The organism is Schinkia azotoformans LMG 9581, from assembly GCF_000307855.1.
Lineage (GTDB): Bacteria > Bacillota > Bacilli > Bacillales > Bacillaceae_J > Schinkia > Schinkia azotoformans.
This window is the reverse complement of record NZ_AJLR01000146.1, coordinates 57672-173014: the sequence shown is the minus strand read 5'-3', so window position 1 is coordinate 173014 and position 115343 is coordinate 57672. Positions and strand designations below refer to the sequence as shown.

Annotated in this window: 112 protein-coding genes and 1 other annotated feature (2 of these 113 cut by a window edge); of the genes, 38 read left to right on the top strand and 74 right to left on the bottom strand. The window is 36.8% G+C overall.

The genetic code is table 11. From position 1 onward, the window contains the following. From ptsP to BAZO_RS16970, 21 genes are all read right to left on the bottom strand, one after another. A protein-coding gene (ptsP, locus tag BAZO_RS17070; protein ID WP_004432080.1) for a phosphoenolpyruvate--protein phosphotransferase crosses the window boundary here: on the bottom strand, window positions 1-1547 show its 5' portion. It extends 172 nt beyond the left edge of the window; the window shows 1547 of its 1719 coding nt (coding positions 1-1547); its start codon is at window positions 1545-1547; its stop codon lies beyond the left edge, outside the window. Window positions 1548-1681: 134 nt separating this feature from the next. Next, complete coding sequence (locus BAZO_RS17065) at window positions 1682-2401, bottom strand: LutC/YkgG family protein (RefSeq protein ID WP_004432078.1); 720 nt, start codon at window positions 2399-2401, stop codon at window positions 1682-1684. Then, window positions 2401-3828 (bottom strand): LutB/LldF family L-lactate oxidation iron-sulfur protein, encoded by a 1428-nt coding sequence (locus BAZO_RS17060; protein ID WP_004432067.1) that lies wholly within the window; start codon window positions 3826-3828, stop codon window positions 2401-2403. Before BAZO_RS17060 ends, BAZO_RS17065 begins: the two co-directional genes overlap by 1 nt. A gap of 18 nt (window positions 3829-3846) precedes the next feature. Next, window positions 3847-4563: a (Fe-S)-binding protein gene (locus BAZO_RS17055; protein WP_004432055.1), complete on the bottom strand. Its 717-nt coding sequence runs from the start codon at window positions 4561-4563 to the stop codon at window positions 3847-3849. Window positions 4564-4714: 151 nt separating this feature from the next. After that, on the bottom strand, window positions 4715-5437 hold the full coding sequence (locus BAZO_RS17050) for a FadR/GntR family transcriptional regulator (protein WP_004432052.1): 723 nt from the start codon (window positions 5435-5437) through the stop codon (window positions 4715-4717). 218 nt (window positions 5438-5655) lie between these two features. Continuing rightward, on the bottom strand, window positions 5656-7134 hold the full coding sequence (gucD, locus tag BAZO_RS17045) for an alpha-ketoglutaric semialdehyde dehydrogenase GucD (protein WP_004432051.1): 1479 nt from the start codon (window positions 7132-7134) through the stop codon (window positions 5656-5658). 15 nt (window positions 7135-7149) lie between these two features. Next, complete coding sequence (locus tag BAZO_RS17040; protein ID WP_004432049.1) at window positions 7150-8304, bottom strand: M20 family metallopeptidase; 1155 nt, start codon at window positions 8302-8304, stop codon at window positions 7150-7152. Window positions 8305-8336: 32 nt separating this feature from the next. Next, window positions 8337-10019: a thiamine pyrophosphate-dependent enzyme gene (locus tag BAZO_RS17035; RefSeq protein ID WP_004432047.1), complete on the bottom strand. Its 1683-nt coding sequence runs from the start codon at window positions 10017-10019 to the stop codon at window positions 8337-8339. 16 nt (window positions 10020-10035) lie between these two features. Beyond that, window positions 10036-10497: a RidA family protein gene (locus tag BAZO_RS17030; protein ID WP_004432045.1), complete on the bottom strand. Its 462-nt coding sequence runs from the start codon at window positions 10495-10497 to the stop codon at window positions 10036-10038. Continuing rightward, window positions 10490-11440 carry an NAD-dependent epimerase/dehydratase family protein gene (locus BAZO_RS17025; protein WP_004432041.1) on the bottom strand — a complete coding sequence of 317 codons (951 nt, stop codon included), beginning with the start codon at window positions 11438-11440 and terminating at the stop codon, window positions 10490-10492. The genes BAZO_RS17030 and BAZO_RS17025 overlap by 8 nt, the downstream gene beginning before the upstream one ends. A 36-nt stretch (window positions 11441-11476) precedes the next feature. Beyond that, the gene (locus BAZO_RS17020; protein ID WP_004432040.1) at window positions 11477-12502 is read right to left on the bottom strand and encodes an ABC transporter ATP-binding protein; all 1026 of its coding nucleotides are present in this window, start codon (window positions 12500-12502) and stop codon (window positions 11477-11479) included. Then, window positions 12503-13525: an ABC transporter ATP-binding protein gene (locus BAZO_RS17015; protein WP_004432037.1), complete on the bottom strand. Its 1023-nt coding sequence runs from the start codon at window positions 13523-13525 to the stop codon at window positions 12503-12505. A gap of 27 nt (window positions 13526-13552) precedes the next feature. Next, the gene (locus tag BAZO_RS17010) at window positions 13553-14653 is read right to left on the bottom strand and encodes a mandelate racemase/muconate lactonizing enzyme family protein (RefSeq protein WP_004432033.1); all 1101 of its coding nucleotides are present in this window, start codon (window positions 14651-14653) and stop codon (window positions 13553-13555) included. Window positions 14654-14665: 12 nt separating this feature from the next. Next, window positions 14666-15553, bottom strand: a complete 888-nt coding sequence (locus tag BAZO_RS17005) for an ABC transporter permease (protein WP_004432031.1) — start codon at window positions 15551-15553, stop codon at window positions 14666-14668. A gap of 21 nt (window positions 15554-15574) precedes the next feature. Then, complete coding sequence (locus tag BAZO_RS17000; RefSeq protein WP_004432030.1) at window positions 15575-16522, bottom strand: ABC transporter permease; 948 nt, start codon at window positions 16520-16522, stop codon at window positions 15575-15577. A 140-nt stretch (window positions 16523-16662) separates the two neighbouring features. Then, window positions 16663-18246 carry an ABC transporter substrate-binding protein gene (locus BAZO_RS16995; protein WP_004432028.1) on the bottom strand — a complete coding sequence of 528 codons (1584 nt, stop codon included), beginning with the start codon at window positions 18244-18246 and terminating at the stop codon, window positions 16663-16665. A gap of 59 nt (window positions 18247-18305) precedes the next feature. Then, a complete protein-coding gene (locus BAZO_RS16990; protein ID WP_004432026.1) occupies window positions 18306-19454 on the bottom strand; it encodes a mandelate racemase/muconate lactonizing enzyme family protein in 1149 nt (382 codons plus the stop codon). Window positions 19455-19502: 48 nt separating this feature from the next. After that, window positions 19503-20210: a FadR/GntR family transcriptional regulator gene (locus BAZO_RS16985; protein ID WP_004432024.1), complete on the bottom strand. Its 708-nt coding sequence runs from the start codon at window positions 20208-20210 to the stop codon at window positions 19503-19505. 357 nt (window positions 20211-20567) lie between these two features. Then, complete coding sequence (gene nspC, locus BAZO_RS16980) at window positions 20568-21695, bottom strand: carboxynorspermidine decarboxylase (RefSeq protein ID WP_004432020.1); 1128 nt, start codon at window positions 21693-21695, stop codon at window positions 20568-20570. 1 nt (window position 21696) lies between these two features. Beyond that, complete coding sequence (locus BAZO_RS16975; RefSeq protein WP_004432018.1) at window positions 21697-22953, bottom strand: saccharopine dehydrogenase family protein; 1257 nt, start codon at window positions 22951-22953, stop codon at window positions 21697-21699. Between the two features lie 597 nt (window positions 22954-23550). After that, entirely contained in the window at window positions 23551-24090 is a 540-nt protein-coding gene (locus BAZO_RS16970) for a phosphatidylglycerophosphatase A family protein (RefSeq protein WP_004432016.1), read from the bottom strand. 242 nt (window positions 24091-24332) lie between these two features. Here BAZO_RS16970 and BAZO_RS16965 point away from each other — a divergent pair, with 242 nt between their 5' ends. Beyond that, window positions 24333-24845, top strand: a complete 513-nt coding sequence (locus BAZO_RS16965; protein ID WP_004432014.1) for a 2'-5' RNA ligase family protein — start codon at window positions 24333-24335, stop codon at window positions 24843-24845. A gap of 176 nt (window positions 24846-25021) precedes the next feature. Here the strand turns inward: BAZO_RS16965 and csaA are convergent, their stop codons facing one another. The 6 genes from csaA to BAZO_RS16935 form a co-directional block, all read right to left on the bottom strand. Continuing rightward, window positions 25022-25354 (bottom strand): chaperone CsaA, encoded by a 333-nt coding sequence (gene csaA, locus BAZO_RS16960; protein ID WP_004432013.1) that lies wholly within the window; start codon window positions 25352-25354, stop codon window positions 25022-25024. Window positions 25355-25714: 360 nt separating this feature from the next. Beyond that, entirely contained in the window at window positions 25715-25936 is a 222-nt protein-coding gene (locus BAZO_RS16955; RefSeq protein ID WP_004432011.1) for a hypothetical protein, read from the bottom strand. A gap of 36 nt (window positions 25937-25972) precedes the next feature. After that, window positions 25973-27637: a flagellar assembly protein A gene (locus BAZO_RS16950; protein WP_004432009.1), complete on the bottom strand. Its 1665-nt coding sequence runs from the start codon at window positions 27635-27637 to the stop codon at window positions 25973-25975. Window positions 27638-27938: 301 nt separating this feature from the next. Further along, window positions 27939-28292, bottom strand: a complete 354-nt coding sequence (locus BAZO_RS16945; protein WP_004432008.1) for a DUF1360 domain-containing protein — start codon at window positions 28290-28292, stop codon at window positions 27939-27941. A 59-nt stretch (window positions 28293-28351) separates the two neighbouring features. Next, window positions 28352-29035 carry a peptidoglycan recognition protein family protein gene (locus BAZO_RS16940; protein ID WP_004432006.1) on the bottom strand — a complete coding sequence of 228 codons (684 nt, stop codon included), beginning with the start codon at window positions 29033-29035 and terminating at the stop codon, window positions 28352-28354. After that, on the bottom strand, window positions 29035-29232 hold the full coding sequence (locus tag BAZO_RS16935) for a hypothetical protein (RefSeq protein ID WP_004432003.1): 198 nt from the start codon (window positions 29230-29232) through the stop codon (window positions 29035-29037). The genes BAZO_RS16940 and BAZO_RS16935 overlap by 1 nt, the downstream gene beginning before the upstream one ends. 160 nt (window positions 29233-29392) lie before the next feature. Here BAZO_RS16935 and BAZO_RS16930 point away from each other — a divergent pair, with 160 nt between their 5' ends. Continuing rightward, entirely contained in the window at window positions 29393-29788 is a 396-nt protein-coding gene (locus BAZO_RS16930; protein WP_152551242.1) for a DUF4183 domain-containing protein, read from the top strand. Window positions 29789-29860: 72 nt separating this feature from the next. On the opposite strand, the gene BAZO_RS16925 is transcribed toward BAZO_RS16930, so the two are convergent. Continuing rightward, window positions 29861-30256 carry a DUF4183 domain-containing protein gene (locus BAZO_RS16925; RefSeq protein WP_004431999.1) on the bottom strand — a complete coding sequence of 132 codons (396 nt, stop codon included), beginning with the start codon at window positions 30254-30256 and terminating at the stop codon, window positions 29861-29863. Between the two features lie 230 nt (window positions 30257-30486). On the opposite strand from BAZO_RS16925, the gene BAZO_RS16920 reads away from it, so the two are divergent. From BAZO_RS16920 to BAZO_RS16880, 9 genes are all read left to right on the top strand, one after another. Then, window positions 30487-30729, top strand: coding sequence for a hypothetical protein (locus BAZO_RS16920; RefSeq protein ID WP_004431997.1), 243 nt, complete (start codon window positions 30487-30489; stop codon window positions 30727-30729). A gap of 101 nt (window positions 30730-30830) precedes the next feature. Then, window positions 30831-31793 (top strand): CgeB family protein, encoded by a 963-nt coding sequence (locus BAZO_RS16915; protein WP_004431995.1) that lies wholly within the window; start codon window positions 30831-30833, stop codon window positions 31791-31793. Window positions 31794-31812: 19 nt separating this feature from the next. Beyond that, window positions 31813-32790 carry a UDP-N-acetylglucosamine 4,6-dehydratase (inverting) gene (pseB, locus tag BAZO_RS16910; RefSeq protein WP_004431993.1) on the top strand — a complete coding sequence of 326 codons (978 nt, stop codon included), beginning with the start codon at window positions 31813-31815 and terminating at the stop codon, window positions 32788-32790. A gap of 25 nt (window positions 32791-32815) precedes the next feature. Then, window positions 32816-33991 carry a UDP-4-amino-4,6-dideoxy-N-acetyl-beta-L-altrosamine transaminase gene (gene pseC, locus BAZO_RS16905; RefSeq protein WP_004431979.1) on the top strand — a complete coding sequence of 392 codons (1176 nt, stop codon included), beginning with the start codon at window positions 32816-32818 and terminating at the stop codon, window positions 33989-33991. 12 nt (window positions 33992-34003) lie between these two features. Further along, entirely contained in the window at window positions 34004-35098 is a 1095-nt protein-coding gene (gene pseG, locus BAZO_RS16900) for a UDP-2,4-diacetamido-2,4,6-trideoxy-beta-L-altropyranose hydrolase (protein WP_004431976.1), read from the top strand. A 2-nt stretch (window positions 35099-35100) separates the two neighbouring features. Beyond that, complete coding sequence (gene pseH / locus BAZO_RS16895; protein WP_004431973.1) at window positions 35101-35625, top strand: UDP-4-amino-4,6-dideoxy-N-acetyl-beta-L-altrosamine N-acetyltransferase; 525 nt, start codon at window positions 35101-35103, stop codon at window positions 35623-35625. Further along, complete coding sequence (pseI, locus tag BAZO_RS16890) at window positions 35622-36677, top strand: pseudaminic acid synthase (RefSeq protein ID WP_004431970.1); 1056 nt, start codon at window positions 35622-35624, stop codon at window positions 36675-36677. Before pseH ends, pseI begins: the two co-directional genes overlap by 4 nt. Window positions 36678-36870: 193 nt before the next feature. Continuing rightward, window positions 36871-39513: an aldo/keto reductase gene (locus BAZO_RS21320; protein ID WP_004431965.1), complete on the top strand. Its 2643-nt coding sequence runs from the start codon at window positions 36871-36873 to the stop codon at window positions 39511-39513. 2 nt (window positions 39514-39515) lie between these two features. After that, window positions 39516-40301 carry an SDR family oxidoreductase gene (locus BAZO_RS16880; protein ID WP_233276136.1) on the top strand — a complete coding sequence of 262 codons (786 nt, stop codon included), beginning with the start codon at window positions 39516-39518 and terminating at the stop codon, window positions 40299-40301. Between the two features lie 89 nt (window positions 40302-40390). Here the strand turns inward: BAZO_RS16880 and BAZO_RS16875 are convergent, their stop codons facing one another. Together BAZO_RS16875 and BAZO_RS16870 are read right to left on the bottom strand one after the other, a co-directional pair. Then, a complete protein-coding gene (locus BAZO_RS16875) occupies window positions 40391-41827 on the bottom strand; it encodes a capsular polysaccharide export protein, LipB/KpsS family (protein ID WP_004431958.1) in 1437 nt (478 codons plus the stop codon). Then, on the bottom strand, window positions 41824-42603 hold the full coding sequence (locus tag BAZO_RS16870) for a glycosyltransferase family 2 protein (protein ID WP_004431955.1): 780 nt from the start codon (window positions 42601-42603) through the stop codon (window positions 41824-41826). The genes BAZO_RS16875 and BAZO_RS16870 overlap by 4 nt, the downstream gene beginning before the upstream one ends. Before the next feature lie 224 nt (window positions 42604-42827). Here BAZO_RS16870 and rfbA point away from each other — a divergent pair, with 224 nt between their 5' ends. From rfbA to BAZO_RS16840, 6 genes are all read left to right on the top strand, one after another. After that, window positions 42828-43703: a glucose-1-phosphate thymidylyltransferase RfbA gene (gene rfbA, locus BAZO_RS16865; RefSeq protein ID WP_004431941.1), complete on the top strand. Its 876-nt coding sequence runs from the start codon at window positions 42828-42830 to the stop codon at window positions 43701-43703. Beyond that, on the top strand, window positions 43700-44263 hold the full coding sequence (gene rfbC, locus BAZO_RS16860; protein ID WP_004431938.1) for a dTDP-4-dehydrorhamnose 3,5-epimerase: 564 nt from the start codon (window positions 43700-43702) through the stop codon (window positions 44261-44263). Before rfbA ends, rfbC begins: the two co-directional genes overlap by 4 nt. Then, window positions 44263-45231 carry a dTDP-glucose 4,6-dehydratase gene (gene rfbB / locus BAZO_RS16855; RefSeq protein WP_004431936.1) on the top strand — a complete coding sequence of 323 codons (969 nt, stop codon included), beginning with the start codon at window positions 44263-44265 and terminating at the stop codon, window positions 45229-45231. Before rfbC ends, rfbB begins: the two co-directional genes overlap by 1 nt. A 37-nt stretch (window positions 45232-45268) precedes the next feature. Then, window positions 45269-46156 carry a dTDP-4-dehydrorhamnose reductase gene (rfbD, locus tag BAZO_RS16850; RefSeq protein WP_326153884.1) on the top strand — a complete coding sequence of 296 codons (888 nt, stop codon included), beginning with the start codon at window positions 45269-45271 and terminating at the stop codon, window positions 46154-46156. 229 nt (window positions 46157-46385) lie between these two features. Next, window positions 46386-47063, top strand: coding sequence for a CotY/CotZ family spore coat protein (locus BAZO_RS21315; RefSeq protein WP_004431932.1), 678 nt, complete (start codon window positions 46386-46388; stop codon window positions 47061-47063). Between the two features lie 186 nt (window positions 47064-47249). Continuing rightward, window positions 47250-47771 carry a CotY/CotZ family spore coat protein gene (locus BAZO_RS16840; protein WP_004431928.1) on the top strand — a complete coding sequence of 174 codons (522 nt, stop codon included), beginning with the start codon at window positions 47250-47252 and terminating at the stop codon, window positions 47769-47771. 171 nt (window positions 47772-47942) lie between these two features. On the opposite strand, the gene BAZO_RS16835 is transcribed toward BAZO_RS16840, so the two are convergent. The 3 genes from BAZO_RS16835 to BAZO_RS16825 all read right to left on the bottom strand — a co-directional run bounded on the left by BAZO_RS16835 (window position 47943) and on the right by BAZO_RS16825 (window position 51001). Continuing rightward, window positions 47943-48608, bottom strand: coding sequence for a hypothetical protein (locus BAZO_RS16835; protein WP_004431925.1), 666 nt, complete (start codon window positions 48606-48608; stop codon window positions 47943-47945). A gap of 94 nt (window positions 48609-48702) precedes the next feature. Next, on the bottom strand, window positions 48703-49509 hold the full coding sequence (locus BAZO_RS16830; RefSeq protein ID WP_004431922.1) for a hypothetical protein: 807 nt from the start codon (window positions 49507-49509) through the stop codon (window positions 48703-48705). Window positions 49510-49672: 163 nt separating this feature from the next. Next, complete coding sequence (locus BAZO_RS16825) at window positions 49673-51001, bottom strand: CotO family spore coat protein (protein WP_004431920.1); 1329 nt, start codon at window positions 50999-51001, stop codon at window positions 49673-49675. A gap of 203 nt (window positions 51002-51204) precedes the next feature. Between BAZO_RS16825 and BAZO_RS16820 the strand changes: the two genes are divergently transcribed. From BAZO_RS16820 to BAZO_RS21310, 3 genes are all read left to right on the top strand, one after another. Then, entirely contained in the window at window positions 51205-52044 is an 840-nt protein-coding gene (locus tag BAZO_RS16820; protein ID WP_004431918.1) for a CotY/CotZ family spore coat protein, read from the top strand. 182 nt (window positions 52045-52226) lie between these two features. Next, window positions 52227-52577: an S-Ena type endospore appendage gene (locus tag BAZO_RS16815; RefSeq protein WP_004431916.1), complete on the top strand. Its 351-nt coding sequence runs from the start codon at window positions 52227-52229 to the stop codon at window positions 52575-52577. 362 nt (window positions 52578-52939) lie between these two features. Beyond that, window positions 52940-53719 (top strand): CotY/CotZ family spore coat protein, encoded by a 780-nt coding sequence (locus tag BAZO_RS21310; RefSeq protein WP_004431914.1) that lies wholly within the window; start codon window positions 52940-52942, stop codon window positions 53717-53719. 143 nt (window positions 53720-53862) lie between these two features. Here BAZO_RS21310 and fabI read toward each other — a convergent pair whose 3' ends face one another. The 3 genes from fabI to mgtE form a co-directional block, all read right to left on the bottom strand. Beyond that, a complete protein-coding gene (fabI, locus tag BAZO_RS16805) occupies window positions 53863-54636 on the bottom strand; it encodes an enoyl-ACP reductase FabI (RefSeq protein ID WP_004431912.1) in 774 nt (257 codons plus the stop codon). Between the two features lie 101 nt (window positions 54637-54737). Continuing rightward, window positions 54738-56579, bottom strand: coding sequence for a monovalent cation:proton antiporter family protein (locus BAZO_RS16800; protein ID WP_039957657.1), 1842 nt, complete (start codon window positions 56577-56579; stop codon window positions 54738-54740). 18 nt (window positions 56580-56597) lie between these two features. Continuing rightward, window positions 56598-57962 (bottom strand): magnesium transporter, encoded by a 1365-nt coding sequence (gene mgtE, locus BAZO_RS16795; RefSeq protein WP_004431906.1) that lies wholly within the window; start codon window positions 57960-57962, stop codon window positions 56598-56600. A 182-nt stretch (window positions 57963-58144) separates the two neighbouring features. Here mgtE and BAZO_RS16790 point away from each other — a divergent pair, with 182 nt between their 5' ends. Together BAZO_RS16790 and prpE are read left to right on the top strand one after the other, a co-directional pair. Then, window positions 58145-59329: an FtsW/RodA/SpoVE family cell cycle protein gene (locus tag BAZO_RS16790; RefSeq protein WP_004431903.1), complete on the top strand. Its 1185-nt coding sequence runs from the start codon at window positions 58145-58147 to the stop codon at window positions 59327-59329. 96 nt (window positions 59330-59425) lie between these two features. Continuing rightward, complete coding sequence (gene prpE / locus BAZO_RS16785) at window positions 59426-60169, top strand: bis(5'-nucleosyl)-tetraphosphatase PrpE (RefSeq protein WP_004431901.1); 744 nt, start codon at window positions 59426-59428, stop codon at window positions 60167-60169. A 20-nt stretch (window positions 60170-60189) separates the two neighbouring features. Here prpE and BAZO_RS16780 read toward each other — a convergent pair whose 3' ends face one another. The 3 genes from BAZO_RS16780 to BAZO_RS16770 are packed head-to-tail and all read right to left on the bottom strand — an operon-like array spanning window position 60190 to window position 62404. Beyond that, window positions 60190-61089 (bottom strand): RluA family pseudouridine synthase, encoded by a 900-nt coding sequence (locus tag BAZO_RS16780; RefSeq protein WP_004431899.1) that lies wholly within the window; start codon window positions 61087-61089, stop codon window positions 60190-60192. 17 nt (window positions 61090-61106) lie between these two features. Next, window positions 61107-61589 (bottom strand): GNAT family N-acetyltransferase, encoded by a 483-nt coding sequence (locus BAZO_RS21305; RefSeq protein WP_157382161.1) that lies wholly within the window; start codon window positions 61587-61589, stop codon window positions 61107-61109. 8 nt (window positions 61590-61597) lie between these two features. Continuing rightward, window positions 61598-62404 carry an NAD kinase gene (locus tag BAZO_RS16770; protein ID WP_004431891.1) on the bottom strand — a complete coding sequence of 269 codons (807 nt, stop codon included), beginning with the start codon at window positions 62402-62404 and terminating at the stop codon, window positions 61598-61600. 152 nt (window positions 62405-62556) lie between these two features. Between BAZO_RS16770 and BAZO_RS16765 the strand changes: the two genes are divergently transcribed. Beyond that, the gene (locus BAZO_RS16765) at window positions 62557-63147 is read left to right on the top strand and encodes a CYTH domain-containing protein (RefSeq protein WP_004431889.1); all 591 of its coding nucleotides are present in this window, start codon (window positions 62557-62559) and stop codon (window positions 63145-63147) included. A gap of 2 nt (window positions 63148-63149) precedes the next feature. Beyond that, entirely contained in the window at window positions 63150-63800 is a 651-nt protein-coding gene (locus BAZO_RS16760; protein ID WP_004431888.1) for a lytic transglycosylase domain-containing protein, read from the top strand. 27 nt (window positions 63801-63827) lie between these two features. Here the strand turns inward: BAZO_RS16760 and pssA are convergent, their stop codons facing one another. Further along, window positions 63828-64526 (bottom strand): CDP-diacylglycerol--serine O-phosphatidyltransferase, encoded by a 699-nt coding sequence (gene pssA / locus BAZO_RS16755; protein ID WP_004431886.1) that lies wholly within the window; start codon window positions 64524-64526, stop codon window positions 63828-63830. Window positions 64527-64722: 196 nt separating this feature from the next. On the opposite strand from pssA, the gene BAZO_RS16750 reads away from it, so the two are divergent. Continuing rightward, on the top strand, window positions 64723-65610 hold the full coding sequence (locus BAZO_RS16750; protein WP_004431884.1) for a ClpXP adapter SpxH family protein: 888 nt from the start codon (window positions 64723-64725) through the stop codon (window positions 65608-65610). A 524-nt stretch (window positions 65611-66134) separates the two neighbouring features. Here the strand turns inward: BAZO_RS16750 and pepF are convergent. The 5 genes from pepF to mecA form a co-directional block, all read right to left on the bottom strand. Further along, on the bottom strand, window positions 66135-67955 hold the full coding sequence (gene pepF, locus BAZO_RS16745; RefSeq protein ID WP_004431882.1) for an oligoendopeptidase F: 1821 nt from the start codon (window positions 67953-67955) through the stop codon (window positions 66135-66137). A 113-nt stretch (window positions 67956-68068) separates the two neighbouring features. Continuing rightward, window positions 68069-69370 (bottom strand): hydroxylamine reductase, encoded by a 1302-nt coding sequence (hcp, locus tag BAZO_RS16740; protein ID WP_004431879.1) that lies wholly within the window; start codon window positions 69368-69370, stop codon window positions 68069-68071. Between the two features lie 171 nt (window positions 69371-69541). Then, window positions 69542-70735 (bottom strand): competence protein CoiA, encoded by a 1194-nt coding sequence (locus BAZO_RS16735; RefSeq protein WP_004431876.1) that lies wholly within the window; start codon window positions 70733-70735, stop codon window positions 69542-69544. A 92-nt stretch (window positions 70736-70827) separates the two neighbouring features. Further along, window positions 70828-72342, bottom strand: coding sequence for a cardiolipin synthase (gene cls, locus BAZO_RS16730; RefSeq protein WP_004431873.1), 1515 nt, complete (start codon window positions 72340-72342; stop codon window positions 70828-70830). A gap of 120 nt (window positions 72343-72462) precedes the next feature. Further along, window positions 72463-73155 carry an adaptor protein MecA gene (gene mecA, locus BAZO_RS16725; RefSeq protein ID WP_004431871.1) on the bottom strand — a complete coding sequence of 231 codons (693 nt, stop codon included), beginning with the start codon at window positions 73153-73155 and terminating at the stop codon, window positions 72463-72465. Between the two features lie 262 nt (window positions 73156-73417). Between mecA and BAZO_RS16720 the strand changes: the two genes are divergently transcribed. Next, window positions 73418-74077 (top strand): TerC family protein, encoded by a 660-nt coding sequence (locus tag BAZO_RS16720; protein WP_004431869.1) that lies wholly within the window; start codon window positions 73418-73420, stop codon window positions 74075-74077. A 91-nt stretch (window positions 74078-74168) separates the two neighbouring features. Here BAZO_RS16720 and spxA read toward each other — a convergent pair whose 3' ends face one another. Next, window positions 74169-74564, bottom strand: coding sequence for a transcriptional regulator SpxA (gene spxA, locus BAZO_RS16715; protein ID WP_004431868.1), 396 nt, complete (start codon window positions 74562-74564; stop codon window positions 74169-74171). Window positions 74565-74908: 344 nt separating this feature from the next. On the opposite strand from spxA, the gene BAZO_RS16710 reads away from it, so the two are divergent. Beyond that, window positions 74909-75094: a hypothetical protein gene (locus BAZO_RS16710; protein ID WP_004431867.1), complete on the top strand. Its 186-nt coding sequence runs from the start codon at window positions 74909-74911 to the stop codon at window positions 75092-75094. Window positions 75095-75155: 61 nt separating this feature from the next. Here BAZO_RS16710 and BAZO_RS16705 read toward each other — a convergent pair whose 3' ends face one another. From BAZO_RS16705 to BAZO_RS16680, 6 genes are all read right to left on the bottom strand, one after another. Further along, the gene (locus BAZO_RS16705; RefSeq protein WP_004431865.1) at window positions 75156-76436 is read right to left on the bottom strand and encodes a putative glycoside hydrolase; all 1281 of its coding nucleotides are present in this window, start codon (window positions 76434-76436) and stop codon (window positions 75156-75158) included. A 121-nt stretch (window positions 76437-76557) separates the two neighbouring features. Next, window positions 76558-77541, bottom strand: coding sequence for an ABC transporter ATP-binding protein (locus tag BAZO_RS16700; RefSeq protein WP_004431863.1), 984 nt, complete (start codon window positions 77539-77541; stop codon window positions 76558-76560). Next, window positions 77541-78557 carry an ABC transporter ATP-binding protein gene (locus BAZO_RS16695; protein WP_004431861.1) on the bottom strand — a complete coding sequence of 339 codons (1017 nt, stop codon included), beginning with the start codon at window positions 78555-78557 and terminating at the stop codon, window positions 77541-77543. Before BAZO_RS16695 ends, BAZO_RS16700 begins: the two co-directional genes overlap by 1 nt. Window positions 78558-78568: 11 nt before the next feature. After that, the gene (opp3C, locus tag BAZO_RS16690) at window positions 78569-79585 is read right to left on the bottom strand and encodes an oligopeptide ABC transporter permease (RefSeq protein WP_004431851.1); all 1017 of its coding nucleotides are present in this window, start codon (window positions 79583-79585) and stop codon (window positions 78569-78571) included. Beyond that, window positions 79585-80514, bottom strand: coding sequence for an oligopeptide ABC transporter permease (gene opp3b / locus BAZO_RS16685; RefSeq protein WP_004431848.1), 930 nt, complete (start codon window positions 80512-80514; stop codon window positions 79585-79587). The genes opp3C and opp3b overlap by 1 nt, the downstream gene beginning before the upstream one ends. 24 nt (window positions 80515-80538) lie before the next feature. Next, on the bottom strand, window positions 80539-82167 hold the full coding sequence (locus BAZO_RS16680) for a peptide ABC transporter substrate-binding protein (RefSeq protein WP_004431845.1): 1629 nt from the start codon (window positions 82165-82167) through the stop codon (window positions 80539-80541). 142 nt (window positions 82168-82309) lie between these two features. Further along, window positions 82310-82482, top strand: a binding site (T-box leader). 138 nt (window positions 82483-82620) lie between these two features. On the opposite strand from BAZO_RS16680, the gene trpS reads away from it, so the two are divergent. Next, entirely contained in the window at window positions 82621-83613 is a 993-nt protein-coding gene (gene trpS / locus BAZO_RS16675; protein ID WP_004431843.1) for a tryptophan--tRNA ligase, read from the top strand. Between the two features lie 194 nt (window positions 83614-83807). Here the strand turns inward: trpS and BAZO_RS16670 are convergent, their stop codons facing one another. Next, window positions 83808-84551, bottom strand: a complete 744-nt coding sequence (locus BAZO_RS16670; protein ID WP_004431841.1) for a YjbA family protein — start codon at window positions 84549-84551, stop codon at window positions 83808-83810. A gap of 83 nt (window positions 84552-84634) precedes the next feature. Beyond that, the gene (locus BAZO_RS16665; RefSeq protein WP_004431838.1) at window positions 84635-84856 is read right to left on the bottom strand and encodes a YuzI family membrane protein; all 222 of its coding nucleotides are present in this window, start codon (window positions 84854-84856) and stop codon (window positions 84635-84637) included. A gap of 224 nt (window positions 84857-85080) precedes the next feature. Between BAZO_RS16665 and BAZO_RS16660 the strand changes: the two genes are divergently transcribed. Next, entirely contained in the window at window positions 85081-86136 is a 1056-nt protein-coding gene (locus tag BAZO_RS16660) for an LCP family protein (protein WP_004431831.1), read from the top strand. A gap of 129 nt (window positions 86137-86265) precedes the next feature. Here the strand turns inward: BAZO_RS16660 and fabF are convergent, their stop codons facing one another. From fabF to BAZO_RS16630, 6 genes are all read right to left on the bottom strand, one after another. Beyond that, window positions 86266-87504 (bottom strand): beta-ketoacyl-ACP synthase II, encoded by a 1239-nt coding sequence (gene fabF / locus BAZO_RS16655; RefSeq protein WP_004431830.1) that lies wholly within the window; start codon window positions 87502-87504, stop codon window positions 86266-86268. A 74-nt stretch (window positions 87505-87578) separates the two neighbouring features. After that, entirely contained in the window at window positions 87579-88511 is a 933-nt protein-coding gene (locus BAZO_RS16650) for a beta-ketoacyl-ACP synthase III (protein ID WP_004431828.1), read from the bottom strand. Between the two features lie 156 nt (window positions 88512-88667). Beyond that, complete coding sequence (locus tag BAZO_RS16645) at window positions 88668-88853, bottom strand: ComZ family protein (RefSeq protein ID WP_004431826.1); 186 nt, start codon at window positions 88851-88853, stop codon at window positions 88668-88670. A 21-nt stretch (window positions 88854-88874) separates the two neighbouring features. Next, window positions 88875-89828, bottom strand: coding sequence for a BMP family ABC transporter substrate-binding protein (locus tag BAZO_RS16640; RefSeq protein WP_004431824.1), 954 nt, complete (start codon window positions 89826-89828; stop codon window positions 88875-88877). Between the two features lie 85 nt (window positions 89829-89913). Beyond that, window positions 89914-90777: an NAD-dependent epimerase/dehydratase family protein gene (locus BAZO_RS16635; protein WP_004431823.1), complete on the bottom strand. Its 864-nt coding sequence runs from the start codon at window positions 90775-90777 to the stop codon at window positions 89914-89916. Window positions 90778-90870: 93 nt separating this feature from the next. Next, window positions 90871-91611, bottom strand: coding sequence for an alpha/beta hydrolase (locus BAZO_RS16630; protein WP_004431821.1), 741 nt, complete (start codon window positions 91609-91611; stop codon window positions 90871-90873). A gap of 144 nt (window positions 91612-91755) precedes the next feature. Between BAZO_RS16630 and BAZO_RS16625 the strand changes: the two genes are divergently transcribed. Further along, entirely contained in the window at window positions 91756-91941 is a 186-nt protein-coding gene (locus BAZO_RS16625) for a YjzD family protein (protein WP_004431817.1), read from the top strand. Between the two features lie 39 nt (window positions 91942-91980). On the opposite strand, the gene clpB is transcribed toward BAZO_RS16625, so the two are convergent. From clpB to argC, 9 genes are all read right to left on the bottom strand, one after another. Continuing rightward, complete coding sequence (gene clpB, locus BAZO_RS16620) at window positions 91981-94590, bottom strand: ATP-dependent chaperone ClpB (RefSeq protein WP_004431814.1); 2610 nt, start codon at window positions 94588-94590, stop codon at window positions 91981-91983. Window positions 94591-94729: 139 nt separating this feature from the next. Continuing rightward, complete coding sequence (locus BAZO_RS16615; protein ID WP_004431810.1) at window positions 94730-94912, bottom strand: YjzC family protein; 183 nt, start codon at window positions 94910-94912, stop codon at window positions 94730-94732. Between the two features lie 130 nt (window positions 94913-95042). Further along, window positions 95043-95999 (bottom strand): ornithine carbamoyltransferase, encoded by a 957-nt coding sequence (gene argF, locus BAZO_RS16610; protein WP_004431808.1) that lies wholly within the window; start codon window positions 95997-95999, stop codon window positions 95043-95045. Next, window positions 96000-99140, bottom strand: coding sequence for a carbamoyl phosphate synthase large subunit (locus BAZO_RS16605; protein WP_004431806.1), 3141 nt, complete (start codon window positions 99138-99140; stop codon window positions 96000-96002). It lies immediately after the preceding gene. After that, window positions 99133-100218: a carbamoyl phosphate synthase small subunit gene (locus BAZO_RS16600; protein ID WP_004431804.1), complete on the bottom strand. Its 1086-nt coding sequence runs from the start codon at window positions 100216-100218 to the stop codon at window positions 99133-99135. Before BAZO_RS16600 ends, BAZO_RS16605 begins: the two co-directional genes overlap by 8 nt. A 77-nt stretch (window positions 100219-100295) precedes the next feature. Then, window positions 100296-101453, bottom strand: a complete 1158-nt coding sequence (locus BAZO_RS16595; protein ID WP_004431801.1) for an acetylornithine transaminase — start codon at window positions 101451-101453, stop codon at window positions 100296-100298. 17 nt (window positions 101454-101470) lie between these two features. Further along, entirely contained in the window at window positions 101471-102250 is a 780-nt protein-coding gene (argB, locus tag BAZO_RS16590; RefSeq protein WP_004431799.1) for an acetylglutamate kinase, read from the bottom strand. Between the two features lie 43 nt (window positions 102251-102293). Next, window positions 102294-103544, bottom strand: coding sequence for a bifunctional ornithine acetyltransferase/N-acetylglutamate synthase (argJ, locus tag BAZO_RS16585; protein WP_051015823.1), 1251 nt, complete (start codon window positions 103542-103544; stop codon window positions 102294-102296). 179 nt (window positions 103545-103723) lie between these two features. Next, complete coding sequence (argC, locus tag BAZO_RS16580) at window positions 103724-104761, bottom strand: N-acetyl-gamma-glutamyl-phosphate reductase (protein ID WP_004431793.1); 1038 nt, start codon at window positions 104759-104761, stop codon at window positions 103724-103726. Window positions 104762-105131: 370 nt separating this feature from the next. On the opposite strand from argC, the gene BAZO_RS16575 reads away from it, so the two are divergent. Further along, on the top strand, window positions 105132-105830 hold the full coding sequence (locus BAZO_RS16575) for a Crp/Fnr family transcriptional regulator (RefSeq protein ID WP_004431792.1): 699 nt from the start codon (window positions 105132-105134) through the stop codon (window positions 105828-105830). A 153-nt stretch (window positions 105831-105983) separates the two neighbouring features. On the opposite strand, the gene moaA is transcribed toward BAZO_RS16575, so the two are convergent. After that, complete coding sequence (gene moaA / locus BAZO_RS16570; RefSeq protein WP_004431786.1) at window positions 105984-106982, bottom strand: GTP 3',8-cyclase MoaA; 999 nt, start codon at window positions 106980-106982, stop codon at window positions 105984-105986. A 232-nt stretch (window positions 106983-107214) separates the two neighbouring features. On the opposite strand from moaA, the gene BAZO_RS16565 reads away from it, so the two are divergent. Next, window positions 107215-107928, top strand: a complete 714-nt coding sequence (locus BAZO_RS16565; protein ID WP_004431783.1) for a Crp/Fnr family transcriptional regulator — start codon at window positions 107215-107217, stop codon at window positions 107926-107928. 136 nt (window positions 107929-108064) lie between these two features. Here BAZO_RS16565 and BAZO_RS16560 read toward each other — a convergent pair whose 3' ends face one another. Beyond that, window positions 108065-109198 (bottom strand): TIGR04053 family radical SAM/SPASM domain-containing protein, encoded by a 1134-nt coding sequence (locus tag BAZO_RS16560; RefSeq protein WP_004431780.1) that lies wholly within the window; start codon window positions 109196-109198, stop codon window positions 108065-108067. Between the two features lie 208 nt (window positions 109199-109406). Here BAZO_RS16560 and BAZO_RS16555 point away from each other — a divergent pair, with 208 nt between their 5' ends. The 5 genes from BAZO_RS16555 to BAZO_RS16535 all read left to right on the top strand — a co-directional run bounded on the left by BAZO_RS16555 (window position 109407) and on the right by BAZO_RS16535 (window position 112529). Then, window positions 109407-110108, top strand: coding sequence for a Crp/Fnr family transcriptional regulator (locus BAZO_RS16555; protein WP_004431778.1), 702 nt, complete (start codon window positions 109407-109409; stop codon window positions 110106-110108). 185 nt (window positions 110109-110293) lie between these two features. Beyond that, complete coding sequence (locus BAZO_RS16550; protein ID WP_004431776.1) at window positions 110294-111544, top strand: hypothetical protein; 1251 nt, start codon at window positions 110294-110296, stop codon at window positions 111542-111544. 20 nt (window positions 111545-111564) lie between these two features. Next, entirely contained in the window at window positions 111565-111867 is a 303-nt protein-coding gene (locus BAZO_RS16545; RefSeq protein WP_004431774.1) for a metal-sulfur cluster assembly factor, read from the top strand. Between the two features lie 210 nt (window positions 111868-112077). Then, window positions 112078-112308 carry a DUF2249 domain-containing protein gene (locus BAZO_RS16540; protein WP_004431771.1) on the top strand — a complete coding sequence of 77 codons (231 nt, stop codon included), beginning with the start codon at window positions 112078-112080 and terminating at the stop codon, window positions 112306-112308. 11 nt (window positions 112309-112319) lie between these two features. After that, the gene (locus tag BAZO_RS16535; RefSeq protein WP_004431769.1) at window positions 112320-112529 is read left to right on the top strand and encodes a DUF2249 domain-containing protein; all 210 of its coding nucleotides are present in this window, start codon (window positions 112320-112322) and stop codon (window positions 112527-112529) included. Window positions 112530-112608: 79 nt separating this feature from the next. Here BAZO_RS16535 and BAZO_RS16530 read toward each other — a convergent pair whose 3' ends face one another. From BAZO_RS16530 to modA, 3 genes are read right to left on the bottom strand one after another with little or no spacing between them, the layout of a single operon-like run. Continuing rightward, window positions 112609-113247 carry an ATP-binding cassette domain-containing protein gene (locus BAZO_RS16530; RefSeq protein ID WP_004431766.1) on the bottom strand — a complete coding sequence of 213 codons (639 nt, stop codon included), beginning with the start codon at window positions 113245-113247 and terminating at the stop codon, window positions 112609-112611. 14 nt (window positions 113248-113261) lie between these two features. After that, complete coding sequence (gene modB / locus BAZO_RS16525) at window positions 113262-113939, bottom strand: molybdate ABC transporter permease subunit (protein WP_004431763.1); 678 nt, start codon at window positions 113937-113939, stop codon at window positions 113262-113264. A 27-nt stretch (window positions 113940-113966) separates the two neighbouring features. Further along, window positions 113967-114806, bottom strand: coding sequence for a molybdate ABC transporter substrate-binding protein (modA, locus tag BAZO_RS16520; protein WP_004431760.1), 840 nt, complete (start codon window positions 114804-114806; stop codon window positions 113967-113969). A gap of 157 nt (window positions 114807-114963) precedes the next feature. Between modA and BAZO_RS16515 the strand changes: the two genes are divergently transcribed. Further along, a protein-coding gene (locus BAZO_RS16515; protein ID WP_004431757.1) for a helix-turn-helix transcriptional regulator crosses the window boundary here: on the top strand, window positions 114964-115343 show its 5' portion. Its footprint extends 577 nt past the window's final position; the window shows 380 of its 957 coding nt (coding positions 1-380); its start codon is at window positions 114964-114966; the stop codon falls past the right edge of the window.

The window sequence follows — 115343 nt, the reverse complement described above, 5'->3', positions numbered from 1 at the left end:
AGTAATAATGGAATTGCTGTTTCATCTCCAGCCATTTCACCACACATTCCAACCCATTTCCCTTCGTGATGAGCTGCATTTATCACCATTTTTACTAATCGCAAAATAGCAGGGGAATATGGTTGATATAAGTAAGAAACCCGTTCGTTCATACGGTCGGCAGCCATTGTATACTGAATTAAATCATTGGATCCAATACTGAAAAAGTCAACTTCTTTCGCGAATTGATCTGCCATTAATGCAGCTGAAGGAATTTCGATCATGATCCCCAGTTCAATATGATCTCTAACCGCAACTCCGTCATCAATCAACTTTTGTTTTTCTTCCTGTAAAATCTTTGTTACTTCGCGGAATTCGTCCAATGTCGCAATCATTGGGAACATGATTTTTAGGTTACCGTAGGTACTGGCTCGAAGTAAGGCCCGCAACTGAGTGCGAAATATGTCTTTCCTTTCAAGACAAAGCCGAATGGCACGAAAACCAAGAAATGGATTCAATTCCATTGGCATTTCTAAGTAGGGCAACTCCTTATCACCACCAATGTCAATTGTTCGGACCACCACTGGTTTCCCATTCATTGCTTCTAAGACAGCTTTATAAGATTCAAATTGTTCTTCTTCAGATGGGAGTTGACTCCTCCCCATGTATAGAAATTCCGTTCTAAATAGACCAATCCCTTCGGCACCATTATTAATTACACTTTCTAAATCGTTTGGTGTTTCAATATTGGAGGTCAATTTGACCTGGTGACCATCAGCTGAAATTGTAGATTCCTGAATAAATTTCGTCAATTCTAATCGTCGATTTTCCAAACGGATTTGTTCATTTTCATAATAGGTAAGCGTTTCTGGTGTAGGATTAATATGGACCTCCCCTTTTATCCCATCAACTATGATTAGGTCCCCATTTTCAATTTCTTCAGTTGCTGTTTTTGTGCCAACTACTGCAGGGATTTCCATGGAACGAGCCATGATTGCGGAGTGGGAGGTTCGTCCCCCCATATTAGTGGTAAAGCCTTTAATGAATGTGTGGTTTAGTTGTGCCGTATCCGAAGGTGTTAAATCCTCTGCGACGATAATCACTTCTTCAGAAACCAAACTAAGGTTAACTGCTTGGGTGCCTAATAAATGTATGAGAACCCGTTTTACCACATCATGAATATCTGCTGCTCGTTCCTTCATATAATCATTATCCATTTGCTTAAACATTGAAATATGCATATCCACCGTTTCCTGCAAGGCCTGCTCTACATTCACTTTTTCAGTTTTAATTTTTTCTTCTATTGGTAATATGAGTTCGGGGTCAGTTAGAATCAGCAAATGCGCTTCAAATATTGCTGCCTTAATCCCATCCTGATCTGTTTTTGATTTTTTATGAATGGCCACGACTTCTTCTTTAGCGATGGACAATGCTGCACGGAAACGTTCAACCTCCATTGCTGTATCTGTTATTGTTTTTTTATCAAATGAAAGGTCTGGTTCAACTAACTTGCAGGCTTTCGCAATTGCTATACCTTGCGAGGCAGCAATCCCCTTTAACACACTCATAATCGTTCTCCCTTATAGGCGCTTTCAAATTACTTCCCTTATTTTTCGAAAAAAATAATTAAATATTCAATGGAGGGCTCAAACAACTAAAAATGACTATCCAGTGGACAGTCATTCTTAAAAAGAAGTATTAATTATAAATCGTTAATTACGATATAAGATGCTTTAAATGGACCGTGAACACCAACAACTAATTTTAGTTCGATATCTGCTGAATTACTAGGACCACTAATAAAATTAACACAAGACGGCACATAACCTGTCTTTTCATATACTTCTCTTATTTTTTGGGCACCTTGTGTCATTCGTGCGACAATTGAACTTTTCGGAATAAGTGCAATATAAGTTGAAGGTAGGAAGCCCACCGTCCGGCCTCTTTCTTTATCACTAAATAATACAACCGTTCCCGATTCAGCAAGAGTAACTTCACTTATTGTAATCCCAACATTGGCATTCTCTGCTACTTTTACATTCTCGTCGCCTTTTGTGTAATCCCATTCATGAACATCGATATTTTGATTCGGCCATTCTTCTTTAATAAGAGGATCGAGTCCCCATTCGGTGAAACGGTCATCCTTCCATTTCACAATAGGGCCGCCACCGTATTCGTTTACGACTTTGGTAAGTACTTTGGATAAATCTTTTATATCCGTTATATATAGACTTGTGTGGATCTTTTTACATTGCTCTTTTAATATATCAAGGAGTTCATCCTGTGTAGCATCATGAAATACTTTATCCTGTGGCCGATATTTCCAAGTTGGGCTTTCAATTTGCGAAGATACCCTAGAACGCCCAAGTTGGCCGGCGATTTTATTTAAAAATTTATCACGATTTTGGATTGTCCCAAACATTACTTTTTCCCTCCTTTTTCACGGTTCTTAAACCAGTCCCTAAATCTTACTTTATTTGGTGCTGGGAACTCACGAATTTCCGTCCATGCCTTTAATGGACCGGCGCCTTTTGAGATTTTATCTCCGACGGTAAAAGGACTCATTGCCGTAGGGGCAACTTTAGAGCCAAGTTTATATAATGTAGGTGACGCAGCACCCAGACCAAATGCTTTCATAGCGAGTTTTTCTGAAATCGGTGCTTTCCCTTCTTTTTCAACGATAATTTCCCGATGCTTGTGGATAAGCTGATGCAACGGAATTTTTACCGGACAAACCTCAGTACAGGCCCCGCAAAGTGTTGATGCATATGGAAGTTCTTTGTATTTATCGTAGCCACCAAGGAGCGGTGATAGCACTGCCCCAACCGGCCCGGAATAAATAGAGCCGTAGGAATGTCCGCCAATATGACGATAAACAGGACAAACATTTGCACAAGCAGCACAACGGATACATTGCAGTACAGACTGGAACTCTCCACCAAGAATGTCGGATCGACCATTATCAATAATCACTAAATGAAATTCTTCCGGGCCGTCTACAGCCCCTTCTTCTCTTGGACCTGTAAGTACTGTGACATAGCTTGGAAGCTTCTGTCCGACCGCACTTCTGGTCAGCATCGAAACTAAGACTTCCATTTCTTCGAAGGTTGGAACAAGCCGCTCCATTCCCATGACCGTAATTTGCGTTTTCGGCAAAGACGTTACTAGATCTGCATTTCCTTCATTCGTTACCAAACAGACGGAGCCTGTTTCAGCTACCGCAAAATTGCAACCCGTAATCCCAATATCAGCCGTTAAATATTCCTGACGCAACATTTCTCGAGCATGCCATGCCAATTCTTCATGGTTGGCCGACTTTGTATAGCCGAGCTTTTTTGTAAAAACATCACGAACCTGTTCTTTATTTTTATGAAGGGCAGGGGCAACAAAGTGGGAAGGTGGATCGTGATCGTCTACCTGCAAAATGTATTCCCCAAGATCAGTCTCAATGACCTGACATCCCTCAGTCTCCAAAGACTGATTTAAACTAATTTCTTCGGTTACCATTGATTTCGATTTTACAATTTTCTTAGCGTTTTTCTTCTTAACCACTTCTTGGATATATTCAGTAGCCTCTTCCTTTGTTTGTGCAAAAAAGACATGACCACCCCGTTTTGCAACATTTTCACTTAATTGCTCCAAGTAATAATCTAAATATTGGAGCACATGCTGTCTGATTTCTTCGCCATGGTTGCGCCATTCTTCCCAATTTCCAAGTTCTTGGACAGCCAGCTGTCTTCTTGCTTCAATGCTGTCCTGGGCACTTGCTACAGCCCCCCGCATAAAATCATTATGAATTCCTTTATCAACCCGTTCATTAAACGGTTGATTCCCTATTTCAATCGGCATCGTTACTCCTCCTTTTCGTTAACGGCTGTTTAAAATTTCTGCAATATGCATAACCTTAATTGGTTTTCCTTTTCGCTCAATCCGTCCACCGATATTCATTAGGCAGCCTGCATCGGCACCAATCAAATATTCAGCACCCGTTTCCTCTACATGCTGTACTTTTTCATCAACCATCTGCTCTGATATTTGTGCCATTTTAACGGAGAAAGTACCACCAAAACCACAGCATTTTTCTTTACCTGGCAGTTCGGTAAACTTTAGGCCCTTGACATTTTTTAATAAAATCATTGGAGGTTCTTTAACCCCTAATAGACGTGTCATATGACAAGATGTGTGATATGTAGCCGTTCCTTCAAATCGTGCCCCTACATCCTCCACTTTTAACACTTCGACGATAAATTGGGTTAGCTCATATGTTTTATCTGCCAGTTGTTTCGCCTTTGGTTCCCAGACGGGATCCCCAGCAAATATATGAGGGTATTCCTTGAACATATACGCACAAGAACCTGAAGGGGACACCACATACTCAGCATCCTTAAATGTTTCAATCATCAGCTTCATCGCTTCTTTTGATTCTTTAACATATCCGCTATTATAGGATGGCTGCCCACAGCAAACCTGTGATTCTGGAAAGTCGATCTCACAGCCAAGCCTTTCTAGCAATTCAACGGTTGCTTTTCCTACATTGCTTTGAAACATATCGACTAAACATGTAGCGAACAATGATACCTTCATTTTTTCCAACTCCCTACTTCTCTTCTTATAGGATAATCAGGTCATCTGATGACTTAATTATAAAAAATCTTATTGCTAAAATTATGATACAACAAATGTTTAGACTTTTTAAGATGTTTCCGAAAAAAACTGATCGCGATTGGGAAAATCGTTAAAGAAGATTTTCATTATGATTAAAATATTGCTTTAACATATCCTCCACATTTTCAAGGTGTCGAAGCATCGTCTGTCTAGCTTCTTCCTCTTTTTCCTCCTTAATTGCTTTAAAAATATCCATATGCTCTTTGTAAAGACGGTCAAGATTACTATAGTTTGAGAAAATCCATACTTTGCGAATTTCCTTCATACTTTCACCCATGAGTCCTGAAACTTGATTCATCAATTGGATTAATAAAGGATTATTTGATGCCTCTGTTACTGCTAAATGAAACTGTAAATCAGCCGTTTCGCCAAGCTCCTTATTCGCATTTTTCATGTTGTTTAGCGCAGCTTCCATTGAGTCGAGCTGTTCAGTTGTTCTTTTTTTAGCAGCAGCCGCCGCGGAACCAACTTCAATAATTTTTCTGACTTCCAGCAAATTGAAAATATCCTGTTTATTCATGAGAATGGCCATCGATAATGGAAAGGTAATATTGTTAGTATCAAATTGTTTTACATAGGTGCCCTCTCCTTGTTTCATTTCAACAAGTCCCATTGCCCTTAAAGAGGTTAAGGCTTCGCGTATAGCAGACCGGCCTACCTGGAAGTTTTCAGCCAACTGCTGAACAGATTCAAGTTTGTCCCCCGGTTTTAATTTACCGGAGCGGATCATTTCATGAATAGCTTCGGCGACTTCCTCATAAATTTTCTTTGGTTTAATTTTTTTGTAATTCATTTCTTATTTCACCTCCTGCATTCAATTAATACATTATTCTTTTTTATCTTACCCGGTATTTTTGTGCTTGTCACCTGTAAAAAAGATTAAAATCCTCTATTGTGATTTTTTTACTTGAGTCTTATTAAGTGTTTAACTTAATGAAAAAAACTGCACCCACTTTATATTTATAACAAAATAGGCACAGTTACTTACATTAAATTTTTAGTATAGTAATGTTAGGGGGTTGGAGTAATCGTTACTGTTTTAATAGATGTAAAAAATTCAATTGCAGCTTTACCTTGCTCCCTTGAGTGTGAACTTGATTGTTTCATACCTCCAAAAGGTGCTTGAGGCTCTACTCCTGCAGTTTCTCCATTAACCTTTACCATTCCGACCTCAATATCATTAACAAATTCTAAAGATTTTGATAGATCCCTTGTAAAAATGGCTGCACTTAAGCCAAATTCAGTATCATTCGCTTGACGTATAGCCTCTTGATAATCGGCAACTTTAATAAGACAAAGAACGGGACCAAAAATTTCCTCTCGCGCAATCGTCATATGATTTGTAACATTTTCAAAAACAGTCGGCTCCACATAAAATCCTGCCTTATATTCAGGGCCTTCAGGAATGCTACCACCATAAAGAAGTGTTGCACCTTCTTCTTTTCCTTTATTAATGTATGATAATACTTTTTCCTGCTGTTCTTTTGTAGCTAAAGGACCCATATACACATCTTGTTCCAATCCATTTCCTATTTTGATAGATTTTACTTTATTTAAAACTCGTGTTTTAAAATCTTCATAAATTTCTTGGTGAACAAATACCTTACTCGTTGCTGTACATTTTTGCCCAGTATGTTTCATAGCACCATTAACAACTAATTCTGTAGCTAATTCCAAATTTGCATCATCCAATACAATTGCAGGATTTTTGCCCCCCATTTCCAATTGATATTTTGATCCACGGTTAATAGCTGCAATTGCCACCTTTTTGCCAATTTCATTTGATCCAGTAAATGAAATTGCATTTATACCATTGTGGCTCAAGAAATAATCCCCAATTATGGACCCTTTTCCTGTAACGAAATTTAATACTCCTGCTGGTAATCCTGCTTCATCAAATACTTCAACAAGCTTTGCTGCAGTTGTCGCAGTTTCTGTTGCAGGTTTAAAAAACACTGTATTTCCGTAAATAAGTGCAGGAGCAATTTTCCAAATTGGAATTGCAATTGGAAAATTCCAAGGGGAAATGACACCGACAACTCCCACTGGTGTTCTTGTTGTATAAAGAAGATTTTTACTGTTTGCAGATGGAATAACTTCACCGACTTTATTTAAACCTTCTTGTGCATAATACCTTAGGATAGTGGCAGCACGTAAAACTTCACCTTTTGTTTCGGCAAGGGTTTTGCCCATTTCCTTTGTTGCTGTTTCAGCAATTTCAAGTAAACGTGATTCCATAATGTCAGCCGCTTTATTTAAATAATCCCCTCTTTCTACAGAAGAAATATTCTTCCATTGTTTTAAAGCAGTCACAGCTGCATTAACTGCATCGTCTACATCTTCTGTTGAGGAACTCTGTACTACCCCCACGATTTCTTCAAAATTTGCAGGGTTCTTACTTTCAATAACTTCACTATTTTTCCCTTCAGTCCATTTTCCGTTTATATAATTGCCAAAGCTCAATATTTTATTTTGTTGATTTATGGTCATACTACCTCTCTCCTTCTACAATTTTTCCAACAATTTAACTAAAAGAGCCAGCCGTTTTGCAATTTTATCCTTTTCAATATGTTCATAGACAGCGTGTGCCCCATCTCCAATTGGACCCAGACCATCTAATGTTGGGATTCCTAAAGCAGCAGTTAGGTTACCATCACTTATGGCACCAGTAGAGGTTTCTTCTAACTCATACCCCAATTCTCTTGCAAATTGTTTAGCTTTACTATATAGATCAACAATACCATCTGTCCTGTCTAGTGGAGGACGTTTAACAAGCGTATAAATATCTAGTTCTGCTCCTTCTAATACCGGTGTTAATGATTCTATTTCTTTAATTAATCTTTCACTTTCTGCATTAGTTGGAACTCGCGCATCTATCTCTAACACCGCCTTTGCAGGGATAACATTTGTACGAGTTCCCCCACTTATTACACCACAACTAACGGTTGTACCGACTTTATAATCCGTTAGCCTTTGAATTTTAATAACTTGATTTGAGATTTCTTCGATTGCGTTTATACCTTTTTCGTGATCCATTCCAGCATGTGAAGCTTTTCCTTTTGCTGTTACCTTAAAATATAGAATGCCTTTGCGTGCTGTTAGAACAGCCTCACCTACACCGCCTTCAAGTATTAACACATACTCTGATTTTAAAGCCTCTCTATTTATAACTGATCTGGAAGTTGTACTATTTATTTCTTCGTCAGAGTTAAATAAAAATGTGATTGGTCTCTTTGTTTTCTTATTAAGATCTTGGATAATCTTCATTGCTTCAATTGCAAACACAACAGCACCTTTCATATCAAAGATGCCTGGACCGTAAATTTTATTGTCTTCAACCTTAAAAGGCATATCTGCTAAGGTTCCTTTTTTCCAAACAGTATCCATATGGGCAATAACAAGGATTGGTTTTAAAGTGTTATCCTCACCAGGCCATCTGGCAATGATATGATCACCACGATCTTCAGCCCCCGAAGGCTCAATTTCAATTTCTGCACCTAATGAGTTTACCTTCCTTCTTATTAATTCACCTACTTGGTTAACTGCTTCCCGATCTGTTGTTGGTGACTCTATTTCAATAATTTCTTTAAAAAAGTCTATTATTTCATCTTGATACTCAGTTTCTATTAATTTTATTAAATCTTCTGTCTCAATTCTCATCTTCCCTCTCCCTTCCTTAGTTAAAAGTTACATTAGTTATTTATTAATTGTTGTTTATGTTTTGTACGAATTGATTCAATCGTAGCTTTAAATGAAATTTTATTTGGATCACATACAACTTCTATTAAAGCCGGTTTATTTGAACGCATGGCTTCTAGAAAAACTTCTTCAAAATCAGCATCACAGGTCACACGGGCACTGAATACTCTAAATGACTCGCCAAGCTTTTTAAAATCTGGATTTCCTAATCTTGTGCCGATTACTCTTTCAGGGTGATGCATCTCTTGATGCATTCGAATCGTGCCATACATATTATTATTAATTACAAGGGAAATAATAGGGACATTATAACGGACTGCAGTTTCTAATTCCTGCAATGTCATCATAAATCCTCCATCACCAGATAATGAAACAACCGGACATTCCGGCCTTGCAAGTTTAATTCCAACAGCTGCAGGAACTCCATATCCCATCGCACCTGATATCGGTCCAATATATGTTTTTGGATGATTAAATTGATAAAAATTGTGAAGCCATCCTGAGAAATTACCGGCATCATTCGTAAAGATTGTATTTGTAGGTGCATGCTTTTGTAACACAGCAATAATTTGCTTCAGATCTACTTCATCATGGTGCTTTTCTTCTTTAATACCACTGATAGTCTCATAGACTGAACGTCTTTCAGCAGCCCAATTTTTCCATTGTTGTGGTATACATACAACATCTTCTGCTGCTAACAGCGACTCTAGAGCCTCATTTGCATCTGCAACCATACCTACTACTGGTGAGTAGACTTTTCCGATTGTATTAAAATCGATATCAATGTGAATAATTTTTTGATTATTAGAGATGACTGAATAGCCTTGTGTTGTAACTTCTGAAAAACGAGTACCAATTGCCAAAATGCTATCCGCTTGCTTGATTGTATCAAGGATTTCTACCGGTGTACCTAAGCCAGAGTGTCCAACATAGAGTTCATGATTATTCGGAAATACATCATGACGTCTAAATGAAGCAAGTACAGGTACATTATATTTTTCAGCAAAACGCAGTAGATTTTCTTCTCCATTGGAAGCAATTACTCCACCACCAGCAATAATCAAAGGACGCTCCGAATTTTTTAATACTTGTAAAGACTGTGAGATTTCAAGATCTGCAGGTTTTGGTTTTGGGTTTGTTATAACTGGACCAAATACCATTTCAGCTTTTTGAGACAGAACATCGGCCGGTAATGAAACAATTACTGGCCCTGGTCTACCTGTTCTCGCAATACGGAATGCCCTTTGTACTAATTCAGGTGTTCTTTCGACATCTCTAATTTCAACAGCCCATTTGCATATATGTTGGAAAAATTGGTCTAACTCAACCTCTTGGAATCCTTCACGGCCACGGAACTTGCTATCAACCTGCCCTAAGAAGACAACCATCGGTGTTGAATCTTGGTGTGCAGTATGTACCCCGATGGATAAGTTTGCCCCACCAACGCCTCTAGTTGCCATCGCTATACCTGGTTTACCAGTTGCTTTCCCATAGGCCTCTGCCATGAAAGCTGCCCCACCTTCATGTCTGTTCGAAATAAGCTGTATGCTTTCTTCTTCATAAATAGCATCTAATAGTTCTAAGTAGCTTTCACCTGGGACACAAAATGCATGTCTAATCCCTTCCAATTTAATACACTCTACGATCGCTTGTGCGCCCGTCATTACTTTTTTCATAATAGATCTCCTCCTGCTAATCCATTTTAATAGCAACCATCATTTCAATTTCAACTGGTGTACTTCTCGGCAATTCAGCAGCTCCAACTGCAGAGCGAGCATGTCTTCCTTTCTCACCAAAAATCTTCTCTATTAAATCTGATGCAGCATCAATTACTTTCGGTTGTTGATTAAAACCTTCTGCAGAATTAACAAATCCTGTTACTTTTAGAAATCTATCTATTCGGTCAAGGCTACCTAACTCCTGCTTTAAACAGCTTAATCCTTGTAAAATACAAATTCGTGCTGATTCCTGTGCTTCTTCAAGCGATACATTCCCGCCTACTTTCCCAGTTAACTTCACTTCACCGTCTACTTTTGGAAGTTGACCACTAACATAAGCAACACCATTATGAACAACAACAGGAACATATATAAAAGAAGGAGTCGCAGCTTCAGGTAATTCATATCCTAGTTCATGTAATCTTTCTTCAAACATTTTGTTTCCTCCTTAATGTATCAAGGTAATCCTCACAAGCTTCTTTAACAGAATATTTTGGAGTATAGTTGAGTTCATTTTCAATTTTAGAAGTATCCATTAATGGATATACAGTAGCCCCAGAATCCGTTATATTAAAGCTTAATTTATAATTAGGCATATAGTTTTTCACTATATTTACCATTTCTTCTAAAGTTGTAGTGTGACTCTTTACATTATAAATTTCACTCAACTTTTTCTCTGTAATAGCAAGTTGATAAAATAAGTCAGAAACATCCTTTACATACATCAAATCAACTAATTCAGGCCCACCTTTTATTAATACTTCCTCTTTCGAATGGCTATTTTCAAACATATCAACTAATGCTCCACCAGCACCTTTGTACCAACGACCCGGACCGTAAACGAGTGGAAGCCTAATTGAAACAACCTCAAGTCCATATTGATTGCGGTAATACTTTGTCATTAATTCATCCATAACTTTAGTAGAGCCATAGAATGTTTCAGGGTTTCTGGCAGACTTTTCATCTACTAATTTATCACTATACCAATTTGCTGGTGCATAAACAGTACTCGAGCCAGACCAAAGTACCCTTTTTACTCCTGCCTCTTTTGCAGATTCCAATACATTATAGAATCCGTTAATATTTACATCGATAGCTTTTTTTGGATTATCCTGTGCAGATTTTGCCAATCCATCTTTTCCTGCCCCATATGCTGCTAAATGTACTAAGACATCAGTCTGATTTTCATTTAGAGCAACAGCAAGGTTATCATATTCCAAAATATCGCCCTCAAGGGTCGTTATCCGGTCCTGAATGTCCTCAATTAAATTTTCATTTAATTTAAGACCGAATAATGTAACATTATGATTGTTTTCAACAAATTCTCTCGTAATATGAGAGCCGACAAATCCATCGCCACCTATAATAAATATATTCATATCGTCACCCCGCTAATAGTTTGATATTGTAATGGACTAGTTCTTAATTCCATCTAGGTTTAATTCTTTTGCAAAATGGCAAGCAACAAAATGTTCCGACTCTTCCATATTTCCTTCATTTATATTGTGAAACTGTGGTTTCTCTGAACGACAAATGTCCTGGCTATACGGACAACGAGTATGGAAACGGCAACCACTTGGTGGATTATCTGGATTGGGTACGTCACCTTTAAGTACAATTCTTTTTCGATTTCTCTGAATACTGGGATTTGCAATTGGAATAGCAGAAAGTAATGATTCAGTATATGGGTGCAGTGGTTGCTCAAATAAGGTTTTCTTATCTGTTAATTCCACTATCTCACCTAAATACATTACTGCAATACGATCACTTATATGTTTAACTACACTTAAATCATGGGCAATGAAAAAATATGTTAAATTAAATTTTTCTTGAAGATCTTGTAATAGATTAATAATTTGAGATTGAATGGATACATCAAGAGCCGAGACGGCTTCATCACAGACGATAAATTCAGGATTTAAAAGCAATGCTCTTGCAATTCCTATTCTCTGTCTTTGGCCCCCGGAAAGTTCGTGTGGAAATCGCTTTAAATATTCAGAATCTAGTCCAACAATTTCCATTAAATCGTTGATACGCTTTTTTCGTTCTTCAGGTGTTCCTAAATTATATAATCGAAGGGGCTCCTCTAATATGGTCCCAATTTTCATCCGAGGATTTAATGAAGAATATGGGTCTTGGAAAATCATTTGCATCTTTCTTCTTAATTTTCGAATCTCATCCTTACTTAGATCAAAGATATTTTTTCCATCGTAATATACTTCGCCGTTTGTAGGCTGTAATAATCGTAAAAGCGTCCTTCCTAATGTGCTTTTTCCACAACCAGATTCACCTACTACACCTAAAGACTCGCCTTTTTTTATAGTAAATGACACTTGATCAACAGATTTTACCCAACCTCTTGTTCTGGATAATAAGCCACCTTTTATGGGGAAATATTTTGTCAAATTCTTTACTTCTATTAATGTTTGTTGCAGCTCCATTTAAATCCCCCCTATTCCAGCTGTTTGATTTTGTGAAACATTAATACTATCGCTTTCGTGTAACCAACAACTTGCACTTCTTCCATCGGCAAATGTTGTTAATGGAGGTTCAACCGTTTTGCATTTTTCCATTGCATGTGGACATCGTGGGGCAAAATTGCAGCCCAATGGTCTGGACTTAGGATTTGGAATAGCACCTCCAATTGTATTTAGCCGCTTCTCGTCAAGATCTAAACGTGGAATCGATTGTAAAAGCCCCATTGTATAAGGGTGCTTTGGATCTTTAAAGATTTCCTCAACAGGTCCGGATTCAACAATTTTACCCGAATACATGACGGCTACTTTATCTGCCATATCAGCAATAACACCCATATCATGCGTAATCAACAGAATCGATACGTTCAATTTTGAGCGTAACTCTTTTATTAATTCTAAAATCTGGGCTTGGATTGTAACATCCAATGCTGTTGTAGGTTCATCTGCAATTAGTAACTTAGGATGACAAGATAATGCCATTGCGATCATAACCCTTTGTCTCATCCCTCCAGATAATTGATGCGGATACTGATTTACCCTTTTTTCCGGAGATGATATTCCCACCAATTTCAAAATATTAATCATCTCTTCATCTATCTCTTTTGGTCCAAGTCCTCTATGCAATTGGAGAACTTCCCGAATCTGTTTTCCAATTGTATAAACCGGATTTAATGATGTTAATGGGTCCTGAAAAATCATCGATATTTCTTTCCCACGAATTTTTCTAATCTCTGAATCTGATAACTTTAAAAGGTCTTTCCCTTCAAAAAGGATTTTGCTTTCAGGTTTAATGGTTGTTTTACCTTTCTTAAGCAATCTCATAATTGAAAGAGAGGTTACACTTTTTCCGCTTCCACTCTCTCCAATTACACCTAAAATCTCCCCCTCATTAATACTGAAACTTACACCCTCTATTGCTGAAACATCACCTTTGGGTGTATGAAAAATTGTGTAAAGATCTTTCACTTCAAGAATAGGCTTGGTCATATAATTCCCCCTTACAAACTATTAATTTTACAATCTGTAGAAAGTAAGTTTATCTTCATCAATTTCAATGCCACTGCCAATAGATTCATTTAAATATAAATGACCATCTTTGACCTTAGGCAAGTCTAAAACTATGGATTCTTTAAATATCGTAAAAAAGCTTAGTTCAGCTGGATAGTTCACTACATTTAACCCAAGAGCAATATGTGCACTTTGCATAGTACCAATCGCCGTTTCGCCTTGCGTTCCAATTAGGACATCGATTCCAAATAATTGAATTAATGTCATCACTTTTCGGCTTTCAGTTACACCAGTTCTTGCTGGTTTTAGGCTGACCATGTCAATCGTGTCTGCCTGCAATTCACGTAATACGTCTTTTGCGGAAAAAACACTTTCGTCTCCAAGAATACTAACTTCTGGAGAAGCGGATAAAAAACGATTTTTACTAAAATTTCTTACATAGGCATTCGAAGATAATGGTTCCTCAATGATAGAAATTCCATACTCATTTAATTCCCGGATTATTTTTCCTGCAGCTGATAATGAATAACCTTGATTTGCATCAATGTAAAGGAATACTTTCTCACCAAGATTTTTTCTAATAATTTTAACCATTTCCACATCTTTTACTGGGTCAATTCCACCTTTTAGTTTAAAGCTTTTAAAACCTTGCTCATATTTTTCAACCACTTGATCGACCATTTTTTCTGGTGTATCTAAGTTAACCATCCATGTTAGTAAAATACTTCTGTACTCTCCACCCAAATAATGATATAAAGGCTGTTCTGCTTTTCTTGCTTGTATATCGTAAAGAGCCATATCAATAGCACCTTTTGCCGTGAAATTACCCGGAAATTTATTTATTTCTAATTGAATAGAATGAATTGAAAACGGACTTTTATTTAAAAGAATAGGTTCAAACCAATCTTTGATTGCTTTTATAATTGATATTTGTGATTCGCCATAAATTGTTGGTCTTGGAATTGCCTCGGCATATCCTTTTATCCCTTCATCCGTATGGATAATGATGAGAACATGGTCAGCAGCATCAGCTTGACCTGTTGCCCATTTCAAGGTTTTACCATAAGGAATTTTAAAAGGTATAGCTTCCACTTCTATAATTTTCATCATTACACCTCTTTATTTTTCAGAATGCGGGTCTAGCAAATCACGCAGCCCGTCACCAATTAGGTTGAAACTAAAAACTGCTAAAACCATAAACAATCCTGGAAGTATTGAAATCCATGGAGCAAATAATAAATAATCAATACCATCATTCAATATACTTCCCCAAGAAGCAGCAGGCGGCTGCACGCCTAAACCTAAAAACCCTAATGCGGCTTCCAGTTGGATAGCAACAGCAAGTCCGACAGTAAACTGAACAGTTACCGGTACGATTGAATTTCTTAAGACGTGAACAAACATGATATATGTATCGTTCATTCCTAAAGATCTGGCCGCTTCAACATATTCCCTTTCTTTTTCCTTAACAACACTGCCCCGCATCGTTCTATAAAAAACAGGGATGAATACGATTGCAATTGCTATGATTACATTTTTAACACTTGGCCCTAAAATACCGGCAATAAAAATACCAAGTATTTGTGAAGGAAAGCTATATAAAACATCAATGATTCTACCAATCACGTTATCTAAAATGCCGCCAAAGTACCCGGAAATTAACCCCAAGGTTCCTCCTACTATCATTGCGAGCATCATCGCACCAACTGAAATACCAAGTGATACTCTGGTTCCCCAAATAACCCTTGACAGTATATCTCTTCCAATATGATCTGTACCAAACGGATGCTCTAAGGATGGGGCTAACATTCGTAGGGTACTATTTGTTTGAATTGTTATATCCTTGGCAAAAAAAAGAGTAGGGAAAAGAGTAAAAATAAAGAAAATAAAAATGAAGAAGCTTCCAACTACAAGTGTTTTATGTTTGATTAAAGTTCTCAACCAATTTGGGATCATACTTTTCTTATTTTCAATTCTTTTACTTTTATTTAGTTCTACTTCTAACATGCTCACATTTCTCCCCCCTTATTAGTCATACCGAATCCTTGGATCAACAAATTTGTAAATAAGATCAATCATCGTATTGATGATTAAAACAATGATTGTTACGAATAAAATACCGCCAATTACAATAGGGAAATCACGTTGTACTAGACTATTGAAAATTAATTGGCCAACCCCCGGTAAACTAAACACCACCTCAACAACGACTACGCCACCAAGAATTTGTCCCATTTCCAAACCAATAGCTGTTATAACCGATATCCAAATGTTTTTTAACGCATGACCAAATATAACTGCTGTCTCAGTAATTCCTTTAGATCTTGCTGTTCGGATAAAGTCCTGTCCAAGTGTTTCTAATAAGGAGGATCGAGTCATCCTCATAACCACGGCACTGCTTGCTATACCAAGGGCTATAGCTGGCAATATCATTATTTGAAGGTTTTGAGATAAAGACTCCCATGGATATTGATATACAACTGGTGGTGCCCACGGGAAAAATAGTGAAAATATTAAAATTAGTAATGTACCTTGAAAGAAGACAGGTATCGAAACACCTGCTAATGATAGGACTCGTAAAATGTTGTCAATAATACCGTATGGCTTTAGAGCTGCAAGTATACCAAAAGGCATACCAATGATTACACTTACGATGACAGCAAATACCGCCATTTCACCAGTGATTATAAATGCATTTAACAGGGTAGGAAGGATTGGGTCACCAGAACGCCACGAAACACCTAAATCACCAACTATTACCCCACTAATCCAATTCCAATATTGAACATAAAATGGTTCATTTAATCCAAAAAATTCCTCTAATTTTTTTTGAGCTTCTGGATTATTTCCTTCAATCCCCAACATCTGTTCCACAACGGATCCTGGTATTAATTCCATTAGTAAAAATACAAGCAAGCTAACTCCAATAATAGTAGGAATCATTGATAGAATTCTTTTAACAACATATACACCCATAAAGGATTCACTCCCTTCTTCAATGTCAGTTAAATTAAGATGTAAGTATCAAAAAATAGATACTTACATCTTTGTTGTATTATCATCGTGGCAATGATGTTTTTGTGGTATGACTATCACATTAATGTCACTGTACCATGTTATTTTTGGACTTTAGCGCAAGTTAATCCATACCACCAACCAGATGGATGATGTATATAGTCAATAACATGTTTTTGAGAAACTACGATACTATCAGGTGAGAATAACGGAATACTTGGTACTTCTGTAGCCATTAAATGCTGGAATGAGTTATAAATCTCTTGTCTTGCTTCTTGTTGTGTTTCTACTCTTGCCTGATCTAATAATTTTGAACCTTCTTCATTATTCCATCGTCTCCAATCACCGCCTTCAGGCTTCGCTCTAAAGTGGCGATAGTATAATAGGTCTGGATCTGTAAATCCTCCCCATTCGTTAAACGTATTTGGTGAGTTATAATTACTCCAGTCCTTGATCCAAACACCTAAATCTACTGTTTCAATATCTACTGTTATACCAATTTCACTTAGATTAGATGCAATAACCTCTGCAGCAGGTCTCATCCAAGCAAAACTGCTAATGATACGAAGAGGCATATTAAATCCATCAGCATAACCAGCCTCTGCTAATAATTTCTTAGCACCTTCTACATCCCTTGTCTGATTTTCCAAACCACTAACAGGTACAACCCAATCACTGAACGCAGGCGGCATTGCTCCAATGACTGATCCAACACCATCTGTTGCCGCAATCATTACTTCTTCCTTATCAATACCTTTTAAGATAGCTTGTCTTACGCGAGGATCATTAAAAGGCTCTACATTGTTTGCAAAATCCAAAGTTGTCCATCTTAATGCTGGATGCCTTTCAACATTCAACTTCGGGTTATCTTTTATCATTGTATAGAACTTTGAATCTGTTAATAATGCTGCATCAATTTGACCTGAACGAATTCCCGCTAATAAACTATTTTCATCTGGAACTATTTGAATTGTAATCTTATCTAAGAATCCTCTTTCATCGCTCCAATATTGATCAAATTTCTCAAGAACCATACTATTATTTGGCGTCCATTTAACTAATTTAAAAGGTCCTGTTCCAACAGCTTCATTCTTTAGATCACCGTTATCATATGTCCCTTTTGGAACAACAGCACCATACCGACCGCCTAAAGCAGCTAACAAACTAGCATATGGTGTCTTTAAGGTAAATTTCACAGTTGTGTCATCAACGATTTCAATACTATCTACAGCAGTAAAATCACCAGCTCCACCAGTACCAAATGACTCATCTAAAAATAATTCATAACTATATTTCACATCCTCTGCAGTCATCTTCGCACCATTATGGAAATAGACATCATCACGTAATGTAAAAGTGTAAACCTTACCGTCTTCACTAATTTCCCATTTACCAGCCAATCTAGGTTGAACTTGCATTTTTTCGTCAACCCATGTTAATCCTTCATACATTAATACTGTACGTCTAGAACGTTCATCGGCTGCTTCTAGAAATGGATCTAAACTCGGGGTCTCGGTCACAGTACCAAAGATTATTTCACCGCCATTAGTAGTTGGTGTCTCTGCCTCTCCTGAAGGTTCAGAAGAATTTGATGATACATTTTCTACTGGTTTGTTACTGCTACATCCAGCAAAAACCATTACAACTAAAAATAAAACGCTTAACTTTTTAAACCAACTCTTCATTAATCAGTTCCCCTTCTTTCTTAATAGAGTATATATTTGTCAAAATCTTGATGCTATTTTTAAAAAGCTAATACAGTACCTTCTGCAGCGTATTTATTTATTAATTCAGTGTTTAGGGTAACTCCTAATCCAGAACCTTCACTCACTTCTATAAAACCATTTCTAACTATTATGTTCTCATTAATAATCCCAGTACGAAGTGGGTTTTTACTAGTATCATATTCAAATAGAATAGGTGCCGGCTCATTCATTGTATGTGGATGGATTGGAAGGTAAGCCATAAACTGTGTGGCTGCAGCAACTCCAACTGCTGTTCCCCATACATGGGCAGAAACATTTAAGTTATAGGTTTGAGCTAAGGTTGTTATGGCGAGTGCTTCTGTAAAACCACCGCATTTACTTAAATCAGGTTGTACAAAATCAATTAATCCTCTTTCAATGTAGTTTCTAAAACCATACCTGGTAAACAAGGCTTCACCTGATGCTAATGGGATGGAAGTCTGTTCTTTTAAATATCGAAATCCTTCGATGTCTTCTGGTGATACTGGCTCCTCATACCAATGAATATCATATTCTTCTATCAATCTCGCACTTTTATATGCACTATCTCGCTTGTAATTTCCATTTGCATCTACTAGAATAAGTACACCTTCACCGGTTATCTGACGAGTAAGTTTAACTCTTTCACGGTCAGATTCAGGGCTTTTTCCTATTTTAATTTTTACTGCCTTAAAACCTAACTCCATGGCATTTTCAATTTGGTCTGAAAGCTCTTTTAATGATGACGTTTCACTTAAATATCCGGTAGATGCATAGGCCATAATCTTGTTTCGCGATTGTCCTCCTAATAATTTGGAAACAGACTGATTGCAAGCTTTACCAATTATGTCCCACAACGCTAAATCAATACCGCTCAAAGCAGCTATATGTAATCCTCCATGGCCGAGGTGATAAAGAGAATCCATACACTTTTTGAAAAGAATATCTCTGTCGAACGGATCTTGACCTATATATAAGGATGAAACTTGTTTAATATGTTCTAAAGAAGGAGTACCTCCCCCCCATGTTTCCCCAAATCCTACTATTCCTTCATCCGTTTTTACAATAATAATGGTAGAGCCACGGGATGACACTAAACCTCTTGACATTCCATAAGGGTATTCTACATCGTACTTTAAATTAAATGCCTCTATTTCTGTAATTTTCATATTATTCAATCTCCCTTGAATATTCGATCTATTCAACTCAAAAAAATACTATAACTTTTCTATTTGATCATTAAGATGGAGCTTCATTAATAATTGCGCTTTTTCTTTATTTCTATTTACTATTGCACTTAAGATTTCTTCATGAATCCAAATATATTCCTTTATCGCTTTCTCATCTTTGTAGATTTTATCAGAAAGATTCTCCATCATTGCTTCCCAAAAGTCTTGATCCATTAAAGAAAAAATTAACTCCATTGTTTTCTCCAAAACTGTATTATTTGTTGCTTTTGCAATGGCTAAATGAAATTCCATATCCGCATCTTTTGGATCTTTTCCCAAACTTAATAATAATTTTTGTTTTTCCAATGCTTTTAGCATATTTTTAATATCTTGTTCAGTACGATTTTCTGCAGCTAAAGCAACCGCTTTCACTTCAATTGGTTCCCTTACTTCCAATATATCGATAGGGCTTTGGTCACTCAGCGTACTTGCAAGTGCCTTAAAAGCATTTTTTTTAGTTGGGATAACTTCATTTACAAATGTCCCTGCTCCTGTCTTGGTAGTAATTATATTTGCTGATTGAAGAGCGCTTAAAGCCTCTCGAAGGGGTCCCCTACTAACGCCCATTTTTTCGGCTAACTCTCTTTCAGAAGGCAAGCGTTCACCCGGCTTATATTCTCCAGTTTTTATTAATTCAATTATTTGTTGAGATACCTTAAAGGCAAGACGATTATGCTGAATAGACACAATCTCCATATTGTCTACCCCTTTCTCTGCTAATCTATAAAACTGTATTACCAATTTTATTTTTAGTTCCTTAACCTGTATTACCAATTTATTATATTTTGGAAACGCTGTCAATATTTTTTGTAGATTTATTTCAAAAATACACCTTAAATTCTACTAATTTTTTAATTTTCGTCCTTTTTATTGTTACTAAAATTTATATTAATACACTCGAAAGGATTTTTTATAATCGGTATTACCAGTTTTACTAATTTATCTGTAAAGTAGTCATACCAATTTTTATTTTATTATTGGGGAATCTTATACCCCAAAAAAGCCACCATCTGGTTTATACCTAGATGGTGGCTTAATAGTAACTTAATAATCTTACGCTAATCGCATTTTAAAATCTTGATAGTTAAATTGATGTACAACTCGGCAGTCACCGTTTTTATCTTGAACGGCAATGGTTGGTAATGGCATTCCGTTAAATGTTGTGTTTTTAACCATTGTATAAATTGCCATGTCGCCAAAAACAAGGCGTTCTCCACCTTCTAATGGCTGATCGAAGGAATAGTCTCCAATGGTATCACCTGAAAGACATGTTTGTCCACCAAGGCGATAGGTGTATGGCTTTTCACCTGGTTCCCCTGAGTCGATTAATGGCGGGCGATATGGCATCTCAAGAACATCCGGCATATGACAAGATGCTGATGTGTCTAGGATCGCAATATCCATCCCATTTTTCAAAGTATCTAGTACAGTCGTTACAAGATACCCAGCATTTAAAGCAACTGCTTCACCCGGCTCAAGGTACACATGCAAGCCGTATTTATCCTGCATCCGCTTGATGCATTCTTCTAATAATGCAATATCATAGTCTTCTCTTGTAATGTGGTGTCCACCACCGAAGTTAATCCATTCCATTTTTGAAAGATAAGGGCCAAACTTTTCTTCGACAGCATCAAGGGTTTTCGCTAAGTCATCAGAGTTTTGCTGGCAAAGTGTATGGAAGTGAAACCCTGATATACCTTCCAATTGCTCCGGACGAAAATGCTCAATCGTTACACCGAAGCGCGAACCCACTGCACATGGGTTATAAATATCATGTCCAACCTGGGTTGAGCATTCCGGGTTGATGCGCAGGCCGATTTTTTTTCCAGCCTTCAGAACTTTATCACGAAATTTTTCAACCTGTGAAAAGGAATTGAAAATAATATGATCGCAATAAGAGATAATTTCATCTATTTCATCTTCACGGTAAGCAGGGGCAAAGACATGATTTTCTTTGCCCATTTCTTCATACCCAAGCTTAGCCTCATATAGGCCGCTTGCTGCTGTACCGCTTAAATATCTTCCAATTAGTGGATACATCGTATACATTGAAAATGCCTTTTGTGCCAAAATAATCTTAGCCCCTGTACGCTCCATGACCCCGTTCAAGATTTTAAGATTCTTTTCGAGCAAGTTCTCATCTACTACATAGCATGGTGTCGGTAATTCTTCAAAACGCATCTTATCCTACTAACTCCACTTCTTTAGATTTCTTAGAATCCCCTGATTCTTCTGGAAGTGCATCCACAAGAACTGGGTTAAAGTCTTCCTTCCAAGGGAGTCCCCAAACATTTAATGCTTCCATGAATGGATCTGGGTCAAATTCTTCAATATTGTATACGCCTGGCTTATTCCACTTACCAGTCAAAATCATCATGGCACCAATCATCGCAGGAACACCAGTAGTATAAGAAATAGCCTGTGAACCTACCTCTTTGTAGCATTCTTGATGATCACAAACATTATATACGTAATAAGTTTTATCTACTCCATCTTTTTTACCTTTAAAGATACAGCCAATATTTGTTTTTCCAACTGTTCTTGGACCAAGTGAAGCTGGGTCAGGTAATACTGCTTTCAAGAACTGAAGCGGAATAATTTGCTTTCCTTCATATTCAATCGGCTCAATGGAAGTCATGCCTACATTTTCAAGACATTTTAGATGTGTTAAATAGCTTTGGCCAAATGTCATGAAGAAACGGATTCGCTTGAGTCCAGGCATGTTTTGTGCAAGTGATTCAAGCTCTTCGTGATATAACAAATACATATCTTTTTCGCCAACTTCATCGAAGTTGTATACGCGCTTGATTTCCATTGGTTTTGTTTCAATCCATTCGCCGTTTTCCCAGTATCTTCCGTTCGCAGAAACTTCACGGATGTTGATTTCAGGGTTGAAATTTGTAGCAAATGGATAGCCATGATCACCGCCGTTGCAGTCTAGGATATCAATGTATTCAATTTCATCAAAATAATGCTTAAGAGCATAAGCGGAAAATACACCTGTTACACCTGGGTCGAAGCCGCTGCCTAATAGTGCAGTAATACCAGCTTTTTCAAAACGCTCGCGGTATTCCCATTGCCACTTATATTCAAACTTCGCAGTATCTTCTGGCTCATAGTTTGCAGTATCCATATAGTGTGTTTTTGTGGCAAGACAAGCATCCATAATAGTTAAATCTTGATATGGCAATGCTAAATTCATAACGATATCTGGTTTTACTTCATTAATTAATGCGATTAGCTCATCAACATTATTTGCATCAACTTGGGCAGTTGTAATTTTTGTTTTTCCACCATCTAATTTCGCTTTTAATTCATCACATTTAGATTTAGTACGGCTCGCGATACAAATTTCTTCAAATACCTCGCTGTTTTGAACACATTTGTGAATTGATACAGCAGCAACTCCGCCACAACCAATAATAAGTGCTTTTCCCATTTTTCCGCTCTCCCTTATAATAGATTTTTATTTTCAACAACTAAAAAATACCAAACAAAAAAAGCAAGTGTATAACCGCATTTTTCGCGCGCACACTTGCTTTTGATATCATCATAAATATGAAGATTAGCTTAAACTTAAAACAAAAAAGCACAACAGTTTAAGCCAGCCATAAAATTCTAGCAATCTTATGGAAAAGCTCTTCAATATTCAAAATATATCATTTAGGCTCAGAGTCTATATAGCAAATAATCGCCTTTACCACTCTTATTGACCGTTTCACAAGTTGTGTGCACTATGCACTGGTTGTAAAGTAACCAACTTATAAAATTTGAGCTTTTAACTCAATCAATAAGGTAACCTAAGTTACCAATCGGCATTTGACCCGGCTGTCCGTATGGCCTTAACTTTTCTTTAAAAAAGTGGTCAAAATTATCTGCTTGGAAAGACTCATAATTTTGAATATCCGCTTTCCATTACTAATAACTCCATTATAGTATCAACAATCAAAAAAAATATCAATAAAAAAATCAAAAAAAATAATTAAAATTCTTGGAAACTTGTCGAAAAAACACAAAATCCCCAAAAAGGTTATATTTACAGGTCTATATCAACAAAAGCCATTTCCTCTTCGACTTCTTCGATATCCCTCATTTGATGGGCAATTCTTGATGCTGCACATGCGCATATGCTGGCCACTAGATCATCTAGGAATGTGTGGACGCCTCCTCCACCTTTTGTGTCCAACTTTTTGATAATACCTATCTTATTTTTATCTAAATAGCCATACGTCGTAACAGCGATACTTCCATATGTGAGTACTGCTCCTAAACCTATGGTTTCGTCAATTCCGAATAGACCTTCATCGCTCTCTACAATCGATTGCAAGGGTTCGGATAACTGCCCTCTCTCAGCAAGACGGTCCAATTCAATACCAACAAGAATCGCATGTTGAATTTCACGCTTTCTTAAAACCCGCTCAACTGAAAAAACACAATCCTCTAGCGTTAAACCACCGTTAAATGGCCTTTGCATTTCATATACTATTTCTGCAATATCTAAAACGGTCACACCACGTTCTTCGAGTAGATTTTTTGTCGCTTCTTGCACATCTCGGCTATGTACCCTTTTTGTCATTGTTACTTTATCCCCTCTCCGATTTTTAAATACATTATAACATGTCTTTTTTTGTACTATAGGAATGTTTATAATATTATTGATTATAGTATAAGAAAAAGGGCCTTTAGGTCATACCTTTGGGTACATCGTAATTTGCCATTATGGGCAAATCACGTGTTTTTCTTATCGTTTGTGTTAAATTTCTTGAACTTTTGTTATAATATTACAGTATAAAATTTTGTTTTAGGAGGAACTACCTTATGAAATATGGTATTGTTATTTTCCCATCCAAAAAGCTTCAAGACTATGCAAATTCTTTTCGAAAACGGTACGATCCTCACATCTCTTTCATTCCTCCCCATGTAACTCTTGTGAATCCATTTGATTCGACGGAAGAAGAAATAAAGAGAATCATCCAAAATCTTAATAATATTGCTTTAAATTCATCACCTTTCACCCTTGAGGTCTACAAAGCCAAAACCTTTCATCCGGTAGCCAACAAAATTTTCCTAGCTATTAAAAAGGATGAAGAGTTATTAAACCTTCACGGTAAACTTAATGCTCATGTATTTTCCAATAAAGAAAAAACAGAAAGCTTCGTTCCCCACATCACAATTGGACAAAAACTTTCAAACCCTGAACATTCTGATATAGTGGGACAGCTTACAATGATGGACGTTGCCCATTCCGAGGTCGTGGACCGTTTCCATTTGTTGTATCAATTAAATAACGACCAATGGACAACGTATGAGACATTCCATCTTGGAAAGTGACCACTAGACTGTCTTTTTTGTAAGTAAAAAATATAAGTTATGCGTATATTTGTCTAGTTCCAGCGCCCAGCGACTAGTAAACTTCGCCCACCTCACTACGTTCGTCGTGGTTCTTTTATCTCAGTCGATGTGCTCCAGTTTATACGTCGCTAAACGGGCCGCTTATGCTTTTCTTATTAGCCGATTTTAGTACCATTTGGGGTCTCTACATCCGGTTTCAGAAGAATAACATCCCCTTTTTCCGGTATGCCGCCAAGCACTAACACTTCAGAACTAAAGCTGGCAATCCGTCTTGGTGGAAAGTTAACAACGCCCACTACTTGACGACCTACCAAGGTTTCAGGTTCGTATCGTTTCGTAATTTGCGCACTTGTTTGTTTAATTCCAATTTCTTCGCCAAAATCGATTTCCATTTTGATTGCAGGAATCTTGGCCTCCGGGAAGGGCTCCGCTTTTAATACTGTACCAATTCGTAAATCCAACTTCAAAAAATCATCAAACGTTGCCATCTTTTTTACCTCTTTCACTTTTTGAATATAATTGTACCGCAACATAAAATCAAATGCACCTTATGTATTTGTGCCCAGATTTTTTAGGCCCACAGGATGTGGGTCACAAAGACGTTGCCACAGGAAGTGGCGTTCTTAGTCTTTGATCTTAACTCGAAAAACTACCTTTGAAAATCACAAGGCTCGCCGGAGGCTTAACTTTATTCAGTAGGGATTTAACCTATATTAAATTGAATACAGGATTAAATTCCTTCCACCAATTATGGAAATAGGGGACTCATACTGAATAAAGTTAAATGCAAAAAAATCCCCCGCCAAATATAGAGTAAGCAAGGGATTTTTCATATTAATAACTCTTTTTTAGACTGTTTCATTAAAGTGCTTTCCTTTTCCTGTAATCTCGGATTTTTTTCTAGCCTTGGCCTCCTCGTATTTATCCTCATAATCTGTTTTTCCTTTAAGTTTGGCCCGCATTGTAACTTTTTCCACAGGTTTTACTACAAATGGTGGTCCATCTTTTCGAATAATCCGATTTGTGTATTGTGTAGATTGCTCATTGTTTATTGGTAATATATAGCCCACAACCGCCACCTCCTGAAGATTTCTTTTAAAAATAGACTATCGAATCGAAATGCTTCCTTGTTCATCAATTCTGGCTACAATGTTTGTCATATCCTTTGTAAACTTATATACTCTTTTTCCGATCTGGATGGTTGTTTCAGAGAACACATTTTTTATCGTAATAATTTGGTCATGAGGAACACAGATTAATGTCGGAGTGCCACCTTTGCTGCCTGCTTCCTCAAGCCTTGCACCGAGTCCCGCAAAAAGTCTGCCCCCACGAACAAAACCCTTCACTTCGATCAAACCCTTGGCAAAGATTGTACAATTATAACAACCCTGTTTATTAATAAATACATCACCAGAGGAATAAATAGTACTGTTTATCGCTGATGGCATTTGAACAAATACACCGATTTCAGTTTCGAAATTCGATGGTTCTAGAAGTTGATTCATAGTTTCAACTTGTTGTTCAAACTCACCTGATATTTCAATTCTTTCACTATTTCCAACTAGGATTTCACTTGCTATTACATTACTATAATGTGTGATTGATTGCCCCGCTTTTATTTTTGCCTCACTAGTCGTACCCCTAATTTCAACTGATCCATTAGCGACCACTTCCATATGATTTTCTACATTACCACTTATGACAATATCTCCGTTGAATCTAAGATTACCAGATTCAAGACCAACATCACCCCGATGTTCAAGCTTAGGGAGGACAGTTATAATGGCAGTGTTTCCTCGCATTTGCACAGATGGTCTCCCCATTGAAGTAGCCAAAATTTGATGATCGCTAATCTTTACTCCTCTTCCTGCTTTCACAACTAGCGGTTGTACCGGCTTCGGCACTATTACTTCACCTGTAACGCCCTTTCCTGCTAAACCCTCGATTGGATCATGAATAATCGCAATGGTTGTACTAGCCTCAATCGATGGAATATCCACCCCTTCCCGGAAGTCAATCGAGCCGTCCTTTCGTTCTTTAAAGCTTTTACCTTCCTTGACATCAACCAGATACTCTAACCAGCCATTCTTTCCTTCAACAGGGCTTTCCCCTTTAGCGATAATAAATTCACCATTGGTCTCTGCTTTGCAGGCTGCATCAATTTGTTCTTCCTGAATTCCCGTCGTAATTCCAAGTCTCATTAACCTTTTATGAATTTCTTCAGCTGTTAAAGTTAAATTCGGAATTACAGTTTTTATTGCTTCTAGTTTTATCTCACGTGCTGGCTTTTGATCCCGCAGCTTATAAAAAGTTTTTGTACCTGGTTCAACTTTTAAAGTAGCCGTTAACCTATCCTTAGTCATTTCAATCTTCCATTTTGTCTCGATTTCCTCGTTCTTAAAATTAACTTTTACTTGATCACTCTCTGAAATCGTACACTTGTCTTTCATTAACTCATTATTTTTATATAACAGAATCGTAGGCGGGACATGGACCATTAATTTTTCCTTCTCACCGGTAGAATCAATGCAATGGATAACTCCGGATTCAACCCACACTTTTCCTTTTTGAAGTGGCAAATCCTTTGGCTTAGGCGTAGCTTTTCTTTCTATTCGAACTTCCGCTTCCTTTGATCCTATTTTTAAAAACCCTTTTCTGCCTTCATTTAAGACTTCAATGTTTACTTCTTCTTTTGTAAGGCCTAAATAGGCTAATCCATTGGCAATTGCTTCCTCAACTGTTTTCCCTGTAAAAACATTAAGTGTACTCACCACGATCACCTCCCTGTTAAATATAAAACTCAGAATCTTCTTATTAATATTATAACATTAAAAAGGACCCTTTTTCGGAGTCCTTTCACAAACTAGGCATTATTTCTTTTCTTTCTCGAACCACAGCCGCAACCGCCCGTCTTTCTTTGTGATGTTGACTTATTTCTTGTAGTAGCCGTTGATCTAGATGTTGATCTTTTTGTAGTATTAGAGGTATAATTTTTCTTCATTATAATATAACCTCCTTGTTTAAGAGTTGGTAATATTATAAATTATTCAGCGAAATGGTGGTTTGTCACGGCTAGTTTATAATTTTCAAAAGAATCGCTTCTAAAAATGAGGCACAGCTTGCGATTGAGAGAATTAGTATTATAGGAGAAAAGTAATCAGGTACAGTTAAATAGCCAGTATACATTATTGCTGCACACCATACACCAGTACACCAATAACAGCTTAACAGTTCCCCCATAAACCTCCTCATACCAGTTCCTTTAATCTCAATATAGGTTTCAATTGTTCCGTCCTCTAATGTCTCCTCATACTCATGAATAAACGGTTTTCTTAAAAATTGAGTGATCTTATCAAATACAAATAATCGTGTTAAACGAAAAGTCGCGAAGCATAACAAAATAAACTCTAAAATACTATCAATCATAGCAAGCTCCTTAGGCAAATTTCTTAATATGATATTCATCTGCCTGTTGGAAAGTGCTTTTACGCTTTGGCTTTATCATAGATTCTTTTTAAAACAAGGGCCTCTGCCCAAAGCGGCAACCCTTTATTAATATTGTCTTTCCAATCCTCAGCTGAGATAAGGCCTTCCTCATAAAGCCAATCGATGGCTATCCTTTTCCATTGGTCAGCATTATCATAGGAATTCGGGTTAAGCTCCATTATCTTCCGATTTTTGACTTCATTTAAAAACCAGCCCCTAGTGATACCGGTTCCCGGACATGTTTTGGCGGAATGTTCACGATGAAAAACAATATCATTTGTCGACAAATTAAATTTCAATAGTAAAACTCTAACTGCTGCGATAATCGCATCTAACTGCTCCCCTTCAAGTGTTTCTTCACCTTGATCAAAATTTCCAATCATTTCAAACATAATTCCGCCACGATTATACCCAGTAATTCCAGCCGGGTCCTTCTCCAAAGATCGTCCGTCCCATATAAGCCCATCTGGTGCTACAGTAAAATGCTGACCAATGTCCTGCCATCCCCTTGTTTCTGTATGGTACCTCCACATACTAGCGATTGTAGATTCACCTTTGTAATCTGATTTCCTTGGTTCCCATGTATGATGAATTTGGATATGGTTGATTTTCCGCTTTAAATCCAAGGTATGAATAAAGGATTGAAATTGAGTAATCATGTAAGGCTTAAAATTTCTTGCCATTATTTTTGACCTCCCTCCTCCCGCTGAATAAGGTTAAATAAACGTTGGTATACCGCTGCTTGAGCCCATAATGGCAACGGATCTTCAATTTTTTTCTTCCAAGCCTCATCTGATAATAACCCTTCCTCAAATAACCAATCGACCGCTTGCTTTTTCCATTCTGCTGTACCACTTGGATAACCCATTTTTTCAGCCATTTTATCGCCTCTTTTCTAATTTGCTTAAAGTCCCTTTCATAGTATAGATATATGATTTAGAGTAAAAAGTGATATTTTACTTTATGTATTCGTAATAAAGTCGGAAATGTAGCGAATCATTTTTTTCCACATATATTAATCAAAAAGGAAAGTTGTAAATATGAGGAGCAATGATTATTCTAAACATTCATTTTGTACCAATAAGTGTTCATGCTGCCGATGTCACGGACAAATTTGTCCTCCTATTTGGTTGATCGATTTTCTTGAGGAAATTCAAAAAAGTAAAAATTCCCCCTTAAAAGTGGAAACCTTTCAATACTATACAATTTCTGATGGAGAAAAAAAGGTTTATACAGATGACGATGAACTTCTATATTACGGAAAAGTAGGCATTAAAGATCCTAATGACATTTCTTTTACGAATTTATTTATTAATGGTATACTGCAACCACCTGCCATTTTTTCCTTTCAAAAAGGAATACTTACTTTAAATTCCATTGATCCGCCGCTAGAAGGTACACCCATTATTGTGCAATTTATAAAAATCGTTAATTAAAAATAAGTACGTAAAAAAGTCAATTTTTCATCCGGTTCGGATGAAAAATTGACTTTTTCCCTTCTAAAATTTCTAAGTTGTAATTGTTGTGGTTGAAGATGATTGTGGATCATAATTTACTACCTCTAACACAATCGGTGTTTGTGCCTCAATCGGATCTGAGCCTGCTGGTACAGTAATCTCAAGTTGCCCTGTGCCAGCTCCCCCGGCTGTATATGCAAGTGTGTCACTCATCTGTAGTACTCCATTGATCTCCACTTTGAAATAACTATTATCTGCTGCAAGAGCAGGTAATGTAGTGACAGCTGCTCCTGTATCATCTTCAAAACTACCAACCGCTATTGTTAATGTGCTCCCCGCTGCTATTTGTGCAGTTGTTTCGTAAAAAAACTTTGAAACAGTTGGTCTGGCAGTGGTAGTTGTTGTGGTTGCAGCAGAAGCAAAAAGCTTTACAATTCTAAGAGCCATGTTCTCACCTCTTTTTATGAATTTAATACAGTATATGCTTACTTAATTTCAAGTAATAGTTATAGAGCCTTAATATTATAAAATGATACAGTTATCACTATTGTTTTTTTGAAAGTCCTAGGTTACTTTTAACAATTTTTCAATTAATACAATAAATGTTATCAATTAACCTATACAGATCATGCTTCCTTTTAATAAGATGTAACATCATTATTGAAAGGAGACTTGCTATGGGCAAAAAAAAGAAACATTGCCATGATTCAATTTGTCAATATCTATCTCACTATATGTCTAGTGAAGTGACATTGACTCTTGAATCTGGTCAGATTGTATCTGGAGAATTGGTTAAAATTAAAGAAAATGGATTAATAGTATTACAAGAAACAAATATCATTAGCCCATTTATCGAAGATTTAACAACAATTGTTAGATGTAGAGATGTTGTTATTGCTACTATACAAACTGAACCCTAATACAAGCGGAAGGTGGAACTTTTTTGTTTTTTTCACCTTCCATCAACGACCCTTCATGAACCAGAACTAAAACTATTTCTATTGAATAGGATGTTTGTAACATGAAATTTTTATTGATTTCTTCAGGTTATTTAGGAATATATCCGTATTTAGAACAATCCATTTCTGATGCACTTTTAGCCCATAATGTTTCTATAAAAATGATAACTCCAAATTATAATCTAGATACCCTCGAACAAATCGAAAGCTTTCAACCAGACTTTGTACTTGCTTTTGCAGGCTACAATCTTCAACAGAAGTTACTTCAATTTTTAAAACAAAAAAAATTTACTTTAGGCATTTGGTTTACAGAGGATCCTTTTTATATTGATGAGTCCATTCGTTTAGCAGAAGAGTTTCAATATATTTTTACTATTGACTTAGGAGCTTACGAATACTATAGAAAAAAATACAACTCGAAGAAAATACTTCACCTTCCATTAGGGACCGACCAGTCCATATATCATCCCACTACATCACAAAAGGATTATCTTTTCGATTTATGTCTAATTGGTTATCCATATCCTGAAAGAATTCAACTTGCCAATTACATTTTAGAGCAAACACCATATAAGTTTGTTCTTGGTGGGCCTTTATGGCGAAGGTTTATTAATAGTCAAAATCATCAGAGATTATTTGTAATTAATAAATGGATTGAGCCCAAGAAGGTTAACCAACTATACTGTTCATCAAAAATCATTTTAAATTCCCATAGGTCTCCTTATTTTTACAAAAATAAAAATACCCTTGGTATAGAAAGTAAAAGCATCAACGTTCGCACTTTTGATGTTGCTGCAAGCGGTGGATTTCAACTACTTTCAGCAAAACCAGATACAGTATTACACTTTGATTTGGGAAAAGAAATCATTTGTTATTCAACAGATGAAGAATGCCTAAAACTCATTCAACAATTTTTAAATAATGATCAAGAAAGGACTAACATTAGTAAAAAAGCAATGGAAAAAGCCCTGAATTGTCATACCTTTTTTCATAGAGTCGAAAACATTATAAATTCATTAAGTTAAAAGAAAGGAAGTGGAAATATTGCCTTATTTTAATGGTAAAACCATTCTCGTCACTGGCGGTACTGGCTCATTTGGAAAAAAATTTGTTCGCAAGATTTTAGAAACCGAGATTAAAAAGGTCATTGTCTTTAGCCGCGATGAATTAAAACAATTTGAAATGTCGCAGGAGTTTACCGATAAAAGAATCCGTTTTTTTATTGGAGATGTTCGTGACAAAGATCGATTATTACGTGCATTTGAAGGTGTTGATATTGTTGTACATGCGGCAGCATTAAAACAAGTTGGAGTTTGTGAGTATAATCCAATTGAAGCCATCAAAACGAATGTATTGGGTGCTCAAAATATTATTGAAGCAGCGATTGAACGTGAAGTAGAAAAAGTTATCGCATTAAGTACCGATAAAGCTGCATACCCAGTGAATCTATATGGAGCAACAAAATTAGTTTCAGATAAATTATTTGTTTCGGCAAATGCATACAGCGGAATGAAGAAAACAAGGTTTGCTGTGGTACGGTACGGAAATGTGATGGGCAGCCGTGGTAGTGTTGTACCATTTTTCAATAAAGTGAAAGAAACCGGAAAAATTCCGATTACTGATGAAAAAATGACCCGCTTCTGGATTACCCTAAATCAGGGTGTACAGTTTGTTATGGATAATCTAGTAAGAATGAAGGGCGGGGAAATATTTATACCGAAGATTCCAAGTATAAAAGTAATTGATTTAGCCACGGCCATTGCCCCCGATTGTAAAATAGAGATTGTCGGTATTCGTCCTGGAGAAAAATTGCATGAAACGATGATTACTGAAGATGATGCCCGTCATTCATTAGATTGTGGAGGCTATTATATCATTCTGCCAGAAATTAAGTGGTGGAATTCAATAGATGGAAACGAAGGGACTAAATTACCTAATGGTTTTAGCTATGTAAGTAATACTAATAGTCAGTGGCTCACTGTTGATGAGATACGGCTCTTAATAAAAGAAAATAATCTTTAAATAAATTAGGGAAAGGAGGCATATAGTGAATCAAGAACCAATTAGGGATTCATTTCTTTCTTATGGCAAACAATGGATTGACGAGGAGGACATTAAAGCTGTTACCGCCGTTTTAGAAGGTGACTATCTTACAACAGGTCCCTATATTTCAAATTTTGAAGAAGCTATTGCCCATTATGTCGGCACAAAATATGCGGTTAGTTTTGCCAATGGTACGGCTGCCCTGCATGCAGCCTGTTTTGCAGCCGGAATTTCCGAAGGAGATGAAGTCATTACCAGCCCACTGACTTTTGCAGCGAGTGCAAACTGCGTTCTGTATCAAGGAGGCACTCCTATATTTGCCGATGTTGATGAAAAGACCTACAATATTGCCCCGGAAGAAATCGAAAAAAAGATTACAACTAAAACAAAGGCCATTATTCCCGTCCATTTCACAGGTCAGCCCGCAGATCTAGATGAAATCACAGCCATTGCCAAAAAATATAATCTAATAGTAATTGAAGATGCAGCGCATGCACTTGGTGCTTCCTATCAAGGAAAGAGGATTGGCTCTATTAGCGACATGACCATGTTCAGCTTTCACCCAGTCAAACATATTACAACTGGTGAAGGTGGAATGATAACCACTAGCAATAAAGATTACTACGAGAAGCTTCTTCAATTCCGTTCTCACGGAATTACACGAGATCCTAGTAAATTAACAGAAAATCATGGTCCATGGTATTATGAAATGCAGTTTCTAGGGCTTAATTATCGTCTGACTGATATTCAAGCAGCCCTTGGACTTAGTCAATTAAAAAAAATTAACAGATTTTTAAATCTCAGAAAAAAATATAGCTCCATGTATGACGAAGCATTTAAAGACATCTCTTCCATAACCGCCCCTTATCAAGACAAGAATGGCTGCTCTAGTTGGCATTTGTATGTAATTCGTCTTGACCTGGAAACATTGTCTAAGACAAGAAATGAGATTTTCAATGCATTTCATCAAGAAAATATTGGGGTTAATGTGCACTATATTCCTGTACACTTATTTCCTTATTACCAAAAACTTGGTTATAAGCGAGGAATTTGTCCAAAAGCTGAAAAACTGTATCAAGAGATCATTACTCTCCCTCTCTTCCCTGCAATGACTGAAAAAGACGTCGAGGATGTTATTAACGCCACAAAAAAAATTATCAATCTTAGTAAAAAAACATAAGGAAGATTTCTTATGAATGTATTTATTCGTGTTGACGCCTCGAACGAAATAGGATCAGGACATTTGATGAGATGCCTAACTCTTGCAAAAAAGCTGCGCTTACAGGGTGCCAATGTCACCTTTATTTGCAGGGAACATATTGGGCATCTATGCAATTTAATCGATGAAAAGAAGTTCACTGTATTAAAACTTCCTACCCCCAACAAGGATTGGGAACTACCTCTTTTGACCCCGCACTCAAACTGGCTGGGTGTTCCATGGTTTATTGATGCTGAGGAGACAAGATCTTTACTGCATGGTCACTACTCTGTTGATTTACTAATTATTGATCATTATGCGATTAACGATAAATGGGAACGTACACTAAAAGGTATGGTTAAAAACATCATGGTTATCGACGATCTGGCCGATCGGAAGCATCAGTGTGACCTGTTACTGGATCCTACAGTACTTAATGACTCAAATAGATACCGAGCTCTCGTTCCACCACATTGCAAATTATTCCTTGGGCCCAGCTATGTATTATTGAGGCAGGAATTTTACGAAGAAAAATATCAGATGAAGTTGCGAACAGGTTTAGTTAAAAGGATATTGATTTTTTTTGGAGGATTTGACCATACGAATGAAACAGAAAAAGCACTTTCTTCATTCTTAGAATTGGCACGGAATGATATCGAGGCAGACGTGGTTGTTGGACAACAAAATATTCATAAACACAAGTTAAAAGAAATCTGTGAACAATATTCTAATCTGCATTTTCATTGCCAAGTCAATAACATGGCAACGCTAATGCGGCATGCAGATCTTTCCATTGGTGCTGGAGGAACCACCACGTGGGAACGGTGTTATCTTGGTCTGCCAACTATAGTTTGGAGTATTGCAGAAAATCAAAAGTTTATTTGTGAGTTACTCGGGAAAATGAAGGTCATAAAATATTTAGGAGAGATTCATACAGTGAGTCAGGCATCATTAACAAAACCACTGAAGAAATTTATTGAAAACGAACAAGAACGAATTGAGATGTCACAACTCTCCACAGCATTAATGAAAGATAATTTTGTGAATCTACAGACAATGATTGAGGATATCATGAAACTGGGTGGTTAAACATGGGTTATGATTTACGAGCACCGTCAGAAAAAGACAGGAACTTGCTTCATAACTGGAGAAATGCTGAGTTTATTAGAATCAATATGTTTGATGATCAACCAATTACTTTTGAAGCTCATTGCAATTGGTTTGAAACAATACTTAAAGAACAATTGGCTTATTATCGCATCGTTCAATATCAAAGCAAGCCCTTGGGGCTCGTTTCTTTTAAAAAGGATCCACAACAAAAAAACATTTTATTCTGGGGATTTTATATTGGTGAAGCACAAGCACCCAAAGGAGCAGGAACATGGATGGGAAGGCTCGCTTTAGATTATGCATTCCAAATTCTAGAGGCAGAAAAAATCATTGGCGAGGTTCTTTCTTTTAATAAAAAGAGTATGAAGTTTCACGAAAAACTAGGCTTTAAACAGAATCATCAGTATCGAAATACTTTATTTCGAGAAGGGCATCCAATTCCAATCGTAAGATATGAATTAGATAAAGAAGATTGGCTGTATCATAGAAAGGACGGATTAAATTGAAGGAAATTAATCTTGGTGGAAGAATGATTGGACCCAACCACCCTCCTTTTATTATTGCGGAAATGTCAGGCAATCATAATCAGTCCTTAGAGCGGGCATTACAAATTGCTGAAATAGCAGCAATGACAGGTGTTCATGCTTTAAAAATACAAACCTTTACTGCAGATTCTATGACAATCAATCTAGATACCCCAGATTTCCAAATTAATGACGAGAAAAGTTTATGGAATGGAAATAATTTATATGCACTATACCAACAAGCCCATACTCCGTGGGAGTGGCATAAACCAATATTTGACAGAGCGTTAAAACTTGGGATGATCCCATTTAGTACACCATTTGATGAAACCGCTGTTGATTTTTTAGAAGATTTAAACGTACCAGCTTATAAAATTGCCTCTTTTGAAAACAATGATATTCCTCTAATTAAAAAAGTAGCTTCAACAGGGAAACCGATGATCATTTCAACGGGGATGGCCACCATTTCGGAAATTGAAGAAACAATTCAAACTGCCAGAGATAATGGATGTAAAGATATTATTCTCTTGAAGTGTACGAGTACTTACCCTGCCTCTCCCGAAAACACCAATATTTTAACGATTCCTAACATGAGAGAATTATTTCAATGTCAAGTTGGCTTGTCCGACCATACAATGGGGATTGGAGTTTCCGTCGGCAGTGTTGCATTAGGTGCAACTTTAATTGAAAAACATTTTACAATTTCTCGTGCTGATAAAGGGATTGATTCTGCTTTTTCAATGGAGCCAAATGAAATGCAGTCTCTAGTTATTGAAACCGAACGGGTATGGAAAGCACTCGGGGAAGTAAACTACGGCCCCACGAATGAAGAAAAAAATTCACTTAAATTTCGAAGATCTATTTATATTGTTAAGGACATGAAAGCTGGGGATATTTTAACTAAAGATAATGTAAGAGTAATCAGACCAGGTTTCGGTTTAGCACCAAAATATTACGACAAATTATTAGGGAAAAAAATTGGAAAAGACATCAAAGCTGGAACACCTGCGGATTGGTCATTATTTTCCGATTAAAATAACATAACCACCCTTGGGTGGTTATGTTTATTTCTACCTGCAACATCATGAATGTGACATGAGTAAATAAAGTAAAGAAGTTATATATTTGTAATTATTTACATAACAATATGAGTAAGCACCAGCAATGATAAAGTTACAAGTCTAATTAATGAAATAGACTCTTTTGCAATTCATAGGAGGTATTAATGTGGTCTATAATATCATTGAAGTTGCGAACACACACGGTGGAAGTATTGACTATATTCATTCATTATTAGATGAATATTCCCAATATAAAGATGGTTTTGGGATTAAATTCCAACCGTTTAGATATGATGAAATTGCAACAAAAGATTATGAGTGGTATGACGTTTATAAGTCAATCTTTATTAAAGAAGAAGACTGGAATGGAATTATTGACATTGCAATTCAAACGAAGGAAATTTGGTTAGATATTTTTGATGAATACGGTGTTAAGATACTAAATAATAATATCTCAAAGATCTCCGGTATAAAATTACAAGCCTCGGTTTTGTTTAACTATTCCGTATTGAACGCATTATCCCAAACAAGTCTAAACGATAAAAAAGTTATCATAAATGTAGCTGCTTATGATATTAAACAGATCAAAGAAAGAGTAATGGAAATCGAGAAATTGATGAACCCGAGAGAAATTCTTATAGAAATTGGATTTCAAAGTTATCCAACTGAACTTGGCGATAGTGGATTATCGAAAATTACCAAAATTAAAGCTAACTTTAACAACCGTATCGTTTTCGCAGATCATGTTGATGGACAGAGTGAGGAATCCGTCATTTTACCAGTTATCGCTAGTCTAATCGGTGCTGATGTTGTTGAGAAACATGTCATGCACAGTAGCTTAGAAACAAAATATGATATGTTTTCTAGTATCACTGTAGATCGATACAATAGATATATTACACTTCAAAAGATGTATTTGGAATTGTTAAAGATGCCTTTTATTACAAATAAAGAAAAAGAATATCTTAGAAAAACGATACAAATACCTATTTTAAAAGAAGATGTAAAAAAGGGGAAATTAGTAACAAAAAGTTTATTGTCTTATAAACGTTATGGTAAGAGTGGGTTAAATACTAAAGAACTAGAAAATGTTATCCAAAATTATAATGTATTAGCTACAGATAAGGTAAGTGGTGACGCACTAAAACTTGAAGATTTTAAAAAGGCAAATATAGCAACAATTGTTGCTTGTAGATTAAAATCAACTAGACTTCGTAGAAAAGCATTATTACCAATTGGAGATTATGCTTCAATAGAACTTTGTTTAAAAAATGTATTGAAATTCGAAAATGTCAACCATACGATACTAGCAACCTCAACTGAGGTGGAGGATAACGAACTAGAAAATTATATTTACAGGAACGATGTGATTTTTCATAGAGGGGACCCAGACGATGTTATTGATCGGTATTTAGGCATTGCTAGAAAACTTAAAATAGATATAATAATCCGTGTTACTGGTGATTGTCCATACGTATCTAATGATATTTTACAGTATTTACTTCAATCACACTTCGAAAAAGGAGCCGATTATACAACAGGAAAAGGTGCAGCTGTTGGCACAAACATTGAAATAATAAATGTAGAAGCTTTAGAAAAAGTAAAGAAATATTTCCCAAAGGCGCAGTATTCTGAATATATGACATGGTATTTCCAAAATAATCCTGAACATTTCGAACTTAATATTGTCAATTTACCGGAAAAATGGTGCAGAAATTATAGACTTACTTTAGATTATGAAGAGGACTTAATTCTATTTAACGAGATTGAAAAATATTTTAAAGAACAAAATATTGAATATTCAATCGATCATCTATTCCGATATTTAGATAAAAATCCCCAAATAGCAAAAATCAACAGCCATTTAACTCTTAAATTCCAATCAGATAAAGAATTAATAAAAACATTAAATGAACGAACAAGAATTTCCAATATGGAACTTGGACTTGGCACAGTTCAATTTGGAATGGACTATGGTATTACAAATCAAAGTGGGAAAACAAACTTTTCTGAAGTCAAAAGGATTTTGAATTTTGCAAAACAGAAAGATATAAAATTATTAGATACCGCAGCCGCCTATGGCGATAGCGAAAAAAAATTAGGCGATGTTATCGGTAGTGATAATCATTTTAAAATTGTCACTAAAATAACGAATATCTTTAATCAAAGGAATATCGAACAACATATAGTGAACCAAGTTAATCAATCCTTACACAATTTACAAAGGGATCATCTCGAAGTACTAATGATACATCATGCAGAAGATTTATTAAATGTAGATGGACCAATCTGCTACGAAGTATTAAAAGATTTGAAAATGAAAAATGTCATAAGTAAAATCGGCTGTTCAATATATGAGCCAAACGATATTGAAAAGTTACTTTCAAAATATCAACTTGATGTAATTCAAGTGCCAATTAATATTTTTGATCAACGATTAATATCTGGAAATTACCTAAAACTTTTAAAAGAACAAAAAATTGAAATTCATGCGCGATCATTATTTTTGCAAGGGTTAATTTTAATGGAGCCTAAAAATATTCCCTCAAGCTTAAAGAATATCATTCCTTATGTAAACAATTTAAGACTTGAAGCAGAGAAACATCAGCTTACCCCCCTACAATTAGCTTTGCAATTTGTTAAATCCATTAATGAAATTGATTATGGGATAGTAGGTGTAAACAATTTACAACAATTAATTGAAATTGAACAATCATTCAAACATACCACTAATAGTGATGTAGATTATCGAAAATTTGCCATAAATGATGTGAGGCTAATTGACCCGAGAAAATGGAACGGGGTGTGATGATGAGGAATTTATTTAGTCTTGAAAATAAAACGATTTTAATCACTGGCGGTTCCGGCCATCTTGGCTCTGCGATGTCAGAAGGGTTAGCCAAGCATGGTGCTACTGTTATTATAGCTAGCAAAAGTAAAGAAAAAAATTGTGCTTTTGCTGCCCAGCTAACAGAAAAATATCAAACAACATGCTTTGGTGAATATATAGATATCTCTAATCTTGAGTCGGTGAATACATGTATTTCATCTACAATAAAAGCGTTCGGAAAAATTGACGTTCTAGTTAATAATGGGTACTATGGCTCAAGCGGAAAAATAGAAGAAATGAGTGAGGAGATTTGGAAAAAGGGGATTGATGGTTCCATAAATACTGTTTTTAATTGTGTCCATGCCATTCTTCCCCATATGATGAAACAACAAAGCGGGAACATCATTAATATTGCATCAATGTACGGTACTGTATCTCCAGACCCATCTATTTACGGTGATTCGGGATTTAATAACCCTGCCAATTATGGCGCTGGAAAAGCAGCTGTCATCCAATTCACAAAATACCTTGCATGTCATTATGGCAATAAGGGTATTCGAGCAAATACAATATCTCCTGGTCCGTTTCCAAGCAAAACGGTACAAAAAAATGATGAATTTATTATGAATCTCTCAAAAAAAAATCCATTAGGTAGAATCGGAAGCCCCAGTGATTTAGAAGGTCCGATTGTATTTCTCGCTTCTGATGCATCCTCGTATATGACCGGACAAAATATTGTAGTCGATGGGGGGTGGACTGCGTGGTAAAAAAGATTGGGATATGTCCCAAGTGAATAATTTGCACTTGGGACGTGAATAAAGTTGCGTCGGAGCTTTTGTTCTTTAAGGTCACTAAGCTATTTTTCTGGTGTGTTAGCTACGCTACTATCTTCATTTTGGCAGCATTCAAAAAGTAACTTTTGTCCAGAATTTCCATCTAAATAAAGGGTACCCAAAAACCGATCTCTAGTCATTTCAAAATCTTGCTTTTGCTCAGGAACCGTATAATACTTATCAATGATTGCGTATAATTGATTTGGATCAGTCTGAATATGCTTTCCAAATTGATCATAATACCCATATGTTCGATTACTAAATATAAAGTTAAAAATAAATACTGGTTTTTTTAGTAAAATGCTTTCTAAAATTGCAGTTGATAATGTGCCAATTACTCCATCAACTTGATCAATTAGTTCGTACAAATTACCTCCACGTATAGTCCAAACTTTAATTGATTCATATTTTTTTTCAAGATCGAAATAAAGTTGACACTTTTGTTTTCCAATTTCCCATGGATGGGGCTTTATAATCAGTTGATAACGAGAATCCTTTATTAGATTTTCTATAAGTTTAGTAAATCGTTCGGGATCCATATTGGGCCCGGTAATAACTAATAAAGTAATTTTATTCGTGTCAAGTTTGAATTTATCGAACAACGAGCGATTCTTTTCGGTGGTTCTAGTAAAAATTTGATCATATTTAGGATGACCGATTTCACTAATCCTGTCTGGTGTCAGCCCCCTTTTTAAATACCAATTTTTTTCATACTCACCGTAAACCGCAACTTTCTTTGTAAATACTGGTAAAAAAGCTTCTTCCCCCATTAAAATGCCGTGCTGAAGGCAAATACTTTTAATTCCATACCTTCTACCAACAATCGCAAGGGTACGACTTACAATGTCTTCTGTCGTCCCCACTATAATGACGGATATTTTATGGGCTTGAAAGAGATTATGTCCAGCACTGATTGTTCTCACAATCAATGGGATGCGATTCAAAAAAGTTTCCTGAAAGAACTCATTACTAAAGGCCGGATGATTATCTAATTTTCTAAATATGCTTTTTGCAATTTTTATTAATCGATTAGAAATGTCTTCTGTATTCTCTTCGTATTTTTTCATCGTTTCATTTGGAATTCCATTTACTTTTTCAGCATTGGAACGAGAGAGAATGATTGTTTTTTCTGGGTCAAACAATGTTCGATAACATGTTGCAGGAATTCGTGTATAATCAGAATTGATCAATAGTTTCCCATTTTTTAATTTGGTGGTTAATGTCAAATTGCCTTTATTAAGCCACTTATCAAAATATGGCTGAATCATTTCATACTTCATTTCAGGGTATTTATCTGATAAAGGAAATGTGTCTTCTTCCATTTTTGTTTGTAAAGATTGATCTATATGTTGATAAAAGTTCGTCATAAGGCAAAGTGGTATATCTTTGAATGTAAGGTTCTCAAACGTTTCAAGGAACTCACGATAAATGGACCAATAATTTTTTAGATAAATATTCATTTCCTCTCCAACCTTTTCATTGCTCTCAGAGAGTCTCTAAGTTCCTTACACATTCTTTGTGGCGGCAGTTTTCTGGCAAATTCATTAGGCTGTGCATTTTGAATTTGAGCGTGGATGGATTTTGGGGTAATGGTGTTAAAATCTAGTATTTCATTAATGGGGTAAAATGGCCAAAAATGATTAATCTTCCAGAAAAATCTTGCGTCACCGATTTTGTAGAATTGAGGATTTTCATCCCAAATGGAATTAAAAGTTTTTTGAATCACCGGTAATATTGTTTTTCGATGCATAATCGAACAATGATCAATTACACATGGAGCCAACCATTGAATAGCTTTTGCAGGTCTAACGATAGAATTTGTAATTTCTCCCTTCTCATTTATATAATCTGTTTGAGATGCTGAATAGACGACCTGGACATTTGGATTGTTATCCAAGTAATTTACCATTTTCTCTACCTTTTCCATATGGAAAACATTATCATCTGTAGCATAGGCAATATATTCTCCCTCTATTTTTTCTAGCGCTTCGTTAATCAATACTGCATATCTAGTTTTCGCCACTCTTTCATCTATTGTTTGAGTCTCGCTTTTAAAAAATGTAACTCTATGATCGTTCAAAAATGGTTTAATATTATTCAGTGTTTCTTCATTAGAATTATCATCCATAATAAATAATTCAAGATCCTCATACGTTTGGTCTAATATTGATTTAATTGACTCCCCAACGTATTCATGTTTATTATAACTGGTTAAAATAATCGATACCTTTGGCATTACTCCACCCTTCCCTTTATAAATACAACACTCCCCATTTTTCATTATCCTTATAACTTATGAAATTTGTTGTTTAATGGTACATTCCTATTGCCTAATAATATAAGATTAATAATCTTCTAGTTAAAGGCCTTTTTTAATTAATGTTGTGCCGGGTGGTACGAATAGGACATACAATACCAGAGGTGTCATATAATATTGTATGTAAAATAAGGAGGCCAGAGATGAAAGGAATTATTTTAGCGGGTGGCAGTGGAACAAGGTTACATCCTTTAACCTGTTCCATATCTAAACATTTGCTGCCTGTTTATGATAAACCTATGATTTATTACCCACTCTCAACACTCATGCTTGCCGGAATTAAGGAAATCCTAATTATATCTACCCCCCAGGATACCTCCCGTTATAAGGACCTACTTGGCAATGGTTCAGATTTAGGCATTTCTATAAGCTATGAAATACAGCCAGCCCCAAAAGGGATTGCTCAAGCTTTCATTATTGGGGAGCAATTCATAGGTAATGATAATGTAGCGTTAATCTTAGGCGACAATATTTTTTATGGATATGAATTTCAAAATTTGTTAAACGAAGCTGTAAACCAGAAAAAAGGTGCAACAGTATTTGGATATTTTGTTAATGACCCAAAACGGTTTGGCATTATTGATTTTTTAAAAGATGGAACTGTAACATCTATTGAAGAAAAACCTGAGCATCCTAAATCCAATTATGCCATAACAGGTCTTTATTTTTATGACAACCGAGTCATTGATATCGCCAAAAGTATCAATCCTTCTGCAAGGGGTGAGCTTGAAATAACAGATGTTAATAAAGCTTATTTAGAACGGGGTGAACTGTCGGTAAAATTATTAAGCAACAGTAATGCTTGGATTGATACTGGAACACACCAATCACTATTTAAGGCTTCACAATTTATAAAAGTGATAGAAGAAACCCAGAATATTAAGATTGCTTGTATTGAAGAAATAGCCTTTCAAAAAGGGTATATCACAAGAGAAAAATTATATAATTTATCAATATCTTTTATGAAAAGTGATTACGGAAAATACCTAATGGATTCGGCAAGGAGAAGTGATCAATGAATAAAATAGAAACAAAGTTTCAGGAAGTCTTCATCCTAGAGCCAAAAGTATATATTGATCATCGGGGTAAATTTATGGAAAGCTACAATAAAAACTCCCTTGAACAATTGGGAATCCAAGTTGATTTTGTCCAAGATAACCAGTCTGTATCAAACCCAGCTGGAGTTTTACGTGGACTTCATTACCAGCTAAACCCCAAGGCACAGACAAAGCTTGTCCGTGTTTCTTCAGGCATAATCTTTGATGTAATCGTAGATATCTGCACTAATTCTCCAACTTTTGGACAATGGCTTGGCGTAATTTTAAGCGAATATAATAATAGACAAATTTTGGTTCCAAAGGGCTTTGCACATGGTTTTTGTACACTTGCTCCCAATACAACAGTGTGTTATAAAGTCGACCAGTATTATCATCCCGTATATGATCGTGGAATTTTATGGGATGATCCTGATATTGGTATTGATTGGCCGATCACAACACCTATTTTATCTGATAAAGATAGCAAACATCCATTATTAAGATACGCAGATTTAAATTTTTCTATAAAGGAGCCGGATTAATGAGATTACTAGTTACAGGAGGAGCCGGTTTTATAGGAAGCAACTTTATTCATTACTTTTTGAAAAAACATCCTAATTCTTATATTGTGAATTTTGATAAATTAACATATGCTGGTAATTTAGATAATCTAGCAAATCTTCAATATTCAAAATATTATACCTTTGTTAGAGGAGATATTACCAACAAAGAATTAGTAAATTATATCGTTATGACACAAAAAATTGACACTATCGTAAACTTTGCAGCTGAATCTCATGTTGATAGGAGTATTACAAACTCTGAAGAGTTTGTTAAAACTAATATTGTCGGAACACAAATTCTTTTAGATATAGCAAAATATTACAGTTTGCGCTTCATTCAAATTTCAACAGATGAAGTTTATGGATCTCTTGGAGAAAATGGTTATTTTACAGAAGACACTCCTTTATCTCCGAACAGTCCCTATTCAGCTAGTAAAGCAAGTGCTGATTTATTGGTAAGATCTTATCACAAAACGTATGGATTAAATGTGAATATCACTAGATGTTCAAATAATTATGGTCCCTTTCAATTCCCCGAAAAACTTATCCCACTCATGATAATAAATACGATTCAAGGAAAAAAATTACCTATTTATGGAAACGGAAAAAATATACGCGATTGGCTGCATGTCGAAGACCATTGTTCCGCTATTGATTTAGTAATTCATAAAGGAATAGCAGGTGAAATATATAATATAGGTGGACACAATGAACAGACAAATATAGAAATTGTTGAAACCATCGTTAACATTCTAGGTGGATCCCACAGCTTGATAACCTATGTCCCAGATCGGTTAGGTCATGATTATCGCTATGCGATTGACTCTAGTAAAATACAAAATGAGTTAGGTTGGAATCCAGTCTTTTCCATCAAAGAAGGCCTAGAAGAAACCATTCTCTGGTACAAAAAAAATCAAGGATGGTGGGAAAAATTAATTACCGGTTAATTATTATATTCAAATAACACTTTCGAGGTGAGTAGATATTATTAAAGTTTTAGTTACAGGAGCTAAAGGGCAGCTTGGTACAGACCTTGTTTTACTGTTAGAATCACTAGGTTACAAAACCTTTGGATTAGGTAAGTCTGAATTAGATATAACAAATGAACTTGAAGTAAAACGTAAAATCACCGATATTAACCCGGATATTGTCATTCATTGTGCTGCTTATACCAATGTCGATAAAGCTGAGGCGGATCGAGATAGTGCTTTTCTAATTAATGGGATTGGAACACGTAATGTTGTTCTGGCATCTGAATCTATTCATTCTAAACTCATCTATATAAGTACCGACTATGTCTTCGATGGTTCATCTTCTACACCTTATCATGAATTTTCTCCAGTATCCCCTCTTAATGTCTATGGACAATCTAAATTAGCTGGTGAAAGCTATGTTCGCGATTTCCATTCAAAATTCTTTATTGTCCGTACTTCTTGGGTTTTTGGGGCGGAGGGAGATAATTTCGTAAAAAAAATGCTAAAACTGTACCATACAACAGAACAACTAACAGTCATTAATGACCAGGTTGGGTGTCCCACTTATACCGTTGACCTGGCAATGAGTATTGTTGAGCTCATGATTTCTGATAAATACGGAATATACCATATATCGAATACAGGTAGTTGTTCCTGGTTTGAATTTGCAAAGGAAATTTTTCGACAATCCAACATTCAAGCTAATTTAAAGCCTTGTACAACAGAGGAACTCTCCCGACCAGCAAAACGACCAATGTATTCCGTAATGGACCATGTGGGGCTGAGGATAAATAGTTTTAGTATTCTCCCGCATTGGCAAGATGCTTTAAATCGTTTCCTTATACAAATTGGCAGGAAACAATCCCCAGATTTCTCCAATAACACAAACGAAGGATAGTTGTGAATTTATCCAACTATCCTTTATTTACTTCATATTAATATGCACACCCTTATTATATGAATAGGCATCTTACACAGACACCCCACATTTTTTGAGATATTAATCATTTTAGTGAAAAACCACATTTAAATAATCAGGTAGACAACTCCCCATACAGCCTTTCCAATCCTACATACCATATTAAGAGACAAAAAATCGTCTATTCTATAAAAGGAGGAATTTATAAATGGGTTCAAAGAAATATAAACACCGTAAAAAATTTGAAGAAAATTGGATGGAAGAATTGAGCCATGACCACCATCATCACTATCATATGGATGAAAACAGACATCATTGCCACCAGCATCATTTGGATGAGAACAAAAATCATTGCCACGATGAACATGATAAAGACGGTAAAGACGATAAAAATTGTATCTGTAACATTGTTAGAAGAATCCTCAAGGCCCAAGAAGAGGTTGACGAGTGCCAATGTGAGGTAAGCTGTGAGAGGTCCATAAGACAGATGCTCGCACCAAATGATTGTCCACCTGCCAACACAGTTCCTTTTACTTTAACCTGTGGGTGCGACCTGTTCTTTGGAAAAACAGTGATTTACGACAAGCATGGTCTCTTCTGCTTAATTTCAAGTCCATTTTTCAAGGTTAAAAAGGTCGACCATAATTGTTGTGCAGTATTGGAATTATTGTGGCCTACCTGCAATGGAGAGCCTCATAATGGCCCGCTAAAATGCCCGGATCATAACTCCTTCCTATGCTGTAACTTTAGTGGATTTATTGGAACAGGAGCATGCATTACAGTCGATCTTTCATGCTTTTGCGGCATCTCCTGCCTTAAGCCTCATATGGTAGATGAGGCAACAGCAAACCAAATTCACCAAATTATAAAGTGTCATAAGAACTAAAAAATTTTTCTGAAAAAGGTGAGCGTGTAACACTCACCTTTTTTCTTATGTTTACAAAAGGTTAGGGAATTATCTAATTTTTATTCCCATAAAAATAGACGATTGCCCACACATTACATCCACCCATACATATTCTGTAGAGACGATAGTCATTAAATATATAATTATAAAAGGAGAGATAGAGGTATGAGTTGTGGAAAAGGGAATCATCATCATGGGACCACAAGTAATTGTGTATGTGATGTTATAAGAGCCATCGCTGAAGCTCAAAATGAAGTAGTTGAAAATGTTTGTGATGTTAGTTGTGAAAGATCAATTGAAAGCTTACTTGATCCGGCAGCAGCCAATGATTTAAATACAGTACCATTCATTCTTTATGGCGAAGACTTAAATCCTTTCAAGGCATTTGGTATCGACTTCCAACGTAACAAAAACAATATGAATGCACCTAAGTTTGAATGCATTGAAAGCTTTGTCTTCCGCGTAAAAACTGTTGATGAAGATTGCTGTGCAGTAATCGAGCTATTAGCCTTCGGTGCTGACGGCAACCAAGGTGGAGGTGGCAATAAAAATAAGGATGGAGACACTCCTTGCGACCAAATCGACGGACAAAAGCTTGAAGATCTAGTAGCAACAGGAATTTGTATCACAGTTGATTTAAGCTGCTTCTGTGCTATCACTTGCTTACCTGCCGTTTCATTAATGTAATAAGAAAAGCGGAAGCGACCGTTTAGCGAAGTTTACGAGTTCGCTGGGAGCTGAAGCTAGACAATCAGAAAGACACGACTTTCCGCCTAAAAGGATGGAGGTCGATGTCTTTTTTTGTTTTTAGCTGTAAAAAGGGAGACTACTGAATTGAGTAGTCTCCTTTTCCTTTTATTAAGGAATATGGATCGTTTTAACATGCCGTAAGTTTACAAATGATGGAATTTGCCTGGCAGTAATCAATTTTACGATACTATTTTCGATCGTTTGTAATTGTCCAATTTTACTATGGTCATGGCCAAGGTCAAAAATGACCATTTGATTCATGAACCTTTTCAATTGTTCCTCAAAAGTCCTTGCAAGTGGTATGTTGAAAGGATTAACCGACAAATTTTCCTTTGAAAGGGCATACGGTGGCTGCTGATCTTTATATGGTATTAACCACTTCAAATGCTGTAGTGATATATATACAGTCCTATAAACCGGTGAGTAAAATACTACATAATTATTCATTACACTCACAACATATCCATGTATTGTATGATTATTTGCGATTGTAATCTCCGAAAACAATCCCCTGGCATTATTTAATATTTTTCTAAATGATATTGTTTCATTTGAATCATCATCCCATTTTCCTTCAAATGGACTAATGTCAGATGAGTCATCATCTTTTTTATTTACTTTATGGATATGAATAATTGGAATATACAAAAAATCCTTTCCATTATACAAAACTAATATATCAGTTCCGAATGCAATCAATATTCCTTTATGAAGAATATTTCCGGATACTTCAACATAAATTTGTTCATTTATGAAGTCTTTCAATAATTCCAAACTCCACCCACCCTCTCCTAATTTTCATGGATATTAAATAAGTGCACTGACTTTTCCTCATCAATGCACTCATTTTGGTTGTTTGATTGATTGCCTAATTCTTTCTTTTTCTATCCTGTTGCTTCTTTTTAGCTGACACAATTGAATGATTGTTATTTTGATTACTGTTATCGTTACTGTTTTCTTGATTCATTTTTTCCCGAATACTCTTCACATGGTTTCTATTTACCCGTAATACTTGATCTTGGAATACTAAAGTGATTAGATTATCCTTCACATCAACTAAAATTCCTTCCACACCTTCAGGTCCGCGATTGATCATTATATAGCTATATTTTAAATACTTAAATAGTCGGTTCAAGCTATTAACGTCAATGAAGCTCACTACTTGATTCTCTTTCATTTTGCCGTTATCTTTTTCTTTATTTTCCTTATTCACTCTATCATTTTCGCTTTCCTTTTCCTTGTCATCTTCTTTTGCTTTTATGCTGAAACTTTTTACGTGGTCAAGGTTAAAATAAGATACTCCTTCTTTTTCAACATAAAGGGCTAAATAATCTCCATTTACCCCTAATAATCTCCCTTTTCTAGATTCAGGACCACGATTAATTTTGACCTCTTCACCGATTAGATTACTTAGTATGTCTTCAAATTTACTTTCATTTGTATCATGAGGAGTTAATTCATTAGCGATTTGAATATTTGCCTTATCGTCGGCAACAACATTTTTTATATGATTTGATCTCTGGTAAATATATCCATCCTTCTCATTATAAAGTACAATATGATCTGAATTAACTGCTAATAACAATCCATGCCATGCTTCAGGCCCGCTTTTATATGCTCTAACTCCCTTACCAACCATTGTTGTTAAAAAAGAATTACTCATTTTATCTTCCATTTTGCGTGAATCCTCCTTATGTCATTTGTACTAAAGGTACAATTGTACTTATATATATGTGTCCCGGGTATAATTGGCATGTTGCAAAAACCTATTTTTTATAAATTTAGTAGTACAAAAAAAGAAGACTACATCGATGTAGCCTGCTTGAACTATCAGTCAATTAGAAGCTTTTTCGGTTGATACCTAGGATATCTTCAATTTTCAAATCAACCCGAAATGGTTTTTTTCTTTGGACAATTTGGACAACTCCATTTGTATATCCAGCAATAATCCCTTGAAATGTTGACTCTTTAGTTCTAATTTCACATTTAACTTTTGGGACGGCAATTGGTAGTTTAACTAAATAATCAACCTTCTCTTCCACTGACATTTCTTTAAATGTTTTTTTACGAGGCTTTTTCACTTCTGGTTCTTGTTGTACCGGTGCTTCTTCCTGTTGGTTTTGAGGTACCTGTTGAACATCCTCCCCGACATTTTGTTCTTTTGGAGTGCGATTTTTAATATCATTTATTGTTATCGGTGATGGTAATGGATTCTTCTTCGGTGCAGCAACTGCTTTTCGTCCTTTTTCAATACTTGATCTGATTCCAAATGTCGTGATCATCCGTCTTTTCTCTTTGGCAGCTTCAATTTTCTCCGCAAATTCTTTATCTTCAACTTCTAGGATTTCTCCGCTAAAAACATTTTCCTCTGGTACTGATGCCACAGCCGATACCTCTGGAACTTCGATGACTTCTTGAACTTCAAGTACTGCCGGTTTTGGCTGCTGAACAACTTGATTCTTCAACTGTTGAATGTGGACAGGTTTTCCCTCGACTATACCCTCTAAACCCGGAAGTTTTCCTTTTATCAGTTCTTGAAGCAAATCTTTTTTTGATTCATCCTTTTTAGAATCGGTCTTACTTATCACCGGCTCTTTCTTAGTTTCAATAATGTTTTTAACCGGTTCTTGTTTAGTTTCGGCTATGCTTTGGACTGGCTCCTGTTTTAGTTCAGACATGCTTTTGATCGATTTCCGTTTTATTTTAGCTATGTTTTTGATCAATTTCTGTTTCGGTTCTACATTATTGGTGATCGATTCACTTTCAGGATGAAATTTATTTACCTCTACTTCCTGTTTCGCGGTTATAACTTGATTTTTGGGCTCTAATTTCTCTTCAATTATTTCTTCAATAGGTTCCGTCTCTACTTTTAAGTGAGTTTCGATTGGTTGTTTATTTTCTTCTGTTCGACTTTTTCTTGGTGCTGTTTTTTCCTCGATTGGATTTTTTTTTAAAGGTGTAGCGGTGATATCCTCAGCAATTGCATCAACTGGCACTTGTTTTTCCACGGCTTTATCTTGTACAAGCGACAATTGGTCTGTTTCATATATAGGTGTTGAAGTTCTCCTAACATAGGTTTGCTGCATTTTCGGTTTTGTCGGTGGATAAACTGGTTGGCTAATGTATAGAAGAGGATTATTAATAGTATCAACAATTTTTCTTTCCATCTCGATCCCCCCTCTTTCTTTAATCTCGTACCTATCTTATGCTTCTAAAATTAGTAATGTGCCCACTTTTTTTAAAAATAACTATGTTTCCAATAGGTTAAAAACCAATTTTATTACGTATGTCATAAATAGGGGTTGTTTACCTATACAGATTTCTATATAAACCATAGACTACTAAATAAAACTATAAGGGAGTTGAATTAATGAGCTGTAGTCATGGTGAACAATGTATTTGCGATTTAGTAAAGCGAATTGCTCAAGCTCAGGACAAAACTATACTTGAACAGCAAATTCGAGATTCCGAAAATCCATTTCAAACAAAATTGATTTGTCCTACTCGAGTGAATACAATCCCTTTCATGCTAGTATGTAAAGGAACTTGTGATTTCTTTATTGGTAAAGGCGTGTTTAAAGACCCTAAAAGCTTGTTTTTTGAATGCTTCAAGACCCCGTTTTTTCGAGTTAATAAATTTACCGATCATCATGGGTGCTGTGTACACTTGGAATTATTACAAGGACTAACAAAGGATTGTACTCTTCCGCATTCTTCAAGAGATGATGATATCACAGACTTTCTATGTAACCGTAAAATTAGTGAATTTATTAGGACAGGAATATGTATAACTGTGGATTTAAGTTGTTTTTGCGGAATAGAATGTCTTCCACCTGTTCTTGCAGAAAGTAAACTTCCTATTCCTGTTTCTCCTTGTGAAAAGAAGGAGAATAAATGCGAGGATCGTGAAAAAATCTTCACAGAAGAACTTTGTGGTAACTTTAGGGCAGGAACGGTAACAGTCTGGCAAGCTGCTAGTCCTAACGATATTCTTGAAGGAACTTTCCATATTTTTAATGACAATACTAGTCAAGCAGATGTTACAGCAACGATAACGGCTAATAATAATGTAAATTTCCCTCCTGTTCCTCCTGGCTTTACGGTAACAAGAGAAGCTATTGAACCTGTATCCTTTACAATCACCGCACCTCCTAATACAAGCGGAAGATACTGCATTACATTAGTAAGAAGTATTTCCATTAGATCCTAATTTGCACAAAATGCACCTAACATCGGAATTAGCCTACTAATCACCCGAACTGTGGGTGATTTTTTTATTTTTTTTAAAAAATACTTTCAATTCCGCATTTACAATATACAACCCTTCTCCAACTTGCATTTAATGTAAGTGTAGCATTACTACAAAATCAAAACTTTAAGGAGGAATACATCATGTCTTGTGGTGGAAAACAAAACGGCGGTACTCATTTACCCGCTAACCAATTTTGCTGTCCGCAGCACCAAATTTTTGTAGAGGATTTTTGCGGTTCTTTGGTCGGTTCTATTCCAGTAACAACTCCTATTTGGACTGCCCCTACAGTAAATGACTATTTTCAAGGGACTTTCACTGTCACTAACAATTCAGATGCAGCTTTAGCAATTGGTGCAAATGGCACAGCAACTACCACAGTACCCCCTAGATCTACAGTTTCAATATCTGTAAATCAACCAACATCTTTTAATGTTATATTAGGCCCTAACCAGCAAGCTGATTACTGTATAAGATTGTACAAACGCGTTTAACGTATCTTATTCGTTCCCAGTCAGGGTATGGACTTGACTGGGATATTTCTAGCATAGGTTGAAAAAATGTCCATTGGCTGGCGGGCAGTGGTCGTTTGCACACAAAACACTGATGGTTTTTATCATAATTATGCACCTTATCGCAATTCGGAAACTTGTCTGTTTGAAATAATGTGGAAGTCCCTGTTTTCATAAATTTATTAAAAATACTTAAGCAAACTTGATTTCAGATTACATATAGGCATAGGCCAACAACAACTGAATTTTGTCTTCTCTTAATATAAATAGGTTGTTTACCTATACAGCTTTCTATAATCAACCATAGACTACTATATAAATAACTAAAAAAGGGGGTTGAATGAATGGGCTGTAGTCATAGTAAACAATGCATTTGTAATTTAGTAAGGCAAATTGAAGAAGCGCAATTTGAAAAAACATCTCATCATGATAATTGTGATGAAAAACCCACTAATAATTTAAACACAATCCCTTTCATGCTAATTTCTAATGGAACATGTGATTTTTTTATAGGAAAGGGCATTTTCAGCCACAACGAGGGTAAGTTTTTAGAGTCCTTTAAAACTCCATTTTTTCGTGTTGATAAATTTATTGATGATCAGGATTGCTGTGTACAACTCGAATTATTACAAGCGCAAACAGAGGAAGGGACTACCTCCCCAGCTATAAAAGATGATGATATTTGCAGTTTTCTTTCTTCTCATTCCATCGGTAAATTTATTAGAACGGGAATATGTATTACTGTTGATTTAAGTTGTTATTGTGGAATCGAATGTCTTACCCCAGTATTTGCAAAATACGAAAACCCCGTTCCAAGTCGTTCGTGTAAAGAAACCATTAAGGAAGAACTTTGTGGACTTTTTGGAACCGGGAATGTCACCGTATGGAAAGCTGCACTACCTGGTGCTTATCTCGAAGCAACTTTTGAAATATTTAATGATGGCAGCAGTTTAGGAAACGTTGATGCGGTTATTAAAGCCCAACAGGATGTAATATTCCCTACTCTTTCTCCAGATACTACTGTATCAAGAGAAGCGATTATGCCTTCATCATTTACCATTTTAGCCCCGCCTGGCACAAGCGGGAGGTACTGTATTACACTTTTAAGATGTGTCCCATTTTAGGAGAAAAACTAATAGAAAAGAATAAATCACCCTTCCTCGGGTGATTTATTCTTTTCCCTACTAAATGAATCTTTTTAAAAAAAGTGCCTTACATCATCCGTCAACCGAACAATATAAAGCACATTCCTCGTGTTTATATAAATTCAATAACCAATAATATGGTAGCCTGAATCACAATGAATATTTTCACCAGTTATACCTCTTGAAAGGTCACTGAATAAAAATAAGGCTGTATCTCCGACTTCTTCTTGAGTTGTTGTACGACGTAATGGAGACTTTTCTTCAATTTGATTTAAAATAAGATTAAAGTCACTTACGCCTTTGGCTGAAAGAGTTCGGATTGGACCAGCAGAAATGGAATTAACTCTGATTCCATACTTACCTAAGTCACTCGCTAAATATTTCACGCTTGCATCTAATGAAGCCTTGGCAACACCCATCACATTGTAATTGGTCATTACTCTTTCTCCACCTAAGTATGTTAAGGTTACGATACTGCCGCCCTCTGTCATTAAATCCTTCGCTGCCTTGGCAACGGCTGTTAATGAATAAGAGCTAATATTATGTGCTAAGAGGAAGCCGTCACGAGTAGTATTCATATAGTCCCCTTTTAGCTCTTCTGTTTTAGCGAATGCTATGCAATGCGCCAGACCATGAATCGTCCCTACTTGTTCCTTTATTTCGGTAAAAGCTGCTTCAATATTTTCATCACTTGTAACATCACATGGCAATACGATTGAATCTTGGCGTTCCAAAGTTTCAGCTAATTCACGTACACTTTTTTCTAAGCGTTCTCCTGCATAAGTAAAAACTAATCTTGCTCCCGCATTATGTAAAGCTTGGGCAATTCCCCAGGCAATACTTCTTTTATTTGCCACACCCATCACTACATACGTACGACCTTGTAAAGAAATCATATAAAATTCCTCCTTAATTATAGTACCAAGTTTACCATTTGGAAATCATCTCATATTTAATTCGACTTTTAAAAGAAAATTCCTTTAAGCCTTTGATTTCATCATTTACCATACTCCAATAGCATTCTTAAATCATCTACGTACTCCTTAGATCCAGTTACAATTAAGCGATCATAAAGCATTAATTGAGTATCCCCATGTGGTACAATCGAATCCGATCCTCTAAAAACCCGAACAATAATAACATCCCCAGTAAATGGAAAGTTCCGTAACAATACTCCCTCATACCTTGAATTATTCATGTCAATTTCAAATAGGGCGCTTTCTTCTTTCGTCAAGATATTCAAAATACTTGGTGTTTCAATAAATGCCTTTAACAGTGTTTTCGTTGAGAAGAAAACGGAGAAAACATCAATATCGTGATTTCGTAATTCTTTTTCAACACTAGGAGACTCAGCTCTGGCAATAACTCGCTCTATTCCATAATGCTCCTTAGCATAGATGGCAATATCTGAATTTATGTTTTCATCCCCCGTGAACAGGACTAGGATATCAGCATTAAATACTTCCTGCTTTTCCAAAGCTTCAATCGAATAGTTTTCAACCTCGACAATGTGGAAAACTGGGTTGGACACATGACCATTGATTTTTTCCTGTTTCACATGAAAAATATACGGCTCATAATAGTCAGAATCCAATTCCCTGCTTATCGGCAATGTCATTTGATTTGCCCCAATAAAAACAACTTTGAATTTTTGGACGGCAGTATGATGTTTCGGGAATAGCTTTCTAAAAAGAATCGGTGAAATAATGCATGAAATTACTGCTACAAGAATAAGGGCTCCCGATTCCTGCGCTGTGAGCACTTCTATCCTTTCACCGATTTTAGCGGCTGCAATAACAAGTGACAGTGTTGATGTCAATAAAAATGCTGATGAAAAAATAGTCTTCCAGTCAAACCATTTGCTGAGCAACAGGGCCGGTACAATCTTTGAAATGAACAAACCGATTAATAAAAGCGGAATTAATAATAACGTCTTCGGGTCACTAAATAATGCCCAAATATCTAATTCCACCCCAATCATGACAAAAAAGATAGGGATTAGAAATCCGTAACCAAAGGAATCCAATTTATGGACCATTTCCGGATTTGGCGATAATAGAGATACCAACACCCCTGCAAGAAACGCTCCTAAAATATTTTCCGCCCCAATTGATTCCGAAACGGCCACTAATAAAATAATTAATGTAAAGACAGCTCTCGTATCAATTTGAATCGTTCCCTTAGTCATAGTTTCAAGGTAAGACTGATTGCGGAAGTACTTCCCAAGAAAATAAAGAAGGACACCTGCTCCAAACAAGATAAGTAAGAGCCACGTATTCCCTTGCCCATCACTATACATAGACACAAATACAGCCAATAAGACCATCGTCACTAGGTCTGAAATAACCGCAACCAAAAGAATGGTTTGACCAATATTTGTTTTCATAATTTGGGCTTCCTTTAAGGTCGGGACTACTACCCCGAGTGAAATTGTTGAAATGATTAACGTCATTAAAAAGGCATTATCGATAAAGCCGGCCCAAACAAAAAGAAGGGCTAAAGCGTATGACAAAATAAAAATACCGGTAAAATAGACAGTAGCAACTACAAACGAATTTGGCGTATTTTTCTCTTTCTTTTTCCCACCGACAAACGCCGAAAAATCAATTTCCACACCACTCAGAAACATTAAGAAAATAAATCCTAATAATGAAAGTGTTTCAAGCCACATATCTGGATGGACGAGCTGGAGTCCACTTTCCCCAATAATAAGTCCAACAATAATTTCAGCTACAACAACAGGAATAATGTTTAATTTAAATCGGTGCAGCAAAATCGGCGTTAGAAAGGCCGCCAGTAAAACAATAACTAAAGATGACACTGATGCGTGTGCTTCGATAAAGCTCCACCTCCCTAATTAGACTAAATAGTTCATTAGTAGTGTGGCTAATCCAAAATAGATCAAGACACTTATAATGTCATTTAATGTCGTGATAAAAGGGCCAGAAGCCACCGCTGGATCAATTTTCAACTTGTGCATTAATAGTGGGATAAGCGCACCAGACATGGTAGAAATAGTAAGCGTTGTAAAAATGGCAACCCCTACTAGCATACCTAACACAATGTTATGTTTCCATAAATCTACAACAATCATAACCAATATTCCACAAACGAAGCCAATAATTAAACCTGTGCCAATTTCCTTACGGAGCATTTGCATTTTACTTTTCCGATCACCATCGCCAATCGCTATCCCTCGGACAGCCACTGCAAGTGCTTGTGTTCCAGTGTTTCCAGCCATACCAGCGATAAGTGGAATGAATACGGCAAGAATAGATACTTGACTTAAGATTTCTTCAAATCGTCCAATTAAACTTGCTGTAAACATCCCAAGGAATAAAAGAATAATGAGCCATGGCAGACGTTTTCTTGCTGCTGAAAAGGCAGAATGATCCTGGCTTTCAAAATTGGGGACCCCAGCCAATTTTGAATAGTCCTCCGATGCTTCCTCTTCCATAACATCAAGTATATCGTCAACTGTAATAATCCCAAGTAAATGTCTTTGAAAATCAAGAACCGGAACGGCTAAAAAGTCGTAATCCTTCATCATTCGCGCAACATGTTCTTGATCTTCACTTACTGAAACGGAAACAACCCGATCATTCATAACCTCCGAAATGAGTTTATCATCATCAGCAATAATTAAATCACGCAGAGAAATAACGCCTACGAGCCTTTCCTCGTCATCGACTACATATATGTAATAAATCGTCTCCGCATCAGGTGCTTCTGACTTCAAGATTTTCATTGCATTTTTAATAGTATGATTTGCTAAAATTGCCACAAACTCAGTTGTCATGATACTACCGGCGGTTTTTTCTTCATAATGAAGCAAATCTTTAATTTCTTGAGCTGCTTCATCATCCATAATGGTAAGGTAGCTGACAACCTGGTCTTTTTCCAACTCATTTAAAACGTCTACGGCATCATCCGCATACATTTGGGCGAGCATATCTGCAACATAGGCCGGTTCCATTTCCTCAAGGGTGCTTTCCTGGTCTTCGCTATCAAGATTATGGAATAACTCAGCCATTTCTGATGGTGACAAATAAGAAGAAATTTGTTGCCTAACATCTTGTTCCTGACTAACGTAGAATCTTGCTTGGTCATATGGGTGAACCTCAAGAAACTCTTCCCTAAATGCATCAATATCATTTCTTTGAATAGCATCAATAAGTATGGTTTTAAACTCATCATCGAGCTTCTTATTATAGTCTGGCATTAATCTCCCTCCTTTAATTTTAGATTGGATAAAAGTACCTTATAAGCCTCATTAATCGTAAAATGAGGTCTTTTATTTGTCAAACTGTTTCTAGTCCTTTTCATTCACCCAAAATTTCGTTACTATATTATAATGGGTGTTGTATTAAAGAATCAAAAGCAGTTTAGAAAGGAATATACGAAATGGAAATAGAAAAGGACAAAACTCCTTATCAGAAAATAGATGTAGCCCTTGTATTCATTGTTATATTATTAGGTGCTGTAAGCGTAATTGCAATTTATAGCATTCAACCATCACTTCCGGCCAAACTTCAAAATTATAATTTTGTTGGAAAACAGGTTGTGTGGTATTTAATTGGTTTTGTAGCAATTGGTGTCACAATGATTATTGATTTTGATCGCTTTAAAAACTTTTCTTGGTATTTATATGGGTTTGGTCTTATTCTCTTGCTCGGACTTAAAATATTAGGGCCATCCAAAATTGCACCTGACATTAATGGAGCTGTCAGCTGGTATGTTTTACCTGTCATTGGTAACTTTCAACCTGCTGAATTAATGAAAATCTTCTTAATCATATTACTTAGTCAAATTATTGCAAATCATAATGAACTTTATCCAGATAATCGTACATTAAGGGAAGATTTTATATTATTAGGGAAGCTGGTTGGTACAACTGCTCCTCCTTTATTACTGATTTTGAAACAACCTGATTTAGGAACTGCAATAGTAGTTGCTTCCATTCTTGGCTCGTTGCTCCTAGTTTCTGGTATACGATGGCGTATTTTATTTTCGTTAGCGGCTTCGGTTATCTCTGGGATTGGACTTTTAGTGTTTATTTACTTTAAGAACCCAGAGTTTATTACAACATATGTACTCAAAGCACACCAAATGAATCGCTTTTACGGATGGCTCGCGCCACATGAATTCTCAAGTAACTATGGATTTCAGCTAATTAAAGCTATGCTTGCCATTGGCTCCGGTCAATTACAAGGAAAAGGAATATTGAATGGGCAGGTTTATTTTCCGGAAGCCCATACCGATTTCATCTTTGCCGTTATTGGCGAACAATTTGGATTTATTGGAGCAAGTATCGTGATTTCATTGTTCTTCTTATTAGTATACAGAATGATCCATGCTGCACTGGAAAGTCATGATCCATATGGAAGTTATTTATGTACAGGTGTAATAGGTATGATTACCTTTCAAGTATTCCAAAATATAGGTATGACCATTCAATTAATGCCAATCACAGGTATTACGTTGCCGTTTATAAGTTATGGCGGCAGTTCGTTATTAACTAGTATGATCGCTGTAGGAGTCGTTTTGAATGTAAGGTCAAGGACACGAAAGTATATGTTTGGGAATTAAGAAAATAACGTCATAAGCCAAATATTGCGACTGAACTAGGATAAGACTAGATATTGATCGTAATATTTGGCTTTTTGAATCATGGGGTGATTTTTTATGTATGACATCATTGGTGATATTCACGGCTGCTATGATGAATTTATTACATTAACTAAAAAGCTCGGATATGACTGGAATCAAAAAGGGTATCCAATACATCCAGATGGAAGGATCCTCGTCTTTGTAGGTGACCTAACAGATCGGGGGCCAGAATCAATTAAGGTTATGGAAATTGTATATAAGCTTGTAATTGAAGAAAAAGTTGCCCATTACACCCCAGGCAACCACTGTGATAAACTGTACCGCTATTTCTTAGGACGAAAAGTACAAATCAAACATGGCTTGGAGACAACAGTGGCAGAATATGATGCACTCTCATCAAAAGACAAAGCTAAGGTACAGTCTCATTTTATGAAGCTTTTTGAACGAGCTCCATTATATCTTCAGCTTGATAAAGGAAAATTAGTGGTTGCCCATGCGGGAATTCGTCATGACTATATTGGAAAGACAAGCAATAAAGTAAAAACCTTTGTTTTATACGGAGATATCACAGGGGAAACAAATCCTGACGGAACACCAGTTAGGAGGGATTGGGCTAAGCAATATTCCGGAGACGCTTGGGTTATTTACGGTCATACGCCTGTTGAAAAGCCGCGGAAAATTAATAAGACGTGGAATATTGATACCGGCTGTGTATTTGGTGGGATGTTAACTGCACTCAGATATCCAGAGATGGAGCCTGTCTCGGTACCTTCCTCGATGCCGAAAGTATCGGAGAAGTTTAGGGCATTTGATGAATAATATTATAGATTGTGGTGGGGTCATTTCACCCCACTCACAAGATTCCCCATATCAGCCGGCAATGGAACGGAAAACGCAAGCTCCCGTTCCAATAAGGGATGATAAAACCTTACACTCTTACTATGCAGGGCTTGTCTTGAGATTAAATCCCGCTGCCCACCGTAAAGATCATCACCTAATAACGGCTGACCAATGTAAGACATATGAACACGAATTTGGTGGGTGCGGCCAGTTTCCAATTTTAACGAAACTAACGTCCGATCCGAAAACCTTTTTTTAACTTCATAATGTGTCACAGCCTGTTGTCCATCATTCCTAACTTCACGTTCAATAATGCTTTCCGCTTTACGGCCTATCGGCGCATTAATAATGCCGACATCTTTCCGAACAATTCCATGAACAATAGCCTCATACTCCCGCTTTATACTTTTCTTTTTTTGCTCTAAAGCAAATAATGAATGGACAAAGCTATTTTTGGCAACAATCATTAGGCCTGAAGTATCACGGTCCAAACGGTTAACAATATGGATCGTCGATGACAATCCAATTTGGTTATAGTAATAGATGAGAGCATTGGCTAAAGTTCCACTTTGATGTTCTCGAGACGGAATTGATGCCATAAACGGTGGTTTATTAATGACAAGGATATGCTCATCCTCGTACACGATATGTAATGGGATGTTCTCTCCAATAATTCCATCGCTTCGAATTTCCGGTGGAAACATTACCTCCAAACAATCGCCAGTCCGAACAACTTCCCTTACAGTGACATGGCTGCCGTTTAACAAGATATCGCCACCGTAAAATTTTATATCAACTAATGCTCTTTTAGAGATTCCTTTTTCCTTTAGCAAAAACTCACGAATGAGCATTCCTTCAAATTTCTCATCAATTTTCCATTGAATTTTATGGTTATTCATAAGCATAAAACCACCAATTACAAACTGCAGAAATAAAATCTTGTTTCAGGGCTTTCAATAAAACCATGTTTTTGATAAAAATGAGCGGCTGGAAATGTGCGTTCCGTTAATAGCACAATCGAGGAAAAACCTTTTGATACCAAGGCCGATTTTGCATCTTCCATCAACTTGGAACCTATTCCTTCTCCTTGATAGGACTCGTCCATACACATTTCATATAAATAGTAAATATCACCGCTCCACCACTTTTTCCTTGTCCCGATAACAAAACCCACAATAGCGGGTTTCCCACTTTGATTATACGAATCCGAGTCTGAATCCGAACCCGAATCCACTTCCATCACAAAGCCTTCAAAGCCCGGCGTATGTAAAACATCTTCGAAGTATTCCGTTGCAAGCTGCCCAGTCCAGCAGTCATTCCACGGTTCCCGATTAAAAACTTCAATAAACAATGTTGTACATGCGGAAATATCCTCTTTCACAAACAGCCTTATTCTCATTTCAACAATCATCCCCTATTGTCATTCCCAACAAATGAATCACGTACTCTGTTCCAGAACGGGAAAGGGCGGTAACGTGCAAATCTTACTTTTTCATCGGAAACCCTGCATTGAATGGATTTTACATCCTTATGTAAAATCGTCTTATGGTCGACAGTTACTAATAAATCTACCGCCTCTTTCGGTCTTAGCAGGAGCGTATGATGACCTGGCAGAATAAGCGGCGACCCAATTGTCCGGAAGACACGGTTATTAATAGATGCCATTTCAGCAACTTGAATGGCTTCAATCGATGGGTGGATGATTGCACCGCCTAACGATTTGTTATAAGCCGTACTTCCTGACGGTGTGGAAATACATAGACCGTCTCCACGAAACGTTTCAAATTTCTGACCCTTAATTTCAACATCGATCACAAGCGATCCTTCTGTTGCTTTGATCGTTGTTTCATTTAATGATAAATACATTGACTCTTTCCCGCCATCAATATGACGGACAATCGTTTCTAAAATCGGGTATTCAACTACTGAAAATGGTGTTCTGGCCAACTCAATCACAAGCTTTTCAACTTCCGAAGGAACCCAATCCGCATAAAATCCTAGATGTCCCGTATGCACACCAACAAAGGCAGTCTCACTTAATCTATGTTGATATTGATGAAATGCATGTAGTAGGGTTCCATCCCCACCGATAGAAATTACAATATCAGGCTCTGCCTCATCAAACACAAGGTCAAAGTCTAATAAATAGTTTTTCATTTTCATTCTTAAAGCGTTTGAGGTTTGATCCCCTCTTGAGGTTATTGCAAATTTCATACAACCGACATCCAATCTTTTATGATAATTAAGGTAATTTTGGTAATAGTTTATCACATAACCCCCACCATTTTAATTCAATTGATTTTAAAACCATTATACCGCATAATATGAATTGTATGTCTACAACCTACTATTTAGGAGTTTTTTTTATGGTACAAGAAATAGAAATAGAATTTAAAAATCTACTTACAAAAAACGAATTTGAGCTATTAATGAAAGAATTCAATGTAACGCCAAAAGATTTTATAAGTCAGGAAAATTATTATTTTGACACTGTAAATTTTTCGTTGAGAGACAAGCACTCCGCTCTTAGAATACGAAAAAAACAGGACAAGTATATTCTTACATTAAAACAGCCCCATGAACAAGGCTTACTCGAAACCCATCAAGAATTAACAGAAGCACAGGCTTTTAGCCTGCTAAACAGTGAAGTGACAAAGATGGTTGATGGTACTGTAAAAGAGGCGATTGCAACCTTGGGAATTACCCCTGATGAACTTTATTACTTGGGGGCCTTAAAAACTGACAGAATTGAAATTATTGACAATGATAATATTCTTGTTCTTGATCATAGCTTTTATTTAGAACACGAAGATTATGAGCTAGAATATGAAGTTAAAGACCCAGTCACAGGAAAAGAAAAATTCCTCAAAATCTTGAAGCAAAATAATATCCCATTGAGAACAACTAAAAATAAAATACAACGTTTTTTTGAATTAAAAGGAAAAAAGGAAGACTAGATATGAAAATAGATGTTAATCATTTAAAAACATTAATGGAGATTCAGGCATTAAGAAGTTTTAATCAAAGTGCTTCTATTACAGAAGAAGGCAATGATCCTTTTTCAGATCTTCTTCAATTAGAGATTTCTAAATTGCAAGAACATCCGGCTTCCCTAATCGTTTCAGAAGATAAAGACCATCCAACCAATTTGGCATTAAAAGAGCTTCAAGCGCTGCAGCCGAATTTTAAAATACAAAATTATTCATTTCCAGCTGTAAAAGAGACAAATGTCCAATCCAATTATGAGGAAATAATCAAAAAGGCTGCTGCAAAATATGGAGTTGATGCCAATCTGATTCACTCTGTTATTAAACATGAGTCAAATTTCAACCCATTAGCTAAAAGCAAAGCGGGTGCTGCGGGCTTAATGCAGCTTATGCCGGCCACAGCAAAATGGCTTGGTGTAGTAAATGTGTATGATCCAAAAGAAAACATTGAAGCCGGGACAAAATACCTAAAAAAAATGTTGGATAAGTACGATGGTGATTTAAAGCTTGCACTGGCTGCCTATAATGCCGGCCCAGGAAATGTTGATAAATACAATGGTATCCCGCCTTTTAAAGAAACTCAAGCTTACGTAAAAAAGGTTACGAATTCCTATTTTTCATAAAAAAAGCGGCCCGCTAGCCGCTTTTTTTTAATCGATATCTTCTCTTCTATGCTTTCCTTTAATAAAACGATACGCCAAATAGGCTATATAAAGCGGAGCGGCAAAATAAATAAGATAAGGAAATTTCTCATACGTTTTCGTATAAATTACATATAATAGACAACCGATAAAAATCGTAACAATCGTACCATACTTTGGTAACGGAACCTCCTTCAAGCTTGGAATTCTAATTCTACTAACCATTAAAAAACATAAAGCCGTAAATACGACGGACGTAATAATATTGGGGATTCTATCTCCAAACAAAGTTAATAATGCCAGAATTCCCCCCGCTGCAGTAATTGGTACCCCAATGAAATAATGTAGAGACGATTTACTAGAGCCTATATTAAATCTTGCTAACCGATAAGCTCCAAATAACGGGAATAATCCGGTTACAATTAAACCCAAGTGCCCAAAGTGGTAAAAATATGTATAGTAAACTAAAAAAGATGGGGCCACACCAAATGTTACGATATCCGCTAAGGAATCCAGCTCTTTCCCTAATGCGCTGTCCGCTTTTAGCATTCTTGCCAATCGCCCATCCATACTATCAAGCATCATCCCAATTAATATTAATATTGCTGCATTTTTAAATTCCCCTTTGGCGGCAAAACCGATTGACAGAAAACCACAATACAGGTTGCCCAATGTAAACATATTGGGGATGCTTTTCGTTAATCGCATAATCAACTCTCACACTCCGAAATAATAGTTTCAATTACCATAATATAGTCCAAATCATATTATAACATTTAACTTCAAAAACAATCTTGTCTAAAACCCTAAACAATGGAAAAATCTTCAGAAGCACAATATTTGCCCGAACCTACATGCATTGCTAAAATATAAGTATCATTTCCTGAACAGAAAGGAGATATTCATGCTTAACAGTTCGGGTACCAGCAAAAATGAATCTACAAACAGCAGCTGGAAAAACTTCTATATCAAACCTATCGAAATTTATGTGTTTATTGACCCTCTATGTCCCGAATGTTGGGCATTAGAACCTGTTCTAAAAAAATTACTAATAGAATTTGGCGATAAAATAAGTATTAGGCACGTATTAACAGGACGTTTAACGTCTTTAAATATTTCAAAAAAAGCTCCATCTGAAATCGCAAAGCTTTGGGAACGGACAGCAACGAGGTCAGGCATGTCCTGTGATGGAGATGTATGGTTTGAAGATCCTATTTCGAAACCATCGACAGCTTCAGTGGCAGTGAAGGCTGCTGAACTTCAAGGAAAAAAAGCTGGTCTCAGGTTTTTACGAAAGCTGCAGGAAGTACTCTTTCTTGAAAAACAAAATATTACAAAGAAGGAGATCCTGATTAGTATTGCACGGGATGCCGGCCTTGATGTAGAGGAATTTAAGAAGGACTTAATTTCTGAAGCCGCCTGTAAAGCCTTTCAATGCGATTTAAAGATTACAAGGGAGATGGATGTTGACGAGAGCCCTACCTTTGTTTTCTTCAATAATGAAAATATCGAAGAGGAAGGGATTAAGCTTTCCGGAGCTTATCCTTACGAAATATATGTTCAGGTGTTGGAGGAAATTTTACAAAGAAAGCTAATGTCGCGAACTCTGCCTCCTCTTCAGGATTTTTTGGCCTATTTTAAGTTTGTTGCAACAAAAGAAATTGCTGTTGTCTATAATTTATCCTGTCAGGAAGTTGAAAAAGAGATGAAAAAGTTGCTTTTAAAACAAGCGGTTGAGCGGGTTCCTGTAAAATACGGAACATTTTGGAGATATTTAAAAAGTAATGATTGAGACCATTCAGACATGATGGCTCTCAATCATTTTTTTGAATAAAGGGAAATAAAAAGAAGGCTAGGAGGGATGCCTAACCTTCTTTTTATGTCTCATTCGACAGGGGGGTGGGAGAAAGTTTCACGGTCAAACAAAGGGGTTATGTTTGTTTGTGATTAACTTTACAAACTTATATTAACAATTTTCGACCTAATGCACAATAACTTTGTTACGTATTTCACAAAACTGTCACTTTCTAAAAAGAATAAATTTATTACAGTACGACATATGATAATAATGGAGGAGGTTTTGTACAATGAATAAATTTCTGTTTATCTTTGCGTTCATTTTTGTTTTTGTTTCCTTTTGCATTTACTTATTGGGACTAATGAGGATCATACCGTTCTTCTTTTCTGTCATCCCGATGTTTCTTTCAATTTTATTTACCGTTCATTGTTGGAATAACCGCAACCGCTTTAGAGGGGGTAACCGGCGAAAATCACTAAAAGGATAAGGGACTGTAGCAGCCCCTTTTTGATAATGAATTAACTATTTAATAACTGTTCCATTTCAGTCAGTTTTTCCTCAAACACCTTAAGTGCCTGTTCAATTGGCTCACTTGAAGTCATATCTACCCCAGCACGTTTTAATACCTCGATTGGATAATCTGAGCTTCCCGCTTTTAAAAACTCATCAATATAGCGTTTTACTGCCGGCTCACCCTCCTCTAGTATTTGCTTGGATAAGGCCGCCGCTGCACTAAAGCCAGTTGCATATTGGTAAACATAATAGTTGTAATAAAAATGCGGAATTCTTGCCCATTCCAGACTAATTTCCTCATCAACTACAATATCATTACCGAAGTATTTCTTATTTAGATCAAAATACAAGGATGAAAATAAATCTGCTGTCAATGCTTCGCCCTCACGTGCCTTTTCATGAATAAGATGTTCAAATTCAGCAAACATCGTTTGACGGAAGACCGTCCCACGGAAGCCTTCTAAATAATGATTTAAAATATAGAGCTTCTTCTGCTTATCGTCTTCATTTTTTAGCATAAAATCATTAAGCAATGATTCGTTGCATGTAGAAGCGACTTCTGCTACAAAGATTGAATAGTTTGCATACGGATACGGCTGAGACTTTCTTGTATAATAGCTGTGAACAGAATGTCCTAATTCATGTGCCAACGTAAAGACATTATTGACATTATCCTGCCAATTTAACAGGATATACGGATTTGTTCCATATGTTCCTGAGGAATAAGCTCCACTTCTCTTCCCTTGGTTTTCATGAATATCAATCCAGCGGTTATCGAAAGCTTCTTGTAAAATACCTTGATATTCTTCTCCCATTGGCGCAAGACCTTTTAATACAATATCTTTTGCTTCATTGTATGGAATTTCCATTTTTACATCTTTTACAAGTGGTGTATATAGATCATACATATGAAGTTCATCAACACCAAGGACTTTTTTCCTTAAAGCTACGTAGCGGTGTAATAACGGTAAATGTTCGTGAATCGTATTCACTAATGTATCATAGACGCTTTCCGGTATATTATTGCTGTCCAAAGCAGCCTGGCGGGCCGTTCCGTAATGACGAACCCGAGCATAAAAGTTATCTTTTTTTATATTACCGCTTAGTGTACTTGCAAATGTATTTTTGAATTTACCGTATGTATTATAAACGGCTTTAAAGGCATCCTCTCTTACGCGTCTGTCACTGCTTTCCAAAAAGCGGACATATCGTCCATGGGTTACTTCAACTTCGTGCCCATCTTCATCCTTAATTGTTGGGAATTTAATATCCGCATTATTTAGCATTCCAAATGTTGTGCTAGCATTTCCTAAAGCATCTGAAGCCTCAGCAAGAATTGCTTCTTCACTTGCTGAAAGGATATGGGGACGGCTGCGATTCAGTTCATCTAAAATATGCTTATACAGCTTTAAATCATTATTCTCGTTAATAAAGGACTGGATTTTGGTCTCATCCAAAGATAGAATTTCTGGATCGATATAGGAGAAAGCGCTGCCTGCCTGTGTAAATAAATTCTCAGCACGGTCGTTTAAACCTTGATAAAACGTATTTGTTGTATCCTGGTCATAGCGCATATGGGCATACGTATACAACTTTCCTAACCTTTTGGAGATCTCATATTGTGTATCTAATGCTTTATATAAAGTTTCAGCTGATTCTCCAAGTTTACCTCGATATTCTTCAATTGACGGAATTAATTCTTTGATTGCTTTAAACTCTTTTTCCCAATCATCATCTGACGGAAAAATCTCTTCTAACCGCCATGTATCTTCGACCGCTAATTCACTACGCTTTGGCAAGGATTTAGGCTTCGCTTGTTCAGTCATGATAATACCTCCATATGAAAATTTTTCCCATATAAATAGTATATCATTCGAGGTGAAAAATAAAACTTTTGATGAATGTAAAAAAAGCACCTAAGGTGCTTTTTCTAAATAAATTAATTTGCAGCGGATAATGCCAACATCGCTTCCATATCCTCTTTTGCATCTCCGATTAGTTTTAATCCAAACGTATTTACTAATACATCGAGTACACCTTCATTGATGAAGGCTGGAGCTTTCGGTCCAATACGAATATCCTTGATTCCAAGGCTAAATAACCCCAGTAAAATCGCAACCGCTTTCTGTTCAAACCAAGATAACACAATACTTACAGGCAATTCATTAACTTCACAGTCGAAAGCATCAGCTAAGGCAAGAGCTATTTTTACTGTGGAACCGGAGTTATTGCACTGTCCTAAATCTATATAACGTGGAATTTTCGTTCCTGGGACATAGCCGTAATCAACATCATTGAAACGGAACTTCCCACATGATGTTGTTAGAATAACGGTTTCTTTTGGCAGTGACGTAGCAAGTTCACGATAATATTCTCCGCCTTTTCCCGGTGCATCACAGCCTGCGATAACGAAGAAACGCTTGATCTTACCATCTTTTACAGCTTGGATCACTTCGGGTGCTAATCCGATAACAGTTTCATGGTGAAAACCTGTTAATAAAGTTTCCTCAGAATCAATATGGGCTGCGGGTAATTCCAGAGCTTTTTCAATTAATGGACTGAAATCATCATTTGTGATTTTAGCGACATTTTCCAAGCCAGTAACCTCATAAGACCACATACGGTCAGCATAAGTTCCTTTAATTGGCATAACACAGTTCGTTGTAGCAAGGATCGCGCCTGGAAATTCTTCGAATAAACGGCGTTGATCATACCAAGCCTTCCCGACATTTCCTTTTAAATGGCTGAATTTCTTAAGTTCTGGATAACCGTGTGCCGGCAACATTTCGGAGTGTGTATAAACATTGATGCCTTTGCCTTCAGTTTGTATTAATAGTTCTTTCAATGCAAAAAGATTATGTCCAGTTACAACGATGGATTTCCCTTCAATTTTGTTCTGAGAAACACGTACAGGCTCCGGAATACCTAGTCGATTAACATGAGCGTTGTCAAGTAAATCCATTACTTTTACCGCAGCCTGGCCCACCTGCATCGCCATGTTGATATGCTCTTGAACATTAAAGTTTGAGTTTGTTAAAGTCATATATAATGCTTCATGGGTAGTTCGATCAACAAACTCATCTATGTAATCTAGTTGTCTTGCATGGGTGCGATAAGCTGCAATTCCCTTCAATCCAAAAATCATGATATCTTGCAAGCTTGCAATTGTTTCATCCTTTCCACATACTCCAACCACTTTACAGCCGCCTGGTGCAACTTGCATACATTGGTGACAATACATCATTACACACTCCCTTTTATATTCCCATATTTACAACATCGGTGTGATGAAAATCACAGTGACAAACATCACACCGTTATCATATATGAACTTATTCATTAGGGAGTGTGATGCAAGTCACAGTTAAACCAACGTTCGAAAATTGGACACATTTTCTATACTTTACATAATTTAAATATTACTCTTTTTATATAGTTTCATAAGGACCATTTTATCAAGTCTACATGCCTCCTCTACATTTTTAGGAACAGTCAATTCAGCTATTTTTCGAAAACTGGATCGTTCCCTAAAATCTCTTTCAATAACACCGAGTTTCTCCAATTGTTGTAAGTAATCCATAATGGCAAAGGAATAATGGCTATCATTTAAGAAAGGAAGCTGCCTTAATGCAAAAAAGCCCTGTTGGACCTTAGCTTTAAAGCTTTGAAATATTTCTTGAAAAGACAGGACCGCACCAACCTTAAGGGGTATGATAAATTTAAGTAAAATCCAACCTTGCCAAATGATGGGCTCCGTTCTAATCCAAATCATTGATTCTACTGGAATTCCTGCTTCGCTAGGAACCAAACTAAGTGGAAGTCCATTTCCATAAAATATTCTTTTAAAGGAATCATCAGCAAATAAATAGGAGTTTGTTCGCCATCGTCTTTTCATTGAAAGCCAGATAGGGTCACTTGGAATTTTATACACCCTTCCCGTATTTATTATTTTAGAAAAACAAATTCGGGTGGGTAAGAAAAAGTCAACGGAAGCCAAAAAGTTTATTGGAGAAAACGGGGTCAGCGATGATACAATAGAAAATTGCCTAGTTGCGGGACAATAATAGATAAGTGTGAGCGTTTTGCTGTGTGATGAGTTTGTCATAAGCAGGTCAAATGCAGTGAGTTTTAGAATGTTTTCGGAGCTTCTTTTTAAGCGGTTTCCACCTAAAATCCAAATTGGGGTAATATTTTCACGAAGATAGGCTTTTGTTCGTTTAAGTAATACAGTGCTTTCAATAGTGGAACATTGAAATTCGAGCGCATAGTGTTGGTCTTTCCACGTCACAAATAAATCTGACCTCTGTTTTATTTTGGGTAGGTATTTTTCCATCTCAACATTGATCCCTTGGTTTCTTAACCAATCAAAAAGCTGAATTTTTCCCTTTAAGTGGTATTCAGATTCATTTTCAAGCTGTGTTTCACAATTCTTTTTTGATATATGGGCAAAATGCCATATTCGCTTATTTCCTGTTTTCAATTGGACTTTTTCTTTACAGGCGGGACAAAGTATTCGTTCGTTTTCGGTAATGTTAAGCAGCTCTTGTTTTTCCCATTTTTCAACTAAGGAAATTGTTCGGCCAGCTTCCGTTATCGCTAATAACAAAAAAACCACTCCTTTCTGTCATCTTATTTCGACAAAAGAAGTAGTTTTCCTGCAATATTTTTATGTTTTTTTGCTATCTATACATCTTGAAATCATAGTAAAGGTGAAAACAAGCGGGCGGTGGATTCATGGAGGCGTTGTAATTTTGGGCGTTCCTTATATTTTGCTAATAATACTTCGTTCGAATTTTCGATATCATTGAGAAAATCATTAACAAGCGTCTCAGCACTTTTTGTCCTATATAAAAAGGCATTTACTTCAAAATTTAAATGGAAGCTTCTCATATCCATATTGGATGTGCCAATAGAGGCAAGCTCTTGGTCAACGATGATAATTTTGCTATGTAAAAATCCGTTGCTATATTCATATACTTTAATTCCCGCTTCCAATAACTCTGTGTAGTAGGATCTAGACGCATAAAAAACAAGACGTTTATCCGGCTTGCTTGGGAGAATGACCTTAACATCAATTCCTGATAAGGCAGCCACTCTTAACGCAGACAATATATCATCATCGGGAATAAAATATGGGGACTCGATCCAGATCGATTTTTTTGCTGACGTAATCATTGCAAAGAAAACATTTTTTATTACATTCCAATCATTATCAGGTCCACCAGCTAATAAATGGACACCCCCAAATTCTTCATCTTCCACTAAATTCGGAGAGAGATAGATAGGAGTTAACAGTGTCACACCGGTTGTATAATACCAGTCCTGCAGAAAAATAAGCTGCAAACTTCTCACCGCTTCACCCCGCACATAAAGATGGGTATCGCGCCAAAAGCCGAAATATTCATTTTTACCTAAATACTCATCGCCAATATTTAATCCGCCAACAAAACCAATGTTCCCATCCACAACACAAATCTTTCGATGATTACGGAAGTTAATTTGATTGTTCAGGCTAGGCAATCTAACCGGTGAAAATGGCTCTATTTCCACTCCTGAGTTTCTAAGTTCATTAATATAGTTTTTTGATAACTTCCATGAACCAACGGCATCATATAAAAAGCGAACTGCAACCCCTGATTTTGCTTTTTCAATTAAAATATCTTTAATTTCATTTCCGAGTTCATCATCGCGAACAATATAAAATTCTAAATGAATGTGGTGGTTTGCACTTCTCATTGCTTCAAGAATGGCTTTAAACGTATCATTTCCATTAGTTAAAACCTTTGTCTCAGTATAAAAAGAAATCGGGCTTTTCCCTAAACGATGGGCCAGCCGGAACAACTTTTGTTGGTGTTCCCCCATCTTATTAAGCTCTTCCTCATTGATTTGCCGGTTTCCTTCGATTTTGGAGAAAGCTTGCTCATCCAACCATGCCTTTTTCTCATACCTTTTTCTTTCTCGGCGATAATTGCGGCCAAACAACAAATAAAAAATGAAGCCAAAGATCGGAAAGACCGCAAGTACTACCGCCCACGCAATCGTAGCACGAGGATTACGATTCTCCAAAAAAATGAAAAATCCAATAAACAATGCTGAAATTGAAATCAAAATACTAAAGCTTCCGAGCAACCATCCTTCCCAATAATTATGGGTAAGCACTAAAGCAATTGTTAGTCCAATGATAAAGATTGCAATTTGCAGCCTTTTCTTCATAATGCTACTCCTTTAAACATTGATGATATTCTATAAATTATAGCGAAGATTTGAAAACTTTCCCACTAATTATTGTTTTCTAGGAATAAAAAAAGGTTTCACAAAAAGTGAAACCGATGATTATTTTAGAAGTGGGAAATGTTGTTTGATTTGCTGCAATGCATTGCTTTCCATAACTTCTTTCCCATATTCTTGAATGCGATGTATCGATAACCGGGATTCAAAGCCAAATTCAAGGATTTGGCATAATATATCATCTTCATTTTCTTCTTCCAACATTTCTTCATCAAACCCAATATATAAATAGTATTTACTATCAAAATGATACAAGCTGCTTATAAGACCCTCTGAGTCTATACTATGGCTTAATCTAATGAGATCTTCAAAATCATGGAATCCAATGAGAAAACGTACTGTTTCATCTTCATGATATTCATCATCATACGGGAAACCTTGGTACTCTCCATCTTCTTGATTAGATTGTTCAAAGAAAGACTCAATATTATCCTCAATCGTTAAATCAATATGTTTTTCATTACCTATCGGCAACTCAAGCTTTTGTCCATCCTTCGAAACCTGCGCTTTTGTGACTACGATTTCTAAGCCTTTTTCAAGTGCTTGAACTTGAATCCACAAAGGTCCTTCTATTGTAAATTCTTCACTATTGTTTACTTCATCCATCATTTCCCAAAACAATTCTTCACTTCGCTCACGGTTATACCATATTTCATCACGATCAAAGCCTCGATCTTCAATATCACGATACGTAACATAAAACTTAACCGTATTCTCATTAATTCTTTCGATTTCCATTCATCTCTCTCCCTTCTCGTCTAATTTTATTTTCTGAAGGGACTACCTAACCCCCGAGCTAATGCTCTAAAAAATGATAGTTATAGAAACAAGATGCCCAATTTAAGATGGAAGTAACCTTGTACTTCTATTTTATGATAAAAAGAATCATAAGGGAAATAAAAAATGCCAAAATAGTAAAAACAGGCTTTAAACCATTCTTGACTGTTATGAAATAATGTCTTATAGTGAATTTTGTGACAAAGGACAAGGGGGCATTTTTTTGGATCTCGAACTTTTAAGTCAAATACTTATTATTATTGGCATTGACATCGTCCTTGGCGGAGATAACGCCATTGTTATCGCACTTGCCTGCCGCAACCTGCCAGTGGATAAGCGAAACAAAGCGATCTTACTTGGAACTGGACTAGCAATCATTGTTAGGATCGCGCTTACAATTATAGCCGTTTATCTATTAATGATTCCTTTTTTACAGCTAGTTGGCGGTCTGTTCCTCATCTATATAGCTTACAATTTACTGACTGAAGACGGCGACGATGTTAATAAAATAAGAGGTGGTACTACTCTTTTTCAAGCTGTACGAACAATTGTTGTTGCTGACCTTGTGATGGGCTTTGATAATGTTTTGGCTGTTGCTGGTGCTGCCGGCGGAAAAATCATCTTAGTTGTCGCTGGTTTATTGATCTCTATACCCATCATCGTCTGGGGTAGTAAGATTATCTTAAAATTTATGGAGCGTTTTCCAATTATCATTTACATAGGTGCTGGAATTCTTGCCTTAACTGCCGGAAAAATGATAACACATGAAGAAAGAATTCAACCTTTTTTAGAAACGTATAGTTTCTCTTACTATATTATACCATTAATTACAATTGTATTTGTCCTTCTTGCAGGATTAATAAAAAAAACTTCTACAAAATAATCGTAGAAGTTTTTTCTTTTTGGTTAGACTATAAATGATTGTCCAGCTCCCAGCGACTCGTAAACTTCGCTTAATGGTCGCTTCCGCTTTTCTAGTTTACTAAGCGCTGGGCCTCAAGTAATTGAAATGTACGAACTCTTCTTGGCAGGAAACGGCGAATTTCATCTTCGTTATACCCAACCTGAAGGCGTTTTTCGTCAATAATAATTGGACGTCTTAATAGTCCCGGGTTTTCACTAATAAGCTTAAATAGATCTTGTAATGGCATTGTTTCTAAATCAACATCAAGTTCTTGGAAAATCTTTGATCTAGTTGAGATTATTTCATCCGTTCCATTCTCAGTCATTCTCAAAATCTGCTTTGCTTCCTCAATTGTTAATGGCTCAGTAAAGATATTTCTTTCTTTATATGGTATCTCATGTTCTTCCAGCCACGCCTTCGCTTTACGGCATGATGTGCAACTTGGCGATGTAAATAATGTTACCATTCATGTCACTCCATTCAGAATTTAAAATTTTTATATAAACACTGACTATTACTTTAAAATTATTTTAAATTAAGTATAGAACCATTATACAATAAATCTTATAAGAAATATATAGTTTTAAAGAAGAAATTGTTCAAAATTTGTAGACAATTTATATACGTTTTATACTTGAAATAGTTTCGTAAAATGGAAAAAAATTTTTTTCCACTTCTTTTTTTCCCGTTTTCTATATTTTTAAAACATAAAAAGCAAAACTATTTATTACAATTTCGCTAATTCCCTTTTCTTTTATGTAAAGATTTTATAAAATAATAAATAAGGACAGAAAATTGGGGGTAATGTTGGTGGTAGTTGGATACATTATTGATTTTGTCATTGTGGCAGGTTTAATCGTGGGAATTACTGCTTTAAATGGTCACATATCACATTTTATTGGATATCGCTTTTTTGGTGGAAGCAGAAAAAATTTGCATTCAGACCAAACACATAAAACACAAGCAGGCTGGAAGCTTGTTGGCGGCAAACGATAATTAGAAAAGCCGAAGCGCAGGACAATGGTAAAAGAAGAAGGTGGACTTCCCACCTTCTTCTTTATTTGTTTAATGGAGTATAATCTACACCAGTTGTATACGTATTGGCAGCATCCCATAATAAGAATTCAGAAATTCCATTCTCATTTAAGGCTTTAATTTGCGCTTCAACCTCGGCTTTACCATAATTCAAATAATTTCCCCTGCCAAGGTAAGAAGCGGTGAAATCCTGAATCCACGGACGTGAAACTGGACGATTTTCTAATTTCATTAACTTAGCATTCTCAACCTTTGTATATTCCGTCACTAATCGATAGGGTTCGAGATCCGGCTTAGAAATTCCAAAATAAGAAGTCCAGTGGCTAGGATAAATCATCGATGATATTACATCTACATGCTCAGATATTTTTGTGAAATTTTGTCCGATTCCCGGTGCCTCCGGTAAGGTTGCTGTATATCCAAAGATATCTACAGAAACATCTACATCATATGGCTTTAACTGTTCCTTTGCGTAAGCTACAAAATCAGTAACGGCTTGCACCCGTTTTTGAATATTATCCAATTCTATATCTTTATATTGCCCCATACTATAGGTCAATGTTTGATCCCGCTTTTCAAATCCTTCCGGAAAACGAACGTAATCAAATTGAACCTCTTTAAATCCAAGTTTGGCTGCATCGATTGCTATTTGAACATTATGATCCCATACTTCCTTCAAAAAAGGATTAACAAAAGACTCATTTCGACCATTTTTCCAAACTGCTCCATTTTCTGTAAATGATAGATCCGGCCTTTGCTTAGCCCAAACTGTATCTTTAAACACTACAATCCTTGCAATTGGATATACTTGTTTTTTTTCAAAAAGCTCGAGCATTTCACGCGGATTTTTTATATATGGTTTCCCGATTGATGCTAACGGTGAATCCGACTGCGGCATGTAAGTAAGATTTCCCCAATCATCTTTAATATCTATAACAACGGCATTCAAGTCAGTCGTATCCATTAAATTCATTATTCCAGCAAAATTTTTACCTGAAGAATATAGATTTGTCGAAACGCCTGAATGATAATCAAGATAATTTTTGTAACCGCCTGCTGTATGGGCTGTCATATAGACACCTCTTACTGCATCAGGGTATGGAAAGGATAACCCAGAATCATATTTAAATCGAGGCAAAGCTCTTGGCAATTCCACTTTCTTAACAGAACTAAGTTTTTTGGAGTGGAAATTGGCTACCAAATGGTCTCCTTCAGCTGAAGCACTAGTAGAAAATACCCCCGTGAAAAGCATCAAAAAAAATAAAAAATACGCAAATTTCATTTCTCCTACTCGTTTTCCCATTGTTATGCTCCATTCTCTTTATTCTCTCTTTATTATAGGGGAGTTTTTGACACGATTCATTATTATTTGACATATTTCTATTTTTTCACATACCAGCTTGTTTACGATTAGTAAAGTATATTCAAAACTTGTTTAGATCATGCAAGTGACAAGCAGCCCAATGTTTATCTTTTACTTCAAACCATTTTGGTTCATGTGTGATACAAACGTCCATAGCACGCGGGCAACGGGTATGGAAACGACACCCTGTTGGTGGATTAATAGGGCTGGGTAAATCCCCCTGCAGAACAATCCGTTGCCGCGAACGCTCTATTATAGGGTCCGGGATAGGAATGGCTGATAAAAGTGCCTGCGTATAAGGATGCAATGGGTCATCATATAATTCGTCACTTTTAGCTAACTCTATGAGACTCCCTAAGTACATAACACCAATACGGTCACTTATAAATTTTACCATCGATAAATCATGAGCAATAAATAAGTATGTTAAATGCCGCTCCTCTTGAAGGTTTTGCATTAAATTAACAACCTGCGCTTGAATGGAAACATCTAAGGCCGAAATAGGCTCATCTGCAATAATAAATTCAGGTTCTACAGCCAATGCCCGAGCAATTCCAATGCGCTGACGCTGACCGCCCGAAAATTCATGTGGATAGCGATTGGCATGCTCACGATTTAAACCGACTGTTTCTAACAATTCATAAACCTTATCCTTTCGTTCCTTGGGACCATTTGCCAATCTATGAATATCAATGCCCTCTGCAATAATGTCCATCACAGTCATTCTTGGATTTAATGATGCATATGGATCTTGGAAAATCATTTGCATTTTTCGATTTAGTTTTTTTAGATCTTCTTTTGTTTGTTTTCCGTGGACATTGATTCCCTCAAAAAGAACTTCTCCGGCGGTAGCTTCATAAAGTCGAATAATCGTACGCCCTGTTGTTGATTTACCGCAGCCAGACTCACCGACTAAGCCTAACGTCTCTCCTTTATAGATATCAAAAGTCAGATTATCAACTGCATGCAATACTTGATGTTTTCCAACTTTAAAATATTTTTTTAAATTTTTCACTTCTACAAGTTTTTCATTTTTATTGGTCATCATTTTGAACCTCCTGCGGCTTCCCATGGCGGTTCTATTTTTGGAGCCCTTTCATCTTGAAGCCAACATGCTGCATACTGGGTGCGAGAGGATTTTTTATAATCCGGCATATAGCTTACACATACCTCCATTACATAGGGGCAACGGGGAGCGAATGAACAACCAAGCGGGGGTGAAACTAAATCTGGAGGTGTACCAGCAATGGCTACTAATTCTCCTTTTTTCGTATGCAACTTTGGCATAGAAGCAAGTAGTCCCCATGTATAGGGATGCTTTGGTTGATAAAAAATTTCATCAACCGTACCGGTTTCAATGATGTTTCCCGCATACATAACGGCTACACGCTGAGCAATGTTTGCCACTACACCGAGATCATGTGTAATGATGATAATAGCCGTATCCATTTGCTTCTGCAAATCTTTCATTAAATCTAGAATTTGGGCTTGAATCGTAACATCTAGTGCGGTTGTTGGCTCATCTGCAATCAATACTTTGGGATTACAAGCAAGGGCTACAGCAATCACAACTCGCTGTCTCATCCCGCCTGAAAATTGATGGGGGTACTGGTTTACCCGGATCTCCGGATTTGGAATACCGACAAGCTTTAATAACTCTAATGCACGCTGTTTTGCTTCTATTTTTCCGAGTCGTTGATGCTTAACGAGCCCTTCAACAATTTGTTTTCCGACCGTCATTGTTGGATTTAACGATGTCATCGGATCTTGGAAAATCATCGAAATTTCCGAACCACGGATCGTCTGCATCTCTTTTTCTCTTAATTTGACAAGGTCCTTACCCTCAAACAAGACTTCGCCTTTTACAATACGCCCCGGCGGGTCAGGAATGAGCCGCATGATACTTTTTGATGTAACAGATTTCCCTGATCCAGATTCCCCAACAATTGCGAGTGTTTCTCCTTTTCTTAAATGAAAATCTACACCACGAACAGCCTTTACCTCTCCAGCATAGGTATCAAAGGAGATATGCAAATCTTTTACCTCTAAAATAAAATCCATTCCTTCCCCTCCTATCTCCGCATTCTAGGGTCAAGTGCATCACGAAGACCGTCGCCCAACAAGTTAAAACTTATCATAATTAAACTAATAACAACTGACGAAATCGACATCATATGCGGATAAATTCGCATTGTTTTAAAGCCATCATTTACAAGCGTTCCTAATGATGCAATCGGGGGACGCAGCCCAAGACCGATAAAACTTAAAAAGGCTTCCGTAAAGATAGCGGTAGGAACTGTGAACATAGTCGTAATAATAATGGCGCCTAATGTATTCGGAATTAAGTGCTTCCAAATCAGTCGATTATCACTTGCACCTAAGGTTTTCGATGCCAATACAAATTCCTGTCCTTTTAATTTCAGTATTTGCCCCCTTACAATCCTTGCCATTCCAACCCAACCGGTTATAATCATCGCTAAAGTAATCGATAATATCCCTGGATTAAGGACAAGAATTAATAAAATAACTACAATCAAATGGGGGATCCCAACAAGTATTTCAATAATACGCTGCATGATATTATCAATGCGACCTCCATAAAAAGCGGAAATACCGCCGTATGCAACACCGACAATAAAGTCGATGGCCGCTGCCAAAAAAGCAATATAGAGTGAAATTCGAGTACCCTGCCATATTCTCGTCCATAAGTCACGACCTAAGTGATCTGTACCAAACCAATGATAGTCTTTTATGCCTTTTTTCTCGTATTGGTCTATTCCACGAATATCATATCCACTGAATCCTATGAAGGGAACTTTCTCTATAACCGGGATTTTGGGAGGCAAGTTGGCCCGTGACAAATCTTGTTCATCGTACGAAAAAGGACTTAAAAATGGACCAACGATCGCTAATAAGATGATCGAGCAAATGATAATTAACCCGGCAAAAGCGCCTTTGTTTATTCGCAATCTGATCCATGCATCCTGCCAAAACGTGAGACTTTCCCGTATAATCGTTTCTTTATAGCTTGATTCAATTTTCGCTGGTTGGAACATTTCCTTATGTATGATGTAATTATCCTCCCTCATTACTCCCGATTACCTCCAGCTATGCGAATTCTTGGGTCGATAAGACAATACAGCACATCAACAATAAAGACAATCCCTATAAACAATGCGGCGTAAAATAATGTTGTCCCCATAATGACTGGATAATCATTGGTCATAATCGATAGTACAAATTGTTCTCCAAGACCTGGCACACCGAAAATTTTTTCGATCACTAAAGACCCTGTCATAATATTCACTGCAAGTGGTCCTAAGATTGTTATAACTGGTATTAATGCGTTTCGAATTGTATGTTTTAAGACAATCACGACTTGACTCATACCCTTTGCTTTAGCGGTAATAATATAATCTTGTCCGAGAACTTCAAGCATCTCCGTTCTCATAAACCGAGCCACTTGGGCGATAACAAAGACAGAAAGCGAAATGGTAGGGAGAATTGTATATTCATAACTTTCCCAAAATGCTGCAGGGAGCAACTTCCACCTAACACTTACCCAATACTGCAACAAACCAGCAAAAACAAAGGATGGTATTGATAACCCGATAACGGCAATGACCATCGCACCATAATCGATCATCGTGTTATGGCGAAGGGCGGAAAGAATTCCTAAAACTAATCCTATCAAAGTCCCGAATAGTAAAGCCTGACTGCCCAAAAAGGCGGAGACGGGAATTCGTTCTCCAATAATTTTCGCTACTGGTCGCCCGTCAAATTGAAAAGAGACACCGAGGTCCCCTTGAAATAAATTCTTTATATAAATGACATACTGAACAACGACAGGCTTGTCTAACCCATAACGTTGATTCATTAATTCTATTTGAGTTTCTGTCAGCTTTTCGTCATTGAATGGTGTACCCGGCAATGTTTGCATAAGAAAAAAGGTTAGGGTTGCGATAATTAAAAAAGTAATAAGCATATAAAAAAATCGGCCAAGTAAATAACGTACCACTTTAACACCCCCACGCCGCATGTTCTAAAAATCTTTGTTTTCTATATACGCCCATTTAAAGCTATAGTCCGGGCCAAATGGATGGACAATTAAATCTTTAACATAGTGTTTTTGCAACACTGCTCGCCCACGTTGGTATAATGGCGCTATTACAGCATCTTCTTTGAGAAGAATAACTTCAGCATCTTGAAGGCTTTCAAAGCGTGCATTTAAATCATCAAGATTATTCACAGCCTCCCGGATTATGTTGTCATAGACCGGACTCGCGTAATTCGTTTTATTATTACCGCCATTTGTGACCCATAGATCCATAAATGTTAGTGGATCTTGATAGTCGGGTCCCCATCCCCAAAACTGAATATCATAATCTATCGCATCATCAAGGGCTAAGCGTTGTTTGAATGGTTGCACATTAATGTTAATTGTTAGACCAGGCAGTGTTGTTTCTAATTGATTTTTAATATACTCTGCGATCATTTTCATTTCATCACGGTCATTTATTAATAAATCCCATGTCACGGTAGGGGACCCGGCCTCCTGCCAATAATGCTGTGCCTCCTCTACATTATAGGAAACGATATTGCCATATTTTTTTCGGAAATCCTCGCCTGTTGTCGGATTTTTTACAAATCCTGAAGGGAAGAAATAATCGGCAGGCAAGGAACCGTTATTTAATAAATTGGTAACAAAAGCTTCTTTATTGATTGCTCTTTGAATCGCTTTTCGCTGTTTGATCGGAATACGGTCTACATTGAACTTTAAGTACCACATTGTTGGTTCACTGTAAGTTAAGAAATCTGGATGGTCTTTATAGAGTTCCACTAATTCCGCACTTAAGCCAGCACGATCAGCCTGACCTGTTTCAAATAAATTTGTTTCCGCTGAAGAATCTTTAATAACTCGATAATTTATTTGGTCTAATTTAACTATGTCTCTATCCCAATACTCTGGATTTTTCTTAAAAGTCCATCCACTTGTACTCCAATTGGACATTAAAAAGGGGCCGTTATAAAGCATTTTATCTGCATAAAGGGCATAATCTGATCCTTTTTCTTTTACATACTCTTGTTTTTGCGGAAAAAATGTTGGAAAGGATGTTAAGCTAATGAAGTATGGTACAGGAATTTCAAGTGTCACTTCTAATGTCTTATTATCAAGGGCCTTCACACCTAATTCCTCAATCCTTCCAAATAGAGGATCACCCTTAGACATAATCGCCTCTGCATTTTTTATTGGTTTCATTAAATAGGCATAAGGAGAAAGGGTCTCGGGTGTTAACGCCTTTTTCCAAGCATAGATAAAGTCATGGGCCGTTACCTTAGAGCCATCACTCCAATTTGCATCCTCATTTAGGATAAACGTAAGTACGTGACCCTGTTTACTTTTTATAACTTCTTTTGCAACTCCTGGGACCGGTGTATTATCTGGACCTAAGCGAAATAATCCTTCAAAGACTTGATTCATTGCTGAAAACGATGCACTATCATCTGCCTGTGTAGTATCCATCGTTGGCAATTCCGCAGCCTCTAAAAGATTAAGAATCTGGCCTGTACTTGATGTTCTTGTTCTTTCGTTGCCCTTAAATCCACAGGCAGAAAACATTATAGAAAATATAAGTGATAAAATAAGCAATAAGAACCACTTACCTTTCATAATAACCTCCAATATGAACCTTTCCTTTTATTTGTAGCCTTTCCTTTAAATTTCAATTTCATTCTATTACTCTGTAAATAATAGCTTGATTTTTATGGATGGGTTTACTATAATAAAATTCAAATTTCAAAAATTAATATTGGTAATTGCAATGAGAAAGAAAAGTACATATTTGGCAGCTTACAGAGAGCTTGTGGTTGGTGGAAACAAGCAGTGAAAAAATATGGAATGGGCTTTTGAGCACATCCGGCAGCGTATTGAAGTGATTCTTACATAGAATAACAAGGGTGGCACCACGGTCCATTCGTCCCTTACCATAGCGGGACGAATGGACCTTTTTGTACTATCAGAATTTTTATCCTTTCTCCGACTTCCGCCATTATGGGCGGCAAGTCGTGTCTTTCTAATTTGGATTCATACTAAAATGATTGAAAATTCAAGGAGGAATAAAAAATGTCAATTATTTTTTCCGGCATTCAGCCTAGCGGTACAATCACATTAGGAAACTATCTTGGAGCATTGAAGCATTTCGTTGATTTACAGGAGAACAATCAATGTTATTTCTGTATTGTTGACGAACATGCAATAACCGTCCCTCAAGATCCAAAACAGCTTCAACAAAATATCCGCAGCCTCGCTGCACTATACATAGCTGTTGGTATCGATCCTCTAAAATCAACATTATTTATTCAGTCAGAAGTTCCAGCCCATGCACAGCTAGGCTGGGTTATGCAATGTATAAGCTATATCGGGGAACTGGAAAGAATGACCCAATTTAAGGATAAATCAGCAGGAAAGGATGCCGTTTCTGCAGGATTATTAACCTATCCACCATTAATGGTAGCGGACATTCTATTATACAAAACCGATATCGTACCAGTAGGGGAAGATCAAAAGCAGCACCTTGAATTAACACGTGATTTAGCTGAAAGGTTTAATAAGAAATACAATGAAATCTTTACAATACCTGAGGTAAGTATCCCAAAGGTAGGATCAAGAATCATGTCGCTACAGGATCCTACGAAAAAGATGAGTAAATCAGATCCAAATACCAAAGCCTTTATCTCTATGCTTGATGACGAAAAGCAAATTGAAAAGAAAATTAAAAGTGCCGTAACGGACTCTGAAGGCATTATTAAGTTTGATAAAGATAACAAAGCCGGCGTATCCAACCTATTAACGATTTATTCAATCTGCTCCAATCAGTCTATTGAAAATCTAGAGAAGCAATATGAAGGTAAAGGCTACGGAGAATTTAAAGCGGACGTTGCTGGGACAGTTATTAATACAATAAAACCAATTCAAGAGAGATATTATAGTCTGCTTGAATCAGAAAAGCTTGATGAATATTTAGACCTTGGGGCTGAAAAAGCTAACGCTGTAGCAGCAAAAATGATGAAAAAGGTAGAAAAAGCTATTGGTTTAGGCAGAAAAACAAGAAAATAAGAAAAGCGGAAGCGCCCGTTCAGCGCACGACAAAACTGGAGCACATCGACTGAGATAAAGGATATCCGGCGGCGAACGAAGGGATTCACCTTGTTGACTTATCGTAGGGAGGTGGGCGAAGTTTACTAGTCGCTGGGCGCTGAAGCTAGACATGGAAAAGCAAAAAGGGCTAAGACAACCCCATCGTCCTAGCCCTAATTTACTTTTGTACCTTTTTCTAATTCCCAAAGCTTTTCGAAAAAAGGTTGTCCTTTCACAAGCCGTTCACAAAGATGCTCATGTCTTAATGTCCAGCCATCCTTCGCTTCCTCATATAATTTGTTCCAAACATCGTCGAAATTTTGTTTTTGAATTTCTTGGTATTTGGTAGGATTCCATTCTGTATACCAATATCTAATTTCGGCTGGGTTCCCTGTTGAATGCAGCTGATCCAGTGCCATAAACAATAACTGTTTTAACTGTCTTTCCTTTCTTGTAAGCCCTTTCATCAATTTAGGGGAAGGTGACAGGATATGATATTCCTTCTTTGTCCTATCTTCAAAATTATAAATTGTAGGCTCAAGGCTCTCAACCATATCGTACACTAACTGCTCTTGTCTCGGAATAAGTCTGCTCTTTTTAATTGGTATATGGTAGCCCAAAGTATCGACCGCCAAAATTCCCACTCCATCTGTTACGATAAAACAATAGTCTAGCTGAATCCGTTCATGATTTTTGCGAACAAAGCTTTTTTGATACACATCCTCTAAAAGCTGCTGAGGCAGATCTGATAAATCATTTTCAATATAATGGAATAATACTGTTTCTACCTTTATCAGCGGTGTTTGGTCTAAAAGTTCAACGGTATCCTCTTTTCTCCATTCATGAAAATGACAAACATTATAACCATTCTCTTCTCCTTCAAACCAATTCACCCAAACATCGTGCAGATACAACATGTTTTACCCCTCACTTCACATCACATTGTTAAAAAACAGTATTGTCAGTTGAGAAGCAATTTATTCCAGTCAAAACAATTAATTCATTTTTTTCTATTTTTCTCATTTAAAGGTATATAAATACTGATTGTGATGAGCATAATGCCAATCATCAGGAGATAACACTCCATTCTTGTACTAATATATAATAGGTATTCGAGAAAGGACAATCCCATCGCCATGACATTCAGATAAGCAATAACAGTTACCCCACCTACAACTGCAAGTCCAAATCCTAATAAAAAAAGAAAAAGCCTAAATATCATAACTTATCCAATCCCCAATAAAATAGTAGTATCATTACCCCTTCCACCCTTCTTGCTTGTCCTTTTTACCATTTTTATGTAACACTAATAAAAATATGTAGGAGAAAATAAACATATTTTATGTTAATATTGTAAATAGGTGTCGAATCTAGTAATCTATAAGTCTGAGAGTATTTTTAAAAACATTCATTATTGTGTATATTTAAGGAGAGGTGAACATCGGGATGTCCTCGCGCATTGAGCGTAGAAAAAACATAGATCAACAAATACGAACGTCAAAAAGAAGAAGAAAAAAAAGTCCGTTTAAAATCGGTCTTATTCTATTAACATTTTTTATAGCTATGATTGGTTACGGAGTTTTCCAATATTATACAGCCTATATTTCCGCCTCCAATGATAATGATTTGCCAAGCACAAGTAAAAAGAATAATGAAGATGAATCTACCTTTAAAGGAGTAAAAGATTTAGAAAAAATAAATGTACTACTCCTTGGTGTAGACTCCCTGTCTTCAGAAGGACGGACTGATACAATCATGATAGCACAGTATGACCCAGAAACAGGTTCTGCTAAACTTGCATCAGTCATGAGAGATACTTATGTTTCAATCCCAGGATATAAAGATAATAAAATAAACCAAGCCTACGCCTATGGTGGGGCCGAATTAGTACGCAAAACTTTAAAAGAAAACTTTGATATAGATGTCCAATATTATGCTATCGTAAATTTTGATGGTTTTTCCAATGTTGTCGATGTATTATCACCAAATGGTGTAGATATTGACGTTGAAAAGAGAATGAAATACACAGATCGTGCAGGTGGTCTATATATTAACTTCCAACCTGGTTTACAAAAGCTTAACGGGAAGGAATTATTGGAGTATGCCCGCTTCCGTCATGATGCTGAAAGTGACTTCGGAAGGGTTCGTAGACAGCAGCAGGTTATTTCGGCTGTGAAAGATGAATTGATTAGCATTAACGGATTAACCAAATTACCTAAAATGATGGGAACCATTATCCCTTACATTGATACAAATATCGGTTCTAAAAAGATTCTAGCGTTAGGAACAAACTTTTTAATGAATCCAAAAGAGATCGAAACGATTCGTATACCTGTTGACGGCTCATTTGAAAACAAGAGCTATTCCCATGCAGGCTCAGTTTTAGCTATTGACCGCAAAGAAAACAAACAAGCTTTAAAGGACTTTTTCTCTTCTACACAACCACAGGTTGTTTCAGACGATGAAGTCAGCATGAGTGAAATTGCAGCAGATGTGCATTAAATAGAAAAGCGCAAGCGCCTTGCTCATCGCCTAGCAAACTGGAGGAGTCCTGAAGTTTGATAGGCGATGGAGCTAGACAATGATATACCTTCTTTACATTTTAAAAGCCACCCATTCGGGTGGCTTTTATTATTCGTATTTTTTGAAGACTAATGAAACGTTATGTCCGCCAAATCCTAGTGAGCTACTTAATACAGCGTTTACTGTCTGTTTTCTAGCCTGATTTGGAACATAGTCTAGGTCACATTCAGGATCTGGAGTTTCAAGATTCATGGTCGGAGGAATGATTCCATCGGTAATTGCTTTTACTGAAAAGATAGCTTCAACAGCACCAGCAGCTCCTAATAAGTGACCTGTCACCGACTTAGTTGAGCTTACTGCTAATTTATAAGCATGTTCACCGAATACCTCTTTAATTGCCATTGTTTCATATTTATCATTATAGTCAGTACTTGTACCATGGGCATTAATATAATTAATATCTTCCGGCTGCAAACCTGCATCCTGTAATGCCTGTTTCATCGCTCTTGCTCCGCCTTCACCACCTGGTGCCGGTGCAGTAATGTGGTAGGCATCACCAGTTGCTCCGTACCCAACAAGTTCAGCGTAAATCTTTGCGCCGCGGGCTAATGCTGTTTCTAATGATTCAAGAACGACTATGCCTGCTCCTTCTCCCATAACAAATCCATCACGATTTAAATCAAATGGACGACTTGCCGTTTTAGGGTCCGGATTTGTAGATAAAGCTTTTGCCATACAGAAACCAGCAAATGACATATTCGTAATTGGGGCTTCCGTTCCACCTGTGATCATAACGTCGGCATCCCCACGCTGTATGACCTTAAATGCATCACCGATTGAATTAGCACCAGAAGCACATGCAGTTGTTGTACATGCATTAATACCCTTTGCACCTAAGGCAATGGATACTTGCCCTGCAGCCATATCTGCAATCATCATTGGTACATAAAAAGGACTTACACGGCGGTACCCTTTTTCCAAGAAGTTTTTATGTTGTTCTTCATGGGTTTCCATTCCACCAATACCAGAGCCAATCCAAACCCCAACTCTTTCAGCATTCTCATCGGTAATTTCTAAATTAGCATCTTTAACAGCCATAAAAGCCGCTGCAAGTGCATATTGAGTGAAACGGTCCATTCTTCTTGCTTCTTTTTTATCCATAAAATCTTCAGGATTGAAGTTTTTCAGTTCAGCTGCTACTTTAGCAGGGAATAATTCTTTATCCACCCGTGTAACTTCATTGACGCCTGAGACTCCGTTGATTACATTGTTCCAAGTCGTATCTACATCAAGACCACATGGTGTAACCGCACCGAGTCCTGTTATTACAACTCGTCTTTTTTCCATAAACGCATGACACCTTTCATATTGAAATGTACAATTTATTATAATTCTATCATTGCTTACGAATTCCTGCTAAATTATTTGCCCCATCTCAAAGCAATAGCTCCCCAAGTTAAACCGCCGCCAAAACCGACCATAACAATGATATCATCATCTTTTATTTTTCCATTTTCAATTTCCTCAACTAATGCAATCGGAATAGAGGATGATGATGTATTGCCATATTTGTCTACTGTTTTTGACATTTTTTCTTCTGGTAGCTCTAGCCTTTGTCTAGATGCTTCCATAATTCGAATATTAGCTTGGTGTGGAACTAAAAAATCAACATCTTCCTTCGTTAAACCAGCTTTTTCGATTACATTGACAGCTGATTCACCCATTTGACGGACTGCAAATTTAAAGACTTCACGGCCATTCATAATAATGTACTCATCCTGATAAAGATGCTTTGCCCCAACGCCATCTGCACCTAACTCAAATGAAAGAATTCCTCTTCCTTCTGATACCGGCGCTATAACAGCCGCAGCAGCTCCATCACCGAACAATACTGCTGTATTGCGGTCAGTCCAATCGGTAATTTTTGAAAGCTTTTCAACACCAATTACAAGCACATTTTTGTATGTTCCTGTTTGAATAAATTGCTGAGCTGTTACCATCGCATACATGAAGCCAGCACATGCAGCTCCAATATCCATTGCTGCCGCTTTTTTCGCACCTAGCTTTTCTTGAACTAAGCATGAAACGGATGGGAAAGGAGAGTCAGGTGTAACGGTAGCCGTAATGATTAAATCGATATCCTCTGCCGTAATTCCAGCATTCGCGATTGCTTTTTCAGCAGCAAAAAAAGCCATATGTGAAGTATTGATTGTATCGTCAGCAATCCTTCTTTCTTTAATTCCTGTTCTTGTTTGAATCCACTCATCTGAAGTATCCATAATCTTCTCTAAGTCTGCATTTGTAACAATTTTCTCAGGAAGATAACGTCCAATACCAATTATACCAGCATTCATTAACAAAACCCCTTTGCATTCTCAAAATTTATGATCATGGTATATGATCAAATATTATGACTTGGTACTAATTTTATAACACTTACTAGTTCTTGTCTATAAAAAGAAATGTACAAAAGAGGTCGACTGTTAGGTCCACCCCTTCAAACAAACTTTTTACTCGGCTTTAGCTTCCGATGCTCCAAGCTCATACGCATCGTTCATGACCTTTAATAGGACATCGAGCATTGGCTGCATCATATCCATATTTACTTCCATCCCTTTTTCCTTAAGCATCATTTGTGCCTCAGGTAAATACTTCATCGCAATTTGCATAAATTTAAAATTTTTTTCTTGATCCATCATCTTTACCCCTTCATCTCATTATTTTCTACCGGGAAACTCCCCAGTTAATTTGTATAATTCAACAGCTTTATTAACTTCAACCTTCAGTTCATCAGGAACTTCCGGGCTAAAGTCTCCTAAAGAAATAACATCATCTCCAAAATCAAAGGTTTTAATTCCATGCTGAAACTTGCCGGCAATATATTGAGTGGCAATCAGTTTGTAAAGCCCTTCGACATGTTGAACCGTACTAGTTAGAACCGTTGATTCACCTAGATCTAATTGATCAGAGACATAACCAATTGCATAATGCCCGTCCTCTTTTACAGCTTCAATTACCGGAAGATTAAAGGAATCACCGGCAGGATAAAACACATCAACACCTGTCTTTTCCATTTCACTGTAGGCTTTTAAAGCTTTTTCCTTATTGCTCCAGCTCTTCGTATAATGAACATCAACAACCACATTCGGGTCTTGATATTCAGCTCCCTTAACAAACCCCTCAACCTCTGGCTGCCAATTAAAAGCTGAAATGACACCAATATGTTTTGTTTTACTCATTTCTGCTGCAACCATTCCACCAAAAAATCCCATTGCATGAGATTCAAATTTAATACTCGTCACATTTTCAGCTGTAAAGTTTCCGTTAAAATATACAAAATCCATATCAGGATAGTCGTTATGTAATTCTTCGAAAAAAGGACCATACTCACCCCCATGTCCGAATACAAGGTTAACGCCTTCCTCTTCAAATTCATCCAACGCTTCCTTTACTTCCATTCTCGTTTTCATACTTTCTTTATAATAAACATCAGCCTTTAATGCAGATTGTATCAATAATAGGCCTTTATACCCTTTATTCCCCCATATTGGTTCATTGATTGTATCCGGTAAAAGTAATCCTATCTTTGTTGTTGAAAGATTGGTAGCTGGTTGTCCACAAGCAGTGACTAATAGTATAAATGTTGCCAAAATTAAAAGAAGCTTTTTCAAAACAAGCCCCTCCCTATTATATCCATTTCATCTATGTATCCAACATTTCTATTTTACCCAACAGATACAAAGATGTAAAAGGATTTTAAATTAATCCTAATCCTTTTAGTTTTTGTAGATACTTATAATGCTCCTTTTGTCGTCTGATTCCTTCTTCTAGAGTTGTTTGTAAATGCCTATGATAGACTTCCTGATCCTTCGCATTCTTTACCTCAAGTTCACTTGACTCCTGTTTCGGATTTGAAGTTCCTTTAATAAGATTTACCCCTTCTTGCCACTGATTTTTTCTATTGCTGTTAATTTTTATTATTTTATTGACATCTAAATCTGCTGGTAATTCTAATAAAATTTCTACTAAGTCTTCAACAAAAATAGCATCCTCTCTAATTGGATCGATCGAAGGTGAATCCTTTCCCATAATTAATTGTTGAAACGTCATCGAATCAGGCTGCCACGGACCATAGACTGTCGGAAGCTGCACAATATGAAAAAAAAAGTTTTTGTTCAGTTTACTGTAATTTTTAATTTCATATTCTTCTTCCATTTTCATTTGACCTATTGGGTTACGTTGATTTAAGCTTTCGTAGGATGAAAGATAAACAAATTTACACATAATTTCATTGCAATAGTCCATTACCTTCGTAAGAATATCTTTCATTTTTGTCATTTTTTTATTTATATTGTTTTTATTAATATCTGAGTCATGTAAGCAATAATATAGGACATCACAACTCTCGGCCACTTCTTTTAAAATAAGATTTTCAACTGGATTATTAATATATATTAAATTACTATTCCTAGCAATTTCCAACAGCTTTTGCTCTTTAAGTTGGTCATGTTTTTCAGAAAAATGATCAATCCCAATAACTTCAAACTCTTCCTCCAAAAGACGTTTAGAAAGGGAAAAGCCGATAAATCCTAGTGAACCAATTACCATCGCTTTCTTCATGAAAAGCCCTCCAAGTCTATTTTACTTAATAACTATGCCGGACTGCTAATTTTAGAATAAAAAAAGAAAAGGACAGAACTTTGTCCGCCCTTCTCATAAAACCTGCTCATATCTTTTTAGGTAAGAAATAATGTTTGAAGTAATATGAAATCTTTTTTCAAATAAATGTATCGAAAGTTCTATTGGTGCTCCTTCTTGCTCACGGATTTTCTCAAAACTTCGGCTATGATCAGAAAATGAATATAGGACCCGATTTGTAGAGTGCCAAATTTTCACCGGAGTTTTAGATGTAAAATTACAAAGATCAAAATTGTTGATTATTTCTGATTCAACATATTTTTCTTCAATCTTATAAGAAAAGGCTAATTCTTTCAGTAATCTTTTATAAAATAATTTATTATTTTTTTCGGTATTTATAAAAGCTTTAAGATCTAGGCAAGGACTTAACATTGAGACAGATCGAAGTGATGGTTCCATTTCATTCATTAGTCTTAATGCAGTCAGAGCACCCATGCCCTCAGCGATTACGTGAATTTTGTCATTTAGAATTTCTCTACGGATTACTAAATGATAAAGCTGTTTTAACAGATGAACTGACTTTGGACTCCCCCAATGTCTGCCAAATAAATTAGAATAAAAAATCGTGTAACCTTTTTCCCTTAAATTTTCAAGCATTTGAAATCGTTCTGGATTTTGAATCCACAAGCTTGTCGTTTTGTCCACATAATGATTCTGATCACCGATAATTAAGATAGCAAAGCCATTGGGGCGTTCAGGAAGGTGAATTACGTTCCATTGATCATTAATTTTAAAAAAATGTTGATCGAGATTCATTGTTTTCCCCGCCTCTTTACTCTTGTACATACACTTCTAATGTATGACATAATTTAAAAAAAGCAAAGGTTATTTACCTATATTTTTAACTTAATATATGGTAAAATTAATTTCAAACGTGCTTAAAATCGAGGTGAATAAGTAATGCGTATATTTTGGACTGTATTCTGGACATTTTTATTAAGCCAAATGCTTGTATATGTAGTAAGCAGTATGACGGGTGGTACATATAATTTCATGCAAGGTGTTTTCCTTTGCGCAGTATTTTCAATTATCGTTATTTTCCTTGGTGAAGCAGGCGTACCAAACGAACCACAAGAACATCACTAAAAGGAAGAGGCTGAATCACGGATTCAGCCTCTTTTTATTCTATTCGGTGACCTTTATCTTTAAGTCGCCGTTTTCAACATCAATGACAACATTGGAACCGTCTATTATATTACCTGCAATAATTTCCCTAGCTACTTTTGTTTCAATAAAACGTTGAATAAAACGTTTCAATGGTCGTGCGCCGTATACTGGGTCAAAGCCTTCATTAGCAATAAACAATTTAGTTTCCTCCGTTAGCGACAATTTAATTTGACGATCCTGAAGGCGTGCTTGTAATTCATTAACAAGTTTACCGACAATACCAGAGATTTCTTTTACAGTTAAAGGCTTAAACAAAATCGTATCATCTACCCGGTTTAAGAATTCAGGACGGAAATGGTGGCGCAGTTGAGCCAATACTTTTTCACGAACTGGCTCCTGAATTTGTCCACTATCGGTTAATCCTTCTAGTAAATGGGCAGATCCAATATTCGATGTCATGATAATGACTGTATTTTTAAAATCAACTACACGACCTTTTGAATCCGTAATCCTACCGTCATCAAGCATTTGCAGAAGGATATTGAATACTTCTGGATGGGCTTTTTCAATTTCATCTAATAAAATAACGGAATACGGTTTTCTTCTAACGGCTTCTGTTAATTGTCCCCCTTCTTCGTAGCCAACATATCCTGGAGGGGCCCCAATCAATCTTGATACAGCGTGCTTTTCCATATATTCGGACATATCGATCCGAATCATATGCTCTTCACTATCAAACAAGCTTTCTGCCAGTGCTTTGGCTAGCTCCGTTTTACCAACCCCTGTCGGTCCTAGAAAAATGAAAGAACCGATTGGACGGTTAGGGTCTTTCACACCTGCACGAGCCCTAATGACAGCATCCGCAACAAGCTGTACAGCCTCATCCTGGCCGATAACCCGTTCATGGAGTATTTGATCCAAACGAAGAAGTTTTTCACGCTCTCCTTCCACCAGTCTCGATACTGGAATCCCTGTCCAACGGCCGACAATCTCTGCGACTTCCTCTTCTGTTACTTCTTCCCGAAGAAGTCGGCCTTCTTTTTCTGACATCATTAATTGTTGTTCTTTTTCTTTTAATTGCTTTTCAAGTGCAGGGATTTTTCCATGTCTTAGCTCTGCCGCTTTATTTAAATCATACTTTGCTTCCGCATCTTCAAGTGAACGTCTTAATGCTTCGAGCTGTTCCCTTAACTGTTGAATCATTTGTAGCTCTTTTTTCTCTTCATCCCATTTCGCTTTCATCACATGGGCAGTTTCTTTGAAATTTGCTAATTCTTTTCTTAAAGCCTCTAACCGCTCTTGGCTTGCTTGATCCTTTTCTTTACTTAGGGCGGCTTCCTCGATTTCCAACTGCATGATCTTACGTGTCACTTCATCTAATTCAGAAGGCATCGAATCAATTTCTGTTCGAATCGTTGCACATGCTTCATCAATCAGATCAATAGCTTTATCAGGCAAAAATCGTTCCGTAATATAACGGTCTGACAGCACAGCTGCTGTTACAAGGGCACGGTCATGGATGTTAACCCCATGGTGAATTTCAAATCTTTCTTTTAATCCTCGTAAGATTGAAATCGTATCTTCAACTGTTGGTTCTTCTACAAGCACCTGTTGAAATCTTCTTTCAAGCGCGGGATCCTTTTCAATATATTTTCGATGTTCATCCAATGTCGTGGCACCAATACAGTGCAGTTCCCCACGAGCAAGCATTGGCTTTAACATATTGCCGGCATCCATCGCACCTTCTGATTTACCAGCTCCTACAATTGTATGAAGCTCATCGATAAATAATAAAATTCTGCCATTGCTCTTTTTAACCTCATTTAAGACTGCCTTTAATCGTTCTTCAAATTCACCACGATATTTGGCGCCAGCTACAAGGGAGCTCATATCTAATGAAAAAATCGTTTTATCCTTTAATCCTTCGGGTACGTCTTTGCGAACGATCCTTTGCGCAAGGCCTTCAACTATTGCTGTTTTACCTACCCCCGGCTCCCCAATTAGGACTGGGTTATTTTTTGTCTTCCTTGATAAAATCCGAATAACCCGTCTTATTTCAGCATCACGGCCAATGACTGGGTCGATTTTTCCCTTTTTAACATCTTCAACTAAGTCACGTCCATATTTTTTAAGAGCATCGTAAGTGACTTCCGGAGTCGGACTTGTTACCCGTTGATTTCCTCGTACCTCCGTAAGCACCTTTAATAAGGAAGCACGATCAAAGCCGATTTGTTGAAAGATTTTTGCTATTTCTGTCGTTTGTTTTTCGTCAGTCATAGCCAATATTAAATGTTCAACAGAAATATACTCATCTTTCAAGCGGCTCGCTTCATCTTCAGCACGGACTAATAATGACTGCAATCTTTGTGTAATATAAACAGCACCTGATTCAACTCCTGAACCAGATACCTTTGGCAGCTTATTTAAAGCTTCCTCGACTAATTTTTGGACGGTTCCCGGGTTAATATTTAATTTTTGTAAAATGCTAGTAGTGATCCCATCCTCTTGGGTAAGGAGTGAAGAAAATACATGTTCAACGTCTACTTGCTGGTGTCCTTTTCTCACAGCCAACGACTGGGAGTTGACTAAGGCTTCTTGTGTTTTCTCAGTCATTTTATTCATATCCATATTAATCCCTCTCACCTTTCGAATAATTTGACCAACTTTGACCTATTTATATTATAGGGCATTTTCAGTGAAAAATTCAACTAAATAAGCGATTTAACAAAAAAAATCCGCCCTATGAACTTCAGGCGGATAGTGTTTCTTATTTAAACTTACTCTTATACGTCCAGACACGGTTATGGTTTGAATTCTCTGGGAAACGCTCCCCGACTTCAAGCCTTATTGATTGCGGTTTTTGGACCATTGATCCAGTTTCACCGATTTCAACATAAATTCCATTATTCGGTGCTTTCTGACCGGCGCGAAATTGACGTGGTTGCCCCATTATAAAAACCTCCTTGAATTTAAGGTTCACTACTATTATGTCCGGTTTCTTTAAACTCATTAATGGATAAAGGTGGAGAAAATACAAAAAGGACTTCTCAACTAATTGAGAAAGCCCTTCGTATAAAACATTATTTATTAAGCAACCCTAAAATTAACGCTTTTTGTACATGAAGTCGGTTGCCGGCCTCTTGAACTACAACAGAATGTGGGCCATCAATAATATCAGCTGTTACTTCTTCACCGCGATGTGCAGGTAAACAATGCATAAAGGAATAATCATCCTTAGCATATTGCATTAATTTAGCATTCACTTGGTATGGTTGTAAAGTCTGTATTCTTTCAGCAGCCTCGTCTTCAAAGCCCATACTTGTCCAAACATCAGTATAGATGAAATCAGCGCCTTTAACAGCTTCAATTGGATCATTGACTACTTCGATCGTTGCACCCGTTTCCTCAGCAAACTTTTTGGCAATCTCAACAACTTCAGCTTTTGGTTGATAGGCATCAGGACAAGCGACGATGCAATCCACGCCAACTTTAGCGGAGCCTATCATTAACGAGTGTGCTACATTATTGCCATCGCCAACATATACAAGCTTTTGCCCTTTTAAGCTTCCTTTAATTTCATAAATTGTCATTAAGTCTGCTAAGGCCTGACATGGATGATAATCATCTGTTAGGGCATTAATAACAGGGATCGTTGCATGTTTTGCTAATTCAACAACACGTTCATGCTCAAAAGTACGAATCATAATAATATCGATGTACTCAGACAGAACTTGTGCCGTATCGGAAATAGGCTCTCCTCTTCCCAACTGTGTATCTTTACTGCTTAAGAAGATGGAATGGCCGCCTAATTGAGTCATTCCTGCTTCGAAGGAAACACGAGTACGGGTTGATGATTTTTCAAAAATCATTCCCATCGTTTTTCCTTTTAATACGTCTAAGTGTTGACCTGCTTTGTGCAGCTTTTTTAACTCAATGGCTGTTTTAATTATATCTACGATTTCGTCTTGGGTTAAATCAATTAATGTTAACAAATCATCTACGTGCAATTTCGGTGCTGCAATCATTGTTGTGCTCATTTAAACCACTTCCTTCTCAATATTTTTTTTCGTTAGCCAATCTTGAATCGAATTAACACTAAAGCTACTTTCTCTAATACCTAGTAAAAATCCTTCTACTGTTTCCCATTCTGTAAAAACATGGAGACGATATTTTAACGCTAGTTGACGTTTTTCAATTTCTTGTTCCGTTTTCTTTTTAGATAAACTAATTAATGCTAATGCTTTGGGATTTTGCACCCATTTTTCATAATCTTTATTTTTTGCAACTGTTAAGCCTGCTTTATTAATTAAGCTGCTAATAGCTTCGATAAAATCGTTGTCTAAGTCACTGTCATCAATGAAGATTTCATTTTTATTGTGCGCTTTTTGTTCATTCCAGTGGAATACTTTATAAAATGCCTCTTGCTTTGTTTCGGCAATCGCAATCCCTTCGCCGGTTGATTTCATTTCCGGGCCTAATACCGGATCTAAGCCGGCAAGCTTGATCGTTGAGAATACAGGATACTTAATCGTGATATAAGGACGATCAGGTAAAAGACCTTTTTGGTCTGAAATATCAGTTAAATATTTCCCAAGCAATAATTTTGTCGCAATTTGTATTGCAGGTACGCCTGTTACCTTACTTAAGATTGGCACCGTTCTACTTGCACGCGGATTTACCTCTAACACATAAACCTTTGCCTCAGAAAGGACAAATTGAATATTCATGATGCCTTTAAAATTCAGTTCCTTCGCAATTCGCTTTGAATACTCAGCCATTAGCCCTTTTTCATGATCCGAAATTGATATGGAAGGTAAAATCGCTGTACTATCTCCTGAATGGACGCCAGCCTTTTCGACATGCTCAATGATGGTAGGTATTAAAATTTCTTCTCCGTCCGTTAGGACATCCACTTCGGCTTCTTTGCCAGCAACATAAGCATCTAAAAGAATTGGGAATACTTGTTCAGTTTGACCTGTTATTAATTGATCTAATTCCTGTTCATTCTTAAGAATAATCATCCCTTTACCGCCAATTACATAGGATGGTCTTAAAAGGATCGGGAATCCAATCAACGCAGCCTTTGCTTTTAAATCATCTATATTTTCGGCAATTTCACCTGGTATATGTGGAACATCCACTTTACGTAAAAGCTGATAAAAACGATCACGATCTTCCAGTTGATCAATTATATCTTCACTCGTTCCAAGAAGGTTTACACCGGCTTGTTCCAACTGAGAAACTAGATTAATGGCGGTCTGTCCGCCAAATTGAACGATTACATCGTTAGTGCCTTCCACTTCAAGCACATTTAGGACATCCTCCAGTGTTAATGGTTCAAAATATAAGCGGTCTGCCATTTCATAGTCTGTGCTGACAGTTTCTGGATTATTATTAATCATAATTGTTTCATAGCCTTCTTCTTGGAGGGCTAAAACACCGTGAACAGAACTGTAATCAAATTCTATGCCTTGACCAATACGAATTGGTCCGGAGCCGATAATACATACTTTTTTCTTGTCGCTTTGTTCAACCTCGCACTCACCGAAATAGCTTGAATAATAGTATGGCGTGTTAGCTTCAAATTCAGCCGCACATGTATCTACCATTTTATAAGCTGCAAAAATGTTAAAACCTTTTCTTAAATCACGAATGTCTGCTTCAGAAACATTCCAAGCTGTTGCCAAATACGAATCTGAGAATCCATATTTTTTTACTTTTTTCATAAACTCTTCTGTTACTTTATCAACTGTATAAGAATCAATTTCCTGCTCCATTTGAATTAAACGCTTAAATGCGCTTAAGAAAAATGAATTAATTTTTGTTTCTTGTTCAATACTTTTTATATCTATGCCTCTTCTAATTAACTCTAAAATAGCGAAGAAGCGGCGATCATCTGCGTTTTTAACAATCGACATAAGCACTTCTTCGTTTAGCTTTTCGATCGATGCATGCTTTAAACCAACAGTGCCTAATTCTAATGAACGGACCCCTTTTTGTAACGCACTTTCTAAATTCCGATCAATTGCCATTACTTCTCCGGTTGCCTTCATTTGCGTCCCCAACACCCGATTTGCAGCTGGGAATTTGTCAAACGGCCAGCAAGGAAATTTAATGACAACATAGTCTAAGGCTGGTTCGAAGCTGGCATAGGTATGTCCTGTAACAGGGTTTAATAACTCATCTAATGTGTAACCGAGGCTTAATTTCGCAGCGATACGGGCAATTGGATATCCGGTTGCTTTGGAAGCAAGCGCTGAAGAACGGCTTACACGAGGATTTACTTCAATTAAGTAATAATCTTTACTTACCGGGTCTAATGCGAATTGAATATTGCATCCGCCGATTATCCCTAATGCACGAATGATTTTAACAGATGCTGCACGCAGCATTTGAAACTCAACATCTGTTAATGTCTGTGATGGAGCAACAACAATTGAATCACCTGTATGGATTCCAACTGGGTCGATATTTTCCATATTACAAATCGTGATACATGTATCACTTGAATCGCGCATAACCTCATATTCTATTTCCTTAAAGCCGGCAATGCTTTTTTCAATTAAACATTGTGTAATTGGACTGGCATCAAGGCCGCTTCTAACAAGATCGATGAAAGCGTCATGATCATTGGCAATCCCGCCTCCAAAGCCTCCCAATGTATAAGCTGGCCTTACGATAATTGGAAAACCAACCTTTTCAGCAAAATGAAGGGCTGATTCAATATCTTCGACGATTTCACTTTCAGGAACAGGTTCATTAAGTTCGTGCATAAGCTCACGGAAGGCCTCACGGTCCTCCCCTTTTTTAATGGACTCAATCGGAGTTCCTAATAGTTTTACACCGTATTTTTCTAATACACCTTTTTCATGAAGAGAAAAAGCTAGGTTTAAGCCTGTTTGACCACCGAGTGTCGCTAATATGCCATCCGGTTTTTCTTTAACAACTATTTTCTCAATGCTCTCCACTGTAAGAGGTTCGAAATAAACAGCATCGGCGTTTGCTTCATCTGTCATGATGGTTGCAGGATTGTTATTCACGAGAATCACTCGGCAACCTTCCTCTTTTAAAGCTAAACACGCCTGTGTACCTGCATAGTCAAACTCTGCTGCCTGCCCGATTACAATGGGACCTGATCCGATTACTAGTACTGTCTGGATGTCATTTGATTTAGGCATAAACTTTTTCTCTCCTTACACTATTCATCAAGCTAACAAAATCTGTAAATAACCAAGAACTGTCGCTCGGTCCCGGATGTGCCTCTGGATGGAATTGAACTGAGATAATTGGCAGACTCTCATGAGTCATCCCTTCCACTGACTTATCATTTACATTTAAATATGTTGCTGAAAAACCGGTTCCTGTTAAACTGCTGTCATCAACAATAAATGTGTGATTTTGTGATGTCATAAACACTTTTTTCTTTACTAAATCTATAACAGGCTGATTCGCTCCACGATGACCAAACTTCAATTTTTTGGTATTAGCCCCAAATGCAAGGCCAAGTAATTGGTGTCCTAAGCAAATGGCTAATATTGGATATTTTAAAGCTAACTTTTTAATAACAGGTAAATAGAATGTCAGTTGCATTGGATCTCCAGGTCCATTTGACAACATGATTCCATCCGGTTTTAAGGATTTAATTGTTTCATATGAAGTATTGTATGGAACAACAGTTACTTTACAACCAACATGGCTAAGAGAAGTAACAATTGATTTTTTATAACCGAAATCGATCAATACAACATGATATAAGCCAGTGCCATACGTTTCAATTTTTGTCGTTGAAACTCCATTAGTTAACATTTTCTCTTCAATTGGAGTATAGTGATCAAGAGTTGCCTGCTCTGGGTCCACGACCATCTGCCCACCCATTACACCTGTTGTACGAATCCTTTTTACAACAGCTCTTGTATCAACATTTGCTAACAGAGGGATATTCCACTTTTGTAAATACGCACTAAACGTACTAACTGCCTCATAATGATGACTTTCTAAACTACATTCACTGACAATAACCCCAGAAACGTGTGGAATCACGCTTTCAAAGTCAATTTCATTTATCCCATAATTTCCGATTAACGGATAAGTAAATACAACGATTTGTCCTTTAAAGGAAGGATCTGTTAAGACCTCTTGATAACCAGTCATTCCAGTGAAAAATACTACCTCACCTTCAAGCGGTTCAGCTGGTATTTGACCAACCCAGTTCCCTTCGAATTGATCCCCGTTTTCCAAAACTAGATAACCTTTCAAACTTCCGCACCCCCCATGGCGTATATTTATTACATACAAGGTATTTTTATTCATTATTAGCGAAAAAATATGCAGCCTTAGATTGGAAGGCTACTATATTTTGTAAGTGTATTCTTTAGTATTTGAACAGCCTCGTCTATTTCTTCATAAGAGACAGTTAATGGTGGTAATAATCTGATAACCTTTGGACCTGCAACTAATACAAGTAAACCTTGCTTATGAATTTCTGCTATAATCGGTCCCACTTCTTGATCACATTGTATACCAAGCAATAAGCCTTTCCCTTTAACATCCTTCACAAACGGAATGTCAGCTAATTGCTCTTTTAACTGTTTTTTTAAATATTCACCTTTTTCGCTTACTGATTGCAAAAATGCCGGTTGAAAGATTTCATCTAATGTAGCCTTGGCTGCAGCCATTGCAAGTGGGGTTCCACCAAATGTAGAGCCATGTGTTCCTGGGCTAAATGTATCCTTCAAATGTGCCTTTCCGATCATTGCACCTACTGGGAATCCACTTCCAAGACCTTTTGCAGTTGTAATGATATCCGGTGAAAGACCAGCATGTTGATAAGCAAATGCCTTTCCTGTTCTGCCAATCCCTGTTTGCACCTCATCTATAATAAATAGAGCACCAAACTTTTGACATAGCTCCTCACACTTTTTCAAAAATGCTTCATTAGCAGCATTTACTCCGCCCTCGCCTTGAATGACTTCAAGCATGATTGCCGCCACATCTTCACCCATTTCAGCTTCAATTGCTTTTTCATCATTGTACGGTAAATAAACAAATTCCTCTAACAGCGTGCCAAATCCTGAATGGATTTTTTCTTGTCCTGTCGCACACATCGTCGCAAATGTTCTGCCATGAAAAGATTGTACAAAAGTAATAATTTTATTTCTTCTTGTATGCTTTCTAGCCATTTTGATTGCTGCTTCATTTGCCTCAGCACCACTATTACAGAAGAATACATAGTCACCGCATGAATTTTCTGTGAGTAGAGCTGCTACTTTTTCCTGATGGCTTGCTTGAAACAGATTGGATACATGCCAAACTTTATTTAACTGCTCCTCTATAGCTTTTTGCACTTTAGGCGGTCTATGTCCTAAATTACATACTGCAATTCCAGTAACGAAGTCTAAGTATTCTTTTCCGTTGCTATCTTTAACTTTAGTGCCCTGACCTTCTACTATTTCAATTTCCCAACGACCGTAGTTTGGAAATAATGCTCCCATTTTTTTCACCTACTATTTTAGAATGTTGGAACATTTTCTTTTACAATTTTTGTCCCAATAATTTGTCCGTCATTAACAATTTTGGTATCTTTTCCATTTACAATGATTACTTCCTGCAGGTCCCCAGTCAAGGAATCAATCGCCGCTTTAACTTTCGGGATCATACCTCCGTAAATGGTTCCATCTTCTATTAACAATTCAATTTCTTTAGGAGTTATTTGCTCAATGATTTGACCTTCTTTAAGGATGCCTGGAACATCCGTTACAAATAGAAGCTGTTCCGCTCCAATTGCCTTTGCTACAGCACCAGCTGCAGTATCTGCATTAATATTATATCTTTGGTCCTCATCATCCACACCAATCGGTGCAATTACTGGAACAAATCCAATTGCCATTAACTCTAAAACAAAATCTCCATTAACTTTTTCTATTTCACCTACATAGCCAAGCTGTTCGAAATTGATTGGTTTTGCTTTCAAAAGCTGACCGTCCACACCAGCTAAACCTATCGTTTTGACTCCAGTTTTTTGAAGCTTTCCAACGATCGTTGTGTTTACCTTTCCTGCTAATACCATTTCAACAACTTCCATAACCTCTGCCGTTGTTTTTCTTAATCCATCAACGAATACGGATTCTATATTTAAGGAGTTCAGGATCTGACCAATCGCAGGTCCTCCTCCATGCACTATGATCGGCTTTTTTCCCAACTTTACTAAATCTGCAATACTTTCAAAAAAGTCATTGCTCAACTGTTCGAGTGTACTTCCCCCACATTTTATTAAAACAATATCGTTCAAGATTTGTTCTTCCTTCCCCGATTTAATCCACGCCTAATTTCAGCTACGAGCGATAGCTTCCATTAATACGTACATAATCATATGATAAATCACAACCCCATGCCTTGCCTTCTCCTTCTCCAATATGAAGATTTACTTTGATCACTACCTCTTTACCTTTTAAATAAAGAGTCGCATCTTCTTCAGAAAAAGGAATGGGTTGACCTGCTTTTAACATCTGGATATCTCCAATAAAGACATCTACTAATGAAGGATTGACCTCAACACCGGTATACCCAACAGCACAAATAATTCGGCCCCAGTTAGCATCCGCTCCAAATACGGCTGTTTTTACCAGTGAAGATCCTACTACACTTTTTGCAATTTTCCCCGCATCTTCATCGGAAAGAGCACCTTCAACCTGAACCTCAACTAGTTTTGTAGCTCCTTCTCCATCTCTCGCAATTTCTTTTGCTAAATCTTCACAGGCCATTTGTAATGCTTGATAAAATACTTCCCAGTCAGGATGGTCGGTTGTTAATGATTCATTTTCCGCCATTCCATTTGCCATTACTAGAACCATATCATTTGTTGATGTATCACCATCAACCGTAATACGGTTAAATGTTTTATTCGTAATATCACTTAAGGCATATTGAAGGTCTTTAGATTCAATATTAGCATCAGTTGTCACAAAGCCTAGCATTGTCGCCATATTAGGATGAATCATCCCTGATCCTTTAGCGGCCCCGGCAATCGTTACTGTTTTTCCATTAACCACGATTTCATAGCAAGTTGTCTTCGCTACAAGGTCCGTTGTTAAAATTGCCTTGCTGAAAAGATCGCCACCTTCTATAGAAGGAACCGGACTCAATTGTTCAATCCCCGCCGAAATCTTATCCATCGGCATTAATTCACCGATCACTCCAGTTGAAGCGACAGCAATATAATGTTCTTTTAATGAGAACTTTTCAGATACTTCTTTCCTTATTCTTATAGCATCTTTTTCACCTTGTTCTCCTGTACATGCATTGGCATTACCACTATTACAGATAACTGCTTGAAGTTTTCCTTCCTTAGCAATACTATCTTTTGTAATTTTCAAGGGTGCTGCTTGAAATGCATTTAGCGTATAAACTGCTGCACAGCTTGCTGGAACTTCACTTAAAATGATAGCTAGGTCTAATTTATCTTTTTTACGAAGATTGGCATAGATCCCCGTTGCACTATAACCTTTTGGACTTGTGACAGATCCATTTTCAACCTTCTTAAATCTTTTGCTCACATTGCTTCGCCCCTCTAAAATCACTGTCATTCTCTCCTTAAGATGCTCTCTTTAATTGTCCAGCTCCAGCGCCCAGCGACTAGTGGACTTCACCCACCTCCCTACGATAAGTCAACAACAAAGGAATCTCTTCGTTCGTCGCCGGATATCCTTTATCTCAGTCGATGTGCTCCAGTCCTTACGTCGCTAGACGGGCGCTTCCGCTTTTCTCATGGATAAACAGGAACAAAATTTAGCCCTGTCTTTTCATCTAATCCCATCATAATATTTAAGTTTTGGATTGCCTGTCCTGCTGCCCCTTTAACTAGATTATCTATTACTGAGACAATCATGATTCGACCTGTTCTTTCATCATAAGCTAAACCGATATCACAATAATTTGAACCATAAACCTCTTTTGTTGAAGGGAAAACGCCTTTCGGACGAACTCGGACAAACGGTTTATTTTCATAAGCTTCATTATAAAGTTCATGAAGCTGATCAATTGTCATCTTATTTTTTGCTTTCACATATATCGTAGACATTATACCCCTGGTCATTGGCACAAGATGTGTACTAAAGGTGATCGGCCCGATGTTTCCATTCCATCCCTTTAATGTCTGTTCAATTTCCGGTATATGTTGATGTTGATTTACTTTATATATTTTAAAATTGTCATTCATTTCCGTATAATGACTAATCGCAGATAAGGAACGTCCTGCGCCGGAAACAGCCGATTTGGCATCAACTATAATAGAATCTTCTACTATAAGTTCCTTTTGAACTAATGGCGCTAACCCTAGTTCAACGGATGTTGGATAACAGCCAGGATTTGCGATTAAGGTCGCTTTTTTGATCTCCGCTTTATTCCATTCAGGTAAACCATAAACGGCGGCATCAATTGTTTCCTTTGGAGCAGCGCACTTTTTATACCAAAACTCATAATCTTCTAACTTTTTAATCCGCAAGTCTCCGGACAGGTCAATGACTTTTAACCCTTGCGCTACTAACTCTGGTGATAGTTTGCTAGAAATCCCTGACGGTGTTGCCAAAAAGACAAGATCAACGTTTTTAGCCATCTCCTCCGGATTAATTTCTTCTAATTTATTATAGATAATTTCCTGTAAATGTGGATAACTCTCAGTATAAGGTGTACCTTGCTGTGAAGAGGAGTGCAAAGATACAATTTCAACCTCAGGATGATGGTTTAATAACCGAATTAATTCCGCTCCGCCATATCCAGTTGCTCCTACGATTGCTATTCTCATCATTTGTCCTCCTATCTAATCAAATACGCCTTGGCGTATTTGTGCCCAGCGGATATTTTCGAGCTGGCTTGCTCGAAAAACTACCTTTAAAAATCTGAGGCATCCGCCGGAGGCTTAAACTTTATTCAGTATGGAACTGAATAAAGTTTTATTCTTTGAAATTAGTATTTATTATATAATTGCATAAAAATAAAATCAAATGTATTTTTATAAATTTGACGAAATTTTTTAACAAGTAATTATGAATTAAGTGTGAACAATAGTACATACTGTGAAAAGTGTCACAACAATACAGTAAAATGATAACTATAATCAGATTCATAGACACTAGCTCTGTTCTGCTTGTTTAAATAAGAAGGAGGTCAAACATATGCTTTCTGAATTTTTAAGGGGAATCATTTTCTTCAAAGATTTACCTGATCATTTGCTAGATGCCCTTGCTGCTAAGGTGAAAACAGCTTCCTATAAAAAAGGGGATTATATATTTCATGAGTCGGATGAAGCTAAAGCTATTTATTTTATGAAAAGCGGAATCGTTAAAATCAAAAAGATCAACCCTCAGGGGAAAGAATTAATCGTCTGTATAAAACGATCCGGGGATATTTTTGCTGAAGCTTCCTTATTTTGTGAACCGGGGACAAACTATCCAGGGACAGCCCAGACCATATCTGATGCTGAAGTCTTGTTTTTACTAACATCTGATTTAGAGGATGTGATCGCCATCAATCCTGATCTTTCAGTTGAAATGATTCGGTTTATGGGCGGTCAACTTCGATCCTTTACTTCCATATTAAGAGACATCGCTTTATTGGATGTATACGGGAAAACAGTAAAAACAATCGAAAGATTGGCACGTGATTTCGGAAGTAAAACAAATAGTGGAGTTAAAATTGAACTTCCATTATCAATTCAGGAATTGGCCAACATCATTGGATCAACCCGTGAAAGTGTGAGCCGTGTTCTTTCCAAATTAAAAGATCAAGATTTAGTTACGATCACTGAGAAGAATATTGTTATTAACAATTGGTGCGACTTCTGTCAGATGTTTATAGAGACAGCAGATTATTAGAAAAGCGGAAGCGCTGGAGCTAGACAGTAAGAGGTGGATATGCATTCCACCTCTTTATTTATTTGTCCCCCCAAAAAAAAATAGAGTACAAAAAGTACTCTAAAAAAAGGGGGTTAGATATAGAAACTTAACATTTATTGCTAACACACATATTTACCCACCAATGGCGGACATCACGCGTGTTGTCGGATTACCAAAATCAAAATTCTCATCACCCATTTGGTGACGTTCAGGTTTGATAAACATTGCTTTTTTGAAAGCATGTATTAATTGCTGCTCATTATCAATGAACTGTCTTAACGAAACTTCATCCTGCCAGAAAAGACAAGGCTTTAAATGTCCATCAGCAGTTAATCTTAAACGATTACAGTTGTCACAGAAATTACATGAAATCGGATGAATCAATCCAAAAGTGCCTTTCGCATTTTCAAATGCATATTGGTCTGCGGGGCCGCTATTTTTATGTGTTGTTACCGGATTATATTGTCCGATGCGTTCCGCTATTTCTTTGACAATCTCCAATGACTGATACTGATTACTCCAAACATTATTCGTTTGTCCAATTGGCATATATTCAATAAAGCGAATATTGATTGGTTCACGAATAGTCCATAATAAGAAATCTTCTATTTCATCAACATTGAAGTCTTTCATTAAGACGGCATTTATTTTAATTGGATTAAAACCTAATTCAACCGATGTTTGAATTCCCTCTAGTACATCGTTTAAATGTCCATCTCTTGTAATATAGGAAAATTTTTTCTCATCAAGGGAATCCAAGCTTATATTTACACGGTCAAGACCTGCTTCTTTTAATTCTTTCCCATATTTTTTAAGAAAAACTCCGTTAGTTGTTAGGGCTATATCTTCAATAGTAGGTATGGATTTAATTTGGCTAATTAATTCAGGCAAATTCTTTCGTAAAAGTGGTTCTCCACCGGTGATTCTTATTTTCTTAATTCCGAGCTTTGCACCGACATTTACGATTTGAACAATTTCTTCATCAGTTAATAATTTAGGAAAATCCATACATTGGTGTTGACCCTCAGGCACACAATAATGGCATCTTAAATTACAACGATCTGTTACTGAAATTCTTAAATAATCATGATTGCGTCCAAAACGATCCACTAAATTAAGACGGCCATTCATATATTCACTCTCCCAACTGATTATTATTGTATCTTTATTGTGGAATAAATAAATGTGAATTCTATCACATTAATAAAGAGTTTCATAAATTGTTCACACATTCTAAGCTAATTGTTCAAGTATCATTAATATAGTAATTACAGTATTAAACTGTTGACTTAAATGCGTTTTTCCTTTTAACTTATATATAGCGGAAGATTTTTGGCGAATTTCGTCGAAAGGTGGTTTTAAAATGCCTGAACTACAACAACCAAATAAAAAGATTTTCATGCCAGAATCCATTCAAGAACTGTTAAATTCTTTAGACCATACAATGAAAATGCAAAAAGGTACCTTTTTATTTCAGGAAGGAATGCCAGCAACAGAATTATATATAATCCGTTCTGGAAGAGTGCAAATTAGTAAGATTTCCCAAGATGGCAAAGAGTTAACATTACGAATTTGCACAGTAGGAGATATTGTTGGAGAGTTGACCCTATTTACAAATGAAGCAAAATACCTTCTCAATGCAAAAGTATTAGAGAGCGGTGAGGTTGCTGTCTTGAAAAAAGAATATCTGGAGCAGCAATTGATCGAAAACGGTTCTCTTGCCTACGAATTTATGAAATGGATGAGCGACCATTTTAGAAGGACACAGACTAAATTCCGGGATCTCGTTCTTCATGGAAAAAAAGGCGCCCTTTATTCTACTTTAATCCGTATGACAAACAGCTACGGTGTAAAACGTGAAGATGGAAGTATTCTAATTAATATCCCATTAACGAATCAGGATTTAGCCAATTTCTGTGGCACTTCAAGAGAAAGTATTAATCGAATGCTAAGTGATCTCCGCAAGGATGAAATCATATCCGTGAATAAAGGGAAAATCACCATTCATGATCTAGAGTTTTTAAAAACGGAAATTAATTGTGAAAACTGTCCACCAGAATTATGCAATATTGATTAATCGGTATTGTCTAATTCTTATACTATGATAGTAATGCATTGACAAGAAAATAAAAGTGAAGAATATCACTTTAAAAAAATTATTTATAAAAAAGAAAGCCAACTTTTTCTAAAAGCTAGCTTTCTTTTTTTTTGTTTTATTTTGACAAACTTTCTTTACCTTCTTTATTCCGTAATGCTTTTGGAATATAAACGCAGAATGGTTCACTCTCTAAATAATCTCCAGTCATTGCATATGCTCTAGATCTTGAACCACCACAAACAAAGCGGAATTCACAAACACCACATTTTCCTTTATATAGATCAGGGTTGCGTAATGATTTGAAAATTGGTGATTCACGATAAATTTCAGCTAATGGTGTTTCACGTACATTTCCGGCTTTTACAGGTAAAAGTCCACTCGGGTATACGTCCCCAACGTGAGAGATAAATACAAAACCATTTCCATCATTAACGCCTTTAGGCGCTCTTCCTAAACCGTCAATGGTACCAGTTGCACCCTTCATTAGAGCATCTTCATAGTTGATGTCTTCGTGATTTGCAACATGTTCTCTCATTTTATTTTGAATAACAACCCTACGGTAATGCTGTGCGGCCGTTGTTTTAATATCGAATTTAACACGTTTACTTAAATTATAAAGCCATGTAAATACTTGTTCATGCTGAACCGGTGAGATCATATCTGATTCTTGGCCTCTTCCTGTTGGAACAAGGAAAAAGACGCTCCAAAGAACACAATCTAAATCTTCCACCAATTTTGCCATATCATCTAGTACATCGATATTGTATCTTGAGATAACTGTATTGATTTGAATTGGAATTTCAAGCTCATGTAAATACTTGATTGCCTTCATCGTTAAATCAAATGAGCCGCTAACTCCACGGAAATGATCATGAATTTCAGCAGTTGGTCCATCAATACTGAATGCCCATCTTGCAAGTCCAACTTCCTTTGCTTTCTCAATAGCCTCTTTCGTTACGTTCGGCGTTGCACTTGGTGTCATTGATACACGGACACCCTTCTTGATAGCATAATCAGCAATGTCATAAACATCCTCACGCATCAATGGGTCCCCACCCGTAAATACTAGCATAGGATTGTCCATTTCATAAATTTGATCTATTAAATTCTTTCCTTCCTCAAAAGAAAGCTCACGAGGGTCCCGTTTGTATTGCGCTTCCGCACGGCAGTGCAGACACTTAAGCTGGCAAGCTCTTGTTAACTCCCATATAACAATAAATGGATCTTTATCATAATCACGATTAAACACGTGAACCACACTCCTTATACTATAAAGACTCTTTCATTATTTTACAGGTAAAACTTTTCAGGTTATGTGATGTTTATCACACTGATATGAGATTTAACAATACAGTAACAAATATCTACAAATTATCTACCTTTAATATGTTTTTAATTATCCAGAAGTTTGTTAGAATTGTTATATAGGAAGCCATAAAAAAAAGAGGTGAACGAAAATGTTACCCCAAACATCCATAAAACAACTACTACATAATGTTCCAATATTTCATGAATTAACGGGTGAAGAGCTGCAGCCCATCATTGATATTTCGCAAACACGTCTATATGAACCAAAAATCCACGTGTTTATGCAGGGGGATACGCAAGACCGGGTCTTTTTTATCCATCAAGGAAAAGTCAAAATTTATAAAACTGATTTCAACGGACGTGAACAAATTGTGTCCATTTTAAAGGAAGGAGATATGTTTCCCCATGTCGGCTTTTTTCGAAAAGGTGAATTTCCGGCTCATGCAGAGGTTATTGAACCAACTACCCTAATCATCATCCCTATTTCCAACTTTGAAGAAATCCTGATTAAATATCCTGAAGTAAGTATTAAGGTATTTAGAGTGCTCGGGGAAAAAATTATTGATTTGCAAAACCGTCTTGAGGAACAAATTTTATCAAATACGTATGAGCAAATTCTAAAGTTATTACTGCGCTTGTCAAAATCGCATGGACAAAAACTGGAGGATGGAAAATCTAAATTTTTAATCACTACCCACTTTACAAATCGCGAATTGGCAAACATGATCGGAAGCTCCCGCGAAACCGTAAGCCGTACTTTAAACCAGCTTAAGAAAAAACATCTTATTGACTCTACCGAAGAAGGTTATTATATCGTTGAAACAGATAAACTCGAAAACGAATTATTTTAACCAATAAATGAATACAGTTTTGTAAATAATAAGGGTTGTCTCAAAGGAATCTTCACTTTTGAGGCGGCTCTTTTTTTATGTGAAGTTTTGTTTTATAGATTGTGATTTAAATCACTTAAAACAGTATTGAAAATGGTTATCATAGAGATATGGCACAAAACATTAATTGTTCGGGGGTTAATCACATGAACATGATGCCAGGTCTGTCAAAGACTGAAACAAATATTAAGTTACCTTTTTCTTTTATTATTTATAGTTTACTGGCCTTTTCCGCCTCGCAAATTATATTAATTTTCAGCGGCGATTTTCTAACAAATGGGGCCTTTCGAATCCCACCTTTATGGATGGTTGCCCATTTATTAGTATTGGGTTGGGCACTGATGGTCGCCATGGGGGCAATGTATCAATTGGTACCCGTTGCTTTTTTAACGCCAATTTGGAATGAAACATTTGGGTTTATTCAATTTTGGATTACAGCCATTGGAATAACCGGATTTGCATTATCACTGGCATTTTCCCCTAAACTCACAATGATAACAGGGTTTATTACGTTGATTGGTGTATTAATGTTTCTCTATCAAATGGCAATGACTATGAAAAAGCAGACGGAAAAGAATATCCTAACCGCTTTGGTTGGCACTGCCTTAGTTTGTTTGCTGCTGACAATTTTGTTTGGTATTTTTCTCGCAGCAAGTGTTAGTGGCCATCTTTCATTAGCCAATCATGTCGCTTTGTTAAAAACCCATATCATTCTAGGAATTGCAGGATGGTTTTCGCTGCTAATATTCGGGTTTTCCTATAAAATGGTGCCAATGTTTTCATTAGCACATGGCTTTTCAATGAAATTAAGCAAGCCGATTTATTTTCTTTATATTTTCGGCTTACTTTCGAGCATTTTATCATTTTGGACCAACCGATCGATTCTCTTTCAATTGGGAATGATGTTGTTATTTATTTCATTTTCTCTTTTTGTCTGGCATATTAAACAAATTATTAAAAAACGTCTAAAGAAAAATTTAGATAAGCCTTTTACCTTTTCTTTAGTGGCCATTATAATTGGCTGGATTATGCACTTGGTTGCTTTGATTTCGTCATTCATTTCAATTTCTCCTTATTTATTTGGAGTTATTATCTATTTATATATTATGGGTTGGATTGTATTCAGCATTATGGGTTATTTATATAAAATTGTCCCTTTTTTATGGTGGACCTATAAATACAGCAAGGAAATGGGACAGCCTAATGTACCAACCTTAAAACAACTTATGAATGAAAAGCTTGGAACCATTTTATTTATTTTATGTTTAATCTGCTTTGCAGGGTTTGCTGTTTCATTCAGCTTTAAACTAGCAGGCCTGTATATGTTTGTACAATTATTGTTTGCTGTCACAACCGTTGTTTTTAGCGCGACTGTAGTTAGTATCCTTAAAAAATAACGATATTGGAGGAGTTTACCATGGAATTAAAAGAAAAAATCCTAAAAGAATTAGAAACTGTTATCGACCCTGAATTAGGACTAAACATTGTTGATTTAGGCTTAATTTACGATATAAATATTGACGAAGAAAATAACGTAAATATCAAAATGACGTTAACAACGCCTGGCTGCCCGCTACATGACAGTATTACAAGTGGTGCAAGATATGTCCTTGAAGCTATGGAAGAAGTGAATGAGGTTAACGTTCAGTTAGTATGGGAGCCAGCTTGGTCTCCTGAGCTAATGAGCGACCGTGCAAAAGATTGGTTAGGAAGAAGATAAATAGAAAAGCGGAAGCACCCGTTTAGCGACGTATAAACTGGAGCCCATCGACTGAGATAAAGGAAACACGGCGAACTTGTGAGCCGATGTTGACTTATCGTAGGGAGGTGGGCGAAGTTTACGAGTCGCTGGGTGCTGAAGCTAGACAATGAAGAAAAGCGGGGGTCACCCGTTTAGCGATATTTCATAGAAAAAATTGGAGTGATGAAAATGAGTAAAGTTGTAGAACTAGACGTACGTGAGGATCTAAAAAATAAACAAGAACCATTTCAAAAAATAATGAAGGCTATTGAGGGTTTGGATTCAACTGGTGATACATTTATTTTACATGCACCATTTAAACCAACACCATTATTAGGTGTATTTAGCTCAAAAGGTTTCTCTAACGAAGCTGAAGAGATCGAAGAAGACTACTGGAAAATAACTTTTGTTAAACAGTAAGGAGAATTCTTATGAAGCTTGATAATCGTGGACTTGAACCACCACAACCAATGATGAGAACACTGGCAGCACTTGATGAATTGCCTGAGGGTGAAGAACTGATTATAAATAACGATCGCCGTCCAATGTTCCTATACGAGGAATTAGATGGACGGGGCTATAAGCATGAAACGATTGAATTGGAGGATGGCAGTTTTCAAATTACAATACGAAAATCGTAAGCGCCTTGCTTAGCGAAATCCACTAGGTGCTGAGCGCTGGAGCTAGACAATTAATTATGCACAGACTTAAAAAGGTAGTTCAGCCAACTTGGGCCTGAACTACCTTTTCTATTTTTCCTTCCTTTATATAGAAGATGCGCTCTCCTAATTTTCTTGCTTCCTGGAGATCATGAGTGACCATTAATATCGGAATTCCCCATAATTCATGAAGACGAAGAAGCTCTTCATGGCACTGCAAGCGTGTTTCATAATCCAATGCTGAAAATGGTTCATCAAGCAATAAGAGGGATGGTTCTGTGGCTAAAGCCCTTGTTAACGCAACTCTTTGTTTCTCCCCGCCCGAAATTTCTCTCGGGTATTTATTTAACAAATGTCTTATATTTAAAACATCAATGATTTGTTCCGTTAATTCCGTGTTTTTCATACCATAGGCAATATTCTTCCAAACCGTCATATGGGGGAATAAGGCGTAATCCTGAAAAAGGTAGCCAACATTCCGATTTTGTACGGGAAGCGGCTTACCGGCAGAGTGAAAAAAGTCGACTCCATTACTTACGATCGAGCCATAATCTGGCTGCGCCAATCCTGCAACGCAATTTAAAATTGTTGTTTTACCTGAACCGGATGGGCCAAACAATATGGCAATTTCCTTATTAATATGTAAATCAACATCAACTGTAAAATGGGCAAGCTTTTTTTTAATTTGAATTGTTAACATCGATACCCACCTTCCTACTCTTTAGATGCGTACTTCATTATATTTCGCTTACTCCACCAATTTAGCCACATAATTGTGCTGAATCCAAGAGCAACGATGATGATGACCCAAAACTGGGCTACCTCCGTTTGTCCCGATTCTACTGCAAAATAGATCGCCATTGGGATCGTATCCGTTTTATTTGGTATATAGCCGGCAATCATTAGCGTAGCCCCGAACTCACCTAATCCCCTTGCAAATGCCAATACAAGCCCTGATAACAGCCCTGGCCATGCCAGCGGAAAGACGATCGTCCAAAACACCTTCCACTTGGATGCCCCCATCGTCAAAGCAGCATTTTCTAAATTCCGGTCATAATTTTGAAAGGCTGCTGACGCACTTTGATACATAAGCGGGAACGATACAACAATGGCGGCAATGACAGCACCCAACCAAGTAAACACGATCTGGATATCAAACCAGTCCAGTAACAGCCTTCCTATCAGCCCATTTTTTCCAAATAATAAGAGCAAGCCAAAACCGACAACGGTCGGCGGAAGTACTAAAGGTAAAAGAAGTACAGATTCAATTACACTCTTCCCAAAGAAGTTGCGACGCGATAAAAATCTTGACACAACCAGACCTAAAAAAAATACAATAATGGTGGAGATACTTGATATTTTTAAGGAAAGTAGCAACGGAGAATAATTCAATTGTATCAGCACCCTTTTTGATCTGCTTTATTTAACAAAACCATATTTCTTCAAAATACTTTGTCCGTCTTCACTTAGTAAGTAATCAATAAACTGCTGTGCTTCTTCTTGATTTTCACTATCAGCAATGATTGCTGCCGGATAAATAATTGGAGTATGTAATGTTGCATCAGCTTCAGCTAATACTTTTACTTTATCTGATGTTAAAGCATCACTTGAATAAACGAAACCAACATCTGCATTCCCTGATTCAACATATGTTAACACTTGACGTACATCTTTCGCATAGACTAACTTTGCTTGTACTTCGTCCCATTTTCCAAGAGCCTCTAGTGCCTCTTTAGCATATTTTCCGGCCGGGACACTTTCTGGCTCACCAATAGCTATTTGAGATAATTTGCTAGGGTCGATATCTTTGAATGAAGGAATTGTTATCCCATTATTTTTTTCTCCAACTAGGACAATTTTGTTCCCAGTGAAGTCCGCTCTTGAATCAACAGTAATTAAAGATTTCTCTTCCAAATTATCCATTGATTTTTGATCAGCTGATAAAAAAAGATCAGTTGGCGCTCCCTGTTCAATTTGTGTAGCCAATTTACCTGAGCCCCCAAAATTGAATGCCAGTTTAACAGAGCTATGCTCATTTTCATATACTTGTTTCATTTCATTTAAGGCATCTGTTAAACTCGCTGCTGCTGATATCATTAATTCAGTTTGTTTTTCTTCAGGCTTTAGTGTCTCTTGCTTTGGTTCTTCCGCATTCTGCTGCTGTGAAGAATTATTTGCTCCATTATTTTGGCTGCATCCTACTGATAATATCATAATAAACAACAAAACTAGAAAACCAATTGATATTCTTTTCTCCATGGTGAAACCTCCTTTTGGCTTTAATTATAAATAATTATATCTAGTTATAAATAGTTATAACTAATTTGATTATAATTATAATTAGTTATTTTGAGCTTGTAAATGATAAAATATGGATAGTTAATGAACTCTAATTTTTCTTAGGTGGAGGAAGGTAATGAAAAATGAATCTTATACGACGGAAGAAATTTCACAAATATTAAAAGTATCAAAATTAACTGTTTACGATTTAATCAAAAAAGGGGAATTAAAGTCTTACCGAGTCGGTCGGCAAATGCGAGTAGATGCCTCTGACCTTGAAAACTATAAAAGAAAAGCTAAAGGTCTTCCACCCCATGAGGAGCAACTGCATTCGATTTCGAATGATCTTGCGGCTACACTAAAACAGGACCCGACTTTAAACAATGCACCACGTTCGATCATTATAAGTGGACAGGATATGTGCCTAGATATTTTGGGCAAACAGATTGAAAAAAGGTCCAATCTATACCGCCCATTGCGCTCCTATGTTGGTAGTCTAGATAGTTTATTTTCAAT

Coding starts and splice junctions, on each gene's coding strand:
- BAZO_RS17005 (WP_004432031.1), bottom strand. CDS start 15,553: ATGTTAGAAGTAGAACTAAATAAAAGTAAAAGAATTGAAAATAAGAAA.
- pssA (WP_004431886.1), bottom strand. CDS start 64,526: ATGCGATTAACGAAAAGCATCCCCAATATGTTTACATTGGGCAACCTG.
- BAZO_RS16630 (WP_004431821.1), bottom strand. CDS start 91,611: ATGAATCTCGATCAACATTTTTTTAAAATTAATGATCAATGGAACGTA.
- BAZO_RS16815 (WP_004431916.1), top strand. CDS start 52,227: ATGTCTTGTGGTGGAAAACAAAACGGCGGTACTCATTTACCCGCTAAC.
- BAZO_RS16705 (WP_004431865.1), bottom strand. CDS start 76,436: ATGGGAAAACGAGTAGGAGAAATGAAATTTGCGTATTTTTTATTTTTT.
- trpS (WP_004431843.1), top strand. CDS start 82,621: ATGTCAATTATTTTTTCCGGCATTCAGCCTAGCGGTACAATCACATTA.
- BAZO_RS17065 (WP_004432078.1), bottom strand. CDS start 2,401: ATGTTTGGGACAATCCAAAATCGTGATAAATTTTTAAATAAAATCGCC.
- prpE (WP_004431901.1), top strand. CDS start 59,426: ATGTATGACATCATTGGTGATATTCACGGCTGCTATGATGAATTTATT.
- BAZO_RS16965 (WP_004432014.1), top strand. CDS start 24,333: ATGAAATATGGTATTGTTATTTTCCCATCCAAAAAGCTTCAAGACTAT.
- BAZO_RS16935 (WP_004432003.1), bottom strand. CDS start 29,232: ATGGCTGAAAAAATGGGTTATCCAAGTGGTACAGCAGAATGGAAAAAG.
- BAZO_RS16660 (WP_004431831.1), top strand. CDS start 85,081: ATGTCCTCGCGCATTGAGCGTAGAAAAAACATAGATCAACAAATACGA.
- csaA (WP_004432013.1), bottom strand. CDS start 25,354: ATGGCAACGTTTGATGATTTTTTGAAGTTGGATTTACGAATTGGTACA.
- BAZO_RS16680 (WP_004431845.1), bottom strand. CDS start 82,167: ATGAAAGGTAAGTGGTTCTTATTGCTTATTTTATCACTTATATTTTCT.
- BAZO_RS16555 (WP_004431778.1), top strand. CDS start 109,407: ATGTTACCCCAAACATCCATAAAACAACTACTACATAATGTTCCAATA.
- BAZO_RS16825 (WP_004431920.1), bottom strand. CDS start 51,001: ATGGAAAGAAAAATTGTTGATACTATTAATAATCCTCTTCTATACATT.
- BAZO_RS16760 (WP_004431888.1), top strand. CDS start 63,150: ATGAAAATAGATGTTAATCATTTAAAAACATTAATGGAGATTCAGGCA.
- BAZO_RS16700 (WP_004431863.1), bottom strand. CDS start 77,541: ATGACCAATAAAAATGAAAAACTTGTAGAAGTGAAAAATTTAAAAAAA.
- BAZO_RS16615 (WP_004431810.1), bottom strand. CDS start 94,912: ATGGGGCAACCACGTCAATTTCGCGCCGGTCAGAAAGCACCGAATAAT.
- pepF (WP_004431882.1), bottom strand. CDS start 67,955: ATGACTGAACAAGCGAAGCCTAAATCCTTGCCAAAGCGTAGTGAATTA.
- BAZO_RS16820 (WP_004431918.1), top strand. CDS start 51,205: ATGAGCTGTAGTCATGGTGAACAATGTATTTGCGATTTAGTAAAGCGA.
- cls (WP_004431873.1), bottom strand. CDS start 72,342: ATGAAGAAAAGGCTGCAAATTGCAATCTTTATCATTGGACTAACAATT.
- rfbC (WP_004431938.1), top strand. CDS start 43,700: ATGAATAAAATAGAAACAAAGTTTCAGGAAGTCTTCATCCTAGAGCCA.
- BAZO_RS17050 (WP_004432052.1), bottom strand. CDS start 5,437: ATGAATTACAAAAAAATTAAACCAAAGAAAATTTATGAGGAAGTCGCC.
- BAZO_RS17030 (WP_004432045.1), bottom strand. CDS start 10,497: ATGTTTGAAGAAAGATTACATGAACTAGGATATGAATTACCTGAAGCT.
- BAZO_RS16540 (WP_004431771.1), top strand. CDS start 112,078: ATGAGTAAAGTTGTAGAACTAGACGTACGTGAGGATCTAAAAAATAAA.
- BAZO_RS16940 (WP_004432006.1), bottom strand. CDS start 29,035: ATGGCAAGAAATTTTAAGCCTTACATGATTACTCAATTTCAATCCTTT.
- BAZO_RS16880 (WP_233276136.1), top strand. CDS start 39,516: ATGAGGAATTTATTTAGTCTTGAAAATAAAACGATTTTAATCACTGGC.
- clpB (WP_004431814.1), bottom strand. CDS start 94,590: ATGGATATGAATAAAATGACTGAGAAAACACAAGAAGCCTTAGTCAAC.
- BAZO_RS16765 (WP_004431889.1), top strand. CDS start 62,557: ATGGTACAAGAAATAGAAATAGAATTTAAAAATCTACTTACAAAAAAC.
- BAZO_RS21310 (WP_004431914.1), top strand. CDS start 52,940: ATGGGCTGTAGTCATAGTAAACAATGCATTTGTAATTTAGTAAGGCAA.
- BAZO_RS16780 (WP_004431899.1), bottom strand. CDS start 61,089: ATGAATAACCATAAAATTCAATGGAAAATTGATGAGAAATTTGAAGGA.
- BAZO_RS16595 (WP_004431801.1), bottom strand. CDS start 101,453: ATGGGAGCATTATTTCCAAACTACGGTCGTTGGGAAATTGAAATAGTA.
- BAZO_RS16840 (WP_004431928.1), top strand. CDS start 47,250: ATGAGTTGTGGAAAAGGGAATCATCATCATGGGACCACAAGTAATTGT.
- BAZO_RS17055 (WP_004432055.1), bottom strand. CDS start 4,563: ATGAAGGTATCATTGTTCGCTACATGTTTAGTCGATATGTTTCAAAGC.
- spxA (WP_004431868.1), bottom strand. CDS start 74,564: ATGGTAACATTATTTACATCGCCAAGTTGCACATCATGCCGTAAAGCG.
- mgtE (WP_004431906.1), bottom strand. CDS start 57,962: ATGCCAGACTATAATAAGAAGCTCGATGATGAGTTTAAAACCATACTT.
- BAZO_RS16790 (WP_004431903.1), top strand. CDS start 58,145: ATGGAAATAGAAAAGGACAAAACTCCTTATCAGAAAATAGATGTAGCC.
- pseG (WP_004431976.1), top strand. CDS start 34,004: ATGAATGTATTTATTCGTGTTGACGCCTCGAACGAAATAGGATCAGGA.
- nspC (WP_004432020.1), bottom strand. CDS start 21,695: ATGCGTTTTGAAGAATTACCGACACCATGCTATGTAGTAGATGAGAAC.
- BAZO_RS16870 (WP_004431955.1), bottom strand. CDS start 42,603: ATGCCAAAGGTATCGATTATTTTAACCAGTTATAATAAACATGAATAC.
- argC (WP_004431793.1), bottom strand. CDS start 104,761: ATGAGAATAGCAATCGTAGGAGCAACTGGATATGGCGGAGCGGAATTA.
- BAZO_RS16575 (WP_004431792.1), top strand. CDS start 105,132: ATGCTTTCTGAATTTTTAAGGGGAATCATTTTCTTCAAAGATTTACCT.
- BAZO_RS16875 (WP_004431958.1), bottom strand. CDS start 41,827: ATGAATATTTATCTAAAAAATTATTGGTCCATTTATCGTGAGTTCCTT.
- BAZO_RS16915 (WP_004431995.1), top strand. CDS start 30,831: ATGAAATTTTTATTGATTTCTTCAGGTTATTTAGGAATATATCCGTAT.
- BAZO_RS16990 (WP_004432026.1), bottom strand. CDS start 19,454: ATGAAAATTACAGAAATAGAGGCATTTAATTTAAAGTACGATGTAGAA.
- BAZO_RS16930 (WP_152551242.1), top strand. CDS start 29,393: ATGAGGAGCAATGATTATTCTAAACATTCATTTTGTACCAATAAGTGT.
- hcp (WP_004431879.1), bottom strand. CDS start 69,370: ATGTATTGTCACCAATGTATGCAAGTTGCACCAGGCGGCTGTAAAGTG.
- BAZO_RS16670 (WP_004431841.1), bottom strand. CDS start 84,551: ATGTTGTATCTGCACGATGTTTGGGTGAATTGGTTTGAAGGAGAAGAG.
- BAZO_RS16565 (WP_004431783.1), top strand. CDS start 107,215: ATGCCTGAACTACAACAACCAAATAAAAAGATTTTCATGCCAGAATCC.
- BAZO_RS16535 (WP_004431769.1), top strand. CDS start 112,320: ATGAAGCTTGATAATCGTGGACTTGAACCACCACAACCAATGATGAGA.
- BAZO_RS21315 (WP_004431932.1), top strand. CDS start 46,386: ATGGGTTCAAAGAAATATAAACACCGTAAAAAATTTGAAGAAAATTGG.
- BAZO_RS17020 (WP_004432040.1), bottom strand. CDS start 12,502: ATGGAGCTGCAACAAACATTAATAGAAGTAAAGAATTTGACAAAATAT.
- BAZO_RS16770 (WP_004431891.1), bottom strand. CDS start 62,404: ATGAAATTTGCAATAACCTCAAGAGGGGATCAAACCTCAAACGCTTTA.
- BAZO_RS16830 (WP_004431922.1), bottom strand. CDS start 49,509: ATGGAAGATAAAATGAGTAATTCTTTTTTAACAACAATGGTTGGTAAG.
- gucD (WP_004432051.1), bottom strand. CDS start 7,134: ATGACCATAAATCAACAAAATAAAATATTGAGCTTTGGCAATTATATA.
- rfbA (WP_004431941.1), top strand. CDS start 42,828: ATGAAAGGAATTATTTTAGCGGGTGGCAGTGGAACAAGGTTACATCCT.
- BAZO_RS16970 (WP_004432016.1), bottom strand. CDS start 24,090: ATGACAAAAAGGGTACATAGCCGAGATGTGCAAGAAGCGACAAAAAAT.
- BAZO_RS17010 (WP_004432033.1), bottom strand. CDS start 14,653: ATGAAAATTATAGAAGTGGAAGCTATACCTTTTAAAATTCCTTATGGT.
- opp3C (WP_004431851.1), bottom strand. CDS start 79,585: ATGAGGGAGGATAATTACATCATACATAAGGAAATGTTCCAACCAGCG.
- BAZO_RS16530 (WP_004431766.1), bottom strand. CDS start 113,247: ATGTTAACAATTCAAATTAAAAAAAAGCTTGCCCATTTTACAGTTGAT.
- moaA (WP_004431786.1), bottom strand. CDS start 106,982: ATGAATGGCCGTCTTAATTTAGTGGATCGTTTTGGACGCAATCATGAT.
- BAZO_RS17015 (WP_004432037.1), bottom strand. CDS start 13,525: ATGACCAAGCCTATTCTTGAAGTGAAAGATCTTTACACAATTTTTCAT.
- BAZO_RS16625 (WP_004431817.1), top strand. CDS start 91,756: ATGCGTATATTTTGGACTGTATTCTGGACATTTTTATTAAGCCAAATG.
- modA (WP_004431760.1), bottom strand. CDS start 114,806: ATGGAGAAAAGAATATCAATTGGTTTTCTAGTTTTGTTGTTTATTATG.
- BAZO_RS16605 (WP_004431806.1), bottom strand. CDS start 99,140: ATGCCTAAATCAAATGACATCCAGACAGTACTAGTAATCGGATCAGGT.
- argJ (WP_051015823.1), bottom strand. CDS start 103,544: ATGACAGTGATTTTAGAGGGGCGAAGCAATGTGAGCAAAAGATTTAAG.
- pseH (WP_004431973.1), top strand. CDS start 35,101: ATGGGTTATGATTTACGAGCACCGTCAGAAAAAGACAGGAACTTGCTT.
- BAZO_RS17060 (WP_004432067.1), bottom strand. CDS start 3,828: ATGCCGATTGAAATAGGGAATCAACCGTTTAATGAACGGGTTGATAAA.
- mecA (WP_004431871.1), bottom strand. CDS start 73,155: ATGGAAATCGAAAGAATTAATGAGAATACGGTTAAGTTTTATGTTACG.
- BAZO_RS16920 (WP_004431997.1), top strand. CDS start 30,487: ATGGGCAAAAAAAAGAAACATTGCCATGATTCAATTTGTCAATATCTA.
- BAZO_RS16945 (WP_004432008.1), bottom strand. CDS start 28,292: ATGATTGATAGTATTTTAGAGTTTATTTTGTTATGCTTCGCGACTTTT.
- BAZO_RS16985 (WP_004432024.1), bottom strand. CDS start 20,210: ATGGAGATTGTGTCTATTCAGCATAATCGTCTTGCCTTTAAGGTATCT.
- BAZO_RS16750 (WP_004431884.1), top strand. CDS start 64,723: ATGCTTAACAGTTCGGGTACCAGCAAAAATGAATCTACAAACAGCAGC.
- BAZO_RS16925 (WP_004431999.1), bottom strand. CDS start 30,256: ATGGCTCTTAGAATTGTAAAGCTTTTTGCTTCTGCTGCAACCACAACA.
- BAZO_RS17035 (WP_004432047.1), bottom strand. CDS start 10,019: ATGAAAAAAGTAATGACGGGCGCACAAGCGATCGTAGAGTGTATTAAA.
- BAZO_RS17000 (WP_004432030.1), bottom strand. CDS start 16,522: ATGGGTGTATATGTTGTTAAAAGAATTCTATCAATGATTCCTACTATT.
- BAZO_RS16635 (WP_004431823.1), bottom strand. CDS start 90,777: ATGAAGAAAGCGATGGTAATTGGTTCACTAGGATTTATCGGCTTTTCC.
- BAZO_RS16650 (WP_004431828.1), bottom strand. CDS start 88,511: ATGAATGCTGGTATAATTGGTATTGGACGTTATCTTCCTGAGAAAATT.
- BAZO_RS16975 (WP_004432018.1), bottom strand. CDS start 22,953: ATGGGAAAAGCACTTATTATTGGTTGTGGCGGAGTTGCTGCTGTATCA.
- BAZO_RS17025 (WP_004432041.1), bottom strand. CDS start 11,440: ATGAATATATTTATTATAGGTGGCGATGGATTTGTCGGCTCTCATATT.
- argF (WP_004431808.1), bottom strand. CDS start 95,999: ATGAGCACAACAATGATTGCAGCACCGAAATTGCACGTAGATGATTTG.
- BAZO_RS16695 (WP_004431861.1), bottom strand. CDS start 78,557: ATGGATTTTATTTTAGAGGTAAAAGATTTGCATATCTCCTTTGATACC.
- BAZO_RS16995 (WP_004432028.1), bottom strand. CDS start 18,246: ATGAAGAGTTGGTTTAAAAAGTTAAGCGTTTTATTTTTAGTTGTAATG.
- BAZO_RS16665 (WP_004431838.1), bottom strand. CDS start 84,856: ATGATATTTAGGCTTTTTCTTTTTTTATTAGGATTTGGACTTGCAGTT.
- BAZO_RS16645 (WP_004431826.1), bottom strand. CDS start 88,853: ATGGATCAAGAAAAAAATTTTAAATTTATGCAAATTGCGATGAAGTAT.
- BAZO_RS16550 (WP_004431776.1), top strand. CDS start 110,294: ATGAACATGATGCCAGGTCTGTCAAAGACTGAAACAAATATTAAGTTA.
- fabI (WP_004431912.1), bottom strand. CDS start 54,636: ATGATTTCTTTACAAGGTCGTACGTATGTAGTGATGGGTGTGGCAAAT.
- BAZO_RS21305 (WP_157382161.1), bottom strand. CDS start 61,589: ATGAGAATAAGGCTGTTTGTGAAAGAGGATATTTCCGCATGTACAACA.
- BAZO_RS16545 (WP_004431774.1), top strand. CDS start 111,565: ATGGAATTAAAAGAAAAAATCCTAAAAGAATTAGAAACTGTTATCGAC.
- BAZO_RS17040 (WP_004432049.1), bottom strand. CDS start 8,304: ATGAGAATTGAGACAGAAGATTTAATAAAATTAATAGAAACTGAGTAT.
- rfbB (WP_004431936.1), top strand. CDS start 44,263: ATGAGATTACTAGTTACAGGAGGAGCCGGTTTTATAGGAAGCAACTTT.
- fabF (WP_004431830.1), bottom strand. CDS start 87,504: ATGGAAAAAAGACGAGTTGTAATAACAGGACTCGGTGCGGTTACACCA.